The following is a 115,343-nucleotide window of genomic DNA, read 5'->3' on the forward strand; positions in this document are numbered from 1 at the left end:
CCAGGCTCGCCTGATCAACGAAGGTGATGTCTATCAGGTCGGCTCGATGGATATTCGCGCACGCTTGACGGGGCAGGGCTCGACGCGGGACCGGCGAGCGTTTGCCAGCACTGACCCGATTCCTGACGATGCCTTCCTCGGGCTGGACCCGTTGGTGTTGGAGCACGAACCCTCGGACAGCACGTCGTCCGAAGAACCAGACACCTGGCGATCTGCGGCGCAGGCGCCGGGCGGCACGTTTTCTCACGGCGCGGTAGAGCGCGATCATATGATCGTGCCGAGATGGGCCGAGCCCGGCACACGCGAGGCCTGTACTCAACCCGCTGCGGTGGCTGCGCCAGCAACGGAAGTCTTCTGGGCGCAATTCGGTGAAGCGCTGGGCATGGATCTGGATGCGCTCGACACGGCGGGTCGCGAGGCCATGGCCATCAAGGTGGCGGGGCTGTGCAGGCAATCTATCGAAGGCTTGCAGCAGAGCCTGCGAACCCGCGATGAACTCAACAGTGAATTGAATCTGGACTGGGCCACGTCGCCGCTCAAAGGCCCCAATCCCCTGAAGGATTGCCCCGATATACAGGCCACCTTGGCGTCGCTTTTGAGCAGCGCCGAGGTAGGCCAGCGTTCGGCCGAATTGGCGGTTGCCGAGGTATGCCGGGAGATCCAAATCCATCAACTCGCCTTGGTTGTGGCCTGCCGCGCCGCCATGCGGGGCGCGCTGGCAGCTTTTGCACCCGACCATCTGCGGCTGTGCTTCGAACGCCAAGGTAAGCCGCGCAGGTTCTCTACCGACGGTGCTCATTGGCGGGCTTACCAACTTCATCATCGCCGGCTGATCGATGAGGCCGCCTCAGGCGAACATCTGTTGCGCAACGATTTTTCCAACGCCTACAAAGAGCAGGTGCGCCTTGTCTCCACGTTGCTTACGGCTTGCTCAGGATGATGGTCATGTATCGAATCCCTTTTGTGTCAATGCTTGTCGTTCTGGGGCTGTTGGCCGGTTGCGCCGGCGTCTCACCCATTTCCACCTTGACCAAGCTGGATCTGACGTTGGCAGCCAGCGAATCCGTCAACCCGGATCTGCACGGTCGTCCGTCGCCAGTGGTTGTGCACCTGATTGAGCTACGGCATCCGGTGGCGTTCGAAAATGCTGATTTCTTCAGTCTCTATAGTCGCGCCGAGCAGTCATTACCCAAGGACTGGGTCAATGGCGAAGAGCTGGAGCTGCGCCCTGGTGAACAGCTGGCGCTCAAGCTCAGTGTCGAACCACACAGTCGTTATATCGGCGTTTTGGCTGCCTATCGAAATCTGCCCCACGTGCAGTGGCGGTTTGTGCTTCCCGTGACCCGGCAACGGCTGACACGGGCGGACCTGATTCTTGACGAGTCGGGTATCCGAACCAGCAGAAGGGAAGATTGAAATGGAAATTCATAAAGTCATCTGGCAGGAAGGCATGCTGCTGCGCCCCCAGCATTTGCAGCACAACGACCGCTATTACCATCAGCAGCTCAACCGTACCCGCTTGCTCGGCAGTGATGGCTGGGGATTCCTGAGTCTGGAGGTCGACGTGCAGTACCTCAACATGGGCAAAGTGGTCGTGAATCAAGCCAGTGGTGTCTTCCCTGATGGCAGCCTGTTCGAGCTGAACGCAGCGATGGCGCCGCTGGTATTGCAGGTGCCCGCCAACACAGGCGGGCAACCGGTGTTCCTCGCGTTGCCGTTGGTCGTCGGTAATCAGATAGAAGTGCGCAGGCAAGAGCAAAGCGAAGTGCTGGCACGTTACGTCAGTTGTGAGTCGGAGATCGGTGACTCCAACGCCGGAGTCGAGTCCCGTTGTCGGATCAACTGCGCACGGCCGGACCTGCGATTGCTCCTGGGAGAGCAATCCAGTGACCCGCTCCATGTGAAGCTTCAGGTTGCCCAGGTGCTGGACTCGACCCCTGAGGGCGGCGTGCGGCTGGACACGGATTTTGTACCGACATTCATTTATCTGCAGCAGTCAGGTTACGTATGGTCATGCATCAAGGAAGTACTCAGCCTGCTCGCGACCCGAGGGGATGCGATTGCCGAACGCATCCAGGGCAATGGTGGAGCATCGGGCGCTCAAGTCGGCGATTTTCTGATGCTGCAATTGATCAATCGCACGGAGCTGGTATTGCGGCACTACCTGGGTCAGACGCAGGTGCGTCCGGAAGCCTTGTATCGAGAGTTGCTGTCGGTTCTCGGCGAGTTGTCCACGTTTGCCACCGACAGCAAACGTGCGCAGCTGGAAGGGTATTACCGGCATTGTGACCAGGCCGCGAGCTTTCGCGGCCTGATGGCGGGCGTGCGCGGGGTGCTGTCGTCGGTGCTGGAGCAACATGCCATTGAGCTGGTGTTGCAACAGCGTCAGTACGGTGTGCTGGTGTGCCCGGTGAGTGACCTCAAATTGCTGGGCACGGCCACGTTCATTCTGGCGGCGACCGCTCAGTGTGATTCGGATGAATTGCGCCACCGCCTGCCTGCGCACCTCAAGATCGGACCGGTGGAGCGGATCCGCGAGCTGGTCAACCTGCACTTGGCCGGTATCAAGGTCAAGCCATTGCCGGTAGCGCCGCGACAGATCCCATTTCACGCCGGCAAAACCTATTTCATGCTCGAACTCGGCGCCCGTGACATCACGCAGTTGGAGCAATCCGGTGGTTTTGCCTTTCATGCCAGCGGCGAGTTTGCCGAACTTGAACTCAACTTCTGGGCCATCAGGAACTGAACGCCATGACTATGGACAGTGAATACCCGCAGGACGAAAAAACCGTGCTGCTTGACCGCGATGGCCGCGCCCCGGCGCACGTGGCGTTGACGGATTTCCCCACGCCCCCGCGCTTCGAACACCTGGAAGACCGGATGATCTATACCGCCGGCCAGCAAGGGGTACAAAGCTTCAATATAGGGCCCAACACTCTGGTGGCCGCCGCCTGGGAACTGCTGTCACAGGTGGTTCAGCTCAAAAGCGACGCCGGACGGGAAAGCCTGCAGAGCCTCAACGACCGGTTGTCCTCGGGAATTACCGCGTTTGAAACACGTGCCTTGTACCAGGGCGCAGAAAGCAGTCAGGTCATGTCGGCGCGTTATGTGCTCTGCAGCGTGATTGACGAAGCCGTGGTGACGACCGCTTGGGGCAATCGCAGTGACTGGTCGAAGACCAGCCTGCTGAGCCGCTTTCACAATGAAACGTTCGGCGGGGAGAAATTCTTCCAGCTGCTGGAGCGCCTGTCCCGTGATCCGGTCAAGCACCTGGCCATGCTGGAGCTGATGTACCTGTGCCTGTCATTGGGTTTTGAAGGTAAATACCGGGTCCTGGATCGTGGAGGGTCGCAGCTGGAAACCGTGCGCGATGGTTTGTACCGACAGATCAGGCACGTGCGTGGTGATCGCCCATCGATGACGGCGCCAACGGCGACTGTCCCAGCGGCAGGTGCACGCTTGCGCATTATTTCCGTTACCCGGGTCGTGATCTTCACATGGGTCTGTTTGCTGGCGATGTACTCAGGTTTTGCCTGGGTCCTGGGCACTGAACGCATGACGGTGCTGCAATCCTTTCAACCTTTGGCGCCGGATCAGATACGGTCGTCCTTGTAACGCTGGGAGCAATGAATGAACGCATTCTTCAAGGGCGTGGGCACAGTGCTGCGCAAGTGTTGGGTCTGGAGCCTGTTTATCGTGTTGGCCAGCGCGCTGCTGGTGTGGTTTTTCGGGCCGTTGCTGGCGGTGGACGACCACCGGTTCTGGCAAGGTGCTACGTCTCGCCTGCTGAGCATCTGTGGCCTGTTGCTGCTGTGGGGATTGGCGATGGTCGTGGTGGGCGCACGTCGTACCGCACGGATCAACCAACCTGAACAGCAGGCACGCGATCAACGCCAGGGGTTGATTGACGATGAGCGCCGGCATGTACGCGGCCGTTTCAAGGAGGCGTTGCACGCGCTGAAAATCTCCCACCGTTATGGTGAGCGCAGTGAACGTTGGCGCAACGATTTACCCTGGTACCTGTTGATCGGCCAACAGGGCAGTGGCAAGTCCCAATTGCTGGCGGCCTGCGGCTCACCGTTCCCGCTGGATCGGGACGGGGCGATGGCGCCGGGCGCAACTCAGTATTTTGACTGGTATCTGGCTGACGCAGCCGTACTCGTCGAAAGTGCCGGGCGCTACCTGGCCCAGCCTGATAGCGCAGTCGATGGGGCCGGCTGGTCGACGTTCCTGGGCTTGCTCAAAGGGCGGTGCCGGGCGCGCCCGCTTAACGGCGTGGTGGTGACGCTGGCGGTAGAGACACTGCTAGGCAGCCACGAGCGCGACCTGGACCTGCATGCGCGCCACGTACACAGCCGCTTGCAGGATATCCAGCAGAAGCTGCATGTGGACGTGCCGGTTTATCTGGTGCTGACCCAGGCAGACCGGTTGCCGGGTTTCGCCGAGTTCTTCGATGCCTCCCACGGCGACAGCGTCGACACCTTGCTGGGGGAGCGGCTGACTACCAGCGCCGCCGGTACCGAAATGACCCAGGTGCGCGAAGCGTTCGAGGCGCTGTTGCAACGCCTTGCAGCGGAGCTGATCCCGCGTTTGCACCAGGAACGCGATGTCGGGCGTCGTGGCCAGATGCTTGATTTTCCTCGGCAGGCTGCGCAGATTGGTGAGCGTTTGTGTCTTTTTGTGGAGTCTGCGTTCTCCGCACACCGCTTTCAGCGTATCAACGGATTGCGCGGGTTTTACCTGACGTGCGCGCAGACTGACGACAGGCGCTCCCACTTCGTCCAGGGCCTGTTCAACCGAGTGATTTTTGCCGAGGCCAATCTCGCGGGATTGCAGACACCGGAGCGCCGACGCATCCGTCAACGCCAAGGGTTGCTGGCGTTGACCGCCATACTGGTCATCACCGGGGCAGGAGGCCTGTGGGCACACAGTTATGGGGTCAACCACCAGCGTTTGATGCAGCTGGCGGAACTGGTCAACTCGCCGCCCCCGGGTCCGTCCGCCGCAGACCAAACCCTGACGTTGCTGCCCTTGCTGGACGGTCTGTTGGCCGCGACCCGTGTATTTCCGTCGGTGGGAGAGGCTCGCTGGACGGAGAGGGCCGGCTTGTATCAAGGCGAGGTGAGTCGTGCACCGTTGATCAGTGCCTATGAAGAGGCGCTGCACCAGCAGTTTCTACCGCAGGTGACCTCGTTGCTCGAAGAACAGGTGCGGACCAGTCTTGATGATCGCGAGAGGCTGCTGGACATGCTGCGGGCCTACCTGATGCTTAACCTGCGGGAGCGGCGCGATACCACTTGGTTGGCACAGCACATGGCCGGTCACTGGTCCACCCGGTATGCCGGAGAGGCTTCGACGCAGAGCCGCTTGAACGAACACCTCTCGCGGATGCTTGAACAACCCTTCCAGGCGCCCCTGAACACCGAGCTGGTGGCTCAGGCCCGGCAGGCGTTACGAGGTGAGTCGCTGGCGGATGTGGTCTATCGGGTGCTGCGAGACCAGGCCAGGAACCTGGAGCCCCATCGTCTGCCAGAAGGGCTGGGCCTCACCGCTGTCGACCAGCCGATACCGGGTTTCTACACCAAACGGTACGTGCACTATTTTGAAAAACACGGCCCCCGTCTGGTCAACGCAATCGCCCAGGATAACTGGGTGCTTGGGGAGGCCGGCGATCTGAGCGCCATGGATTTGCGCCAGTTGATGCTGGAGTTGGAACAACGCTATTTCAGCGAGTACGCGGATGCCTGGAGCCAGGCTCTGGGGCGGATCAGCCTGCAGCGCAGCGACAGCCTCCGGCAGCATGCCGATGGGCTTGCCGGATTGGCGTCAGTGCAATCACCGCTGGTGCAACTGTTGCAGCAGGTGCGAGAGAACACCCGCTTGTCGGCGGCCAGCGATCGTCTTCAGGCAATGGGGGAGGCGGTTCAAGAGGCGGCGTCCAGTGTGCTGACCAGCCAGCTGTCGGTACCGGCGGCTTCTGATTCTGCGCGACGTGCTTTGCAGCGGCGATTCGAACCTTTGCATCAGTTGCTGGATGCCGAGCAGAACCCAGGCGCAGAACTGATGCAGGCGTTGCGACTGCTGGATGAATGGCAGCTGCAATTGGCGGCACTGAACCGCGAGGGCGCGCCGGAGCAGGCAGCGTTCAAGCTGGTCAAGCAACGCATGGAAGGGCAGCAGCCGCTGCTGGGCCGTGTGCGTGATGCTGCAGTGCGCCTGCCGCAACCTTTCAAGGGCTGGTTTGGCGACATCGCCGATGAGAGCTGGCGACTGCTGCTTGATGACGCCTATGTGCATGTCAATCAACGCTATCAAACTGAGGTGTACGGGTTTTACGCCAAGGCGATTCAGCGCCGCTACCCGTTCAGTGCCCACGCCGGCAGCGACGTTGCCTTGGGCGATTTCCAGGAGTTTTTCAAACCTCGTGGAGGCATGGCGCGCTTTTACGACAGCTACCTGCGGCCCTTTGTCGGTGCCGAGGGTGGCCGCTATCGCCTGCGCAACCTGGATGGCCGGAGCCTGCCGTTGTCGCGCTCGCTGTTGGAGCAACTGACAAAGGCCCAGATGATTCGACATGGTTTTTTTACTGAAGAACAGGGGGACTGGGCGGTCCGCTTCACGCTGGCGCCCTACAGTCTGGATCAGGCCGTCAGCCGCGCGATTCTGAGCATTGGTGGGCAACACCTTGAATACCGTCATGGCCCGATCGTGCCGATGGCGTTTCATTGGCCAAATGACGCAGACAATGGCCGCAGCAGCCTGGTGCTGGAGCGGGGCGCGGAGCGGCCGCTGGGTATTGAAAAAAACACCGGCCCCTGGTCGTTATTCCGGTTTTTCGACCTGATGCAAAGCGAGCCTGCAAGCGGCCGGGATGCACACCTGCTCAAGGCCGATCTGGCTGGCCTGCGCGCCAACTTCCTGCTCACCAGCCAACGCCACCCAGGCCCGTTTCAGTTGGCGACGTGGCGCACGTTCCGTCTGCCGGAACAATTGTGAGGCAGCTGCATATCCAGAGGGACAGCGCCGGACGAACGCTGCGGGGTAACGCGCGTTCGCGCAATGAGGATGCGTTCCTCGACTGCCCCCAGCACGGTTGCTGGGCGGTAGCCGACGGGATGGGTGGCCATCGGGCCGGGGATAGGGCGAGCCAGTGGGTCATCAACAGCCTCGCTTCATTACCCGGCCAGGGCTGTCTTGATGAACGTGTCGAGGCCGTGCGGCGTTGCCTGCGATGGCTCGACACTCAGATGGGACGGGCGTTGCAACAAACCGCCGAGGGCATCATGGGCAGCACCGTGGTTGCGCTGTTGCTCGATGGGAATCGCGCCGCCTGTATTTGGGTGGGGGATAGCCGTTGCTACCTGTGGCGCGGTCAACGCTTGTACCAGTTGTCGCGGGACCATTCCCGGTTGCAACAGTTGATGGACACGCAGCAACTGAGCCTGGAACAGGCTCAGGCTCATCCGCACGCCCGGGCCTTGACCCGTGCCATTGGCGGCCGGCAGCCCTTGAGTCTGGAAGTGCTGGAACTCGGCACCCAGCCGGGGGACGTATTTTTGTTGTGCAGCGATGGTTTGTATCAGGGGCTCAGTCATGGCGAATTGGGCAACGCCCTGAGTCTGGGGACGCCCCGACAGGCGGTGGATCGGTTGTTTGCCCAAGTGTTGCGCGGCGCGGCGCGGGATGACCTGACCGCCGTGGTGGTCCAGCCATGAGCGCGACCTTCGGCCCGCCGAACCTGCTTGCCGGGCGTTATCACCTTGAACGGGTATTGGGCTCCGGCGGTATGGGGGTTGTCTACCGTGCCCGCGACCTGCTGCACGAGGCGTTTGGCGAACCCAGCGCCTGGGTGGCATTGAAGCTGTTGAGCGATACGCTTGCCGGATCTTGCGATGGTCATGTCTTGCTGTACAGCGAGTTCGCCCTGACTCGAAGCCTGCGCCACGATCACGTGGTCAGGACCTTTGCCTTCGAGGTCGACAGCCTGCGTCAGGTTGCGTTCTTCACCATGGAATTGCTGCACGGTATGACGTTGGATCGACGGCTCCAGGCGTATCCGGATGGATTGCCGTGGCCTGAGTTGCAACCCATCGCGATGCAACTACTGGAAGCACTGGCGTATACCCACCAGCAGGGCGTGCTGCATGGCGATGTGAAACCCGCCAATATCATGGTGGGCGAGCAGGGCGTGCGCTTGTTCGATTTTGGTTTGGGTCATGCGCAGGTGCAGCAGGCTGCGGGGCTGCCGGCCTTGAACCGCAGCCGTTTGAACGCCTGGACACCCGCCTATGCGGCGCCGGAATTGGTGGCGGGTGGAAACCTCTCCGCCAGGGCCGACCTGTATGGCGCTGCCTGCGTGATCTATGAGTTGGCCCAGGGAAGCCGTCCCGATGGGGGGCAGTTGAAAAAGCCTGTGCCCAGGCCCCGACACTTGCCCAGGCATTGCTGGCCGGCGTTGCGTTCTGCGCTGGCGGCGGACCCTGAGCAGCGAACGATTTCGGTCGACGAACTGTGCGAAGCCATCAATGGGCGGCGGCGCTCGTGGTTTCTTTAGTGGGAGTATCAGCCAGCCAAGTCATGCAGTTGGCAGTATTCGACCCAGCTCAGGCCGGCCATCTGCGCCACTTCCTTGTGCACTTCCAGGCGCTGGGCCTCAAAGGCTTGCGGGGTGTCTGCGGTGAGTTTGAGCGTCAACTCCCAGGCAAACAAACCCTGGCGCTCCGCTTCCGCTTCGAAGGCTTCATGCAGCCGTTCGGCGCGGTACTGGGCTTGGGTTTCGCCTTTGGCCTGGGCTGCCAGCGGGTTCAACGTGTTCAGTTCTGCGGCTATGTCGGGGTGCTCGTTCAAGAAACGGTCCAGCGCGAGCTGGTGATTATCGCCAGGTGTTGACAAGGGCATGCTCCAAATCAGTTGGGATCAGGCTTCGTTTTTCTGGCCCGACGCGAGTTTTGTGCGAATTGAGCACAGAGATAACGGGTATTGAAGCAGATTCCGGGCGTGGCCCAGGCCAGAAAATCCAACAATTGAAAACAGTGCTGAAATTTCACGCCGAGACATGGCAAAAGGCTTTCGCTCCCGGTGCCAGGACGTGTAGCGTTAGCCCCGGTATTTCGGGTCCTGCCTTCCAGGGGCAGACGGCGATGGGCTGAGGGACGGGTCATGGCGCAAACGCTGTTCAAACTTTTCTTTACCCAGCGTCTGGCCGCTTTGGCCAGCACCGAGTCGTTGCGCGCAATCCGCGAAGGGCTGCTGTGGATCCTGCCGTGCCTGCTGGTGTCGGCGAGTTTTCTGATCCTGTCCGAATGTGCGCGGGTGGTGGGGTTCGATCCGCAGGTGGTGGCCTTCTTCGCAGGGCTGCACAATCAGATCAGTTCCGTGATTCCGCTGCTGGTAGCGGCCTCCATCGGTTACATGCTCGCGATCCAATACCGCCTGCCACAGCTACCGGTGGCGTTCCTGTGCCTGGCCCAAGTGGTGATTGCGACTTTTATCCTGCGTGAATACCCCCGCGCTTGCGCCACGTTCGTTCTGTTTATCGCCATTGCCTCACCGCTGCTGAATGTGCCGGCCATGGCCTGGCTGTGCCGCTATCGCTGGACCCGCCTGATCAATGAAGACCTGGTAGGGCACAACCTGCGGGGTACGATCAATATGGTCGTGCCGGGAGCGATCACCGCGCTGGCGCTGGTCGCGCTGCTCTCCCTATTGCTGCAGATTCCCTATGTGGCGCAGTTGCAGGGGCCGCAGGTGATTGAAGCCTTGGCGTCGCCCTACGGCAGCGGTTTGTTTGTCACCCTGATGAACTCGCTGTTGTGGTTTTTCGGGATTCACGGTGTGTACGCCATGCAGCCGCTGTTCGACGTCCTGGACCAGGCCGTGGTGCTCAACGGCACCGCGCTGGCCGCCGGTGAACCGATTAAATATGTGCTCAATAGCGGCCTGTTGGGCAGTTTTGCGTTTATCGGCGGCTCGGGCGGCGCGTTGTGTTTGCTGGTGGCCATCCTGCTGTTTTCCAAGAGCCAGTCCATGCGCCTGCTGGCTGTGGCGAGTCTGCCGCTCTCACTGTTCAACGTCAGTGAAGTCCTGCTGTTTGGCCTGCCGATCATCCTCAATCCACGTTTGTTCATTCCATTTCTGGTGGTGCCCGCGTTGAACGCAATGGTAGCGCTGACCGTGGTGGGGTGGGGGTGGGTATCCCCGGCGGTAGCCAGCGTGCCGTTCACCTCTCCGATATTGCTCAACGCCTACCTGAGTACCCACGGTGATCTGGCGGCAGTGGTGCTGCAAGTCGCGCTACTGGCCCTGGGCACCCTGGTGTACGCGCCTTACGTACGTGCAATCCATCGTCAGGCCGCCGAAGGGGGCACGGTTTACCTGAAATCCCTGGACATGACCTTCCGTGGCCTTGAAGAAAAAGGCCGGCTACGTGAATTGGACCCGGTGCTGGTGTCCCACAAGACCTTTGCGCGCCAGGCCAATGAGCTGAGCCATATCCAGCAGATCAGCGACTACGAGTTCTACCTCGAATTCCAGCCACAGGTCTCGACCCGCACCGGCCTGTGTACCGGCTGCGAAGCGCTGATGCGCGCCCGCGACGCCCAGGGCACGGTGCATTCGCCGTGGGAGTTCCTGCAATGGTTGGCCCAGGCGCGCTTGATGCCGGACGTGGATGTGTGGGTGGCGTCCCAGGCGGTTCGTCAGTACCAGAAGTGGCAAAAAGTCGGCTTTGCCCTGCCGATGACCATCAATATCTCCAGCGCCACCCTGACCGATGCCGCCTATGGCGAGCGCCTGGTGGAAATCCTCGCCCAGGCCCACGGGCAGGTATCGGTGGAGATCACCGAAGATGCGCTGATCAGCGATATCCCGGCCACGCGCCAGAACATCCGTAAATTGCAGGCCATTGGCGCCAAGGTTTATATCGACGACTTTGGCACCGGGTTTTCAGCCTTGAGTTACCTGCACCAGTTTCCGGTGGACTTCATCAAGATCGACCGCAGCTTTGTGGTGGCCCAGCACGACCCCAAAGGCGCCCAGGTACTGACCGGCATGCTGCGTTTCTGTGAAGCGCTGAACCTGGGCGTGGTAGTGGAGGGCGTGGAGACCGCCGAGCAGTTAGCCTTCCTGAACACCGGCCCCGAGTTGATTATCCAGGGCTGGTATTTCAGCAAGGCGCTGCCGGGCGATCAGTTGGAAGGCTTTGTGCGCGAGCGTGAAACCTTGGCGCAGGTCTAGTAACCCCGCTGGGTCTGCTCGATGTCCTCGATCAACTCGTCGATACCCGCCAGGCGCGCGCGGTTATCGTGGTCCCAAGGGTGAAAGCCGGGTTTGAAGTAGTGCAACCACGGCCGCAGCATGCGTGGGAAAACGCCTTTGGGGCCATACAGAAATTTCAGCATGCGCCAGAAGCCTTTGAGGTGCCCACCGGCCTTGCGGTCGGCGATCAACAGGCGCACGTGGAAATCCAGCACCACCAGCCAGAAGAACACCGTGGTGGTCAGCATGGCGCCGGTGCGCAGCAGATAGCGCTTGGGCCCTGGCTTGATCACGGTATTCCACACGTCAAACGCCACGGCCTTGTGTTCGGTTTCTTCCAGGGCGTGCCAGTACCACATCTGCTGGTAACCCTTGAGTGAATCGCCGAAGCGTGACGGGTCGCTGAGCAGGATTTCCGCAAGCATCGCTGTGTAATGCTCAAGGGCTATGGTAATCGCCAGATTGAACGCCGGCGGGAAGTGTTTTTTCTGCAGGTCGAGGATGAATTTGAGGCGACCGTCCAGGGTGTGGGCCGGCAGCCCTGCTGCTTGCATCAGGTCGTTGTAGGCCACGTGTTCGCGGCTGTGCATGGCCTCCTGGCCGATAAACCCCTGGATCTCTTTTTTCAGCGCCGGGTCCTCTACGCGCTGGCGGTAGTGGCGCACGCTGTCCATGAAAAACAGCTCGCCCTGGGGAAACAGCAGCGACAGGGCATTGAAAAAATGCGTGATGAACGGGCCCTGTTCGTGCCAGTTGGTGATGCGCTCGGCGGGCAGGGCAAAACGGACGTCGCGGCGGATAGGCAACATAGTGCGTGCTCCTGTTCAGAGACGGGGTTCGTCGTTGGTTTCAAAGACCGGCCTGGGTTGCTTGGGCGCCATGCGCTTGCTGGCGAACACCACCAACGCTTGATAGGCCGCGGGCAGGCAACGGGCGAGCAGGTCGAGGAAGTACGCGTCGCGGCCGATCAGCACGCGGCGTTTGTTTTTGCGCACGCCTTGCAGGATGACTTTGGCGGCCTGGTCGGCATCGGTGATGAAGAGTTTTTCGAAATCGGCGCGGGCTTGCTGCTCGCTGTGGATCAGGAAGCCGGTCATGTTCGCGTCGATGCGGCTGCTGCGGCAGATGTCGGTGCGAATGCCGCCAGGGTGCACGCAGGTGGCGGACACGCCGCAGCGTTGCAGGTCCAGCTCCTGGCGCAGCGCTTCGGTGAAACCACGCACGGCGAATTTAGTGGCGTTGTAGCCGCTCATCCCCGGTTGGGCGAACAGGCCGAACACGCTGGAGGTGTTGATCACATGGCCATCGCCGCTGGCCTTCAGGTAAGGCAGGAATGCCTTGGTGCCGTGGACCACACCCCAGAAGTTGATGCCGACAATCCACTCCAGGTCGGCATAGTCCACACCTTCCACTGTGCTGGAGAGCGCCACTCCGGCATTGTTGAACACCAGGTTGACCCGGCCGTGCTCCGCCACGCAGCGAGCCGCCCATTGTTCCATGGCCTGGCGATCGGACACGTCCAGCACCTGGGTCGTGATCGTGACCGGCGACAGGGTGGAGGTCTTGATCAGCGTCAGAGTTTGCTCCAGGCCCGAGGCGTTTTTGTCCGCCAGTGCCAGGTGGCAACCTTCCCGTGCCAGCGCCAGGGCCAATGAACGGCCCATGCCGGATGCCGCGCCGGTGATGGCCGCCACGCGACCGTTGAATGACTTCATGACAGGCTGCCTTCTGCGGTGGAATGGGGCGCCGTTGCCGGATGGACGGGCGTATGGAGCGGTAACCGATCGACTACATAGTCCTTGAGCGCAAACTGTCGTGTGACTTGCTTGAAGCGCCATGTCGAGCCGGGCCACAGGGTGGTGTTCTTGCCGGTACGCGGGTCGAGGTACCAGCTCTGGCAACCGCCGGTATTCCAGATGGTGCGCTTGAGCTGGTCTTGCAGTTGACGGTTGTAGGCCTGTTCCACCGCCGGCTTGACGTCCACCGTGGCGATGCGCTGGCGCTGCATCTGCCTGAGGGCGTCGAGGATGTAGGTCACCTGCGCCTCGATCATCAGGATCATCGAGTTGTGCCCCAGGCCGGTGTTGGGCCCGACGATCAAAAACAGGTTGGGATAACCCGGCACCGTAGTGCCCTTGTAGGCGTGGGCGCCGTCGTGCCAGGCGTCCATCAGGTCCAGCCCGTCGCGCCCGATGATGCAGTCCCGAGGCAGGGGATCGGTGGCCTGGAAGCCGGTGCCGAAGATCAGGCAATCGGCCGGGTGCTTGATGCCATCAGCGGTGATCACGCCGTCGGCTTCGACGCGCAGCACGGGCTCGGTGACCACCTCGACATTGCTGCGCGACAGCGCCGGGTAATAATCGTTGGAGATCAGCACGCGCTTGCAGCCGATGGTGTAGTCCGGCGTCAGGGTCTTGCGCAGGGAAGGGCGGGCGACTTGTTTGTGCAGATGGCGCAGGGCGATTTTCTGCACCATTTTCATCAGCCGTGGGTGCAGGGCAAAGCCCACCACGCGACCTTCCAGCGCCCAGTAAAAGGCGCTGCGTACCAGGCGCTGGGTGAAAGGCAGGTGCCTGAACAACCAGCGCTCGAAGGGCGATATCGTCCGGTCAGGCTTGGGCATGATCCACGGCGGCGTGCGTTGGAACAGGTCCAGGTGGGCCACCTGCGGCGCGATCTGCGGCACGAACTGGATGGCACTGGCGCCGGTGCCGATCACTGCCACGCGCTTGCCCTTCAAGGAATAGTCGTGGTCCCACTGCTGCGAGTGATAGCTCTTGCCCTTGAAGCTGTCCAGGCCTGGAATCTGCGGTAACGCCGGGCGCGACAGGCCGCCCATGCCCGATACCAGCACGCGTGCGCTCACGTGCCGGCCATTGCTGAAGCTCAATTGCCAGCGTTGCTGCTGTTCATCGAACACTGCGCGCTCAAGGCCGTTGTTGAAACGCAGGTAAGGCGCCAATTCGAAGCGCTTGGCGCATTGCTCCAGGTAGGCGCGGATTTCCGCCTGCGGCGCGAACTGCCGCGTCCAGTCCGGGTTGGGCGCAAAGGAAAACGAGTACACATGGGACTGCACGTCACAGGCGCAGCCTGGGTAGTGGTTGTCCCGCCAGGTGCCGCCGAGGGTGTCGGCCTGCTCGGCGATAAAGAAGTCGGTGAACCCGGCTTCCTTGAGTTTGATCGCCATACACAGGCCGGCGAAGCCCGAGCCAATGATGGCGATGTCGATGGATTCACTGTGGGCATTCATAGGCTGTCCTTGATGGGCATCGGATGTGCTCCTGTTTTTGTTTTGTCTTTTAGATAAAACACCATTGCAAAGGAAAATTGAATTAATTATTTTAAAAAAGATTTTAAATAATCTACCTGAAAATATCGCCTACGCTAGGACCATGTTTGGTATGCACCACTTGTCCGACAGACGAGCACGGCATGCATGAGGTTCAGGTCCAGGGTGTGGACGGTGGCTGAGGCCTTGACCAATTCCGGTCGGGTCGCCAGCAGCAGGGATGCAGAGGACCGAGCTATGGCTGTGGAGTGGGTTGCCGCTGCGGCGGGCGCAAGTGCAGTGTTATGGGGCTTCAGCGCCTGGATGACACGGCGCATCGAAGCCGCTGTCCCCATCAACGGGCGCTTTGTGGAGGTCGATGGCGAGCGCTTTCATTATGTAGAAGAGGGCAAAGGCCCACCGCTGGTGATGATTCACGGCTTGATGGGCAGCAGTCGCAACCTGACCTATGCCTTGTCCGGCCAGTTGCGTGAGCATTTTCGGGTGATCACCCTGGACCGTCCGGGGTCGGGTTATTCCACCCGTCATAAAGGCACGGCAGCAGACCTGCCGGCCCAGGCGCGGCAAATCGCGGCGTTTATCAATGTGCTGGGCCTGGATAAACCTTTGGTATTGGGGCATTCCTTGGGCGGGGCGATCTCCCTGGCCCTGGCCCTGGATCATCCCTCTGCAGTCTCGGGCCTGGTGCTGGTGGCGCCGCTGACCCATCCCCAACCCACTTTGCCGCTGGTGTTCTGGTCGCTGGCGGTGCGACCGGCGTGGCTGCGACGCTGGGTCGCTCACACACTCACCGTGCCCATGGGCCTGTTGACCCGACGTTCGGTAGTCAAGGGTGTGTTCGCGCCGGACACCGCCCCCGAAGATTTCGCCACCCAGGGCGGCGGGCTGCTGGGCATGCGTCCGGACAACTTCTACGCCGCCTCCAGCGAGATTGCGCTGGTCAACGACTGCCTGCCGGACATGCTCAAGCGCTACCCGCAACTGACCCTGCCCATCGGCCTGATCTACGGTGCGCGGGACAAGGTGCTGGACTTTCGCAAGCACGGCCAGGCCCTTGCCGACAAAGTGCCAGGCCTCAAGCTGCAACTGGTGGAAGGATGCGGTCATATGCTGCCGATCACCGCCACGGCGCGGGTGGTTGAGGCGGTGTTGCAGGTGGCCAAGCGGGCGCGTCCGGCGCAAACGGCCACGGTCCTGCATCCGCCCTTTGCTCTGGCGAACAAATAATCGTGGCCCTGATTGCGGGTCGGGATGTCGCAAATGCCTGCCCTAGAGACCTGACCAAACAGCGGAAAAAGAGACTGTCCGGTCACGTCAAAAAGGCTTCGAAAAAGTAGTTGACGACCTAACGATTCCGCGTTATTTATTTAAAAAAATATTTCAATGTTTGTTTTGAAATGATTTTTGAAATGCCTAAGAGCGAATAAAAATGAAAAAAACGTCTTTTATCGCATGGTTGATTTCCCGGAGCCTTCAGCGCTCCCTGAACCTGTTTTTCACCTCCCTGCCAAGGAGGCTGCCATGAACCAGACTCTGGCAGCGCCAAGTGTGTGGACCGATGGCAAGCGCCACCTCTGGTGGTTGGGCATCATGCCGTTGGCCACGCCGCTGTTGTCCGGCTCTCTCGCCATTCTTACCGGTGTCCAGCAATTGTGGTGGGTCGGTGTCCTGGTGATCTTCGGCCTGATCCCGCTGATCGACGGCCTGCTCGGCGAAGACGTGAGCAACCCGCCCGAGTCCGCCGTCAGTCATCTGGAAACCCAACGCTACTACCGCTGGATCGTCTACACCGGCGTGCTGTTCGTCATCTCGTCGGTGATCATTACCGGCTGGCTGGCCGCCGGCGGTATCGAGTGGATCATCCAGGGTGGCCTGCTGCACGCCACCGCCAACCTCGACCCCGCCAACTGGCTGGTCCACGCCGCCAGTTACATCACCGACCGCACGCAACTGCACGGCGCACCGAGTGGGTTTACCTATCTGGGCATGGCCATGTCGACCGGCGCCGCTACTGGCATCGCCATCAATACCGCCCATGAACTGGGGCACAAGCCCAACGCCCTGGAAGTGTTCCTGGCCAAGGTCACGTTGGCGCCGACCTTCTACGGGCACTTCTACACCGAACACAACCGTGGCCATCACGTACGCGTCGCCACGCCGGAGGATCCGGCCAGCTCGCGCCTGGGCGAGAGCTTCTGGGCCTTTCTGCCGCGCTCGGTGTGGTTCAGCGCGCAGTCGGCGTGGAACCTGGAGCGCGAGCGCCTGCGCAAACTCGGCCTGCCGGCCTGGCACTGGAAGAACGGCGTACTCAGCGCCTGGATGTACAGCGTGGTGTTGTGGGGCGCGATGATTGCCTGGCTGGGAGTGGCGGTGATTCCGTTCCTGATTGTCCAGGGCATCTACGGGTTCTCGCTGCTGGAAGTGGTGAACTATGTCGAACACTACGGCCTTAAACGCCAGAAGTTGCCCAATGGTCGATATGAACGCTGTTCGCCGCGTCACTCCTGGAACAGCAATCGGATTGTCACCAATATCTTTTTGTTCCAGTTGCAACGGCATTCCGATCACCATGCCAACCCCACGCGCAGTTATCAGTCATTGCGTCATTTTGATGAGTCGCCGCAACTGCCTTATGGTTACGCGAGCATGATTGTCTGGGCGTACGTGCCTTACTTGTGGCGCCGGCGCATGGATCATCGGGTGCTCAATCATTATGCCGGGGATATCACGCTGACCAATCTTCAGCCTTCACAACGCTTGAAGTATTTGGAGAAGTACAGCAACAGCGCCACGCCGTTCTGACATGCAGTAACCGTAAGTTGTGTACTCGGGGCCTTACATGCCGCGCAGGACGTTATCGCCCCGAGGAAGTGGTTTGACCCGAACAACAATAATTAAAGGGAAGGACGTACACCATGCAAACACCTGCCAAGTTCACCACCCATATTCTATTGGCTGCGCTGGGCCTGATCGCCTACCACCAGGCCCAGGCCGCCCGTATCGAACCGGCTGGCAGTGCCTTCACGGCCCAAGGCCCGATCAGCTTCTCCAAAGGTGCGCTGATCAGCGCCGATTGCACCATCAAGGTGGCCGGCAAGGTGGCGGCGGATGGTACTTCGGTGAATGTCGATAAAGTTGAATTCGACGGTGGCCTCAAATGCAGCCGGGTCGAAGCCATCAACTTGCCGTGGGTATTGATCGCCAAGGACACCCGCAGCGGTTCCATGTCGAATATCAGCGTTGATGTTCACGCCTTCGGCCTCGGTGGCAAGTGCGGGCCTTCTACGGCGGATGGCACCTGGGATAACGCGACCGGCAAGTTGGAAGCCGCCAATGTACCGATTGGCGAAGACTGCAAGATCAAGACGGTGTCGATCAAGATGCCGCCGAACTTCAAAGTTGTTGAATAACGTGCAGCGGTAATTGAATTGAGATTTGGCTGGAAAGGGAAGTTCTGCAGTTTCACCGTGACCTCTCGTTCATGGCCATTACCCCCTGGCGAATGACTCGCCATTACATGTGAGGAAAAACAATGAAAAGCTTTAAAACTCTCGTGTCGTTGACTGCCCTGGCTGCTTGCATGGGTGCTGCTTCCATGGCGAACGCTTTCAGCATCTCTCCTGTGAGCACCAGCTTCACCGCGCCTGGCACGATCTCGGTGAAGTCGCCATCCTCCTTCCAGGCGACGGTTAACTGCGGCGCGACCTTTACCGGGAACGTCGATGCTACTGGCGTTGCGAAAATCACTGGCGTGTCGATCACCGGTGGCGGCCTCTGCGCGCTGCCTAAGATCACCGGCTTGCCTTGGACCCTGACCGCCACGGCGGCAGCGGCTGGCACCGTCACGAATGTGGGTTACACCATCGCCAGCACCATCCTGTATCCAGCCTCCAATTGCGGGCCGTCAACCATTGCCGTGGGGTACTCGGGTGGCGTATTGACCGCCACCAACCAGACCTTGAGTGGCAGTTGCACCGTCGTCAGCCTGAGCGTTACTCCGAGCCCTGCGCTGACAATCGTGCCTTGATCCGAGGCTGAGAACGAAGGGCTGATCACCCGCTGAAAAACGGGCGCCTGAACCGGGCGCCCGTTCATGAATTGCCAGGCTGCAAGACGAACCGGTCATGCCGGCTCGCAGAGAGAATAATAAGGAGTGCCGCATGAATAATAAGAAACAACACGTGCAGGTTTTGCTGGGGCTGGCATTGATAGGCGGGGTGATGGTAACCGTGCCTGTCCAGGCTGGCGGCTTTTCAACACCCACCTTCGGCGCACCAGGATGGGGCCGTGCATTTGCGGGGGGTTCGCTGTTCAAGAACGACCCCAGTTCGGCCTTCAACAACCCTGCGGCCATGGCGTTTGTCGAGCACAACGTGGCGCAATTCACGGTCGACTACGCACGCATCAAAATCAAATACAAAGGCGAGGCCAACGATTACCTGGGTAACCCTACCTCCAATACGCCGATTGGGGCTGATGGTTTCCCGGACCTCTCTGCAACCACGGTGAATAACAATGATGGCGGCCAAGGGGGGTTCACTGCCTGGTTGCCGACGGGCTTCATGGTGATGCCGCTTGGGGATCGGTTTGCGTTCGGCTTGAGTCAAGTGGTGCCTCAAGGCATGCGTTCGACGTGGGACCAGGACTCCAAATTCCGCGATTTCGCCGTCGATACCAAGATTGAAACCGTGGGGTTGACCGGGTCGCTGTCCTTCAAGGTGAATGATCAGTTCTCTGTCGGTGGCGGCGTGATCGTTCAGCACACCAAGGGTTTCGTCAGCCAGAACATCGATCTGTTGGCGGCAGCGGCGGTTTCCCAGGATCCGATCCTCGGCAACCTCGACTTGCCGTCAGGCGTCGGTGATGCATTGATACGGGTCAAGGTCGACAATATTTCCACCGGCTGGTTTACCGGCCTGACGTGGAAGCCTACCGATAAAGACACGTTAGGCATCAACTATCACGCCAAGATCAAGAACAAGCTGACGGGCAAATACACCATTCGTGCAGACGCATTCTCGAATAACTTGATGACGGGCACGAATCCGTTCACTGGCAGCGGAACACTGGTTGGCTCCGCCTATCCAGGGTTGGAACTGTTTCCCGACGGCGCCCATGCCAGCGTCCAACTGGACATTCCCGCCACCATCGGCCTGGACTGGGTGCACCAGTTCAACGACCGGTTCACCATGGGTGTGAGTGCGGTCCAGACCAAGTGGTCGTCGTTTAAAAACCTGACGCTTGAGTCGCGGGGCTCGGAGATTGTCTCTATTCCCTATAAATATCGTGACGTCTGGATGCTTTCCATTGGCGGTGATTACCGCGTGACCGACGAGTTGACGTTGCGCGCCGGTGTAGCCCTGGACCAGACACCTACCCGTAACTCGACCCGTGACCCGCGGATTCCAGACGGTGATCGGACCTTCCTGTCGTTGGGCGCCGGTTACGAGGTGAAAGCTATCAAGGGCCTGAGTCTTGACGCTGCGTATTCCCACCAGTTCGTAGAGGAGGTCAAGCTGAAGACCCAGAACGTCGATCGCCTTGGGGGCGCAAGCCTCAATGGTAAAGCCGAGTCGTCAGGTGATGTGGTGAGCCTATCGGCGACCTACGCTTTCTGACGTTTCACGAAGGGCGATGGAAGAGGGCACCAAGCGCATCTTGTTGCCTTCACCCAGTCGTTCGTCCTCAGTTGTTGATTGATCAGGCTGACCCGTTCAGCCGCTATTTTTTCGTCCAAGCATTAAATAAAAATTTCAAAACAAAATTTGAATTTGCTTTTCCAAGTTTGTAGTGTGGCTTTACGTGTCAGCCCATTCACGAGCTGGCGCGTCGTAGCCGTACCCTGAATCGAGTAGAGGTATCCCCATGGTTATCTGGTTATTGGTGGGTGTCGCAGCAGCGATTGCCCTGGCGTATCGACAAGCTGCCGCCGCGTTGTGGCTGGGCGTAGGCCTGGTCTGGCTGGCACTGGGTTATCTGCTCAATGTGGTGGCTGCGTTCGGCCTTACCGTCGCGGCGCTGCTGGTGATAGCACCTGCGCTGTTGATGACGATCAAACCCCTGCGCCGTACCCTGCTCACCAGCAAGGCCCTTGGCCTGTTTCGCACGATCATGCCGGCCATGTCCGACACTGAGCGTGCGGCTATCGAGTCCGGCACCGTGTGGTGGGACGCCGAGCTGTTCAGCGGCAAACCCGACTGGCAGCGCCTGCTGCAAGCCGCGCCGGCGAGCCTGAGCGCCGAGGAGCAAGCCTTCCTCGACAACGAAGTGGAAACCCTCTGCGACATCGCCAACGACTGGGAAACCACCCAGGTCTGGCAGGACATGTCCCCCGAAGGCTGGCAGTACACCAAGGACGCCGGTTTCCTCGGCATGATCATCCCCAAGCAGTACGGCGGCAAAGGCTTCTCCCACTATGCGCATTCGCAAGTGGTGATGAAGCTGTCGACGCGCTGCTCGGCGGCGGCGATTTCGGTGATGGTGCCCAACTCCCTTGGCCCAGCCGAACTCCTGCTGCATTACGGCACCGATGCCCAGCGCAATTACTACCTGCCGCGCCTGGCCCGTGGCGAAGACATCCCGTGTTTTGCGCTCACCAGCCCGTATGCCGGCTCGGATGCCGGGGCCATTCCCGATTTGGGCATCGTCTGCAAAGGCGTGCATGAGGGCGAGGAAGTGCTGGGCTTCAAAGTGACCTGGGACAAGCGCTACATCACCCTCGGTCCGATTGCCACGGTGCTGGGCCTGGCGTTTCGTGCCGAAGATCCGGACGGTTTGCTGGGCGCGAAAGGTTCGCTGGGCATCACCTGCGCGCTGATCCCGACGTCCCATCCCGGCGTGAACAGCGGTCGTCGTCACTGGCCGCTTAACGCCGTGTTCCAGAACGGCCCGACCACCGGCAAGGACGTATTCATCCCACTGGAATGGGTGATCGGCGGCCGCGAGCAAGTCGGCAATGGCTGGCGCATGCTGATGGAATGTCTGGCCGCTGGCCGCGCCATTTCGTTGCCGTCGGCCAACGTCGGCCTGGGCAAGGTTGCGGTGCGCGGTACCACGGCGTATGCCGCGATGCGCAAGCAGTTCGGCCTGCCCATCGGCAAGTTCGAAGGGGTGCAGGCACCGCTGGCGCGCATGGCTGGGCATTTATATGCCTGCGATGCGGTGCGCAAGGTGTCGGTGGCCTCCCTGGATGCCGGCGAGAAACCGTCGGTGATTTCGGCCATCGCCAAATACCACGTCACCGAGCGCGCACGCATCATCGTCAATGACGGCATGGACATCGTCGCCGGCAAGGGCATCTGCATGGGGCCCAACAACTTCCTGGCCCGCGCCTATCAGCAAAGCCCCATCGCCATTACGGTGGAAGGCGCGAACATCATGACCCGCTGCCTGATCATCTTTGGCCAGGGCCTGATCCGTTGCCATCCCTATGTGTTCCGCGAAATGGAAGCGGCGCGCAACCCGGACCGGCGCAAGGCGCTGGAAGACTTCGACACGGCGATGTTCGGCCACGTGAGTTTCGTGCTGGCCAACACCGTACGTGCGGTGGTGCATTCGCTGACTGGCGGGCGACTGATTTCCGCACCGGCCAAGACCGAGCCCGCGCTGGCGACCTACTACCGCCAGGCCAATCGTCTGTCGGTGGTGTTGGCGTTGATCTCGGACATTTCCATGGGCGTGCTGGGGGGCGCCCTCAAGCGCAAGGAAAGTATCACCGGGCGTCTGGGGGATATTCTGTCGCAGCTGTACATCTTGTCCTGCGTGCTCAAGCGCTTCGAGGATGATGGCCGGCCTCAGGCAGACCTGCCGCTGGTGCATTGGTCGGCCCAGGACGCGCTGTTGCGTGCCCATGAAGCCCTCGCTGAAGTGCTGGCTAACTACCCTTCGAAAGCCGCCGCCGCCGTGGTGCGTGGCCTGACATTCCCGTTCGGCATCCCGCTGCGCAAGCCCTCGGATCGCCTGCTGGCCCAGGTGGCCGATGTGGTGCAGACACCGGGTGAAACCCGCGACCGGTTGCTGGCCAATTCCTACATTCCACGGCCGGAAATCGACAAGCTGGCGTACGGCGAGTTGGGCTTCCGTCTGCTGCCACAAGTGGAGCTGATCGAGGCCCGACTCAAGCCTGCGATCAAGCAGGGCGTGCTCGAACCGATGCCGATCTCTGCCACAGCCTTCACCTCCTGGCGCGTCAAGGCCAGGGCGCTGGACTTGATCAGCGACGACGAAGACGCCTTGCTCGGCCGTTATGTGGAATACGCCGACCACGGTATCCAGGTGGATGATTTTCCTCAGGACTTCGGTTTGCTGGAGGCGTTGCAGCAGCGCAAGCAGGCGCTGGAGCCGGCCCCCAAACGTCGCACCAGCCAAGGCGAAAACGCCTCGGTCAACTAGAAAAATCGCGGTCTGCGTGGGCGGGGCAAGCTCCCTCCCACTGCGGCCCGTGTTGTGAGTGGATCTATCTATGAGTGACAGCTACCTATCGTTCGTCAATTCCCCTTGGGGCCGGCGCCTGGCCCAGGCGGTCGGCTTGCCGCAACCGCTGCCGCTTCAGCGCCATCGCAGCGGTCAACCAGGCTTGGCCAACCCGGTGATTATCGCCGGGGCAGGGCGCCTGACGGCTCAGGTGCAACGCTTCTTCAGCAGCACCGATACCGTCGCCGCCACCCCGGCGACGCTCAAGGCGCCCTCGACGGGCAAGGTGCAGGGCGCGGTGTTTGATGCCAGCGCTGTGGTCGACCTGAAACAGCTGGATGAGCTGTACGAATTTTTCCACGCCAATGCCAAACGCCTCGGCCAACACGGCCGCGTGGTGGTGCTCGGCACCGCGCCGGAACTTTGCCAGGACTTGCCCCAGGCCATCGCCCAGCGTGCCCTCGAAGGCCTGGTGCGTTCGCTGGCCAAGGAGCTGCGCCGGGCGATCACCGTGCAACTGTTGTATGTGGCGCCGGGCACCGAAGATGCGCTGGACAGCAGCCTGGGTTTCTTCCTGTCGCGCCGTTCGGCCTATGTGTCGGGGCAAGTGGTACGGCTGGACAAACCGGTGGACGGCAATCCTGGCGTCAATTGGGAGAAGCCCTTCGCCGGCCGACGTGCCCTGGTCACCGGCGCGTCCCGTGGCATAGGTCTGGCCATCGCCCAGGTCCTCGCGCGTGATGGCGCCCATGTGGTGTGCGTGGACGTGCCCCAGGCTCAGCAATCGTTGGAACAGGCCGCCGCCAGCGTCGGTGGTTCTGCGTTGCCGTTGGACATCACTGCGCCTGAGGCCGCCTCGTCTTTGCTTGCGCATGTCAGCCAGTACGGCGCGTTCGATGTGGTGGTGCACAACGCAGGCATTACCCGTGACAAGACCATCGCCAAGATGCCCGAAGCGGCGTGGCGCAGCGTGCTGGCGGTCAACCTCGACGCGCCGGTGCACCTGAGCAACGCCTTGCTGGACAACCAGGGCCTTAACCCCGGTGGTCGCATCGTGTGCGTGTCATCGATTTCCGGCATTGCCGGCAACCTCGGCCAAAGCAACTACGCCACCTCCAAGGCCGGCGTGATCGGCTTGGTGCAAGGCCTCGCGCCCCGCGCGGCCAGGCAGCAGGTGACGGTGAATGCGGTGGCGCCGGGGTTTATCGAGACCCAGATGACCGCAACGATCCCGTTGATGATTCGCGAAGCAGGGCGGCGCATGAATTCCATGAGCCAGGGCGGGCAGCCCATCGATGTGGCCGAAACCATCGCCTGGCTGGCGCACCCGGCTTCGGGCGGCGTCAACGGCCAAGTCGTACGCGTGTGCGGCCAAAGTCTGCTGGGAGCCTGAGCCATGGACTACCTGACCCAGATTGTCGACCCGCCGCCCTCGCGCACGCAGCTGCTGTTGGACGGCGTGCGTGCCCTGCGCAAGCCCAAGCTCGACGGCGAACCGCTACTGCCCAAGGAGCGCCTGGTGCGTTCGGCGGTGGAGTTGTCCGCCGTCGGCATCGCCGCCTATGGCCGCGCCTGCGGTTTTCGTCGCGAGCAGGGCGTGCCGCTGTCCTATCCCCACGTGCTGGCGTTCCCCTTGCACCTGATGCTGCTGACCCGACCAAGCTTCCCGTACCCGGCCAGCGGCATGGTGCACCTGGCCAATCGCATCCGTCAGCACCAACGCCTGCACGAAGGCCAGGCCTTGCGCCTGGAGGTGTATGCCGAGCGTTGGGTCGCCCACCCCAAGGGCCAGGCGCTGAGCATCGCCACCCGCGCCTACAGCGCCGGCACCCTGGCCTGGGAAAGCGACAGCCTGTACCTGCGCCGCGACGTCAAGGACCCGGTCGGCGAACCATGGGACGACGCGTTGCCGTTGCAGGAGCACGGCCTGTTGCGCACCCAACGCTGGGTGTTGCCCGCCGACCTGGGCCGGCGCTTCGCCAAGGTCTCGGGGGACTTCAACCCGATTCACACCTCGGTGATCGGCGCGAAGCTCTTCGGCTTTCGCCGCGCCATCGCCCACGGCATGTGGACCTTGGGCCGCGCCCTGGCCGCCCAGCAACCGCCTGGTGGCCTGGCTCAGGCCGAAGCCCATTGCGACTTCAAATTGCCGATTTTCCTGCCCGGCCAGGTCGCCCTGTGGAACCACCCCGCAAGCGGCCCGCGCCGTGAGTTCGAAGTGCGTAATTTCGCCGGCGACAAACCCCATATACGCGGGCTATTTGTCTGGAATGAGAGCCCTACATGAGTGACTACAGTTTCAATCCGGCCCCGACCCGCCGTGTGGCGATCATCGGCGGCAACCGCATCCCGTTTGCCCGTTCCAACACGGTGTACGCCCACGACAGCAACCAGGATCTGCTGGTCGCGGCGCTGCAAGGCCTGATCGACCGTTACAACCTGCACGGCCAGCGCCTGGGCGAGTTTGCTGCCGGGGCAGTGATCAAGCATTCGCGGGATTTCAACCTGGCGCGTGAATCGCTGCTGTCCACCACCTTGTCTCCAGACACGCCGGCCTACGATGTGCAACAAGCCTGTGGCACCGGCCTGGAAGCGGCCTTGCTGGTGGCGAATAAAATAGCCCTGGGCCAGATCGAAGTAGGTATTGCCGGTGGCGCCGATACCACCTCCGACGCGCCCATCGGCATCAACGAATCCCTGCGCCACACCTTGCTCGCGGCCAACCGCGCCAAGGGCCTGGGCGACAAGCTCAAGACACTGTTGAAAGTGCGGCCGTCGATGTTCTTCAAACCGCTGCTGCCCCGCAACGGCGAGCCGCGTACCGGTTTGTCCATGGGCGAGCACTGCGAAGAAATGGCCAAGCGTTGGCAGATCAAGCGCCTGGCCCAGGATGAACTGACCCTCACCAGCCACCAGCGCCTGGACGCGGCCTACATACGTGGTTTCTTCGACGACCTGATCAGCCCCCATCGCGGCCTGGCCCGGGACAACAACCTGCGGGCCGACGCCAGCCTGGAAAAACTCGCCGGTCTGGCCCCCGCCTATGACCGCCAGAATGGCACCCTCACCGCGGGCAATTCCACGCCCCTGACCGATGGCGCCTCGGTGGTGCTGCTGGCCAGCGAGGAATGGGCGGCTGCCAACGGCTGGCCGGTGCTGGCCTACTTGCGCACCGGCGAAACGGCCGCGGTGAATTTTGTCGATGGCACCGAAGGCCTGCTGATGGCCCCGGCCTATGCGGTGCCGCGCATGCTCAAGCGCGAAGGCTTGAGCTTTGCTGACTTCGATTTCTTCGAAATCCACGAAGCCTTCGCTGCCCAGGTGCTGTGCACCCTCAAGGCCTGGGAAGACGCGGACTATTGCCGCGAACGGCTGGGGCTGGGCGCGCCGTTGGGCCCCATCGATCGCGCGAAAATGAACGTCAACGGCGGCTCACTCGGCTGCGGCCATCCGTTTGCTGCCACCGGTGGCCGGCAATTGGCGGCGCTGGCCAAGGCCATCCATGAGCGCGGCGGCGGGCGTGGGTTGATCTCGATCTGTGCGGCGGGCGGGCTGGGCATTACCGCCATTGTGGAAAAGTAGCGCTACCCAAAATAACAACAAGGAGACTGCCATGAACGCTATCAGCCAGGAACACACCGAACGGGTGTGGTTGAACGCCTACCTGCCCGGCGTCCCGGCAGACATCGATGCCGCCATTGAGGATTACCCGTCGCTGCGGGAAGTCTTCCTGGAGCACCTGGAAAAATTCCGTGAGCGTGTAGCCTACGTCAGCATCGGTACCGAAATGACCTACGCCGACTGGAAGGTCCAAGGCGTTGCATTCGCCGCTTGGCTACAGGGCCAGGGCGTGCAGCCGGGCGACCGTGTGGCGCTGATGATGCCCAATTGCTTGCAGTACCCGATCTGCCTGCTGGGCACCCTCCTGGCCGGTGCGGTGGTGGTCAACGTCAACCCGCTGTACACCGCCCATGAGCTCAAGCACCTGCTCAAGGACAGCGGCGCCGAGACCGTGGTGATCTTCGAGAATTTCGCCCACACCCTGGAGAAAGTGGTGGCCGGCAGCAGCGTCAAGCGCGTGGTGATCGCGGCTATCGGCGATCTGCTCGGCACCTTCAAGGGCGCGGCGATGAACTTCATCCTGCGCCGTGTGCAAAAGCAGGTGCCGGCGTTCACGTTGCCGGGTGCGGTGCGCTTCAATCAGGTGTTGAAACAGGGGCGGGCGCTCAACCACTTCCCGGTGAGCATGGTCCTGGATGACCTGGCCTTCCTGCAATACACCGGCGGCACCACGGGCGACGCCAAGGGCGTGATGCTCAGCCACCGCAATATCATCGCCAACCTGTTGCAGGCCAAGGCGTGGGTCGGTGATCAACTGGACCAGGACAAGCAGGAAACCAACGTCACGTTGCTGCCGCTGTACCACATCTTTTCCCTGACGGTGAATTGCCTGATGTTCATGTGCCTGGGCGGGCGCAACATCCTTATCGCCAACCCGCGGGACGTGAAGCGGGTGCAGATGATCCTGCGCAAGGAACGCTTCAACGGCATTGCCGGGGTCAACACGCTGTTTAACGGTTTGTTGGAAAACAAGGAATTCTGCGCGCGGGATTTTTCCGACCTGCGCATGGTGATCGCTGGCGGCATGGCCACCCATACCGCAGTGGCCAAGCGATGGAAGGAAGTCACCGGGCTGCCGATCATCGAGGGGTATGGCCTGACCGAATGTTCGCCGGTGGTGAGCATCAGCCCCATCGATATTGCCCGCATGCGCGAAATGGAATTCACCGGCAGCATCGGCGTGCCGTTGCCGTCGACCTGGGTGCGTTTTGTGCGTGAAGACGGCGAGCTGGCCGACATCGGCGAACAGGGCGAACTGCAGGTGCGCGGCCCGCAGGTGATGCAGGGCTACTGGAAACGCCCGGAGGCGACTGCTGAAGTGCTGGATGCGCAGGGCTGGTTGTCCACCGGCGACATCGGCGTGATGGACCCGCGCGGGTATATCCGCCTGGTGGACCGCCAGAAGGACATGATCCTGGTCTCGGGTTTCAACGTTTATCCCAATGAAATCGAAGACGTGGTCGCGATGCACCCTGGCGTGGGCGAAGTCGCGGCGATTGGGGTGGAGGATGGCGTGACGGGCGAGAAGGTGAAGATCATCGTGGTGCGCAAAGATCCGCAGCTGACTCAGGAACAGATCCTCGCCCACTGCCGGGAGTACCTGACGGGGTACAAGGTGCCCAAGTATGTGGAGTTCCGCACCACTGAATTACCCAAGACCACGGTGGGCAAAGTGCTTCGAAGGGCCCTGCGCTGAGTTGAAGATTTTGGTTATCCAAGTGTGGGCGCTGGCTTGCCTGCGATAGCGGTGTATCAGTCACATCGCCATCGCAGGCAAGCCAGCTCCCACAGGGTTCGGTGGTGTGGTTTAGAGTGCGTTCACTGTTACCCAGCGTTCTTCGAGGGCCGCCACACGAATCGCCGTCGCCAGCCGCTCAACCTCCCATGCCGCTTCAAAGTCAGTGCCATCCGCACCCTCGCCAGCCACAGCCATGATCAACTCCTGCACTTCGAGGGTCTTCAACTCGTTGTACCCCAACTGGTGTCCCGCCGCCGGGCTGAACGCTGCATAACCGGGCAGGGCCGGGCCGGCCAGCAGACGCTGGAAGCCGTCCTGGCCGACGCGGCACAGGCGCAGTTCATTCAACCGTTCCTGGTCGAACGCCAAGGTGCCTTGGGTCCCGCTGATCTCGAAACTCAAGTGGTTCTTGTAGCCATGCTTGAGCCAACTGCTGCTCACCGTCCCGCGCGCGCCATTGGCGAAACGCAGCAGGGCGTGTACCTGGTCATCCACGGCAATAGGTTTGAGTGCGTTGCTGCCTTTGACCGCCGGGCGTTGGGCGTGGACGGTCTGGGTGTCGGCGCACACGCTGAGCACATCGCCGACCAGGTAGCGCGCCATCGACAGCAAGTGGCTGCCCAAGTCGGCGAGGGCGCCGCCGGCATGTTCCACTTCGCAGCGCCAGGACCATGGCGATGCTGGATCAGCCATGAAGTCTTCGCTGAACTCGCCCTGGAAACTGATGAGTTCACCCAACTCGCCGCTGGCAATCAGTTGCCGCGCCAGGGTGATCATCGGGTTGTGCTGGTAGTTGTAGCCCACCCGCGTGACCACCCCGGCGGCACTCGCGGCGCGGCGCATGGCGTCGGCCTGTTCCAGGCTGACCGCCAGGGGTTTTTCGCAGTACACCGCTTTGCCGGCAGCCATCGCGGCCATCGCCATGGGGTAGTGCAAATGGTTGGGCGTGGTGATGGCGACGACATCGACCTTGGGGTCGTTGATCAGCGCTTGCCAGTCGCCATGGGCCTGTGCAAACCCCCAGGCGGTGGCGCAGCGCTGGGCGCGTTCGGTGTCGGCATCGGCCAGGGCGGCCAGCTTCAGGGTGACTGGCAGTTCGAATACCGCCCGGGCATTGTTGAACGCCAAGGCGTGGGCGCGGCCCATGAAGCCTGTGCCGATCAAGCCGATTCCGAGTTCACGCATCGTCGTGGTCCTTTGGATTGTTGTTTTTCAGGAGGGCTATTAATGGAATAAAAATTCGTAAAACTCAAGTCGTGGAAAAATAATTCATTTTTGGCGATGATCGTTCCCCGTAACTGCCCGTGCAGGAAGGAGGACGCGAATCCTCCTTCGATTTTCCCCGGACACTAGTGACGCTCTGCATGGCAACGCCGCCAGGGACGCCCCGCGTCCCGCTGTTCAAACGCATGCCCACTGGCGAAACTGAAAACGGTGAGTAAGGGGACGCACTCATTTATTAGTTGATAACTGCGCTTCTTCTTTTCGACGTTTCTTCCGGCGCTGGCTTAGCCATGACTTGTATTGATCAGAGAGAAGCCCATACTGCAGACCCTATCGTCGTTACAATATTGAAACCCGAGAAGAATATTTGGGTAGCCGAAATTGCCCATACGATAAGTATCGCTGCCACCGTATCCCCGGGAGCGTAGAATTTTAATTGGCTCCTTCGACTCGAAAGGAGTCCCAAACATTGCTCGGACACCGATTCGGCTCATACTAGTTGTGAGCGGAGAAGGTAACTCGCCGGTGTAAAGGGCGGCGCCATCAAACATGCTAATCAGAGAAAAAAGAATTTTTGCGAGCACTTCAGTTTCTGTTTGAAACCATAACTCAACACCCTGCTCTGGTTTCTGTATCAGATACTCATTGTCACGACTTTCTATTGAGGGTGTTAAGGGTGTGTTCGTAATCGCACCCTCAGCGAAAAGTTTGGCATGAGTAGAGCCAAGCCCCGCCATCAAGTGGTTGATAGTCACGACATCCATTAATACCATCCTTGTTCTTGATTAATTTTATGCATTTTGACTCGGGCCTCTTCCAGGCTGCTTTCAGTGAAGCCGTCCTTAATCATATAAGGTCTAATCACATCAAAATTGCGGTCTACAGCCGCTCGAAGATTGTCGGCATCCAAGAATTGCTTAACTTTATTGTTGCGCCCGCCGTACGTCTCGCTGTATTTTTTATGGATATGGGCAGGAATAGCAACGCTGGCAACTTGCATTAGCAGTTCACTGATTTCGTAATCCATAAGCACTATAGAGGCGTCCTCTAGATATCGTCTGATAGCTGCCTGCGAAGGCATATGGTCAACATGCAATCCGTTGCGCGGTCTGCCACTGAATGCACCATAGACGTCTACTTCTAACGGCTTCACAGCCGGCTTGGCAAATACCAAATACAACGGCGGCAAACCCGAGTCCGCAGGAAACGAAATAATCGTATCCTGCCAGGTAACGTCCTCAGCTTCCCGACCTGGGTAGTGACTGATTACCGAATCTTGCCCCACTGCAACCGGATGAACGAATAAATTATCCAGGCGTTCCTGTGTACCCGGATACGGGCTCGGCGCACTGACCACCGGCCCATGGTTCGGCGTCCACGTGATGCTGATGCCATCGAGCACCGCCACCATCGCACTGTTGTCCGCATTCCACCGGGCGTGCGCAACGGGCACACGATCAGCGCCACTCTCAGGCTTGGTATGTATGCCATAAACACGCAGTTCACCTGACTCATCCTGGCGAAACTGAAAACGCACTCGCGTACTGGCCAAGCGCAAATTCGCCAACTGCTCCGGGGTATACAGCGTTGAATCACCCATATCCCGTGGCCAAAAAGCCAGCAACACGACATTGAGTGCTGAACTGGCTCCGGCAAGCCCGCGTACTGCCCAGGCACCAAGGTCGCTGCCAAGTGTTCCAGCGACCCTGCCGACAGTGCCCGTTGTACCGGTCGAAGCCATGACGGCCGTGGTACCAAAGTTTTTAGCGTGTTCAGGGCTTGTTCCCACAGCCGTGGAACCGACCGGCACCGAAACGCATGACTTGGCGAACACACACGCCTCAGCGGCACGATTCGCCGCGCCGGGTGCGGAGAAGTTGGTAGCGGGCGGGTTAGGTGTGTTTTGCCCTGTCCAAGTGAAGGTGTCACGTTGAGGTTGTGTTTCGAACACTTGAGACTTGAAGCGCTGGCAGGCGATGAGCTCCGGTGGCGGATCGCATTTGCATATACACAAATCACCCTCAAGCGCAGCTTGTTTGCCGCCCCACTCTTCGTGCAGATGAGGGCCAGCGAGTGCAATGAAGCCTTCGGTGCCGCATGCCGGGCAAGCAACCCGGTCACCCTCCCTGGCGATCATTTGGCCGTTGAAGCTGGTTCGCTCCATGCCGCTGATCACTTCGCCGCCTACGCTTGTCTTCGCGCCCGTCATGATGTTGTAGCGCCTCACATCTCGCTCTCCACGCGATATCCAGGCTGTAGCAGGCCAGGGATGCCATCGTCCGCGTACTCCACCACCTGAGCCAGGTTTTGCAGGCTGCCCGTCACGGTGTCGCCGTTGTCGGTAGCACTGCCGACAATTGCGATTGGCAGGCCTTTGTAGGTCGCCGCGAAACCCGCTCCTGAGATAATTTCGCTCTCTTTGCCATCGGGATACCGCACCCGGTCGCCGACGCAAGCGACCCGCAAGTCATGAATTTCGAGGCTGGTGCTTGCAGTAATGACTTCGCCGCCCATGCGTGTTTTGGAGCCGCGTGTTACGTAGTCATAGGTGGCTTTGACTGGGCGAGTTGAATGTTGGATTTCAGTATCGGTGTCCTTCATGTCCTTTCCTTTTTTAGGGCGCGCGCGGGCTCAAACACCGTCATGGTGTTGAGTCGTGCAAAGGGGGGGGCGCCGCAAAGGCGCCAGGCAGATGCTGCGTAATGATGGAAAACCAAACAACTGACCGTTCGGTTAGGTATTGGTAAAAACAGAAACCTCCGACAAGGTTTTGAGGTTGTCCCTAGGACACTCAATCTCAGGTCTCCGTACACCGCTGCAAACGCAGCGGTCGGGCGTCGCGGCCCGGTTTACTGCGGAGCAAAAGCACCATCTCCCCTTTCAGTAAGCGTTTTTTTATCGTCTACTGTGCGGCGCTATGGCGGCTGTGCGCGGGATACCTTCGGGTATGCCGGGTTGCTCCTAGACCGGTCCGCGAACCTGCGCACAGCTGCCACCTTCCATCGCGTCGCGGCGATCAGTGGCGGCTCCACTTTTAGGAGCTTCACAATGATTAAACCAAGCCCCAATCCCCCCATCCGTCTGTTCACCGTAGCCGACGGATTCAGTACCGAAGACCTGCTGGTCAACCTCAGCGAAACACTCGCCTCGGCCAATGCGCTGAGTTGCGATTTGGCCTTTGACATGGAAGGTTCGAAACGTGAGGAGTTGCTCGGCGTTGCGCAGTTAATCGAACTGGCACAGTTATTGGCTGATCGAGTACTCACGGTGTCAGGACAGGTAAGCCCTTGAGCTGACGGCCCGTTCCCACGCAAAGTGAACGCGGAGGGTGGGAACGATCAAATTTGCCCGCTGACAATCACCCCGGCGAATGCAGCTATATTCACCACGTGGTCAAAAGCCGCCAGTTAACAAAAGATAACGTAGCGCCGATTGTCAGACGATTCCAAAGCCCGATAGGATGGCCCCTGCTTCCTTCAGGCGCTCTAGATTGCAGGTTTCAGAGCCCGGGAAGGCAAGACCTAACAATAATAAATGGGAGAAAGGTCTATGAGTGAGCCTGTCATGGGTTGGGTTGTTTGCCGCCCACGCGCCGCACGCAGGGTTGCGTTGCTGGCCACAGCGCTCTCGTTGCTGGCCGGTGTCGCGTTGACGACACCGGTGCTGGCAGCCGGCGATACCCCCGCAGCGCCTGCGTTTGCGATTGAGTCCCCCAAGGCCGCCAAAGGCCTGATGATCGACGTCGTCCATGCCGGCAAGCGCCTGGTGGCGGTCGGTGATCGCGGGCACATCCTCTATTCCGATGACCAGGGCAGCACCTGGACGCAAGGCAAGGTCCCCACCCGGCAATTGCTCACGGCGGTGTTTTTCGTTGACGACAAACAAGGCTGGGCAGTCGGCCATGATGCGCAAATCCTCGCCAGTTCCGACGGTGGCGCCACCTGGACCCAGCAATACCAGGACGTCGATCGCGAAGCGCCCCTCCTCGACGTGTGGTTCAACAACGCCAGCCACGGCCTGGCCGTTGGCGCCTACGGTGCGCTGATCGAAACCATTGACGGCGGCAAGACCTGGAGCGACGTCAGCGACCGCCTCGACAACGAAGACCAATACCACCTCAACGCCATCGCCCACATCAAGGACGCCGGCCTGTTTATCGTCGGCGAGCAGGGCAGCATGTTCCGCTCCAGCGACGACGGCCAGACCTGGGAAAAACTCGAAGGCCCCTACGAGGGCTCGCTGTTTGGCGTGATCAGCACCGCCCAACCGCAAACCCTCTTGGCGTACGGCCTGCGCGGCAATCTCTACCGTTCCACCGACTTCGGCAGTACCTGGGAGCAGGTTGAGTTGAACGCCACCCGTGGCGCCCTGGAGTTCGGTTTGTCGGGCGCGACCTTGCTGGAGGACGGTTCAATCGTGGTGGTCGGCAACGGCGGCAGCGTGGTGGTCAGCCACGACGATGGCCAGACCTTCAGCGTGTTCAACCGCCCGGACCGCATTTCGTTGTCGGCCGTCACGGCGGCAGGCAATGGCAACTTGATTCTGGCCGGGCAGGGTGGCGTTCGTGTATCGACGCCGACTGGCGCTGAGCTCGTAAAACAATAAAAAGGCGGGGACAGAATGAGCAGTCATCACAACGATAAAGCGACCTTTCTTGAGCGCCTGATCTTCAACAACCGCCCGGCAGTGATCGTCATCTGTCTGTTGGTAAGTGTTTTCCTGTTCTGGCAGGCGACCCTGATTCGCCCGTCCACCAGCTTTGAAAAGATGATCCCCCTCAAGCATCCCTTCATCGAAAAGATGATGGAACACCGCAACGACCTGGCCAACCTGGGCAACACGGTGCGCATCTCGGTGGAGGCCAAGGACGGTGACATCTTCACGAAGGAGTACATGGAGACCCTGAGGCAGATCAACGACGAGGTGTTCTACATCTCCGGCGTCGACCGTTCGGGCCTCAAGTCGCTGTGGAGCCCCAGCGTACGCTGGACCGAAGTCACCGAAGAAGGCTTTGCCGGCGGCGAAGTGATCCCTCAGAGCTACAACGGCTCGGCGCAAAGCCTCGATCAACTGCGCAACAACGTGCTCAAATCCGGCCAGGTCGGCCGCCTGGTGGCCAACGACTTCAAGTCGAGCATCGTCGACATCCCGCTGCTGGAGTCCTACCCGGACCCGCAGGACCAGGGCAAGTTGCTGGCCCTGGATTACCGCAAGTTCTCCCATGAACTCGAAGACAAGATCCGCGACAAGTTCGAAGCGCAGAACCCCAACGTCAAGATCCACATCGTCGGCTTTGCCAAGAAGGTCGGCGACCTGATCGACGGGCTGGTGATGGTGGTGCTGTTCTTCGGCGTTGCGTTCGTCATCACCCTGGTTCTATTGCTGTGGTTCACCAACTGCCTGCGCAGCACCATTGCGGTGTTGAGCACCACGCTGGTGGCGGTGGTCTGGCAACTCGGCCTGATGCACTTCTTCGGCTTCGGGCTGGACCCGTATTCGATGCTGGTGCCGTTCCTGATCTTTGCCATCGGGATTTCCCATGGCGTGCAGAAGATCAACGGTATCGCCCTGCAATCCAGCGAGGCAGACAACGCGCTGACCGCCGCGCGGCGGACTTTCCGGCAACTGTTCCTGCCGGGGATGATCGCGATTCTCGCTGACGCCGTGGGCTTTATCACGTTGCTGATCATCGACATCGGCGTGATCCGCGAACTGGCCATCGGCGCATCCATCGGCGTGGCGGTGATCGTGTTCACCAACCTGATCCTGCTGCCGGTGGCGATTTCCTATGTCGGCATCAGCAAGCGCGCCATCGCCAAGAGCAAAAAGGACGCAAACCGCGAACATCCGTTCTGGCGCCTGCTGTCCAAATTCGCCAGCGCCAAAGTCGCGCCGGTCTCGGTGTTGCTGGCGTTGGTGGCCTTCGGTGGCGGCCTCTGGTACAGCCAGAACCTGAAGATCGGCGACCTGGACCAAGGCGCACCGGAACTGCGCCCGGACTCGCGCTACAACAAGGACAACAATTTCATCATCAGCAACTACTCCACCAGTTCCGACGTGCTGGTGGTGATGGTCAAGACCAAGGCCGAAGGCTGCTCGCGCTATGAGGCCATGGCGCCTATCGACCAGTTGATGTGGAAGATGCAGAACACCGAGGGCGTGCAGTCGGCGATCTCGCTGGTGACCGTGTCCAAACAGATGATCAAGGGCATGAACGAGGGCAACCTGAAATGGGAAACCCTGTCGCGCAACCCCGATGTGCTGAACAACTCCATCGCCCGTGCCGATGGCCTGTACAACAACAATTGCTCGCTGGCGCCGGTGCTGGTGTTCCTCAACGACCACAAGGCCGAAACCCTCGACCGCGCCGTGCATGCGGTGCAGGACTTCGCCAAGGACAACAACAAGGATGGCCTGGAATTCATCCTCGCCGCCGGTAACGCCGGGATCGAAGCGGCCACCAACGAGGTGATCAAAGAGTCGGAACTGACCATCCTGATCCTGGTGTACCTGTGCGTGGCGACCATGTGCATGATCACCTTCCGCTCGTGGGCGGCGACCCTGTGCATCGTGCTGCCGCTGGTGCTGACTTCGGTGCTGGGCAACGCGCTGATGGCGTTCATGGGCATCGGCGTCAAGGTCGCGACCTTGCCGGTGGTGGCCCTGGGCGTGGGGATCGGCGTGGACTACGGCATCTACATTTACAGCCGCCTGGAAAGCTTCCTGCGTGCCGGTTTGCCGTTGCAGGAAGCCTATTACCAGACACTCAAGTCCACCGGTAAAGCCGTGCTGTTCACGGGCCTGTGCCTGGCGATCGGCGTGTGCACCTGGATCTTCTCGGCCATCAAGTTCCAGGCCGACATGGGCCTGATGCTGACCTTCATGCTCTTGTGGAACATGTTCGGTGCACTGTGGCTGCTGCCGGCACTGGCGCGTTTTCTGATCAAGCCCGAGAAACTGGCGGGGCGGAAGGGCAATTCGTTGTTTGCGCACTGATTCCGTCAGCTGCGCACAGACGCCCGATGTCAGCATCATCGGGCGTTGATGATCAGGTGGCTGAGGGCGCGATGGCTAAAAACAGTTGATCCTGAGGCGGCATGATCAACACATACAGGATTTTCTCGATAGGTTCGGCCCCAGGCGACTGTTGGCTGCGTAACCGTGCCTGAACATGCTCTTTGAGCAGGTCCTTTTGCGTGTATTTACGCTGGCTGGCGAGTTTCAGATGGGCCCGGGTGTAGCGGGCTGGCGGTGCATCGGCGGTGGCGTAGTGAAAGTGCGCGTACCAGAGCACCGTCGGCGGCCTTTGTGCTTTGTCATACACGGCGTATTCGGTGAAGAAATCGCCGCCCAGGGTGGGCCGCTGCGGATCTGCCCGGCTGGTGAGGTTGATATCGATTTGTTTTTGCCGCCATAGGTATTCCAGGCTTTCCAGGCTTGGCCACTGGCGTTTATAGGCCTCACTGCACACCCGCTGCGCCATGCGCTCCATATCCCTGGCGTGTGCCCGATAGGTGTCGATCAGGTCCTGCGCTGAAGCTTGGTTGCGGTGAGCGTGCGCGACTTCATCGGCGAGGTCCGTGAGCTTTTTCGCTTGCCCGGTGAGTAACTCGTCCCAGTCCGCGGGGTTGATGTCTTGCCGGGTGATGGCAGATTCCAGCTTCTGTTGTTGTGCCGTGACTACCCGTTCGATCTCTGTGCGTTGCCGGATCAGTTTCTCGCCCTGACTCTTGAGCGTTGCCAGGGGGCGCATACTTGCGGCGGGGGCTGGTGTGGCCAAGGGTTCCTGGACGGTTTCTACCCAGCTGTCAGCATCATAGGGCTCGAACGAGGCCACGGTTTCACCGGTAAAGGTGTTGCTGATGATGAGACGTTCCTGAGGGTGTTGGCTGTCAGCAGGCTTCAGGTCACCGACCAGGTAGTTTCTTTGGCGGGTTTTGAAGATGCGTTTTGTCGGCGCTTTCGGCCTGCGCAAGCTTGACGACAACGCTTCGACCTCCAGTGCCTCCTGGCTGCGCACCACGCTCTCCAGCTCGTTTTCGGCCAGCATCCGGGCCTGCCTGAGCCCATTCATGAGGCGTTCGGCGACAGGGTGAACGCGTTCCGGATTGATAAACGTGAGGGCCTCAATGGCGCGATCGTAGCTGCGGTATTTACCGAGGAGCGTGTCGTATAGCATGCGTTGTTGATCGAGAGGGTAGCCGGTGCTGCTGCGTACTTCGGTGTGCGAAAGCAAGGCTTGGCTCAGGTTCGAATCGGCAAGATGTTCAATGTACAGCGCCTCCAGTGGCGGCGGCTCAAGTGCTGATAACTTGACCACTGCCCACGACAGCGGGATCAGCGCGTGGAGCTCCAGGTTCGCTGAAAAAAAGTGTTGGAGCGCGTCAATTTTTGAAAGCAACTCTTCACGTATCGCACGCCCTGCCACAGAGTCCTGTTCCAATAACTCAAGGGTGGTTTCCATCTCGCGGGAGCGAGCGGCCATACGCTGGATGACGTCTGCCAGTTCAATCGCTCGGGTCACGTGTTCGTTGTACGCCCAAGGACGCCCGCTCTGCATCTCAGGCAACATCCGTTGACTCATTTGGCTCATGGGCTCGCCACGATCGGTGAATAGAAAGGTATCTGCCCATTTTTGCAGATGGATATGCAGGCGCAGTTGGTCCTCCCACAGTGTTTTCAGGGTCGCTGCGCGGTCCTGCACGTGGCCACGAGCGCCTGCGTACTTTTCCAGATCCTGTCCCGCCTTGAACAGTTCAATACGCTTGGGTAGTAACAGTGCGTACTGTTGTTCCGCCTTTTCCAGAGCAATTTCATAGCGCGTGCGCACCGTTGAATAGCTTGATATCTCTTGCTCGTGTCGAGCTTCAAGGGCCGGTTTTTGCGTGTCGGTGGCTTTATCCAGAAGGTTCCATACCAGTTTCAACGTGCTGATGTGTTGAAGCAGGGTTTTGCGCTCGCTGTTCAGCCCATCGAGCAATGCCCTGAACGCGGGCATCGAGTGGGTGAGCTCCACACTGAGCACTTGAATGCGGCCCAGCAGTTGCTCCCTTTGGAGCCGATTGGCTTCACGTAAAGCCGCCACGCGCTTGGGGCCACCGCCGGTCAGTTTCAGCCCGCGGTCCAGGCTCCAGTGACCGGAGCCATCGGTTCGCAGCTTTATCCCAGGGTGGTCGGGTTTATCGGGGTCAATAATGAACACCTCGTTAAAGCCCGGGACGATGCTGACGCGAAACAGCAGGCCACCCACCGACGCATGCCAGCGTTTGTCGAGCCTGAACAGCCCGCGTAGAGGGCCGAGCGCGACGGGTTCCGGGGCCGGTTCAGGCCAGGGAATATTGAACCCCAACAGTTTTTTCAGCAGGCGCGCCGAAGCACTGTCGCCGGCCAGTGAGCGGTCAATGTCCAACAGCGTGCGGCCACCACCGGGGGGCTCGGAGGGCAAGCCGACGATGCCCCGCTTAACCACGGCAGAGGCCGGGGGCGCTTGAGTGGATGGGCGGCTCAATGGCCATTGTTCAAGGGCCGGTGGAGCCGGTTCAGCGACGGCGGCGGGCTTTTTTGCCGCCTGGATGGGCAAGCCGAAGTGGATCAACACCATGCTGGTATTGAGCAGCAGGTCGACCCAGGCAAGTTCCCTGGCAGTCGGGTCGTCGCTCTCCAGTGCCGGCACGTCTTGCTTGAGGCTTTGTGCCAGTTGCATGAACCAGCCCACGGCCGCCAGCGGTCCGCGTACCAGCATCAACAGCGTATTGAAGCCCAGTTGCATGCCTTCGAGGATTAACGCCCAACGGCTTTCAGCGTTGGAGGTTGAATCGCGGTCGGCCTGGTCCAGCAACTGACGCGCTTCGCACTCAAACAGGTACTCCATCAGTTGGTTGCCATTGAGCGCTTGCAGAATCCGATCGTTGCTTTCATCTCCAGGCAGGGCAAGGGTGGCGGGAGGTGGAATCCTGGGCAAGGGATCGAACTCTGAACCGATCCCGCTGACACGCACGTAATGGGGCTCCTTGAACCCACCGTTGCTGTAGATAGACCGGGCGTCATCTTTCAACCAGGCCAGTACGCTGTCCTGGATCGTGCCAGGCTCGATGATGGCCGCCAGCAGGCTCTCCCGGTCGACGAATTCCAGCAGCGACTCGCGGTACGCGGGGCGATACAGCAGACGCGGTCCCGGCTGCCCGTTGCGGGGCTCGATGATGAACATGTTCTGTACCGTATCCGCCCTGGCGCCGTGCTTGCGCTGAAACGCCAGCACGCGCATCACGATTTCATCGGCACCCGCCCAACGCTCCGAACTGTGGGTGCCAAGCACTGCGTTGACATAGCGCAAACCGCCCGGCGTGAGCCCGGCTTCACCCTTTATCTTGTGCTCCAGAGCCAGGCTTTTCAGGTCGATGGGGCGTTGCTGGCAGAACAGGCGCTTGCGTTGTTGCGCCTCTGCTTCATCACTGAGCAGGCCCTGTTGGATGTAAGCCGGGTAATTGCGGCCGACATCAACGCGCTGCACCAGTTGGAGCAGGTATTGCGGGGTCAGCCAGGGTTCGATTGGCAGCCCTGCCGTGTGCTGCACTGTCATGCGCCCGGCGGGTGTACCGCTGAGGTTCTTCAGGGCCAGGTCGACCAGGCTCATCGGGACGTTCTCGACATAGCCACTTTGCAGCGTGCCCACGGGCACATGGAAGGTCAGGTGCAGGGTGTCGGCCGTGTAAGGCGAGTGGGCAGTGTCCGTGCAGGTGCGCTCGCCATGCAGCGCGGTATTTCGATCCAGGCACAGTTGATGGTTCAGGTGCCGGGTGGCGTAGGTGCGGATATCGTCCAGCCCGTCCAGGTAGCCTTTGCCGTGTGTCAGGCGTCTGAGGTTGGCTTGTTCGAGCAGGCGTTGATGAAAGGCAAAACGGTCGGCAGGCGAGGCGTCGCGTAGCCAGTCAGGAAGGGCGGCCTGGATCGACGGCAGTGTTTGGCCGGGCATACGCGGCGCATGGCTAAACAGCTCGGCCGGATCAGTCAGGGCGTCAAACTGCGTCTCCAGCCGATGGACGGTGCTGTCGGCGGGCAGGTGTATGCGAGCCAGCGCGTCCAGTTGTTGATTCAAGATCAGGGCGGCTTGCACCTCGAAAATATCGCCGTCGGGTTCGTACTGCCGCCAGGTGATCGTATCGGCGATCCATTGTGCTTGCATGTGCTTGCCCCAGGCTTCACCGAAAGCATCCAGGCTGGCATAGGACAGGATCTGGCCTGACAAGGCACACCAGAACACGCGGCTGCCACTGACCACCAGGATATCGCTGGCCTGCAGCGTCAGCGTGGTATTCCCGCGCACCAGCTGGGTTTCCAGGGTGTACGCGTGAATAGCGTTATCGGGCCACAGCCGTTCGGACCTGGCTTCTCGGCTGGGACAGTCGGCCAGGGTGCTGAGTATTTGCAGTTGCTGGGCATCATCACCGGACTGGCGCACGGCCGAGGTGCTCAGCCGGCCTCGCAGCACACTTGCCAACCATTGCCAGCGGCTGCCGCCAGCATCGCTGTTCTGCTCCCAGTAGGTGGCCAGCGCCTCTTGCGCGCCGACAAACAGAATCAGGGGCAGCTCGCGTATCGCGTCTTCAAAGACATGCCGGTCGTAGCTGCGCTCGCCATTGGCTTGGAAGGTGAGCCGGGTACCGGTTTTGTCGCTCAGGTAAGCGTCCAGTCCGTAGCGAAACGACAGATCGGGAAAACTGCCGTCGGCAAGATGTTGGAGCGCCACGTCCACTAGCGGGCGCAGGCCTCGGCCGCCACCTTCGCGGGGTAGCGCCAGGCAAAGACCTGAGAGGGGAATGGATAACAGCGGCGGATATTTCTCTTCCAGGGTGCTGGCCAGCATTTGAGCGACGACTGAGCGCAGTGAGGGCCGCGTGGAAAATTGCGCGGCTACGACTTTTTTCAGCAGGTTTTCGGCCGGACTTGGCGGGATGACAGGCATGGACATCTTCCTTTACGTGGATAAGTGAATGCCTTCGTAAAGTAAGATCAACAGTTCGCCCGATGTGGTAGCCCGATATGATCGGAAGGCTTTACGGCAACGCGCGCGAGGCTGATCAACCCCGCGCGCGTAGTAACGACCAGACACGCCAGTGCTTATGCGCGCGTGCTGTTAGTGGGATGTTCTGGCCTCAGGGTTCGAGCGACAAAAACCAGCGCTCGGCCAACGCCTTGCCGATCAGCCCACGGTGTACATCCACCACCGTCTGCGGGCTCTGAGCCTGGGCCAGTAACGAGTAGTAGCTCTGCGTTCGTTGCGCAGCGGTTTTCAAGTGGGCGGCGGTGTAGCCGGCCTTGGGTGTATTGGCGGCCGGGTAATGAAAGTGCGCGAACCACAGCGGTTTGCCTTGCTGGTCATTCACCGCGTATTCCTGGATGAAGTCCCGACGCTCGCCTTTTAATTGAAACCGTACATTCCACCTGGACACGCTGACCTGTTTTTCGCCGATCAGGTATTCAAGGTTGCCGTGAGTCGGCGGCAGTTCCAGGCTCAATTGAATACGCAGGGCCTTGCCGCGAGCGCTCAGGCGTCGTCCAGCTTCACGCAGGTCGGCCACCAGCGTCTGGTCCGCGACGGTGCGGGCGCTTTCGGCCTGGGCCTGAATCAGCCGGTCCAGCTCCGTGGCCAGCTTGTCGTAGCGGACCGCTTCGTACTGCAGGATCTCCTCGACCTCTTGCGGATGCTTGCAGATTTTCCTGTAGTCGTCGCCCCGACGCAGGTGCTCTTCAACCATCGCCAGCAGCTTGCGCGCATTGCCTTTGACCAGGCCGAACTCGCGCGGGGCAGCGGGCGGCTGGGCAGGCGTTGCTTCGACGAACTCGACCCAGTCGTCACCGTCCTGCGAGTACATTCCCAGCAGTTGGTCGTTGGCTTCGTCTCGCACCTCGACGATTTCCACGTTACCAACGGGTTTTACCTCGCCGATAAGCGTGGCCTTTTTTCGGGTCCGAATGACCTTTTTTGCGGGTCTTCCCGTGGTCGCGGCAGGGCGCCGGGGTGGCCGTCGGCTGGTTTGCGCAGGAGGTTTGACTTCGCTGGCCAAGCGTCGCGTGACGTCCTGGTAGAGCTCATCGAGCAAGGTGAACAGTTTGCTGTTGTAGGTCGGGTCCAGCACGCCGGCGTCAACGATACCCAAGCCCTGCAACGAATCCAGGGCGCGACCATAGTGCTCCACCAGGCTCTCCAGCACACTCAGGCGATCACTGGCCGACAGTTCCAGCCTGTTGAGTTCACTGTGGGTGCGCAAATGCTGTTGCAGCGGCTCGACAATGGTGTCAAACGCAATGAACAGCGGATGCTGGATGTCTTTGACGACCAGCAGTTTCAGGCAGCGGATTTGCAGATCCTTGATGGCCAGGGCGCTGTTCTCGTTCGGTCGGTCCGGAGTCAAGCGTTTGAACGCGTCGGCACCGGAGGAGCCGAGATTGAATAACTGCTCCAGATGACGATCCTCGGACTCAAGCCCGCGGATACTGCGTTCATTGATGTCCAGCATTTGATGGAGGAACTGTCGATAAACCATCGGTTCGCTGAGCACCGCCCGGTACAGGGCGGCGCTATCACGGGTGAACGAAGGATGGGCGCGGTAGAGTGCTTGCCTGTCTGTTTCTGCGACCACCACATGTTTGCGGGCGTTATTGATGGTGTTCTCCAAAAGCGCCAGGGTGCTCTTGAGCGGCAGTGGAATGTTCAGTTCGTTGCGTTCCTGGGCGCTGTTGAGGATCTTCAGGTAATCGCGGGTCTGGGTTCTGAGGGCATCGTCGAAGTGCTTGCGCGCGTTGGCCCGCTGCACCTCGCTGAATCGGGCATTCTGTTCGGCGTTTTCCATCGCGGCCTGGGCCGCGTCCACTGTGCGTTGCCGTTCCTGTTGGTTTGCCAGCATCTGCTCATACTCACCTTGCAACTCACTGATACGCAGTGCCTTGCGCTGGCGTTCGGCGGCAATCCGTTTTGGCGGCATGCCCCCGTGTAGCCGCAGCCGGGTATCGACGGACCAGACACCCTTTGCGTTGGTACGCAGGTAGGGGCCGCGCCGCTTGCTGTCGGCATGGTCGACGATCACCACGCTGCCATCGTCGTCCAGAACGACCTGGAACAGGTCCCCCTCAACCTGGGCGTGCCAGTGGTTTTCGATCAGGTACAAGCCTCTGCTTGGGCCGTTCAACACGGGCTGGGGCAAGGTGGGTGGCGTGGCGACTTTAAATGCCGCAAGGCGCATACGCTGGCTTGGTGTGAGGCGCTGGCTTGCCTGGGCGAAACTGAAATCCAGGGCCGTACGGTTGTCGCGCGGCAGTTTTCCGGCCAGGGCCACGGTGCCTTGGCGGCGCTGCGGGGAAGGCAGGGGCGGCCAGCGCGAGGCATCACGGCGAGGTATGGGTGCGTGCAAAGCCCGTTGCCGGATGGCCGGGGCCAACGGTGGTGGTCGTGTCTGCACCGATGGGAAGTCCAGCAACGCCATCGCGACGTTGAGCAACAAGTCGATGGCGCCCTGTTCCCCGTCGAGGGGGGGCTGGCTGCTGAGGGCCTGAATATCCCGGGTAACGCTGGCGAACAGGGTCAGTAACCATCCGGTAAGCATCGCCGGGCCACGCAGTACCGGCAACAGCAGGCTGCCGAACAGCAAGCTTGCGCCTTCCATCAACACTTGCCAGCGGCTTTCGTTGTTGGACACCGACGCGCGTTCGGCCTGATCCACCAGGGCCCGGGCGTGGTCGCTGAACAGGTAGCGCATCAATTGCCCGGTCACCAGGCATTGTTGCAGTTCATCGTTGAGGCCATTGCCGGCGAGGGTCGCCGGCGGCGGCGTGTACAGTGGCGCGAATTCGTCGCCTTGGCCAAAGCGCACGTAATGGGGTTGGCGAAAGCCGCCCTGGTCGTAGATCGGCCGCACGTTGTCGGGCAGCCAAGTCAGCACGCTGGTTTGTAACGCTCCGGGCTCGGCGATGGCCTCGAACAGCGCAGCACGGTTGGCGAACTCGCGCAGCGGTTCGGCATACAGCGGTCGATACAGGAGGTGCGGGCCACTCTCAAGATTCTGGTACTCAATGAGGTACATGGCGCTGACCGTATCCGCTGGGGCGCCTGGGGCACGCGAGAATGCCAGGTGACGAATCGCCACGGGATGGTTGTTGACGTGCTGGTCTGCACTCTCGGGCTGCATCAACGCGTCGACCATGTTGACGCCTTGGGGCGTCACGCCGGCCGCGCCCTGGAGGCTCAGCTCCAAGGCCAGCAACGGCAACTGCACGCGCTGTTGATCGGTAAACAGGACTTCGCGTCGCTGTGCGTCAGGTGTGTCGCTCAGCAGGGCTTGTTTAAGCTGCAGGGGGTAGTGTTTGCCGATGTCGACTTGTTCGATCAAGCCATCACTGCCCGTGAGGTACTCCGCCGTCAACCAGTCCGGCAGCGGGGTGCCGTGGCGATGGGCAATCGACAGTTGGCCGCTGGGACGGGCGGACAGGTTATTGATGGCCAGTTCGGTGAGGCTCATGTTCACGTGTTCGACGATACCGGCGCCGCCGGGGTAACCGGCGGCTACCACGAACGTCAACATCACATCATCGGGGTTCAATGCGGCCTGGGGCGCGGGGGCTGCGGCCCTGGCGGCCTCGCGCTGCAACGCTTGCTGCAGGGCGCGGACCGTGTAGGTGTGGATGTCGTCAATGTCACTGAGGAAGGTGCGTCCTTGCGCCCGCTGCTTTGCGCTGGCCAGGGCCAGGCTGTATTGCCGGTAACGGGAACGATCGGCGGGGAGCGCATCGCGCAATGGGTCGGGCATGAGCGCCCGCACGGTCCTGAGGTGCGGCAGGCGGTCTGGCGGGGCATCGATAAAGTATCGCCCTGGGTCGGTGAATTCGCGGTACAACGCTTGCAGTGTCGCCGGGCTTTGATCCAGTGGCAGGTTCAGGTCGGCAAGGTTTTCCAGTTGCTGGTTGAGGATGATCGCTGCCTGGTGGTCGAAGATCGAGCCTTCGGGTTCGTAGCGGTTGCAGGTGATTGTCTGGGCTTGATACTGCGCGCTGATGCGCTGTTCCCAGGCGGTGGTGAAGTCATCCAGGGACGTAAAGTGTTCAACCCGGCCACTGGGTGTACACAGCAGCACCGGCGCTTGGCCGTTGATGACGCGGGTCAGCAGCAGGTGCTCGGAAAGCAGGCGAGCACTGCGGCCCTTGTTATCAAGTGTGGTCTCGATACCGTAGGCCATCACGGCATGCTCACCGTAGCGTGCCATGCGCTGGGCGCGGTCTGGGGTGGTGGTGAGCTGGTCGAGGGTTTGGCGGGCTGTCTCATCCAGCGTCGGCTGGCCGAGAGCGGCGGCCTGCAAGGTGCTCCTGAGCATATCGGTGAGCCAGCGCCAGCGGCTGACACCGTTGTCCGCGTCCTCATTCCAGAAACGGATCAACACGTCCTGCAGGGCAATCGGCAGGGTCGCGGGCAATTCCCGGATCACGTCCTCGATGACCTTCATGTCCAGCTTTTCTGTAGTGGTACCCGGCAGCTCCAGGGGCTTGGGCGGAGCGTCGGACAGGTAATAGGCGGTGTCATTGACGTCACTGAAGTCCAGTGGGCCATTGCTGCCCAGGTACTGGTAGACGACGTCTATCAAGGGTTGGAGTTTCCAGCCACCGGAGGGCTGTGGAATGGCCAGTCGGGTAAGGGACAGGTCGATCGCCAATGAGGGGTAGCGTTCATTGATGGCACCCAGGAGCAGAGGGCGGATGATTGTTTCCAGGGTCGCGAGGCCAGCAAATTGCTGGCTCACCACCTGGGCCGTCAGGTCTTCAGGGAGGGCAGGAGAGGGCATGGGCGTAAAAGTCCTTTTCTAGGGCGCGCCGCCTGGATCAGGCGAGGTCATTTCAGCCAAGCATGGTGTCTGTGGGCGGGCCGCAGGCGGTAGCCGGCTATGGCCGGGCAACGCGAAGGAAGAAAGGCGTGAAGGATTGGCCTATCATCAGTGTCTTTCTTGCTGATGAATGACCCTGATGACTGCTAAGACCTTGCTGGCTGAACTTGCCACCAGCGCCATGCTTGAAATCGATGGCCTGCATGCCTTTGAGTTTCACCTCTATGCCCAGAAATTGCTGATCACCGCCATGGACGGCCGTGAGGAAAAACGCTGGGAGTTCAGCACGGCTCAGGTGCAGGCGGCTACTTTCGACACCACCTTGCAAAGCTGGCTCCTTACCGGTGATTCGGGCGAGCACCGCCTGATCTGCATGAGCGGCTTCACCGGCAACAATAACGACGAGGATGAAGCCGATGATGATGCGTAAATTCTGGCCCCTGTTGATGGCCGGCAGTGTCGGTGCGATGTCGGTGCAAGCCGCCCCGGCCGACACCTATGAACTGTTGGTCGGCAGCTACACCGCCGGCAGCAGTGAGGGTATCTACCGCCTGCAATTCGACAGCCGTACCGGCCAGCTCCAGGGCCCGCCGGTGCTGGCGGCCAAGGCGGCCAACCCGTCCTGGCTGACGGTCTCCAAAGACCAGAAGCACCTGTTTGTGGTCAACGAAAATGGCCCGGGCCAGACGGACGCTGTAGGTCGGGTCAGCAGCTACAGCATTGATCCGAAGAGTCATCAGCTCACCCTGATCAACCAGGTGCAGAGCCTGGGCAACGAGCCGACGCACTCCAGCGTCGCCGGGGACGGGCGTTACCTGTTTGTCGCCAACTATTCGGTGCTGGAAGATCCGGGCGGCAGCCTGGCGATCCTGCCGGTGGACGCCACCGGCAAACTGTCGGCGCCGGTGCAGTTGAGCGGGCATCCGGCCAGTCGCGTGAACCCTGAGCGCCAGGCGTCCAACCATGTGCACTCGGTGGTGTCGTCGCCAGATGGCAAGTATGTGTTCGTGCAGGACCTGGGGGCGGACAAGCTGTTTGCCTACCGCTACGATCCCAAGGCCAATCACGAATTGCCACTGACCCCGGCCAATCCGGCCTCGGTGCAATTACCGCCCGGCAGCGGTCCGCGTCACTTGCTGTTCAGCGCCGATGGCAAACACGCCTGGCTGACCACCGAGATGAGCGCGCAGGTCGCGGTGTTCGATTATCACGACGGTAAGCTCACGCAGACACAATTGGTGGAGTTCGCTGCCGGGCAACCGGTTTCCGACAAGGCGGGCGCCGCGCTGCACGCCTCCGGTGATGGCAAATTCCTGTATGTGAGCAACCGTGGCACCGCCAACCAGCTGCTGGTGTTCAGCATCGACCCGGCGACCGCGCACCTCAAGGAAGTCCAGCGCCGCTCCGTGGAAGGTGACCACCCGCGTGAGTTCAGCCTGGACCCGAGCGGCAAGTTCCTGCTGATCGCCAACCAGAAGAGCAATGAAATCGTGGTGGTCGAACGTGACCCCAAGACCGGCCTGCTGGGTAAAACCGTGCAGAAATTACCGATTGATGCCCCTAGCGACCTCAAGTTCCTGGTGCGTCAATAAGCCACAGGCCCCGCACTGCGGGGCCTGAGCCTTTCTATTAATTGTGTTGATAGCGGCTAGTGTTTCAAAGCATTTCTAAGGTTCAACCCTCGGGCGTAAGTTGGGTTCCAAGGCCTTCACCGGCCACCCAACCAAACGCACACAAGGGTTACCGACATGAACTTCAATCTCTTCTCGATCATCGCGGCCTCTGCTGTTTCCGCCACCGTGGCCTTGCCCGCGTCCGCCAGCGTGGACGTCAGCGGCAAGCAATCGAGCACCAGCGCCTACACCCAGAAATACCTGCAACAAAGCGCCAACTTCTATGCGGCCCTGGATCACAAGACTCAGCACTGAACGCCAGGGTGTGCAGGGCTCAAGGTTTTGCCATCACCGTGAGAAACAGCGGCGAGTCCAGAAAACGTTGTAGCCAAACCGCTAGCCGCTGATACGGTGCCCCTGCAAACCACTCCCGATCCACATGAGCAAACTGGCGCACAAACGGCGCCAGTGCCACATCGGCCAGGCTCAAATGGTCGGCCAGCAAGTAGTCGGTCCCCGCCAGCAAGTCCTCAAGCTTCTGCAAAAATACCGCGCCCTCGGCCCGATAATGCTCCATTGGCTGCTCGGGGTAGCGTTCGGCATATTTGTATCGATTCAAATGATGCTTGAACGCTGAATCGTTCTCGGCAATCAACTCCAACACCCTGGCATCGCCCTGCAGCAACCAATCGTCAGGGTCGTTCTGCGCCAGCGCCCATTGCATGATCGCCAGGCTCTCGTCGATGACCTGACCGTCCACACTCAACACCGGCACCGTGCCCTTGGGCGACAGCGCCAGCATCTCTGCCGGCTTGGCTTTCAGGCTCACCTCGATGATCTGCACCGGCACGCCCGAATACCGCAAGGCCAGGCGTGCGCGCATGGCGTACGGGCACCGGCGAAACGAATACAGCAGCGCCTCGCTCACTTGACCTCCAGGGTGCTCAGGCCGTTGCCCTGGCGCTTGACCTGGATCTGCACGGGGATGCGCTCATGCATTTCCTGCACGTGGGAAATCACCGCGACTTTGCGGCCCTGGGCCTGCAAGCCGTCCAGGGCATCCATCGCCAATTGCAGGGACTCCGGGTCGAGGCTGCCGAAGCCTTCGTCGATAAACAGTGACTCGATCTTCAGCGTGCTGGACGCCATCGACGCCAGGCCCAAGGCCAGCGCCAGCGACACCAGGAACGTCTCGCCGCCGGACAAGGAATGCACCGAGCGCAGTTCGTCGCCCATTTCCGTGTCCATCACCAGTAACCCGAGCATGCTGCCACCGCGCTTGAGGCGGTAGCGGCGCACCAGTTGGCGCAGTTGCACGTTGGCGTGATGCACCAGCAGGTCAAGGTTGTAGGCCTGGGCGATCTTGCGGAACGTATCGCCGGTGGCCGAGCCGATCAACGCATTCAAGCGCGCCCAGCGTTGCCACTCTTCATAGGCCTGGGTGATGCGCTCGGCCAGCGCATGGTTGGCATCCTGGCGGCGTTGGTCCTCGGACTGAAGCGCACGCAGTTCAGCCACCTGTTTTTCGCCTTCAGCCAGCTGTTGATTGAGGCTGGCCAGGGCGCTGTCCAATTGCTCGGCATCCAGGTTGCCGTTGTGCGAAGCCTGATGTTCGGCGAGGCGTTGCTCGCGCTCTTGCAGCAGGACCTTGGCTTGTTCGACGGCCTTTTCGCTGGCCTGCAGCTGTTGGCGCAGTGCGCTGACCTGGGCGTCGTCGAACGCCAGAAGCCGTGTCAGGCCAGTGTCATCCAGCTCAGGGTGCAGGGCGCGCCACTGTGCGAGGCGTGTTTCGAGTTCCTGCCGTTCAGCGTCCAGGGTGTGCTGACGTTCCTGGCGGGATTTGAGGTCAGCGGCGAGTTGGATCAGCTCGTTGTGGATGACCTGCAACTGTTGGTTGGCGTCGGTTTCGCTCTGGCGCGACTGCACCACGGCCTGCTCCAGTTGTTGCTGCCACTGTTCAGCGCTGGCGTGCTCGCCCAGCAGTGTACGGAGTGTGTCCTGGGCCACCTGTTGCCGGGCCGCCAGCTCGGTGAATTGCTGGTTCAGCGCATCGAGTTGCTGCTGGCGATGTTGCTGGTGGGTGTGTTCTTTCTCGATGGCCTGCTGGCGCTCCTGTTGCTCGGTCAGTTCATCGTGCTGATGACCCAGTTGCTCAAGGCGCTGGCTCACCTGCTGGTCGAGCAACATAAAGGTCGCGGCCGGTTCGTTGCGCAAGCCTTCGAGGGTGTCGGCCGGCAGCAGGCTGGCGAAGGCCTGGAGTTCTTCATCAAGACGCTCGCGGTCGTTGGACAGCTCGCGCTGCTGGTCCAGCATCAATTGGCGGGCCTGCTGGCTCGCCTCCTGGGCCAGTTGCAGTTGCTGCTGCAGGCGCCCGGCGTTCTGTTGCAGGTTGAGCAGGGCGCCCTGGCGTTGTTCGTCCTGGGCAATGCTCTGCGTCAGTTGGCTTAGTTGCTGGGTCAACCAGTCGCTGCGTTTGGCCGCGTCCTGGTTGAGCAGCGAGGCGGACAACGGGTGAGCTTCAAGGCTCGGCGCAAGGCCCTGTTGCTGGATTGCCAACTGCTCTTGCTGTTGCAGGAATTCCTTCTGCTGGGCAATCAAGCCGCCCACTTCAGCGCGCAATTCGGTGAGTTTTTCCTTGAGCGTGTCGACGGCTTTCTGCGCCGTGGCCTCCTCGTTTTCATCGTGGCGGCCGAGACTGTGCAGCAACGCTTCGGGTTGGTGATAGGGGTGCTCATGGCTGCCGCAGACTGGGCAGGGCTGATCATCTTGCAACTGTTCGCGCAGCTCTTCGACGCTGGCACTGCGCGCCAGGCGCTGGCGTTCCAGCAATTGCCGGGTGACCGTCAACGTCTGCTCGGCGACCGCCAGTTCGGCCTTGGTGTGCAGGCCGGCCTGGTTCAGTTGGTCCCGTTGCTGCGCGGCGTCGGCGAGCTTTTGCGTGAGGGCAGCGGCGTGCTGGTCCAGCTGCTGCTGGCTGTCCCACAGGCGCGTCAGGTCTTCGAAGGCGCGCTGTTGCTTGCGATTGTCTTGCAGCAGGCTGGCCAGCAGTTGCACCTGTTCGGCCACGGCGTGGGGTTCGGCGCCGGCTTCTTGATAGAGCAGGTCGAGGGCTTCGCGTTGCTGGGCAAACGTGTCGGCCGAGGTGGTGGCGCGTTCTTGCAGTTGAGGCAGTTCGGCCTGGCCTTTGTTCAGGCGGTTGCCGATCAGCATCAGCTGTTGCAGGCGGTCGCGGTAGGCGTTCCAGGCTTCGCTCAGGGGGGCGAGGCTGGCACTGCGCTCAAGCTCGGCAGACAAACGTTGCAGGCGCTCGGCAACCTGGGTGTGTTTGTCTTGCAGGCCCTTGAGCAGGGCGTGGCCCTCGGTGCAGGCGGTTTCCTGCTGCTGTTTTTCCTCCGTGCGCTTGGCCAGGTCACGGGTCAAGTGGGCGAGGGTGATTTGCGCTTCGAAGGCCTGGCGCAATAGCGGCGCCGCGTCTGCTTGGTTGCTCAGCGCTTGAGCCAAGGCACTTTGTGCCGTCGCTTGTTGCAGCTGCGCGTGTTGCTGACGGGCGTGCAGGGCGTTTTGCTGCTCGATGTGCTGCTGAATCTGCGCTGCCAGCGGGGTCAGCAACGTGCCGAGTTCAGCCTGTCGTGCAAAGTGATGGCGTTGCGGCGCCAATTGCTCCAGCCGGCTCAGGTCCTGGCGTTGCGGGCCCTGGCTATCCCAGTCGCATTGGGCGCGATGCAACTGTTCGGTGGCACTGAGTTGGCGTTCCTGCCATTCGCGCAGTTCCTTGAGCCAGGTGTGCTGCAATTCCAACTGCTTTAGCTGGGCCTGCTGAGACTTGAAGTGCTGCTGGGCGTCGGCCAGTTGCTGATCCAGCTCGGCGCGGGCTTCGGCGGCCAGGGGTACCACGCCAGTGGCCTGATCCTGCAGCTGCTTGTGCGTGTCCTTGGCGTCCTTGGCCTTGTCGAATGCGCGGCGACCCAGTTGGGTATAGAGCGCGGTATCGGTGAGCTTTTCCAGCAGTTCGCTGCGCTCGTTGTCGTTGGCCTTGAGGAAGGCGCTGAACTCACTCTGGGCCAGCAGTACGGCGCGGGTGAATTGCTCGAAGTTCAGACCCAGGGCCAGTTCCAACTGGGTCTTGTATTCGGTCTTCTGGCTGGCCAGCAGTTGGTCGCTGTCCAGGTCCATCAGGCTTTGCCGGCTGTTCTGCAGCTTGCCGCTGGCTTTGTCGCGGGCGCGATTGGCTTCCCAGCGCGCACGGTAGCGGCGGCCACTGACGCCGACAAAATCCACCTCGGCATAGCCGCCGCCGGTGCCACGACGGATCAGGGTGCGTGGATCGCCGATGGAAATATCGGTGTCGGCATCGGGCATCTTGGCCTGGCCGGTATCGCCCAGGCGCGGCACGGCGCCAAACAGCGCCAGGCACAGTGCATCGAGCAACGTGCTTTTACCGGCGCCGGTCGGCCCGGTGATGGCGAACAGACCCGCACTGGCCAGGGGCTCGGCGGTAAAGTCGATTTCGAACGGGCCCGCCAGGGAGGCGAGGTTTTTCAGGCGGATGGCGAGGATCTTCATGGCTGTTCCTCCTGCTGTTGCACTTCCTGGAGCAGCACGGCGAAGTCCTTCAGGGTCTGTTCATCCACTTCACTGCCGTAGCTGTCCTGCCAGGCGCGGCTGAACAGCTCTTGGGGCGTGAGTTGGTCGAGTTCGATCAAGCGCTCTTCGTCAGTGGCATCGCTACCGCGTTTGCCGGCGTACTCGGCGGCGATGCGCACCAGGCGCACGGCCTTGCCTTGCAGGGCGGTTTCGATCTGTTGGCGCAGGTCCGGTTGCGGTTCGTCGAGGCGTACACGCACTTCCAGCCACGGGTGGCGCTGGGTTTCGGCGAGCAGGTCGATGTCGGGCAGCTCTGCCAACTGCTTGAGGATATCCGCCAGGGGCGCGGCTTCGAGGCGTTGCAGGTCGACCGAGCGGGGAATCAGCAGCGGTTCGACACTCACCAGGCATTGGCCCTGGAAGGTCACATCGAGAATCTGGTGCTTGTAGCCGATTTCGGAGAACGACAAGGGTATCGGTGAGCCGCTGTAGCGAATGCGCTCCTCGCCATTGACCTTTTGCGGCTTGTGCAAATGACCGAGGGCAACGTAGGCGACACTTTTGTCGAACAGTTTGGCGGGCAGTGCCTCGGCATTGCCGATGATCAGGCTGCGTTCGGAGTCTTCCGACACCGAACCACCGGCCATGTGCGCATGGCTAATGGCAATCAGCGCCTGGCCTTTTTTGCGTTTGGCGTTGGCGGCGGCGATCAGCCATTCATGTACCTGGCCGATTCCACGCAGGTAATCGTCACCCAGCTGGGCGCCGGTGACTTCCGCTGGCCGCAGGAAGGGCAGGGCCAGGCACCAGGCGGCGATCTTGCCTTTGGCATCCGGCAGCGGGATCAGCAGCCGGTCGGCATCCAACTGCCCGTCATCCAGCCACAGCACGCGGCCCAGGGCATGGGTGCGCAGGCGCCGCATCAACGGCGCGGGCAACTCGATGCGCGAGCCGGAATCGTGGTTGCCGGCGATCATCACGATGGTCAGGTTGGGGTTTTGTTCATGGGCGCTGATGATGAAGTCATACAGCCGCTCCTGGGCCTTGAGCGGCGGGTTGACCGTGTCGAAGATATCGCCGGCGATCAGCAGCGAATCGGGGCCGTGCAGTTTCAGTTGGCCCAGCAGCCATTCAAGGAAACAGGCGTGTTCGAAGTCGCGTTCCTGGCCGTGCAGGTTTTGGCCCAAGTGCCAGTCGGAGGTATGAAACAGACGCAAGGCGAACTCCGTGGGGAAGAGGAAAAGGAGGGGAGTTTACCTGTATTGCGAACACGCTGCTCCAGACGACGCCGATCCAATGTGGGAGGAGGCTTGCCTCCGATGGCGGTGGGTCAGCCTGCTCTTTTTTGACGGACCCACCGCCATCGGGGGCAAGCGCCCTCCCACAAGGGTTATGCGGTGTGCAGGCTGCCCAGCGCTCGCCACAAGGGGGTTACTTGGGATACAGCGGCGGCAAGCTGGTGGTGTCCGTCGCCGAGTCTTGCACGCGCTCGGTCATGGGGATGGCTTTTATCGCGCGCCACAGGTCTTCGCCCAGCCAGTACTGGCCGCTCTCGCTGTACAGCGCACCGTTCAACCCATCCAGCGCATCCGACAGCGGCACGAAGCGCGCCGCCATGTCCGCCAGGGTTTCCGGCTGCTGCCGCGCCCAGGCATCCAGCGCCTGGCGGGTGGCCTGGGGGTCGTTGGCCTGGGTGGCGCGTTTGAGGTCATCGAGCAGGGTGCGCGGGCTCGGGCCGGTTTGTGCGGCGCGCAGCACCGCCGGTTGCCAGCGCGCACGCCACCACAGGCCGAAGCCCAGCAGGGTGGTGCAGGCCAGGACCAGGGTGCTCAGTTGCCATAGCCACAGACGGCTGTCGTCCGGTGCGGTGATGATGGTTGGCGTGGCAGGCGTGTCCACCATCAGGCTCGGGTTGGCCGCCACTTGCAGGGTGCGGGCGGGCACGCTGGTACGTTCAAGGTGATCCTCATGGGTGTTCCACCACACCACTTCAACAGGTGGCAGTTCCAGCGGGCCGACCCGATTGGGGACCAGGGCTTCGCGGTCTTCGCGGCTGCCAACCAGGCCACGGTCGCTGGTCTGGTTGCCAAGTACCGGTTGGTCCGGGTAGCGGCGCAAGCCATTGATTTCCGTGCTGGGGAGGGCCGGCAGTTGGGCACTGGACAGGCCCTCGGCCTTGACCGTGAGGCTGCGGGTCAGGGAGTCGCCGACTTGCACATGTTCAGGCTCTGGATTCCAGGATTCCGTCAGGGTCAGGCTGCGCGCCGGCAACCAGGGCGTATCGGCGGGATACAACTCGGGCTTGGGTTTGACCTGCAACGCCAACGGCGCCGAACTCACGTGGATCAGCTTGCCCGGCTTGGTGCCTTGCAGGGTATTGTCCTGGGGCGGGCGCGACTCCACCAACGTGGCGCTGAAGGTCTGCGTTGGCAGTTCCAGGGCGCCGCTGTGTTGCGGGTAGATCGCGTAGCGGGTTTCGATCACTCCGTGGCGGATGCTGTTGATGACCTTTTCATAGGTGCGCGACTCGCCCAATTGCTCCACGCGAGCATCCGGGATCTGCAACGGGGTGAGGCTGCTGTCGTCATACAGCGACACCGAGTGGTACACGCGCACCGTCAACAGGGCCTGTGCCTGCACGTACACGCTGGATTGATCGAGGCTGGCTTCGACAAACACCGGCGCCAGCTCGGCGTTGCTGTTCTGGCTGGCGGTTTCCAGCACTTGCAGGCTGATCGGCTGGGTCGAGTACTCGCCCACTTGCAACGGCGGGATCACTACGGTGCCGTTTTCCTTGGGCAGCAGGGTGATGATCCAGCGCGTGGTGGCGTGGTTGTCGCCGCCCAGGGTGGTGAGCTGGTTGAGCTGGCGGGTGCCGCTGACTTCGAACTGTGCATCCAGTGGCGACAGGTCGGGTTTGCCGAACTGGGTGACGTCGCTGGACTCCACCGTCAGCTCCACCGTTTCCCCGGAATTGAGGCGGCTGCGGTCGACACTGGCCACCAGGTTCGCCGCCTGGGCGTGGCCTGCCGTCAACGCCAGCAGAAGCAGAAGGGGGGTGCGGCGGCTCATCGAGTCTTGTCCTGATGTTGTTGCTGTTCGTACCAGAATTTGCGTCGCAGCAGTTCGCCGGGGTTGTCCGGGATCTCCCGCAGCCATTGTTCCAGGGCTTGGCGGTGTTCATCGTCGAGGCTGGCGTCGGCGGGGCGCAGCGGCGGGGTAGTGGTTTGCTCGTCGCCCAGTTCGCTGCCCGGTACTTCGTTGCCGCCGGCTTGGGGTGTGGCGCCGGTCTGGGTGTCACCGCTGCCGGCTTCGCCCTGGCCCTGGGACGACTGCTCGCCGCCCGTGGCAGTTTGCCCACTGGCGCCCTGTTGCGCAGTTTGGCCGGGTTGGGTGGTTTCGTCATCCTCGTTTTTTGCCGGCTGTTCGGGCTCGGGCGCTGCCTGCTCCTGCATCAGGGCTTCCACCAGGGCCTTGTTTTTCAGGGCTGGTTGCAGGTCGGGCTGGGCTTCCAGGGCTTGCTCGTAGGCGTCGACAGCCGCTTCGAGTGCGCCGGATCTGGCCAAGGCATTACCGCGATTGTAGTGAGCGTAGGCGTCATTGCCTTCGGCAAAGCGCTTGATGGCTTCGGCATAGTTGCCGGCTTCGTACAAGGCAACGCCTTGCCATTGCACATCCTGGAAGTGTTCGGCGGCTTCGGCGGGACGTTTTTTCTTGAGCAGGTATTGGCCTTGCTGGTCTGGGCGCAGCCACAAATCCTGGAGTTCGAAGGCGTAGCTGGGCTGGGGGGCGGCCATCAGCAGCAAGGGCAGGCAAAACAACCAGCCACGGCGCCCGGCGCAGGCGGCGAGCAGCAACAGCGGCAAGAGCAGCCAGTAACCCTGGTCGGCCCAGGTGTCGAGGTGCAGCAGCTGGCCGTCGTTACGCAGGGCTTGCGGCGGGTCGAGTACGCCGAGCTGGCGCAGGTCTTTATCGTCCAGGCGCGCGGCACGGTAACGCCCGCCCATCTCGTTGGCGAAGGCTTTGAGCGTGGGGCTGTCGAGGCGTGGCACCAGAATCGCGCCTTGTTCGTCCTTGAGAAATTCACCGCTTTCCTGGGTGACGGGCGTGCCTTCGCGGCTGCCGATGCCGAGGATCGACAGGGGCGGCGACTGGTTGCTTTGCAGCAACAGGCGAATGCCCTGGCGCTCCTGCTTGGACAGCGATGAGCCGATCAGCAGCAGGCGTCCTTGGCCGAGGCCGCTGTGCTTGAGCAGGTCCAGGGCTTTGTGCACCGCCAGGTCAGCGCGGTGGCCGGTCTCGGGCATGATCGAGGGACGCAGCGCTTCGAGCAGGTTGCGGCTGGTGCCCAGGTCGTCCGACAGTGGCACCAGCGTGTGGGCGCTGCCGGCATACACCACGATGGCGGTTTGCGCATCGGTGCGCGCCTGCAACAAGTCATACAGCTTGCGGCGGGCTTGCTCCAGACGATTGGGCGGGCTGTCGGTGGCGAGCATTTCCGGGGTCAGCTCCAGCAGCACCACCAGCGGGTCGGAGGGCTTCTGGCTGGTTTGTTCGACCCGTTGCCAACTGGGGCCGAGCAAGGCCAGCACGGCCAATAGCCAGGCGATACCGAGCACCACCCACGGTGATTTGCTTTCGCGGCCGCTGCCACCGCTGAGCAGCACGGCATGAAAGGCCGGCGGCAGGATCATCTGCCAACGCCCGGCGCGTTTTTGCCGGTGCCACAACTGCCATAGCAACCAGCCGAGCAGCGGCAACAGCAACAGCCACCAGGGGCGGAACCAGTGCGGCCAGAGGTCGATCATCGGCGCCTCCGCAAACGCAGGCGTTTAAGGCGTTGGCGCCACTCAGGACTTTGTTGCAGAAAGATCCCCTTGCTCGACACTTTGCTGAACCAGCGTTGCAGGGCGTTGTTCGGCCAGCGTTCCTGGATCACCAGCAACAGGCTCAGGATCAGCGCCAGGGCCAGGGGGCCGCTGTACAACGCCTGGGCCGGGCGGGCCTGGGTCGGTTGTTGCTCGACGGGTTCGAGTCGGTCGAGGGTTGCCTTGATGGTTTGCAGCTCTTCGCCATCGCGGGCGCGGAAGTATTGCCCGCCGGTTGCTTCGGCAATGGCCCTGAGAGCCGGTTCATCGAGGTCCAGGCTCGGGTTGACGCCGAGGATGCCCAGGGAACCGGTTTGCTCGGGGTCGGCGCCGATGCCGATCGGGTAGATTTTCACACCTTCTTCGGCGGCCAGGCGTGCGGCGGTCAGCGGATCGATCTGCCCGGCGTTGTTGGCGCCGTCGGTGACCAGGATCAGTACGCGGCTTTGCGCCGGGCGCTGGCGCAGGCGTTTTAGGGCCAGGCCGATGGCATCGCCGATGGCAGTGTTTTTGCCGGCGATGCCGATGCGTGCTTCATCCAGCCAGGTGCGCACGGTGCGGCGGTCGAAGGTCAGCGGCGCTTGCAGGTACGCCTGGCTGCCGAACAGGATCAGGCCTACGCGGTCACCTTCGCGGTGTTCAAGGAAATCACCCAATAGGTTTTTGACCAGGGACAGGCGACTTACGTCCTCGTCCTGCCACTGCATATCGGGGAAATCCATGGAGCCGGACACGTCGACTGCCACCAGTAGATCGCGGCCGCTGGCGGCAATCGGCAGCGGTTCACCGAGCCATTCCGGGCGTGCGGCGGCGGTTAGCAGCAGCAGCCACAGCACCACGAAGGGGGCCTGCTGGCGCCAGCCCGGTAAGTTGACGCGGGCGCGGCGCCTGGCCAGGCCTTCGAGGTCACCGAGGTAGCTGACTTTAAGCGCGGGTTCGCCGCTGTCGGCCGCTGGCAGGACCAGCCGCATCAACCAGGGCAGCGGCAACAGGACGAAGATCCACGGCCAGGCGAACTCAAACATGTTTGCGAATCCAGGTGTCGACGGCTTGAGTCAGGCCGGCGATGGCTTTGTCGTCGAGTTTGCATTCGGGTTTGTAGGCGCCTTCCACCAGCACCATCCAGCGGGTGAGGCCGGCAGCCGGGCAGCGGTTGTCGAGGAATGCCAGCCATTTGCGCCCGTTGAGGGTGTGGCTCTGGCTGTAAGGGTAGTCGTTGCGGCACAGGCGCTTGAGCAAGCCATTGAGTTGTTGCAACCAGGCACCGGCGGGCGCGCCGTCGTAGGGTTTGGGCATCAGCGCCAATTCGGCCAGGGCGGCGATGCGCAACGGGTCCAAGGGTTGTTCGGCGCGTGCGACCGGGCGGCGGGCAGGCAGGAAGCGGCGCAGGGACCAAAGCCCCCACCCCAGCAACGGGATCACCAGCAGCACCAGCCACCAGCCCGGCGCAGGCGGCCAGAAGCCGATACTCGGCGGGGCGATCAGCGGTTGCAGTTGGTCGAGGCTGCTCATTGTTTTTTGGCCGGGCGTTGCGGGTTGAGGTATTCGCGCAGTTGCTCGACCATTTCGCTCTGGGTGCTCAAGGGCATCAGCAGGACCCGCAGTTTTTGCGCGAGACGTTCCCAGCGGGCGATGCGTGCTTCGGCCTGGGCCTTGTAGGCCTGGCGCAAGTCGTAGTTCAGCGTGTCGAGTTCCAGTTGCGCGCCTCGCTGCGCGAAACGCAGCAGCCCGGCGGCGGGCAGGGCGTGGTCCAGCGGATCGGAGATCGGCAACAGCAGCAGATCACAATGGCGTGACAGCAGGCTCAGTTGTTGCTCGGCGCCGTCGGTGAGGGCACGTTCATCGCAAATCACAATCACCAGGCTGCCAGGGCGCAGCACTTCGCGGCCACGGCGCAGGGCCATGCCCAGGGCGTCGGCTTCGGGACGGCTTTCGGTGTCCAGGCTCTGGTTGACGCGCACCAGGCGGTTAAGCAGTTGCAGCAGGCTTTGCTTGCTGCGCCGGGGTTTGATTTCGTAGTGCTCGTTGTCGCCGAACACCAGGCCGCCGACGCGATCGTTGTGCCCCAGGGCCGCCCAGCCGATCAGGCTCGCCGCCTGCGCCGCCAGCACCGACTTGAACATCTGCCCCGAGCCGAAAAACAGCCGGCAGCTTTGCTCGACCATGATGAAAATCGGCCGTTCGCGCTCTTCGTGGAACAGCTTGGTGTGCGGCTCCTGGGTGCGTGCGGTGACGCGCCAGTCGATGGTGCGCACGTCGTCTCCGGCCTGGTACACACGCACCTGGTCGAAGTCGACGCCGCGCCCGCGCAGCTTGGAGTGGTGCAGGCCGATCAGCGGGCTGCGCTGGCTCGGCGTGGAAAACAGCTGCACTTCGCGCACGCGGTGGCGCATCTCAATCAATTCGCTGAGCGTGACGCGGATCCCATCGCTGGCATTCATCGACTTCAAGCGACGGCAACGACGTCAAGAATGCGTTGCACCACGCGGTCCTGGTCAATCCCGGCCGCTTCGGCCTCGAACGACAGAATGATGCGGTGGCGCAGCACGTCGAACAGCACGGCCTGAATATCCTCTGGGCTCACAAAGTCGCGTCCGGCCAGCCAGGCGTGGGCACGGGCGCAGCGGTCGAGGGCGATGGAGCCACGTGGGCTGGCGCCGTAGGCAATCCACTCGGCCATCTCCGGGTCGAACTTGGCCGGGGTGCGAGTGGCCATGACCAGTTGCACCAGGTATTCCTCCACCGCATCGGCCATGTACAGGCCGAGGATTTCCTTGCGCGCGGCGAAGATTGCCTGCTGGCTGACGCGGCGCTCGGGCTTGGTTTCGCCGTTGAGGGCTTCGCCACGGGCCTGTTGCAGGATACGGCGCTCGACGGCCGCATCGGGAAAGCCGATCTTGACGTGCATCAGGAACCGGTCGAGCTGGGCTTCGGGCAGCGGGTAGGTGCCTTCCTGTTCGATGGGGTTTTGCGTGGCCATCACCAAAAACAGCGGCGACAGCTCGTAGGTGCTGCGCCCGACGCTGACCTGGCGCTCGGCCATGGCCTCAAGCAGCGCCGACTGAACCTTGGCCGGGGCACGGTTGATTTCGTCCGCCAGCACCAGGTTGTGGAAGATCGGCCCTTGCTGGAACACGAAGCTGCCGGTTTCCGGGCGATAGATCTCGGTGCCGGTGATGTCGGCGGGCAACAGGTCGGGGGTGAACTGGATGCGATGGAACTGCGCTTCGATCCCTTCGGCCAACTCTTTGATGGCCTTGGTCTTGGCCAGTCCCGGTGCGCCTTCCACCAGCATATGGCCGTCGGCGAGCAGGGCGATCAGCAGGCGATCGATGAGTTTTTCCTGGCCGAGAATCTGCGTAGAAAGAAAGGTTCGCAGCGCAAGCAGCGCTTCACGATGTTCCATCGATGACGGTTCCTGGAGAGAAGGGCCTGTGCGTGTGGAAACTGCCAAGGCCTGGGGCGTCTACTTTAATGCATCGCGGGGGGTGGCGACTAACGGCGTTACGGGTATTTTTGGCAAAACTTGTAGGAATTTTGTTTTGGAACAGGGTCAATGTGGGAGGCGGCAAGCCCCCTCGCACATTTGAATTTTGGTGCTCTCAAGTTCGGTTGAAGGTGCCTGTGCCCTTGAGGATGTTCTGCAGGGTTTGTTCCAGCTCGGCCATGTCCGACGCGGCGGTGGCGTGGGTGATCTGCAGTTGGTCCTTGCCGCCCAGCGCATCGGCATCGCCTGCCGCCAGCTCTACCAACAGGGTCGTGTCGCCCAACGTGACCTTCAGCCCGTCCAGGGTCGACGGCTCATAATCCCAGGTCAGCTCGACTTCGTCTTCATCCGGATAGCGGGTCAACATGAACATTTCGCCGGTCGTGCCGTGGCAGCAGAGCATGGCCATGTTGTCTTCTTCGTCGTCGCAGGGAGTGGCCACCAGGGCGTCGGTTTTCAGTTGCAGCATGGGGAATCCTGTCTGGGAGAGGGCGTTGCAAGGGGCGATTGTGCCATTGCGGCGAATTTTCTGCTGCATCCTGTGTCACACATGCGTTATGACCTGACGGGCAAAACCAGTCATTTTCGGCACTCGCAGCTTTGAAAATTGCGTTTTTCAACGGGTGGGAATGTGGGGTTGCACTCGTCGCAACCCGAACCCTGCTTACTGATGACCGAATATGTCGCAGCATTGCAAGAGCAGTCCTCCTACACTCGTTAAGCTGCGCAACGGATGCGCATGTTCCAGGCGCCTGACCTGCCCGTCGTACCGTCACCCGGCAAGGTGTGCATCTTATGGAAGTTGTATGTGACCTGACTGTCTTGTCCAGCTTCACCCACCTGTCACTCTGAATTCGTTATGGTGTTTGAGTAATGACCTGCGAATCCAGGTGACGGTCTCCCCGCAAGGGGATAACACGCGACGCTTCCATCAATAACAAGCCCAAGCGGAGTACCACAGATGGCGTTCTTCACCGCAGCCAGCAAGGCCGACTTCCAGCATCAACTGCAAGCGGCACTGGCGCAGCACATCAGTGAACAGGCACTGCCACAAGTGGCGCTGTTCGCTGAACAATTCTTCGGCATCATTTCCCTGGACGAACTGACCCAGCGTCGCCTTTCCGACCTGGCCGGTTGCACCCTGTCTGCCTGGCGCCTGCTTGAGCGCTTTGATCACACCCAACCGCAAGTGCGGGTCTATAACCCCGATTACGAACGTCATGGCTGGCAGTCGACCCACACCGCGGTCGAAGTGCTGCACCATGACCTGCCGTTCCTGGTGGACTCGGTGCGTACCGAGCTGAACCGTCGCGGCTACAGCATCCACACCCTGCAAACCACCGTGCTCAGCGTGCGCCGTGGGAACAAAGGCGAGTTGCTGGAAATCCTGCCAAAAGGCACCCAGGGCGAAGGCGTCGAGCAAGAATCGCTGATGTACCTGGAAATCGACCGCTGCGCCAACGCCGCCGAACTGAGCGTGTTGAGCAAAGAGCTTGAGCAGGTGCTGGGCGAAGTGCGGGTGGCCGTAGCCGATTTCGAACCGATGAAAGCCAAGGTCCAGGACCTGCTGGCCGGCATCGACGCCAGCCAGTTCAGCATCGACGGCGAAGAAAAAGCCGAGATCAAGAACTTCCTGGAATGGCTGGTGGGCAACCACTTCACCTTCCTGGGCTACGAAGAATTCGTGGTACGTGACGAGGCGGATGGCGGGCATATCGAATATGACGCCAGCTCGTTCCTCGGTCTGACCAAGCTGCTGCGCGCCGGCCTCACCGCCGACGACCTGCGCATCGAAGACTACGCCGTGTCCTACCTGCGTGAACCGACCGTGCTGTCGTTCGCCAAGGCCGCGCACCCGAGCCGCGTACACCGCCCGGCTTACCCGGACTACGTGTCGATCCGCGAGATCGATGCCGACGGCAAGGTGATCAAGGAACACCGCTTCATGGGCCTGTACACCTCTTCGGTGTATGGCGAAAGCGTGCGCGTCATCCCGTACATCCGTCGCAAAGTGGCCGAGATCGAACGCCGCTCGGGCTTCCAGGCCAAGGCGCACCTGGGCAAGGAACTGGCCCAGGTCGTTGAAGTACTGCCCCGTGACGACCTGTTCCAGACCCCGGTCGACGAGCTCTTCAGCACCGTGATGTCCATCGTGCAGATCCAGGAACGTAACAAGATCCGCGTCTTCCTGCGCAAAGACCCGTACGGTCGTTTCTGCTACTGCCTGGCCTACGTGCCGCGTGACATCTATTCCACCGAAGTGCGCCAGAAGATCCAGCAAGTGCTGATGGATCGCCTGAAAGCCTCGGATTGCGAGTTCTGGACTTTCTTCTCCGAATCCGTGCTGGCGCGCGTGCAGCTGATTCTGCGGGTAGACCCGAAGAACCGCCTCGACATCGACCCGCTGCAACTGGAAAAAGAAGTGGTGCAGGCCTGCCGCAGCTGGCAGGACGACTACTCCAGCCTGGTAGTGGAAAGCTTCGGCGAAGCCCACGGCACCAACGTGCTGGCAGACTTCCCGAAAGGCTTCCCGGCCGGCTACCGCGAGCGTTTCGCGGCGCATTCGGCCGTGGTCGACATGCAGCACCTGCTCAGCCTGACCGAAGCCAACCCGCTGGTGATGAGCTTCTATCAGCCGCTGGGCCAGGTCTCCGGCCAACGCGAGCTGCATTGCAAGCTCTACCACGCCGACACCCCGCTGGCGCTGTCCGACGTGCTGCCGATCCTGGAAAACCTCGGCCTGCGCGTGCTGGGTGAGTTCCCGTACCGCCTGCGTCACGCCAATGGCCGTGAGTTCTGGATCCATGACTTCGCGTTCATCGCCGCCGAAGGCGTGAACCTGGATATCCAGCAGCTCAACGACACCCTGCAGGACGCGTTCGTGCACATCGTCCACGGCGATGCAGAAAACGATGCGTTCAACCGCCTGGTCCTGACCGCCGGCCTGCCATGGCGCGACGTCGCGCTGCTGCGTGCCTACGCCCGTTACCTGAAGCAGATCCGCCTGGGCTTTGACCTGGGTTACATCGCCAGCACCCTGAACAACCACACCGACATCGCCCGCGAGTTGACCCGGTTGTTCAAGACGCGCTTCTACCTGGCACGCAAGCTCACCGCCGACGACCTGGAAGACAAGCAGCTGCGCCTGGAACAAGCGATCCTCAGCGCCCTGGACGATGTTCAGGTGCTCAACGAAGACCGCATCCTGCGTCGCTACCTGGACCTGATCAAGGCCACCCTGCGTACCAACTTCTACCAGACCGACGCCAACGGCCAGAACAAGTCGTACTTCAGCTTCAAGTTCGACCCGCGTGCGATCCCTGAGCTGCCCAAGCCGGTGCCGAAGTTTGAAATCTTCGTCTACTCGCCACGGGTTGAAGGCGTGCACCTGCGCTTTGGCAACGTTGCGCGTGGCGGCCTGCGCTGGTCCGACCGTGAAGAAGACTTCCGTACCGAAGTGCTCGGCCTGGTAAAAGCCCAGCAGGTGAAGAACTCGGTGATCGTGCCGGTGGGCGCCAAAGGCGGCTTCCTGCCGCGTCGCCTGCCACTGGGCGGCAGCCGTGACGAGATCGCGGCCGAGGGCATCGCCTGCTACCGCATCTTCATTTCGGGCCTGTTGGACATCACCGACAACCTCAAGGACGGCGCGCTGGTGCCGCCGTTGAATGTGGTACGTCATGACGACGATGACCCGTATCTGGTGGTGGCAGCGGACAAGGGCACTGCGACCTTCTCCGACATCGCCAACGGCATTGCCATCGACTACGGCTTCTGGCTGGGCGATGCGTTCGCTTCCGGTGGTTCGGCCGGTTACGACCACAAGAAAATGGGCATCACTGCCAAGGGCGCGTGGGTCGGCGTGCAGCGTCACTTCCGTGAGCGCGGCATCAATGTGCAGGAAGACAGCATCACTGTGGTGGGCGTCGGCGATATGGCCGGTGACGTGTTCGGTAACGGCCTGTTGATGTCCGACAAGCTGCAACTGGTCGCCGCCTTCAACCACCTGCACATCTTCATCGATCCAAACCCGAACCCGGCGACCAGCTTCGTCGAGCGTCAGCGCATGTTCGAGCTGCCGCGTTCGGCCTGGACCGACTACGACACCAGCATCATGTCCGAAGGCGGCGGCATCTTCTCGCGCAGCGCGAAGAGCATTGCCATCTCGCCACAGATGAAAGAACGCTTCGACATCTCGGCCGACAAGCTGACCCCGACCGAACTGCTGAACGCCTTGCTCAAGGCGCCGGTGGACCTGTTGTGGAACGGTGGTATCGGTACGTACGTCAAGGCCAGCACCGAAAGCCATGCCGACGTGGGCGACAAGGCCAACGACGCGCTGCGTGTCAACGGCAACGAACTGCGCTGCAAGGTGGTGGGCGAGGGCGGTAACCTCGGCATGACCCAGCTGGGTCGTGTGGAATTCGGCCTCAATGGCGGCGGTTCCAACACCGACTTCATCGACAACGCCGGTGGCGTGGACTGCTCCGACCACGAAGTGAACATCAAGATCCTGCTCAACGAAGTGGTGCAAGCCGGTGACATGACCGACAAGCAACGCAACCAGTTGCTGGCGAGCATGACCGACGAAGTCGGCAGCCTGGTGTTGGGCAACAACTACAAGCAGACGCAGGCTCTGTCCCTGGCCGCCCGCAAGGCTTATGAGCGAGCAGCCGAGTACAAGCGCCTGATGAGCGACCTGGAAGGCCGTGGCAAGCTGGACCGCGCCATCGAGTACCTGCCGACCGAGGAGCAGCTCATCGAGCGCGCCGCCAACGGCAAGGGCCTGACCCGTCCGGAACTGTCGGTACTGATCTCGTACAGCAAGATCGACCTCAAGGAAGCGTTGCTCAAGTCCCAGGTGCCGGATGACGAGTACCTGACCCGTGACATGGAGACCGCGTTCCCTCCGAGCCTGGTGGCCAAGTTCGGCGAAGCCATGCGTCGCCACCGCCTCAAGCGTGAGATTGTCAGCACCCAGATCGCCAACGACCTGGTCAACCACATGGGCATCACTTTCGTTCAACGACTCAAAGAGTCGACCGGCATGAGCCCGGCGAACGTGGCCGGCGCCTACGTGATCGTGCGTGACATTTTCCACCTCCCGCACTGGTTCCGTCAGATCGAAGCCCTGGACCACCAGGTTAGCGCTGACGTGCAATTGCAGTTGATGGACGAGCTGATGCGCCTGGGCCGTCGCGCTACGCGTTGGTTCCTGCGCAGCCGTCGCAACGAACAGGACGCCGGGCGTGATACCGCGCACTTCGGTCCGCACCTGGCAGCGTTGGGCCTCAAGCTCGACGAACTGCTGGAAGGCCCGACCCGCGAAGGTTGGCAGAACCGTTATCAGGCTTACACCGAAGCGGGCGTGCCGGAGTTGTTGGCGCGCATGGTTGCAGGTACGACTCACCTGTATACCTTGCTGCCAATCATCGAAGCCGCTGACGTGACCGGGCATGACGCCGCTGAAGTGGCCAAGGCCTACTTTGCCGTTGGCAGCGCCCTGGACTTGCCATGGTACCTGCAGCAGATCAGTGATCTGCCGGTTGCCAACAATTGGCAGGCCCAGGCCCGCGAAGCCTTCCGCGACGACGTGGACTGGCAGCAACGGGCGATCACCATTTCTGTCCTGCAAATGGCCGACGCGCCACAAGACATGGAAGCCCGTGTGGCCCTGTGGCTTGAGCAGCACAAGGACATGGCCGATCGCTGGGTCGCCATGATGGTGGAAATTCGTGCTGCGGTCGGCACGGACTACGCCATGTACGCGGTGGCCAACCGTGAGTTGCTGGACTTGGCGTTGAGCGGTCAGTCGGTGCTGCAACTGGCTTGATTTAGCGGCTAGAACAAAAGCCCCTGTATCTTGAGATGCAGGGGCTTTTTGTTGGAGTGCTCTTTATCAAACAATAGAGGGCCAATGTGGGAGGGGGCTTGCCCCCTCCCACATTTACACCTCGATTTGGCTGGAGGTCAGTGGTGTTTCAGCAACTTGGCTTCCAGGTGATCGAGGTGTTGGGTCATCAATGTCATTGCTGTTGCCGAATCCCGCTGTTCCACCGCATCCACAATCGCCACATGCTCCTGCCACGCGCAATACGTGCAGGCTTTCGCTTCAAATTGCGCAATGACCAACGACGTCAACGGCACCAGGCTGTTCAAAAACTGCGCCAGTGGCCCATTCGCCGCGATGGCCGCCAAGTGCAGGTGAAACTCCCCCGACAAGCGAATCGCCGGCCCACGCTGGTCGCGTTCTATGCACTCACGTTCACGGGCGATCAGCTCGCGCAGTTGGCGTATTTGCGAGGATGTCGCCTGGGCACAGGCCAGTTGCACCACGGTCATTTCGGTCATGCGCCGTGCTTCGAGGATCTGCCGGGTCTGCTGCGCATCCGGTGCCGCCACTTGGGCGCGCTGGTTGGGGCGCAGAATGATCACTTGCTGATGGGACAGCTTGGCCAACACCCGGCGAATCACACTGCGGCTTACGCCAAAGGTTTCACCCAGGCTTTCTTCGGTAAACCGGCTGGCCGGGGCGATGCGTTGTTCGAGGATCGCGTCGAACAGCCGTGGGTAGATGTCGTCCACCGAGGGCTTTTTACCGGCAACCAGGCGCAGGGCGGGGAGGAAGGGCTCGCGGTGCAGGGCGTGGGCGGTCATGGTCGTCTCCAAAAAGTCAGCTGCCCAGATGGTCGTCCGGGATGTTCAAGCGGATACCCATGCGCAAGCCTTCCTGGAGGATGTGCTTGCGCATTTCGGCGCTGGCCAGGGCGCTGTTTTTATTGCGGATGGCGCGCACCACGGCGTCGTTTTCCTGCAGGCGCTCGGCCAGGTGTTCCGGCGAATTGCGCAGCACCTGGGCGCTTTGCTTGAGGGCGTTGCTGGTCTGTTGCACCACGTTCTGGAAGATCGGGTTGGAGGTGAGGGCGAACAGTTCTTCGTGGAAGGCGATGTAGGCGTTCATCCCCGCTTCGGCGTCTCCGGCGTCGAGGGCTTCGCGCATGTCCATCAGCGTCAGGCGCAACTGGCCGACTTCCTTGCTGCTGATGGATTGGGCGACGAGACCGACGATGAAGGGTTCGAGGGTGTAGCGCAGTTGCAGGATGTCTTCGAGGCTGGCGTCGGCCACGGCGTCGCTGGATTGGGGCTCGCTGACGCTGGTTTCCAGCACCACCACACCTTTGCCGGGCATCGAGCGCACCAGGCCAAGGGTTTCCAGTACGATCACCGCCTCGCGCAGGCTGGGGCGGCTGATGCCCATCTGTTCAGCCAGTTCACGTTGGCCGGGCAGCATTTCGCCACGACGCCACTGGCCCTGCGCCAAGGCGGCGCGCAGTTTCTCTACGACTGAATTGACGACGGTTGAGGTGCTGATCACGTCGATACTTCCTTAATTTTGCTAATACAGCAGTAAATCTTGTGATGAACCAATGTGGGAGGGGGCTTGCCCTCTCCCACATTGATTTGTGTCGTGCTTGAAAGCGGATCAGAACTCTTGATGCGCCGGTAACACCGGCTTCTTGGCCTGGAAGGCATACCCTTGCTGGCCGTCCAACACCTTGTTGGCGCGTTGGATATCGATGTCTTTTTCCCAGCGGGCAATGGCCACGGTGGCGACGCAGTTGCCGATCAGGTTAGTCAATGCGCGACCAATGCCCATGAACCAGTCCACCGCCAGTACCAGCACCAGGCCCACCACCGGAATCGCCGGGATTGCTGTCAGCGTTGCCGCCAGAATCACCAGCGCCGAGCCGGGAATCCCGTGGGCGCCTTTGGAGGTGATCAACGACACCAGCAGGATGGTCAGTAAATCGGTCATCGACAGCGGTGTGCCGGTGGCGTTGGCGATAAACACGATGGCCAGGGTCAGGTAGATCGAGAAACCGTCGAGGTTGAACGAGTAACCCGTTGGAATCACCAGGCCGACGGTGGAGCTGCCGATTCCCAGGTGTTCGAGTTTGCGCATGACCTGGGGCAGCACGGCGTCGGAGGACGCGGTCCCCATCACGATCAGCAGTTCCTCGCGCAGGTACTTGAGCAGCGGCAGCATGCGCAGGCCCGACAGGCGCATCACCAGGCCGAGGATCAGCGCGACGAAGGCAAAGCAGGTCAGGTAGAACAGGCCAACCAGACTGCCCAGGTGTTGCAGCGAATCCAGGCCGTAGGTGCTGGTGGTGAAGGCGATTGCGCCGAACACGCCGATCGGCGCCAGGCGCACGATCATGCCCATGATGCGGAAGATCACGTGGCTCAGTTCATTGATCAGCCGAGTGATGCCCGAGGCCGCTTCGCCCACCAGGTTCAGCGCGCTGCCGAACAGCACCGAGAACAGCAGTACTTGCAGCACGTTGTTGTCGGCAAATGCACCGATCACCGAGTTGGGGATCAGGTCCATCAGGAACTGGCTGGTGCCTTTGATGTGCTGGCCCTTGTCGGCCAGTTCATTGAGGCCCGCGGAGGAGAGCTGTTCCAGGTGGATATTGGCGCCTTGGCCGATACCGGTGCTGAAGGCCATGATCAGGCCGATCACCAGGGCAATGGTGGTGAGGATTTCAAAGTAGATCACCGACTTGAGGCCGATGCGGCCGACTTTCTTCAAGTCGCCGGCGCCGGAAATGCCACTGACCACCACGCAGAACACGATCAGGCCAATCAGCATTTTGATCAGCTTGATAAAGCCGTCGCCGAGGGGTTTGAGTTGCGAAGAGAATTCGGGAAGGGCCAGGCCGCAGATGATGCCTAGCATCAGGCCAATCACGACTTGCAGGAAAATCGAACGCGAGCACCATCTGAGCATGGGAGGGATCTCTATTCGGTGCCCTGGTGGTTCCAGGGCTTAATTGTTGTGGTCATACCGGTAAGTCCAGTGCGAGGCCAGTCTACGCCGGGTTTTTTCGAAACCACAAGTCATTATTGGGTGATTGACAAGTCCCGGTCTGACCAGTTGGTCGCTGAGGGTGGTGCTTGAGCGGTTGGCAGGGTGGAAAAAATTTCGTCTATCATCCGCCGCTCGGCTTATGAGGTAAGGGATGGATACTCCAGGATTGACCACTGACGCAGCGGGCCACAGCCATTGCAGCTGGCGCACCTCGGCGCCGGAATACCCGCGTTACCACGACCATGAGTGGGGCGTGCCGGTGGCGGATGATGTCCAGCTGTACGAAAAGATTTGCCTGGAAGGCTTTCAGGCGGGAATGGCGTGGATCACCATTTTGCGCAAGCGCGACAGCTTCCGGCAGGCGTTCGACGGCTTTGATTTTCGTCGGGTGGCGCAGTATGGCGAGGCCGAGATCGAACGCTTGATGCAGGACCCGGGCATTGTGCGTAATCGGGCGAAGATCGTGTCGACCATCAACAATGCGCGCCGGGCGTGTGAGCTGGTGGATGAAACCGGGTCGCTGGCGCGGTGGTTGTGGGCGTTCGAGCCCGGTCCTGAAGAGCGCCCCGCCGTGGTGGACCTGGCTTATTGGGCGGCTAATCCGACCTCATCGGCTTCGGTGCGACTGTCCAAGGCCTTGAAAAAACGCGGCTGGACGTTCGTGGGGCCCACTACGATGTATGCGCTGATGCAGGCGATGGGGATGGTCAATGATCACCTTGAAGGGTGCGTGTGCCGCCAGCAGATTGAAGACCTGCGACGCCAGTTCAAACGTCCCTGATAAATGTGGAAGTGATTCGAGACCTGTCCACCCTACGCCGCAGTGCTTTGCCGACCAATGACCAATGCGCCGGAAAAACCCCTAGCCAATCTGTTGGAGAATGTCGCGCACCTTGTCCAGTGCCGGGTCGATGTCCAGGGTTTCGATGGCCCCGAATCCAATAATCAACCCAGGGCGCACCGGTGCGTCGTGAAAGAACACGTCCAGCGGATACACACCCACGTCGACCTGACGCGCCAAGGTCATCAGCAACGCAATATTCACCGGCACCTTGCACAGCGCCGCCATATGAAACCCCGCCACGGTGGGTACGGCTTCGAACCACGGCGACAAGTCCCCGGCCAGGCGTTGCAGGATGCGCTCGCGGCGCCCGGCGTATACGGTGTGGCAGCGGCGGATATGCTTGAGCAAATAGCCCTCGCTGATGAACTTGGCCAGCGCCCACTGCGGCAATGTGGAGCTGTGCTGGTCGGTCAATTGCTTGGCCTTGACCACCGCGCCGTAAATCGCCGGCGGCAACACCAGATACCCCAGGCGCAGCTCGGGCAGCAGGGTTTTGGAGAAGGTGCCGACGTAAGTGACCACGCCACGGGTGTCCATGCTTTGCAGGGAGTCGGTAGGGCGGCCTTCGTAGCGAAACTCGCTGTCGTAGTCGTCTTCGATGATGATTGCGCCCAGCGCGAAAGCACGGGCCAAGAGGGCTTCCCGACGTGGCAGGCTCATGGGCATGCCCAGGGGGAACTGGTGGGAGGGCGTGACGTAGATCAGCCGCGTGCCATCGGGGATCTGATCCACCTGAATGCCTTGGTCATCCACCGGCACACTGGCGACGCTGGCGCCCATCGCCTGGAACAACTGGCGTGCGGGGCTGTAACCGGGATCTTCCATGGCGACGATGCTGCCCGGCTCCAGCACCACGCGGGCCAGCAGGTCCAGCGCCTGCTGCGCGCCGTTGGTGACGACAATGTCATCGTTGCGGCAGTTGACGCCCCGGGAAAACGCGATATGCCCGGCAATCGCACTGCGCAGTGCCGGCAAGCCTTCGGGTTGGCTGTAGAAACCGCTGTTCTGCGCGATACGGCGCAGGGCGTCCTGGGTGCAGCGTCGCCATTCATCCTGGGGGAACTGGTTGCGGCTGGTGGCGCCGCCGAGAAACTCGTAGCGCAGGGTGTTGTCGCGGGTGGGGTGGCGCATGGGTGAGGGCAGCGCTTGCCATTTCGCCAGGTTGGCGGCACAGGCCAGGTCGGTGGCGGTTTGCAGGCGATCCGCAGGCGGCGCCCACGCGTTGACGAAGGTGCCTCGGCCGATCCTGCCCACCAGCAGACCTTCGTAGGTCAGCGTGGCGTAGGTGTCGGAGACGGTCTTGCGCGAGACGCCCAACTGCTCGGCCAGCAGGCGGCTGGGTGGCAGTTGCGCACCTGCCGCGAGACGCCCGGCGGCAATGGCTTCGCGCAGTTGCTGATATAACTGGGCCGCCAAGTCCTTGCGGCCCTTGATGACGATGTGCAGTTCCATGTTTCATCCCAGGGCGTGAATCTGCGCCAAGATTACTCGCAGGTGGCGTGCACTCAAAACGGTCTCTGCATAAACCGTCGCGTTGCCAGCAACCGCCGAATGCGTGATCAGCCCTGCGTTCGCGCTTTATGTATGCACCTCAGGTTCACCACGCAACCCTTCAGTATTGATCCAGTGCGCAAGCGGTCTTCGCATTGATCAGGCGATTTTTTATCGTCGATGACTGGAGTTCCATTCTATGGACGAGTTGCAACAAGAGGCTGCATCGGCCTCACAGCAACGTCAAAAGGCTTTGACGGATCTGGATAAAAAACTGGGACTGATGAGTATTGGCGAGATATCGGCCAGCCGGGTGGCCCTGGATAAAATGGGCGCGCGTGTGGCAGGAGCGCCGCTTTCCGAACGGCGGTTTACGGTCAGTGAAGCGGATCAGGGCTTGATTGACCAAGTGACATTTTCTGCTTCACATCTTGAGATGTATCTGGCGGCCTGTTGCGATGACACGGGTAACCAGGCCACTGCGACGTTGTTTGAACTGGCATCACTGCGTTCGCAAGTGGCGCCTGCCTTATTGAGTGACACGCATGCTTCAGCTACGCAGATCACCAAGTTGGAGCGACTTTTGAAGTCGGTACAAAACGTCAATCTTAACGACATGAGTGCCGCAGACTCTCTGCCGGCCTGGGCCGACAAAGTCAGAAGCGGCAGCGTTCAAACCCTGGGTTCCGGCCTTCAGCTCTACGGTTTCTACAGTGCAATACAAGGTATAGGCGAAGCGATCAGAACGGGCGACACCGCTACGCTATTGTTTGAGGCGGGGGCGTTGACTGCGGAAGGGTTGTCCGTGGGGCTTGAGTTGGCGTTGGAGCGTATCGGCAAAAAAATGATGGGTGCCGCCCATGCGGCCTACAGCGGTTTTGGCGCATCGCGCGCCGGTTTGTTGTTGCGGCGCGGTGCTGGGTTGATTGCTTCGATATTGACTGTGCCTTTTGATCTTGCCCAGGCGGGCATCGCTCTTTCAAATGCGTTGAAGTCAAAAGGCAAGGAAGCTCAGGACTTTTACGTCGAAGCTGGTTTGAGTCTCGCCAGCGCAACGCTGAGTATTGGGCTTGGGGTGGCTGCGTTGGCAGGGTTCAGTGCAGCCGGACCGGTGGGTGTGCTCGCCTCGGCGCTGCTGATCATCGGCGCGCGCGCCTACGCGGCGGGTCGAGTGGTGGACGAGATAGATGATTACATCGAGCTGAGCACCCACGAGCGTCTGCGCAGCGGCTGGTTTTCGTTTGCAGGTATTGAACTCGATGAAAGCGTACTTGATCGCTACAAGATCAGTCGCACGCACAGCGTCTATTCAGCAAGCCTGAAGACCCAGGCCAGGACATTGCTTGACGGCGAGCTGAAAGACAGTGTGCAGGCCGTTGTCAATGGCAAGTTCGAGGTGCGCCTGCAGACGGTGCAGCATTGGAAGTATCAATGGGATGATGAGGCGGGGGAGAGCCCCTACACGAAAGTTCGTGAGCCGGTCATTCAGGATGCGGATGACTACATCGACGCGGGTAAAGCGGGGGCCATTGATCAACTGCCCGATGCAACCTGGGGCACCAAGGGGCCTGAAAAAGGTGTGGTCTGGTTGCTCGGCGGGGGCAACGACTTTGTGGCGGGCATGCGTGACGGCCCGAACCACTTCCACTATGACGAGGGCAAAAAGCACCTGGTTGGCGGTAGCCAGAACGATGAATTCATGTTCAACGTGCCGCCGGGCACCTTTGCTGCCGTAGAGACGCCTGTGCCCATCTCGAATCTGGTCGGTAACGCAGGCATCGACACCTTGAACTTTGCCGGCGTGGCAGGGCGGGCGGATGCTGTCGGGTTCAATGTGAACCTTGATGCGGGGACTGTGCATCTGGTCACCGACAATGCGCGCAACGGTGAACAGACTATGCGGTTGTGGGGCATCGAAAATGTTTCGACCCTGGCGGGTGCCTCCAGCGTTGTTACCGGTACCGGTGAAGCCAATCGTATCGTGTTGAAGGGGCGCCAAGATAACGCCGATGCTAAAGCAGGGGATGATCAGTTACTGATCAATGGCGTGGCTGCCAGGGTGAACGGTGGGCCAGGCGCCGACTACTACGAAATCTCTGAGAGTGCGAGGGATGTCGTTATTGAAGAGGATGGCCAGCAGCAGAGCCTCATTTTGCTTAACTGGGCATTCAACCGTATTCAGCGTTGGTGGATAGCGGGTAATGATCTGAAGGTGACGTCCACCAGGGGGCAGGACGGCGAATGGCCAGGCCCCAGCGTCACTATCGAGAACGTCTACGTGGCACGCGACGGCAAGCGTTGTCTGGTCAATAAACTGTTCAGCTTTCTGACGCAGGACGGCTATCGAATCGTGCCGTTGCTGCTTGAGGAATTGGAGGCGGCAGGGGCGCCGCAGGTGAGCATGGAGGTCGTCGTACCCTCCGGCCCAACGGTATTCCCCGTTATTCTGGGGCCTGGTCAGTCGGTGACTCTGGCGCCAGGCAGTTGTAATTACTTTGTCGTCCGCGGTCATGCCATGACAACCGTTGAGACGGGTGTCATTGATGAACGCTCCCGCTGCTGCCTGTATGTGGACTATGACAGTAGTGAACTCGCCGGGGTATATACGAGCTATGACGTGTCGTCGCGACGATGCGGTAATTTTGAATATTTGTATTATGAAAATGCGCAGATCGCATTTAAATTCGACGACGGTCGAATCCTTAGCCTTAACGACTATGCAGCGCAACGGGTCGCCACCTGGACAAGTGTCGGCGGGGCATTGCAGGCATCGGCATTCAAGTTGCGCGCTGAGTTTATAGTCGTTATGCGCAACGGCGTTTCTTATCGGCTGTTGCCGCCCACACAGTCTTATATCCGTGATCATGCCAGCCCAGGTTATACGGTAGACGATGGTATGCGCTCGCTGGTGTTGAGGTACGGCCATTATCCATTCTTCAGGCCGCGACGGGCCAAAAACATAAACTTGACTGCCCGACCACAACGGGTGGAATTATGTGAGGCACCACACACGTCAAGTTATCTGTTGTCAGGACGAGGTGGGGTGTATGAGGTTTATCTAACGTCTTGGGCAAATATCGAACTGTCAACGCCAGGCGCTTTGCGTAAAACGTCTGATGCGTCGACATGGGATGTTTACTGTACCGGGCTGGTCGAGAGCGTTGATATCGACAGTATTGTTGTCAGTGCCGGCCACCTGAAAATCGGCAGTGTCTCGGTACAAGTGCCCGTGTATGACGATCCGGATGTGCCGCTGGAAAATATAAGAATTCACTCAAGGGAAGGGGCGCGTTATGACATCAGGTTGGATATCAAAAAAGCCTACCTCTCACAGGTGACCGCCACGCTTGGCAGCTCGGTTGCCGGGCTGCTTAAGTTATTACGTCAGAGCCGACAAAGAAGCACTGTGTTTGTACCTCTCATTCCGATAGTGGGTATCAACATGGCCGATGGGGCGCTGGGAGGTATTTATTATGATGTGGCGGCTGATGACTGGAAGTTGAAGGCCGACGGCATGCGGCCTGTTTCGGCCGATCAACTCGTTATTTCAATTTAAGTTGACGTGCTCACGTTAATTTAATGCGGCTATTTCAGTCGGTCATTACATAGTCTAAGGATATTCTATGAAGCAATTTACTTCCCCCTCGTTACAGTCGGCTCCAGGGCGCGCGACCAACCGCCCCAGCGGTGCCGCTCCCGACGCGCGGGTTTCTTCGCCTGTCTTTGACTTCGCCGCCGGGCCCAGACCGCCTGTCGCCATACCCGTTCAAGGTGATCTTTCTCCGGACGTATCTGGCGCGACTTATCGGCGCATTATTGATTTGCCGTCATCCTCCGACGCCACTTCAGGCGCTGTGTTCGTTCCCCCTGGCGACCCCATACCGGCACCTGATCCCGTCACCGGGCTGCGGGAATTTGAAGAGCGTACTTACTTAAACCTTAAAACCGGCCCCAACCTGAACGAGATAACAACGATTGGTGTCGCACGCGATCCCAGCACCGGCGAATTGCGAGAACGGCTGGTCAGTTCGCGCCAGGTACGCGGCCCGGCACTTCACTGGGGGCAAGCGTCGAACACTTGGCGCGCCGGTACTTCAATCGACTCATCCTCTTCTTCCCCAAGCATAAGCGCCAGTTCATCCTCTTCCTCATTGAGTCACAGTACCTCATCGGCCTCGCTGGCCGCTGCAGCGAACACTATTAGTTTATCGAACGTCGCACGTATTGACCCAGTCTGGAATATTGATCTTTATACATTGCCGGTAAATGTCCCGCTTACGAACGTGCCTGTATTTCGTGGAAAAAAACCTTCATGATCGGGGCCGAACTGTATTTTATGGATGTCAACTATGGGAACTTGTCAGGCAATGTTCCTGTTGCAGTTCCCGATCTGTTTGCAGTGGGTAAGACAGGTGTACTGAAAAAGGTTGGATGGATCGGGGAGGAGGGTATTTATACAATCAATAATGTGCAGTATTTATCGATGAATTCCGGGTTTTGCAAAGTCTTGTTCGACAGCGCGCAGTTGCGCTCTAAAATGGTCGGGGCAGGCACTCAAGGCGTACCGGATATCTTCATTGAAATGGGCGGCGCCCCCGACTCGTGGGTGCCGGTACTCGCCATCGATAAAATACCGAATCTTCTTCAGTCATCCCGAGTTATCTGCGGGTATCCGGGGCGAACGGGGGCGTTCGATTGGGTTAATAGCAGTATTGACCAGCGGGTATACAGTTATGTGCGCAGTTATTTACGGCAAATAATAGGGTTTTGTGAACCGAACATCCGCCGTGCACCGGTAGCGGAAAAAGGCGCGTTGATAGACGCTCATATATGGCGGCAGGGTTACCCTTATGACTGTCTGGCGTCAATTCACAATGCGCTGCCGCCGGGAATGCCGAAATTTGACGCGCTTCAAGGTTTGGCAACAATCAAATGCTCAAAGAACGGTAACTTCAACATGCAGCGCATCGTGGGGCAAATGCAACTGTACTATCCTGAGAGAGAGCGATCGCCGTCCGAAAATGCGCTGCTGGAAAGGTGGAAAGTAGAACGTGATGCCCGCAACGACAAGGGCAAGGGTAAATTGAATGAAGAGATGTATGCGGCCCGATTGACCGAGGATGGGTATACGTTGCTGCGCGGCGGAACCTACGGCGAAGGGCAGAATGGCTTCGATTGCGTGTTTGAAGGGCCGACTGGAAGTGTCTATCTTCTGGAAGCCAAGCATGTCAGCTCTAACTCTGCCGGCAAGCTTGGCAGCGTCAGTCTCGGATCCACAGTACGCTCACGGCAAATGACCAACACGTGGGTGCACAACGTATTGAAGTCATCCGATCCCAATTTGCCTGCAGCACAACGTGTTTTCGAGGCCATGAGTAATGGGCAATTATTCAAGTTATTAGGCGTCACTACTCCCGAAGGCAAGCTGTACATTTTCAAGATAGACATGAGCCCGGTCGATTTCTAAGCGTATCGGGAGCGAGCACGTTCGCTCCCTTGTTTGCTGGCGTCAGGACAGGAAACCACCGTCCACATTCAGCGACACGCCGGTGGTATAGCTGGACGCATCACTGGCCAAAAACAGCACCGCACCGGCCATCTCGCTTGGGTCGGCCACGCGCTTGAGCGGGATCTGCGCCAGGGCCATTTTCAGGATCGCGTCGTTCTTCACCAGTGCCGAGGCGAACTTGGTGTCGGTCAGGCCTGGCAGCAGGGCATTGCAGCGGATGCCGAACTCGGCGCATTCCTTGGCGAACACTTTGGTCATGTTGATCACGGCGGCCTTGGTCACCGAGTAGATGCCCTGGAATACACCCGGCGAGATGCCGTTGATCGAAGCCACGTTGATGATGCTGCCACCGCCGTTTTCGCGCATCAGCTTGCCGGCTTCCACCGACATGAAGAAGTAGCCGCGAATGTTCACGTCAACGGTCTTCTGGAATGCGCCCAGGTCGGTGTCCAGCACGTTGCAGAACTGCGGGTTGGTGGCGGCATTGTTGACCAGGATATCCAGGCGACCGAACTGCTCGCGAATGCCGGCGAACACCTGGGTGATCTGCTCCATTTCACCGATGTGGCAGGCAACCGCCGTGGCCTTGCCGCCGTCTGCGATGATCGCGTCGGCCACGTGCTGGCAGCCTTCAAGCTTGCGGCTGGAGACGATTACATGGGCGCCTTGCTGGGCCAGCAACCTGGCGATGGCCTCACCGATGCCACGGCTGGCGCCGGAGACAAACGCGATCTTGCCGTCGAGGTCGAACAGATGAGTCTTGGACATGGGGGTTCCTTGTTTTTGTGCGATCAGAGGGCTGATTTAGCGATGACGCTCAGGCTCATCTGCTCCAGCAGCTTGTTCATGTGAATGAACTGCGCAAAGCGTTTGTCCTGGGTCTGGCCATGGAAGAAGCGGTAGTAGATCTGCTGCACGATGCCGGCCAGGCGGAACAGGCCGTAGGTGTAGTAGAAGTCGAAATTGTCGATCTGGATGCCTGAGCGTTCGGCGTAGTAATCCACGAACTCGCGGCGGGTCAGCATGCCGGGCGCATTGCTCGGCTGGCGGCGCATCAGTTGCACCGGGGCCGGGTCCGCCGCTTCGATCCAATAGGCGAGGGTGTTGCCCAGGTCCATCAACGGATCGCCGAGGGTGGTCAGTTCCCAGTCCAGCACGCCGATGATCTGCATCGGGTTGTGCGGGTCGAGGATCACGTTATCGAAGCGGTAGTCGTTGTGCACGATGCTGGATGTGGCGTGGTCGGCTGGCATCTTGTCATTGAGCCAGGCGCGTACCGCCTCCCATTTAGGCGCATCGGGGGTCAGGGCTTTTTCGTAGCGGTCGCTCCAGCCGCGGATCTGGCGCGCCACATAACCTTCGGGCTTGCCCAGGTCGGCCAGGCCGCAGGCGTTGTAGTCCACTTGATGCAGCTCGACGAACTTGTCGATGAAGCTCTTGCACAAGGCTTCGGTCCTGGTCGCGTCCAGCCCGAGTTCGGGTGGCAGGTCGGAGCGCAGGATGATGCCGTTGACGCGCTCCATCACGTAGAACTCGGCGCCGATCACCGAGTCATCGGTGCAATGCACGTAGGCCTTGGGGCAATAAGGGAAGCCGTCTTTGAGCTGGTTGAGAATGCGGTATTCGCGGCCCATGTCGTGGGCGGACTTGGCCTTGTGACCAAACGGCGGGCGGCGCAGGACGAACTCCTGGCCGGGGTATTCCAGCAGGTAAGTCAGGTTCGACGCGCCGCCGGGAAATTGGCTGATCGTGGGCGTGCCGCTCAGGCCAGGGATATGGGCCTTGAGGTAGGGATCGATCAGGCTGGCATCAAGTTCTTCGCCTGGGCGAATCTGGGTCGATTGGTCATTCAGCGCCATGCTTATCCCTTCTGCTTATTCTAAAGGCCTTGGACTATTTCCTAATCTAATGCGCACAACCGCCCAGCGACAAGGTCGGGGCGGCTTAATAGGTTAGCGTGTTGGCGGGCGATCAGCGTGCCTGATCGGTCATTTTACGGGCGCGGGCAAGGCTACTGGGGTGAGCACCGCTCGGCCGGCGAAGTACTCCACCAGATTGTCGGCCACCCGTTGCACGGTGTCGTGGGCGGCTTCCGGCGACAGGCCCGCCACATGGGAGGTGAGCACGGCATTGCTCAGGTGCTTGAGGGCGTCGGGGACATTGGGTTCGTCGTCGAACACATCCAGCGCGGCACCACCAATGCGACGTTGTTCAAGGGCAGTGATCAGGTCGGCGGTGACGATCACGCTGCCACGGCCGATATTCACCAGGTAGCCATTGGGCCCCAAAGCATCCAGGGCGAGACGATCGATCAGGTGACGGGTGCTCGGGCCTCCAGGCGTGGCCAGGATCAGGAAATCCGAGGTGCGCGCCAGTTCCACCGCCGTGGCGCAGTAGGTGTAGTCCACATCGTCACGGGGCTGGCGGTTGTGATAGCTCACCTCCATGCCAAATCCGAGGGCGGCGCGCCTGGCGATCTCCAGGCCCACGGCGCCCAGTCCGAGAATGCCCAACTGCTTGCCGCCGAGGGAAGGGCGCATCACTTTGGGCCATTCCCCACGTCGCACGGCGGCATCGGTCTGCGGGATGCCGCGCACCAGGGACAGCAACAGCGCCATGGCGTGGTCCGCCACCGACGGCGCGTTCACCCCGGCGCCGTTGGTGACCACGATCCCGCGGTTGCTGGCCGCCTGCAGGTCCACATGTTCATAGCCGGCGCCGATCACGCAGATAATTTCCAGCAACGGCAGGGCAGCGATTTCCTCGGCATACAAACCCAGCGGGCCACGGGTCAGCACGGCCTGGATCTGGCCGCCGTGAACCTTGATGGCCTGGGCGCGCTCGGCGGGCGTCGGCGCAAGGATCACATGAAAGTCGTTGCTCTCGATAATGGGCAGGTAGTCGTTGATGGTTTCAACCAGGACCAGGACAGTGGTGGTCATCGGACGGCTCTTCCTTGGGGAGGCGGTATGGAAGAGAGAGTATGCGACATTTTATAGGGGGTTGATGCAAGGACTGCCGCAGCGGCACGGGACTACCATTCCTCAGCTAAGTCTTTGCTTATTCACAAGAATCCCGGACAATCCGGCCCCTTCTATGGTCGGGGCGCTGCCTGTCAGGTTTTTCTGACTCGTCCCGGCCGTGTAAATGCGGAGATCCGACCGGATGAATGATCAGGCCAATAGCGTCGACGAACGCTATGCAACGACACCTGCAACCCTCACAAGCTGGAGCCGCCAGGACACCACCTGGATGCTCGGCCTGTTCGGCACGGCCATCGGCGCCGGTACTTTGTTTCTGCCCATCAACGCCGGCCTGGGTGGCTTCTGGCCGCTGCTGATCCTGGCGGTGCTGGCGTTTCCGATGACGTTCTTTGCCCACCGTGGCCTGACCCGTTTCGTACTCTCCGGGCGTGAAGGTTCGGACATCACTGACGTGGTGGAAGAACATTTCGGTATCAAGGCGGGTGCACTGATCACCTTGCTGTACTTCTTCGCCATCTTTCCGATCCTGTTGATCTACAGCGTGGCGCTGACCAACACGGTCAGCAGCTTCATGGAACACCAACTGCACATCCTGCCGCCGCCACGGGCGATCCTGTCGTTTGTGTTGATCCTTGGCCTGCTGGCCGTGGTGCGTTGCGGTGAGCAGGTGATCGTCAAGGCCATGAGCCTGATGGTGTACCCGTTTATCGTCGCCTTGCTGTTCCTCGCGGTGTACCTGATCCCACACTGGAACGGCGGCATCCTCAGCACCGCCAGTGTGGTCCCGGCACCGTCTGCGCTGCTCAATACCCTGTGGCTGGCGATTCCGGTGATGGTGTTCTCCTTCAACCATTCGCCGATCATCTCGGCCTTCGCGGTTGACCAGAAACGCCAGTACGGCGCCCATGCCGATGAGCGCAGCTCGCAGATCCTGTCCCGCGCGCATCTGTTGATGGTGGTAATGGTGCTGTTCTTCGTCTTCAGCTGCGTGCTGACCCTGTCGCCGGCGCAGCTGGCTGAGGCGAAGGCGCAGAACCTGTCGATCCTGTCGTACCTGGCCAACCACTTCAACAACCCGACCATCGCGTTTGCCGCGCCATTGATCGCATTCGTGGCGATTGCCAAGTCGTTCCTGGGCCACTACATCGGTGCCAGTGAAGGCCTCAAGGGCTTGGTGCTCAAGAGTGGTCGTCGTCCGGCGGCCAAGACTCTGGACCGCATGACTGCTGCCTTTATGCTGGTGGTGTGCTGGATCGTTGCCACGCTGAACCCAAGCATCCTCGGCATGATCGAAACCCTCGGCGGGCCGATCATTGCGTCGATCCTGTTCCTGATGCCGATGTACGCCATCCGCAAGGTGCCGGCCATGGCCAAGTACCGTGGGCAGGCGTCCAACGTATTCGTGACGGCGGTTGGCCTGGTGGCGATTACGGCGTTGGTGTATTCGTTTATTGTTTGAGGTCTGACGCTGCTTTCAAGGGCAGCACAGGTCTAAATGTGGGAGGGGGCTTGCCCCCGATAGCGGTGTATCAGCCCCCCCATGAGTTGGCTGACCCACTGCCATCGGGGGCAAGCCCCCTCCCACATTTGCCTTTCAGTGTTATGAAAACCGTATTCCAGGTATAAAAAAACGCCGCGTACCTTGCGATACGCGGCGTTTTTTTCACATCAACACCTTAGGCTTGAATCACCGGTATGTTGGCGCTTGCTGCGATCTTGCGGAACTCAGCGATCTGGTCGAAGTTCAGGTAGCGGTAGACGTCACTGGCCATGGTGTCCAGTTTCGCCGCGTAGCCCATGTACTCTTCGACGGTCGGCAGGCGACCCAGGGTAGAGGCCACTGCCGCCAGCTCAGCCGAGGCCAGGTAGACGTTCGCGCCATCACCCAGACGGTTCGGGAAGTTACGGGTCGAGGTCGACACAACGGTCGAGTTCGGTTCTACACGTGCCTGGTTACCCATGCACAGCGAGCAGCCCGGCATTTCCATGCGCGCGCCAGCCTTGCCGTAGATGCCGTAGTAGCCTTCTTCGGTCAGTTGGTGAGCGTCCATCTTGGTCGGCGGCGACAGCCACAGACGGGTTGGCAGCTGCCCCTTGACCTGTTCCAGCAACTTGCCGGCAGCGCGGAAGTGACCGATGTTGGTCATGCACGAACCGATGAACACTTCGTCGATCTTCTCGCCGGCAACGCTGGACAACAGACGGGCGTCGTCCGGGTCGTTCGGTGCGCAGAGGATCGGCTCGTTGATTTCGGCCAGGTCGATCTCGATGATTTCGGCGTATTCCGCGTCGGCATCGGCTTCCATCAGCTCTGGGTTGGCAACCCAGGCTTCCATCGCTTGGGCACGACGTTCCAGGGTACGTGGATCACCGTAGCCTTCGCCGATCATCCAGCGCAGCAGGGTGATGTTGGAGTTCAGGTACTCGGTGACGGACTCTTTCGACAGCTTGATGGTGCAACCGGCAGCCGAACGTTCGGCCGAGGCGTCGGACAGCTCGAAAGCCTGCTCCAGCGTCAGGTCGTTCAGGCCTTCGATTTCCAGGATGCGGCCCGAGAAGGCGTTTTTCTTGCCTTTCTTCTCGACGGTCAGCAGACCCGATTGGATCGCGTAGTAAGGAATGGCATGAACCAGGTCACGCAGGGTGATGCCAGGTTTCATTTTGCCTTTGAAGCGCACCAGGATCGATTCCGGCATGTCCAGTGGCATTACGCCAGTGGCTGCGGCGAAGGCGACCAGACCGGAACCGGCCGGGAACGAGATGCCCATCGGGAAACGGGTGTGGGAGTCACCACCGGTACCGACGGTATCCGGCAGCAGCATGCGGTTCAGCCAGCTGTGGATGATGCCGTCGCCTGGGCGCAGCGATACACCGCCACGGGTCATGATGAAGTCAGGCAGGGTGTGGTGGGTGGTCACGTCGATCGGCTTTGGATAGGCCGCGGTGTGGCAGAAGGACTGCATCACCAGGTCCGTCGAGAAGCCCAGGCACGCCAGGTCTTTCAGTTCGTCACGGGTCATCGGACCGGTGGTGTCCTGGGAACCCACGGTGGTCATCTTCGGTTCGCAGTACGTACCTGGACGAACGCCTTTGCCTTCCGGCAGGCCGCAGGCCTTGCCGACCATTTTCTGCGCCAGGGTGAAACCCTTGCCGGTGTCGACAGGCGCTTCAGGCAGCTTGAACAGGTCGGTAGGGCCCAGGCCGAGTTCGGCGCGAGCCTTGTCGGTCAGGCCACGGCCGATGATCAGCGGGATACGGCCGCCGGCGCGGACTTCGTCCAACAATACCGGGGTCTTCATTTCGAAGGTGGTCAGGACTTCGTCGGTGCCGTGTTTGCAGACTTTGCCAGCATGGGGGTACAGGTCGATCACGTCGCCCATGTTCATGTTGGTAACGTCGAATTCGATCGGCAGTGCGCCGGCATCTTCCATGGTGTTGTAGAAGATCGGAGCGATCTTGCTGCCGAAGCAGAAGCCGCCGGCGCGCTTGTTCGGCACGTAAGGAACGTCGTCGCCGAAGAACCACAATACCGAGTTGGTCGCCGATTTACGCGACGAACCGGTACCGACCACGTCACCGACGTAGGCGATCGGGAAGCCTTGGCCACGCATCTCTTCGATCTGCTTCATCGGGCCAGTCTTGCCTTGCTCGTCCGGCACGATGCCTTCGCGAGCCATTTTCAGCATGGCCAGGGCGTGCAGCGGGATATCTGGACGGGACCAGGCATCAGGCGCAGGGGACAGGTCGTCGGTGTTGGTTTCGCCGGTGACCTTGAACACGCGCAGGCTGATCTTGTCGGCCAGGGTAGGGCGGTTGCGGAACCATTCGCCGTCAGCCCAGGACTGGATCACGCCTTTGGCGTGCTCGTTGCCGTTCTTGGCTTTTTCGGCCACGTCGTGGAACGCATCGAACATCAGCAGGGTGTGCTTGAGTTGGGCGGCAGCGACAGGCGCAAGCGTGGCGTCGTCCAGCAGCTCGACCAACGTCACGATGTTGTAGCCGCCTTGCATGGTGCCAAGCAGTTCAACAGCGCGTTTCTTGTCGATCAGGGGGGAAGTGGCTTCGCCCTTGGCCAGGGCAGACAGGAAGCCGGCCTTGACGTAGGCAGCTTCGTCAACACCTGGTGGAATGCGGTTGGTGATCAGGTCAACGAGGAATTCTTCTTCGCCAGCCGGAGGATTTTTCAGCAGCTCGACCAGGCCTGCGGTTTGTTCGGCGTTAAGCGGCTGGGGAACAATACCCAGGGCTGCACGCTCTTCGATATGTTTGCGGTAGGCTTCAAGCACAGTTATTACCCTCATCAGTGGTCCCACGGGACGCTCATCCAGAAATGAACGGCACGCATGCGCTCGGGGGCTTTTTGGGCCGCAAAGCCAGCGCTGCCGGCATTCCTCACAGAAGCTGCTTTCAAAGTTTTACGCCTGCAGAACGGAGCTGATGAGGGTTGGCGCGGTTTTTGACCTACCGGGGTCAAACCCGCGCCAACACCGTTCTGAAGGAACGACTGTGCTCGTGACGCTTTGAAAACAGCTTCCAGCGGATTATTGGCGCCTTACAAGGCCGGATGATTCTACGGCAAAAAATTTCTAAAGGTAAGTTGCCATGGCAAGTTTGCTGGGTGATCAACCTTAGACAAAGGGCTAACATGGCGCACTGTTTCGCTGATTTGTGTGTTGTTGCCCATGCCCAACCAAACCATCAAGACCCCCTGCGTCGGCCTGTGCTCCACGGTTTACGGCGACCTGGTGTGCCGTGGCTGCAAGCGCTTCCACCACGAAGTGATCCTGTGGAATGGCTACAACGAAGAGCAAAAACGTGCGGTTTGGCTGCGTCTGGAGCAACTGCTGGTGCAGGTGATGGCCGGCAAACTGGAGATTTTCGACCCCAAGACCCTGCGCGGTCAGTTGGAACAGCGCAAGATCCGCTTCGTGCCGCACCAGTCCGAGTACTGCTGGGCTTATCAGTTGATTGCCCGTGGCGCGCGGGTCATCAATAACCTGGAGGCGTACGGCATGGTGCTGTTGCCGGAGTTTCGTGATTGGGCCTTGCCGGACCTGCGCGATGCGATTGACCGTGAGTTCTTTATCCTTTCCGAGGCGCATTACCAGCGCTATATCGCGCCGGGTTTCCTCAGAGACGCGCTACCAGACTGATAACACGGATCAAAATGTGGGAGCTTCAGTGTCTCAGGGTTTGGTGGCGAGGTCTTCCAGATGATCCATCAGCGTCTGGGGCTTGAGTACCAGTACATCCCCCTCGACCTTATCCAGCACTACCTCTGCCGTATTGCCGATCAGTGCACCGGAAATGCCGGTGCGCGCCACGGTGCCGATGATGGTCACGGCCGCCTGCAGTGTGTGGGCAAAATGTGGAATCAATACGTCGGCCGGGCCTTCCTCGATATGCAGGTGTTTGTCATCGACATCGAACTCGGCCTGAAATGCCCGGCACTGCTCGCGGTAGCGCGCCTCGATGGTTTCCTTGAGCTGGAAGGTCGGGTCGGCTACCGACAGCATCGGTGACGGATGGGCGCTGATCACATGCAGTTGCGCCTTGGCCAGGCTGGCGATATCAAAGCCATGGTCGATGATCGCGTTGTGCAACGAGCGATGCTCACCATCGTTATTTCCCACATCGATGGCCGCCAGAATCACCTTGCCGGCCCACGGTGCAGCGGTCTTCACCAGCAGCACCGGCGTCGGGCAGTACCGCAGCAGCTTCCAGTCCCCCGGCGTCAACAGCGCCTTTTTCAGCGGGCTGTCGGGAAAGTGTTGCTTGACCACCAGGCCGCAGCCCTCGGCCTGCTGCACGTCGATAATGGTTTCATGCAGGCTGTTATTCCAGGCCTGCTCGGTGGTTACGCTGTAGCCATCCTCCAGCAAGCCCGCCTTGAGCAGACTCAGCAGCGCCGAATGCTCATGTTTCTTGTCGCAGACCAGCAAGTGCAAGTGCAGGTGCGCGCCGGTGACCCCGGCGATCAGCTTGGCGCGCTTGAGGGCCAGGCTCTCCGAATGCTCGGGCTCGATGACCACCAGGATGCTGCGGATGGCTTGCATGGTGGGGAACTCCAAAAGAGTGGGCGTGGGGTAACTATAGTTGCTGCCCGGCAGCCGTCATGTTGATGCACATCAAGGCCAGTGGCTGGTGGTCTGCGGCGTGGTCGGTATAATCGCCGGCCTTTTGTGATCCTTTTGCCCGTGAGCCCGATGAACCTGCCAGAAATCCACGAATTCCTCGGTTGCCGCACCCCTGACGCCTGGGTCCAGGCCGCATTGGCCGACCAGGAAACCCTGCTGATCGACCACAAGAACTGCGAATTCAAAGCCGCGAGCACCGCCCTGAGCCTGATCGCCAAGTACCACGGCCATGTCGACCTGATCAACATGATGTCGCGCCTGGCCCGCGAAGAGCTGGTGCACCACGAGCAGGTCATGCGCCTGCTGAAAAAGCGCAAGATCGAACTGCGCCAGTTGCACGCCAGCCGCTATGCCTCGGGTTTGCGCAAGGTTGTGCGCAGTCATGAGCCAGTTAAGCTGGTGGACACTCTGGTGGTCGGCGCTTTTATCGAAGCGCGCAGTTGCGAGCGATTCGAAGCGCTGGTGCCGCATTTGGACGAAGAACTCAGCAAGTTCTACTTCGGCCTGCTGAAAAGCGAGGCGCGGCATTTCCAGGGTTACTTGAAACTGGCTTATCAGTACGGCGACGCCAAGGATATTGCCCAGGTGATCGAGCGGGTCAGAGCGGCCGAGCAGGAATTGATCGAGTCACCTGACGTCGAGTTCCGCTTTCACAGTGGCGTGCCAGCCTGACGCCACGGCCACGCCGAGCAAGGTGGTGATCGCCGTCAGTAGCAGGATCACTGTTTGCGTGCCAAGTGGCGCTGCGAGTACGGCAATCATCAGCCCTGCCAAGGGTTGCGGCAGGTTATTGAGCAAGGTGATCACGCCCACCGTCTTACCGAAGTCCTGCGCCGGAATCACCCGCTGACGGGTGCTGCGCAGGTACACGTTGAACATCTTGTCGAAACCGGTGACCAGCAGGAAACCCAAGGTGTAGCCCCACAAGGTGGGGCTGACCGCCATGATCAACGCCCCTGCGGCAATCGTTGAATACGACAGCCCGCCCATGACCTTCAGCGCCAATGACGAGCGTGCCAGGTAAGACAGGATGACGATGGTGGCGACCGCGCCGGCAGCTTGCAGCAGGGCGTAGGTATCCTTGCTGGCTGCATATTGGCCCGTAACCATTGCCGCCGATGTGGCCAGTGTCACGCCAATCAACAGGTTCACGCCGACAGCGAGGGTAATGACCCGCTTCAGTTCCGCCAGGCTGCGGATATGCCCGAAGGCAATGCGCAGCGGCTGCAACCAGATGTCACGGTGCTGTGCATGGCTTTGCAGGCTCACCGTGGTAGTGCGTTGCCAGATCAGCATGGCCAGGTCTGCCAGCACAAACAGCCCGCCGACAGCCAGCACCACCCAGTGCCAAGGCCATATTTCGAGCATCAGCGCTGCCACAAGCGGGCCCAGCACCAGGCCGCTCTGGTCGGCGATTTGTGAATAGGACAAGGTCTTGGTGTAGGTGTAGTGCTTGAAGATATGCGGCATCAGCACCTCACGGGCCATGATGCCTTGGGTGGTCAGCACGCCGCACAATGCAGACAGCAGCACCAGCCAGTAGATACCGTCGAATATCCCGTACAGTGCCACCGCCAGCACACACGCCAACGCCCGGTAGGCCTGGCTGATGTGCAGGATGCGCACCGGCGAATACTTGTCGCACAGGGCGCCGCACACCGGGAAGGCGAGGAAGCGAGGCAGCGATTCGATAAAAAATGCCAGGCCTGCCCACGACACGCTTCGGGTGGTCTGGAATACGATCAGCGGCACGATAAACAGCAGGATCTGGTCCGCCAGGCGCGACAGGAACAGCGAAACAAAGAACGCCAGGTAATCCTTGCGCATACAACTCCTTGTGAATGGCGTTAAAGAGTGCGGGCTATTTGTAAAAAACTCTTAATAACATGAAGCTTGCGTGGCAGCGTCCGGCTGAATGCTTCAGTTGCCCAGCTTGCCACCTATAATGCGCGCTCTTCAATCCGCGTGCGCACACAGAGAACGTATGGAAAACCTGGGTCAGGGTAAGGTTCTGCTCATTGAGGACGACGAAAAGCTGGCGGGGCTGATCGCGCATTTTTTATCACAGCATGGCTTCGAGCCCCGTGTGGTGCACCGAGGCGATGAAGCCCTGGCGGCGTTCCTGGCGTTCAAGCCGAAAATCGTCGTACTCGACCTGATGCTGCCGGGCCAGAGCGGCCTGCAGGTGTGCCGCGAGATTCGTAGCGTTTCCGACACCCCCATCGTCATCCTCACTGCCAAGGAGGATGACCTGGACCATATCCTCGGCCTGGAATCCGGCGCCGATGACTACGTGATCAAACCGATCAAGCCGCCGGTGCTGCTGGCGCGCCTGCGCGCGCTGCAACGTCGCCAGCTGCCGGAGCCGAGCGTGCGCGGGGCGCTGGCATTCGGTCGATTGGCCATCGACCGCAGTTGCCGGATGGTCAGTCTGGGTGACGACAAGATCGACCTCACCACCATGGAATTCGAACTGCTGTGGTTGCTGGCCAGCAACGCCGGCACCATCCTTTCTCGTGATGACATTCTCAACCGCATGCGCGGCATTGCATTCGACGGCCTTAACCGCAGCGTCGACGTGTACATCAGCAAACTGCGCGGCAAGCTCAACGACAATCCCCGCGAACCGGTGTGCATCAAGACCATCTGGGGCAAGGGGTATCTGTTCAATCCGTTCGCGTGGGAGGTCTAGATGCTGCGTTTGTACATGCGCCTGTACATCATCCTGGCGCTCGGTTTGGCGGGGGCGATCTGGCTGGTCAACTACACCTTCGATGAGCTGCTGCCCGAAGCCAACGAAACCTATAACCGCGAAGCCATGCGCGGCCCGGCGTATGGCCTGGTGGAACAACTGCGCCTGCTGCCGACCGATGCTCGCCCGGCGCGGCTGGCCGAGCTGCAGCCCCATTACGGCTTGCTGCTCAAGCTGGTTCATCGTGATGAGTTGGCCCTGAGCCCCCGTGAACAACAATTGCTGGCAGACGGGCGCCTGGTGGTGCGCGGTGACTTCATGGAGTTCATTGCCCGTATCGACAGCAGCCCGCAACTGCTCGAAATCAAACTCCCCGAAGAGCCTAAATGGCTGTACCTGTGGGCCTACAGCCTGCTGGGCCTGTGCCTCGCGGTGGTGCTGTATTTCTGGGTGCGCCCGCACTGGCGTGATCTGGAGCACATCCGCCTGGCCGCGCAACGTTTTGGCGACAACGACCTCGGCTCGCGCATCCTGCTGCCGCGCCGTTCCACCGTGCGCGAACTGGCCGGGCACTTCAATCAAATGGCCGAGCGGATCGAGAGCCTGATCGCCAACCAGCGCGAACTGACCAACGCGGTGTCCCATGAGCTGCGCACGCCCATTGCGCGCTTGTCGTTCGAACTCGACCAGCTCAAGCAGCAGGCCGATCCGCGTCAACGCGGCGAGTTGATCGCCGATATGTACGCCGACCTGGGCGAACTGGAAGAAATGGTCTCCGAACTGCTGACCTACGCCAGCCTGGAGCGCGGTGCGACCCAGGTCACCCGCGAGCCCATCGAAGCCCACAGCTGGCTCGACAGCGTGATCGGCAGCGTCGCGCTGGAAGCTGAAGCGGCGGGCATCCAGTTGTCGCTGCGTGCCTGTGAGGTGGATGTGATCCAGATCGAACCGCGCTTCATGGCGCGGGCGGTGATCAACCTGCTGCGCAACGCCATCCGTTACGCCGAGCACCGCGTGGACGTGTCGCTGATCAAATTCGGTAACGGTTATGAGGTGCGGGTGTGCGACGACGGCCCCGGTGTGCCCGAGGACGGTCGAGCGAAAATCTTCCAGCCGTTTATGCGCCTGGACGCCAGCCGCGACCGCCGCACCGGCGGCTTCGGCCTGGGCCTGGCGCTGGTGCAGCGAGTGTCCCAGTGGCACGGCGGGCAGGTGCACGTGGTGGATTCGCAATGGGGTGGGGCGTCGTTTCGGATGACCTGGGCGTATGCCGAGTAACGTCGTCGCCCCCCGTTCTTTTTGTGCCAGGCTTTAGTGGTCCAGCGTACTCAAGATCGCATGGGCCACTTTCACCCGCTCCGCATTCGGGTAGTTCTTGTTCGCCAGGATCACCACCCCCAATCCCTTGCTCGGCACGTAGGCCACATAGGCACCAAACCCATTGGTCGAGCCGGTCTTGTTCACCAGGGTGTTGGCATGGGGCGCCTGCGCCGGCGTTAGCCAGTTGACCTTGTGCGGTTCCATGGCCATGGGTGTGGAGTTGCCGTCAATCAACGCATCGAGCGTGATGGGGTAGGGGTACATTTCCCAGCCCAGGCCCTGGGTCATGCCGTCGACGGTGTAGTAGCCGGTATGAGTGATGGCGATTGCCTGTTGCACGGCGGTTTCCAGCTTCGCGGGGCGCATGTTGGCTTGCACATAACGCAGCAGGTCCGAGGCGCTGGTCTTGATGCCGTACGCCTCGCTGTCCATGGCGCCGGGGCCGACGCGCACCGGCTTGCCATCCTTGCCGTAGCCTTGGGCGTACAGGTCCATCTGGCTTGTAGGCACTTTGACGAAGGTGTGCTTGAGCCCGAGTTTGGGCAGCAGGGTCTTTTCCATCGCCTGGTCGAACGGCTGCTTGAGGCTCTGCGCCGCGAGGTAACCGAACAGGCCCAGGCTCGGGTTGGAATACAACCGCTGGGTGCCAGGGGCGAAGTCGGGTTTCCACTGCTGGAAGTAGCTGACCATGTGCTGGTTGTTGTCCGCCTCAGGCGGAAATTGCAGGGGCAGGCCTCCGGCGGTGTAGGTGCCCAGGTTAAGCACGCTGATGTGGTCGAACTTGCCGCCGCCCAGCGCAGGCAGGTAGTCGCTGGCCGGGGCCGACAGCTTGAGTCTGCCGGTGGCCGCTGCATAACCGGCGAGGGTGGCGGTGAAGGTTTTGCTGACCGAACCGATTTCGAACAGGGTGTTTTCGTTGACGGGCTGCCGCGTCTCCCGGGACGCGACGCCATAGTTGAAATACTGCACGTTGCCGTCCTGAACCACGCCGACGACAAGGCCGGCAATGGCCTGTTGCTGCATCAGCGGCTTGACACTGGCGTCCACCACCGCTTGCAGGTCAGTGGCGGCCAGGCAGTTGCCGGCAGCGAGAAGGGCGGCTATCGCCGTGACAGTGCGCATGCCGGAGAGCATAGAGAGGGGCATGAGAGGGTTTCCATGAAAGTGATCGAAAAAAAAGACCCTGCGCGGGCGAGGCAAATATAGGCAGTTCGCCAGCGCTGGGCAAACAATGACGTCGCTTGCCTGGCTGTAGTGGAGAAGGCCAGCGTAACGACTATTTTAGAAACATAATGAAACATTCACCGATGCGCGCCGCTCTACCGCTACACCTGTACAGAGTTATTCCATGAAAACACCGCGCCCCTCCGCTCGTATGCCTCACCTTACCCAACTGCGAAACCTGAAGATGGCGCGCTCGGCCCACGCCTATGTGCGCGGCAGTACCGTGCAGTTCTACGACTGGCTGCACAGTTTGCCGGGGCGTCGTTTGCCCCACGGGCCCGCGATCTGGATCTGCGGCGATTGCCATGCCGGAAACCTGGGCCCCACCGGCGACAACGAAGGCCGCATCGATATGCATATCCGCGACCTGGACCAGGCTGTGATCGGCAACCCGGCCCACGACCTGGTGCGCCTGGCCTTATCCCTGGCGACCGCTGCGCGAGGCTCGGACCTTCCTGGTGTGACCACTGCACGCATGCTTGAAGAAATGATGCTGGGCTACGAACAGGCCTTCAAAGATAAGCCCGACGAAGCACCGCCACGCCCGTCCCAGGTCAAGGCTGGCATGCGCAGCGCGGTGGCGCGCACCTGGAAGCACCTGGCGCGCGAACGCATCGAAAGCGCCCGGCCGACCATCCCGCTGGGCAAGCATTTCTGGGCGTTGTCGCGGGCTGAAAAAAGCGCGCTGGAAGGCGTTTGTGCGTCGGATGAGATCCACCAATTGGTCACCTCGCTCAAAGGTCGGCCCAAGGACGCCAAGGTCGAACTCCTGGATTGTGCTTACTGGGTCAAGGGCTGCAGCTCCCTGGGTCTGTTGCGTTACGCGGCCTTGCTCGGCGTGGGCGACAAGGATGATCAGGAGTATTGCCTGATCGACATCAAGGAGGCGGTCGGCGCCGCTGCGCCCCGAGCCGCACGGGCGAAGATGCCCCGGGATAATGGCCGCCGGGTGGTTGAAGCTGCGCGGCAGCTGTCACCGGGCCTGGGCGGACGCATGGTCGCGGCGCGGTTTCTGGATCACGGGTTTTTTATTCGGGAACTGCTGCCACAGGACATGAAGTTGGAACTCGATGAGTTGAGCGAGACTGACGCTATGCACGCCGCGGGTTATCTGGCGCGGGTGGTTGGCGTTGCTCATGCGCGGCAGATGGACCGAGCAACCCGCAAGGGGTGGATGGCGACGTTGCAGGAGAACCGGTCGAGGGAATTGGATGCGCCCTCATGGTTGTGGACCAGTGTGGTGCAGTTGGTGGGGAGTCATGAACAGGGGTATTTGAACCATTGTCGGCGGTATGCTTTGGAGCACTGACCCAGGGCGCCAGGGTGAACAAGATACCCCGTAGATACCGCACACATTTCTCCCTTGCGCTTGCCCGGTGAGCGTGAAGACGGTATCTACGGCGGCGGGGCAACGAGGTGGAGATGCTCATGACCGGCGCGCCGCAACGCCGGTCATGCCAGGTATTTGCGAAACCAGCCCAGCGTTCTTTCCCACGCCAGGTTCGCCGCTGCTTCGTCATAACGCGGCGTCGAGTCGTTGTGGAAGCCGTGATTGGCACCCTTGTAGATGAACGCTTCATAGGTTGTGCCGGCCGCTTTCAAGGCTTTCTCGTACGGCGGCCAGCCTTCGTTGATGCGTGTATCCAGTTCGCCGAAGTGCAGCATGATCGGCGCCTTGATGCGCGGTACGTCCTTGGCTTCAGGTTGGCGGCCGTAGAAGGAGACCGCTGCGCCCAGTTCGGGGTAGGCCACCGCTGCCGTGTTGGTCACGCCGCCGCCGTAGCAGAAGCCGGTGATGCCGACTTTGCCGGTGCTGCTGTCGTGGTGCATCAGCCATTCGATGGCGGCGAAGAAGTCGTTCATCAGTTTGGTCGGATCGACGGTCTGTTGCAGTGCCACGCCTTTTTCATCATTGCCGGGGTAGCCGCCAACGGAGGTCAGGCCATCCGGGGCCAGGGCAATAAAGCCGGCTTTGGCCAGGCGTCGGGCGACGTCTTCGATATAGGGGTTCAGGCCACGGTTTTCGTGCACCACCACCACCGCCGGCAACTTGCCCGCTGCCTTGGCCGGGCGCACCAGGTAGCCGCGTACCGTGCCGTTGCCCTTGGGCGAGGGGTAGGTGATGTAGTCGGCGACGATGTCCGGGTCGGTGAATTTCACTTGCTCGGCCAGGGCGTAATTGGGGCTCAGGGCGGCGAGCAGTGCGCCAGCGCTCATGCCCGCGAAGGTGAACAACGCCGCACGGTCGAGAAATTCACGGCGGTTGATCTTGCCGTGGGCGTAGCCGTCGTAGAGTTCCAGCAGTTCGGGGGCAAAGTCTTTCGCGGTGAGACGAGTCATCGGTGCAATCCTCGATTGGCGGTGGCAATCAATGTAGACCAGGTTCAGCCTTCACGGCCACGGGCAGCTACGCTGTCCAGCAGAACATGCGTCTGTGGGGGTACGTCCATTTTTTTTGCGGAGAATTGAATGAAGCGTCGAATGTTAGCCGTAGCCCTTGGTTTTATCGCCAGCGCCCAGGCCGTTGAGTACAAGGACGTCAACCACACCGCCAGCCAGATCAGTTTTACCTACGAGCAACTCGGGCAGCGGATGTATGGCACGTTCAAGGAGTTCGAAGGCACCTTGACCTTCGATACGCAGGCGCCGGGAGCGGGGCATGCGTTGCTCAAGATCCAGCTCGCCAGCATCGACGCCGGCAGCGACGATACCAATGACACCCTGCAACGCGAGTCCTGGTTTGATACCGCGACCTACCCGGTGGGCGTGTATGAGTCCACCGGGGTCAAGGCGCTGGGGGATAACCGCTTCCAGATCAGCGGCAACCTGACTATCAAGGGCATCACGCGCCCGGTTGATGTGCAGGTGCTGCTCAAGGAGCTGGATGGCATTGGCGTGTTCGACGGCGAATTCATCCTTGATCGCGGCAATTTCAAGATCGGCGAAGGTGAATGGGCCGGCAACAGCGTGGTGTCCAACGACATCCATATCAAATTCAAAATGGTCGCGCCGCAGCGCTAGCGGGCGACCTTTTTCGCGCCGGCCACGCAGCCGATCACCGCCACTGTCACCAGTACCATGCCCAGGCTCACCTGCTCATGCAGCAGGCTCGCCGCCAGTGCCAGGCCAAAGAACGGTTGCAGCAACTGCAACTGGCCGACGGCCGCGATCCCGCCCTGAGCCAGGCCGCGATACCAGAACACAAACCCGATCAGCATGCTGAACAGCGCCACATAGCCCAGGCTCAGCCAGGCCGGGAGGCTGATGCCGGTAAAACGCGGCGGGGCAAGGATCAGGCTCAGCGGCAGCACCACCGGCAGCGACACCACCAGCGCCCAGCAGATCACCTGCCAACCGCCCAGGCTGCGCGACAGCTTCGCGCCTTCGGCGTATCCCAATCCGCATACCAGCACCGCCAGCAGCATCAGCACATCGCCCGCTGGTGACGCGCTCAAGCCTTGGGCCAAGGCATAACCCATCACCAACGCACTCCCCAGGACCGAAAACACCCAGAACACCGGCCGCGGTCGCTCGCCGCCGCGCAGTACACCAAATACCGCCGTGGACAGGGGCAGCAGGCCGATAAACACGATTGAGTGCGCAGAGGTCACGTATTGCAGGGCCAGCGCGGTGAGCAGGGGGAAGCCGATCACCACGCCCAGTGAGACGATCACCAGAGGCACCCACTGACCGCGTGCGGGGCGTTTCGCCTTGAGCAGCCACAACAGAAGCAGCCCCAATGCGGCGGCGATGGCGGCGCGGATCATCGTCAGAAACACCGGATCGAATTCCATGACCGCCAAGCGCGTGGCGGGCAGTGAACCGCTGAAAATCACCACGCCGATAAAGCCATTGATCCAACCCTGAGTGCTGCTGTCCAGGGCGCTGAGGGGAGACGTACGTTCCATGAGGGCTGTCCGGAAAAAGAAAAGTTGCGTGGCGCCCATCCTAGGATCGAAGATTAAGACAATCAAAAAATTGTCATGGATACACCGCCAATGCCCCGCGCCCGCTACAAGTCACTGGTCGACAGGTTTGCCGAAGACATCCGCAGCGGGAAAATGCCCCCCGGCATGCGTTTGCCCACCCATCGCCAATTGGCCGCCGACCACGGCCTGGCGCTGGTCACCGCCAGCCGCGTGTACACCGAGCTGGAAGCCATGGGCCTGGTCAGTGGGGAAACCGGGCGCGGCACCTTCGTGCGGGAGATCGCGTTACCGCCAGGGCAGGGCAGTGGGCAGATGGCCATCGCGACGGGCATGCTCGACCTCAATTTCAATTACCCCTCGCTGCCCGGTCAGGCCGACTTGCTGCGCACCGCGCTGCGCCAGTTGGCGCTGTCCGGCGACCTTGAAGCGCTGCTGCGTTATCAACCCCACGCCGGTCGCCTGCATGAGCGAGCCACCATTGCCCGTCACCTGCTGAGCCGAGGGCTGACGGTGGCGGCCGAGCAGGTGCTGGTGGTCAGTGGTGCCCAGCATGGGTTGGCGGTGGCGATGATGGCGTTGCTCAAGCCAGGGGATGTGATCGCGGTGGACGCATTGACCTATTCGGGGTTCAAGGTGCTGGCAGAGACCCTGCACCTTGAAATCGTCCCGATTCCCGTCACCGCCAGCGGCCCGGACCTGGCAGCTCTGCGCAACCTGTGTGGCAAGCGCCCGGTGCGCGCGGTGTACAGCATACCGACCCTGCACAATCCGCTGGGCTGGGTGATGGGCATTGAGCAGCGCGAGCAACTGGTAGCCATCGCCCGCCAGCACAACCTGATGATCATCGAAGATGCGGCCTACGCGTTTCTGGCCGAGGACGCACCGCCGCCCTTGGCCAGCCTGGCGCCGGAACGCACGGTGTATGTGGGCGGGTTGTCGAAGAGTGTCGCCACCGGGCTGCGGGTGGGGTTTGTCGCCGCGCCCGCTGCGTGGATGAAGGCGCTGGAACGCACCATCATGGCCACCACCTGGAACGTGCCCGGCGTGATGAGTGCTATCGCCGTGGCCTGGATCGAGGACGGCACCGTCGCCCAACTGGAAGCCCAAAAGCGCCAGGATGCCCAGGCTCGGCAAGTCTTGGCGGCGCAGGTACTGAAGGGGCTGGCCTACACCAGCCACCCGTCATCGTATTTTCTGTGGCTGCCTTTGGCGGAAGACGCCCGCGCTGACCAAGTCGCCATGACCTTGCAGCGCGAGGGCGTCTCCGTCTCCACCGCCGAGCCGTTTGCCGTTTCAGCCCACGTGCCCCATGCGTTGCGTCTGGCATTGGGTTCGGTGGACATGCCGGCGCTGCGCGAGGCGTTGCACAAGGTGCGCAACGTAGTGGCGTGGTGACCCTACGCTTGCCTTCAGAATTTAAACGCCTGGCGACCGATCAATAGCCAGTGGCCTTTCTGTTTCTGCCAGACCTGGAAGTTTTCGATGTCGGTGGGTACTTCCACGCCACTGTTCACCGCCTGGGCGTGAAAGTGGTTGCGCACCAGCGCCGTGTCGCCTTGCAGGGTGATGGTCTGTTTTTGCATTTCCAGGGTCTTGAAGCCGCTGCGACCGGTCTCGATATCGGCGATGAACTCCTGTTTGTTCTGGATCTTGCCGCTGGAGTGGCCGTAGGTGAGTTGCTCGGCGGTCAGGGCCTGAAGCTGCTTGATGTCTTTATGCAGCATGGCTTGGGTCAGGTGATCGACCGCTTGGGCGACGTCTTTGTCGGCAGGGGATGCGGCCACGTAGCCGCTGAACAGGCAAAGAAAACCGATCAGTAGTTTGACGTTCTGCATGGATGTTTCCTTATTGTTGTTGGGGATGTAGACGACAGCTGTAGTCGTCGTACAACCATGCAATATTTCCTGTGACGATGGAAAGTGAAATTTCGAAATATCCTCAAATTATTGGGTCTCTAAGATTGAGCGCTCTTATACGATGTCCCAACACCTTGAGTTCTTTGAGTTGCCTGATTTTGGCGCTTCCTAGGAAACAGGCGCATCGCTATGCTAACGCCGACACCTCACCTGCCCGAGCGAAAAAATGGATTTTGACTGGCACAGCGACCCCATCACCCGCGCCACTCCCGTGACCGCGCACTATAAAAACACCCAGAACGTGCGCCGCTTCATGTGTGAGCACTGCGGGCCGAGCTTCAAATTCGACCGCCCCTTCATGGCGTGGATTCGCAACGAGACCCCCAAGACCCTGGGTGACGTGGTGGATGAGTGGCAGCGCCGGAACACTGACAAGCATCCATAAGCACGGCAATGTGCTGCCGACCTTTTAAGACAAAGCCAAGCAACTGACACGCCGAAGATCAAAATGTGGGAGGGGGCCGTTAGTTGTCTGCCAGCGGCGGGGTACGCGGCGGAATCAGGCGCTTGCTGCCCGTTGCCTCATACGCCGCCGCAAGGTGCAACAACGCCGAGTCATCATAGGCGCGCCCGGCAAACGTCAGCCCCACCGGCATGCCGATGTCCGCCATCACGCCCATCGGCACGGTGACGGTAGGTACGCCCAGGTGGCGGATGGCGAGGTTGCCGTTGGCCACCCAGATGCCATTGCTCCAGGCGATGTCCGCGCTGGCTTCATTCACATCGGCATCGGCCGGGCCGACGTCGGCGACGGTGGGGAACAGCACGGCGTCGAGGCCGAGCTTGTCCATCCAGTCTTCCAGGTCGATGCGCCGGGTTTGCTCCAGGCCGCGCAGGCCGTCGGGCACGGTGCTGATTTCATTCCAGGGTGTGATGCCGCGCTGGGCCATGCGTACGTATTCGTCCATGCCGGCGGCGAGGTCGTCTTCACGGTTGGGCAGGGTGCCGGGGTCGTGTGGGAAGATTTTTGGGCCGTCCACATCCGCCAGGCGGTTGAGCGTTGGGTCGTCGTTGGCGCGCAGGAAGTCATCGAACGCCCAGGCGGACAGTTCCCACAATTCGTCGTGCAGGAATTCCTTGGACACCAGCCCACGGGTGAACACCGTCGGCGCGCCGGGGCGATCGCCTTCGCAGTTGGACACCAGCGGGAAATCCACCTCGATCACTTCGGCACCCGCTGCTTCCAGCGCCGTGCGGGCGTCTTTCCACAGGTCGATCACGCTGTCACGGGTGTTGATCCGTTGCCCGGTCGGGCCGCCGATGCCGGGCTTTTCGCTGGTGCCGGCGTCGGGGTCGGCATTGATGTACATGCGCGGTACGCCCAGGCGTTTGCCCGCGAGGGACTCTGCCGTCGCGGCCAGTTCAGCGTAAGACGCCGGGCGTACGTCGGTGACGCGAGGGATCGGCACCCAGGGTTGCAGGCGCCACAGGTCGCCACGGGTGTCGGGGTCTTCGGCAACCACCACATCGAGCACTTCCAGCAGGTCGGCCATGGTGCGCGCATAGGGCACCACCACGTCCATGGTTGGCGTCAGCGGCCAGTTGCCGCGCACCGAAATCACCCCACGGGACGGGGTGTAGGCGCACAGGCCATTGTTGGACGCCGGGCCGCGCCCGCTGGACCAGGTTTCTTCCGCCAGGCCGAATGCCGCGAAACTGGCGGCGGTGGCAGTGCCCGCGCCGTTGGACGAACCGGAGGCGAACGGCGCGGTGAGGTACTCAGCGTTATACGGGCTTTCGGCACGGCCATACACGCCACGCTGCATGCCGCCATTGGCCATCGGCGGCATATTGGTCTTGCCCAGGCAGATAGCGCCACCGGCGCGCAGGCGTTCGATGGTGAACGCATCGCGATGAGCGACGAGCTTGGCAAAGGCCGGGCTGCCCGAGGCCGCAGTCAGGCCCTTGACCAGGTAGCTGTCCTTGGCGGTATAGGGAATGCCATCCAGTGGCCCCAATGTTTCGCCTTTGGCCCGGCGCGCATCGGACGCCTCGGCTTCTTTAAGCGCTTCGGGGTTGCGCACCACCACGGCGTTCAACGCGGTAGCGGTCTGCGGGCCGTCGTAGGCCTCGATCCGGGCAAGGTAAGCCTGGACCAGTTCAACGGCAGTGGTCTGGCCGGATTCAAGCGCAGCGCGCAATTGGGCAATGGAGACTTCGGTAACTTGCATGACGTTTTCTTCGCCGCATTAAGTTGAGGTATGGCCGCAGTCTACGTACAGATATTTCACAAAACCAGCGCCGAATAGTCCGCGAAGGCGGCGCGCATCACCCGCCAGGTCGCCTCGTCAGCGGGAATCAGATGCTCGATGCGCAGCGAGGTGAGGGTGATGTCCTGGGGCATGCCGAACGCGGTGAAGGTCGACAAAAAGGATTTTTCATGGCCCTCGCAATGACCTCTAAGGTCATTGCGAGGGCCAAACCTTATCGCTAAGGTGGGGCTCGATCACTTCAAGGAAGACATCATGCCAAGACCCTCTATCGCCCTGGCCGCTTTGCTCGGGTTTTCCCTCTACACCCTGTTCACTCTGTTGACTGCCGAGCAATCGTTATGGGCTTTTGGGCAGCAATTGCTCTCGCGGCCGGACACCGCGCAAGTGGTGATCGACCTGTACCTGATGGCGATATTGGCGTGCGTATGGATGTATCGGGATGCGCGTGGGCGAGGGCGCTCGGTGTTGTCGGTGGTGCCGTATTTTTTGCTGACGGCGGTGTTTGTGTCGGTGGGCCCGTTGCTTTACATCGTGCTGCGGGGGAGGAGGGAGCAATGACCGTCCAAAAATTTCCAGGCTGGTATGAATATTCTGCGGCGTTCCTCTGACTTCTGTGGTGAGCGAGCTTGCCTCGCGCGGCAAGCCCGCTCACCACAAAAGCCCCTTACTGACCCAAATCTATCAAGGGTTGAGGAACGCCTGGTAGTTGTCCTTGGTGATCTGCTGGTAAGGGATGGTCAGCTCAGCCTCGTAGGGCTGTTTTTTCACCATCTTCACCGCCAGGTCAATCGAACCCACCGCTTGCCCCTTGTTGTCCTGATACGCCGTCACCAGCAACTGGCCTTTTTTGACTGCATCCAGCCCGGCTGCGCCGCCATCGCTGCCGGCGACCAATATGTCCTTGCCCGGTTGCATGCCCGCCTGGCTGATCGCCATGGCCGCGCCTATCGCCATTTCATCGGCATTCGCCGCCACCGCATCGATTTTGCGGCCCGAGACAATCCAGTTGTTCATCAGGTCAATCGCCTTGCTGCGCTGCCATTCGGCGCTCTGCTCCTCGACGATCTTGATATCGGGGTAGTCCTTGAGCACGTTCTTCACGCCCAGCGTCCGGTTGTGCGTGGCGTTGTTCGACAGCAGCCCCAGCATGATCGCCAGGTTGCCCTTGCCGCCCATTTTCTGCGCCAGATAACGCATCTGGATTTCGCCGGCCTTGATCTCATCCGAGCCCACGTACCCCACGCCCGGCGGAACCTCCTTGAACTCGGGACGACGGTTGACGTACACCAGCGGGATCTTCGCCTGCTGGGCATTCACCGTCATTTTCTGGGTGGCGGCGGTGTCCACCGCGTTGACGATAATCGCGTCCATGCCTTGTGCAGTGAAGTTCTGCACCTGGTTGAGCTGGCGCACCACATCGCCCTGGGCGTCTTCGAACTGAAGGGTTACACCCGGCAGTTCCTTGGCGTGGGCCGCCATGTAGTCACGCATTTGCGCGAGGAACACATCGTCGACCTGGGCGATGCTCACGCCGATCCGTATATCGGCCAGGGCCCAAGGGCTGACAGCCAGGGTAAACAGTGCCGCAAGGAGTTGCTTCTTCATGATGGTGCTCCGCTGTTTTTGTTGTTGTTAAAGCGATTCATGCCTGACGCTTGGCCCGCATCTGCGCCACGGCTGCGGCGAAGTCCGAATAGGGCCAGCGTTCGTTGAGCGCTTGCTGCATCAACTGTTGCCCGGTTTGCGGGGCCAGGCCCTGCAGCGGCGGGTCGGTGTCGAGGTTGGTAGGGAAGGAATAGCCATCGGCCGTGCAGGCAATCACGGCCTGGGCGTCCAACGTTGGGTTGGCCAGCAATGCCGGATAGACCGCCAGCATCATGCGGTCACGGTCGAGGGCTTCCATCGGTTTGCCGAACGCCGAGGAGATTTGCAGCAGATTGGCCATGCGATGGCGGTCGACGGTGCGGTTGGTGCCGGCGGCATGGAACAACGCCGGGTTGAAGAACAGCAGGTCGCCCTTGTTCAGGGGCAGTTGCACGGCATGCTGCTGGAAATAGTCGATGAACTCTTCGCGACGCCACGCCAAATAGCCCAAGGCGTATTGCTGGGAAAACGGCAGCAACTGGGTCGGTCCGCTTTCCAGCGGCATGTCCGTGTGGGCCACCGCGCCTTGTAACGTCAGGTATTGCGACAGCACGTGCAGCGGCAGCGGAAAGCGCTCCACCACGTCGTTGGTCTGGAAGCCCAGGTGGTAATCCCGGTGCGGCTGTTGCGCCTGCCCGCCGGGATGCACCACATTCACCTGGGCCGTGACTTGGTAACTCGGCCCCAGCCACGCTTCGGCAATCAGCCCCAGCAGCGGGTTGGCGTAATACTCGACAAAAGATTGCGGCGACTCTAACGCCGCTTTTTGCAGCGAGTTCCAGATACGCCCGTTGCTACCGGCCTTGGCAAAATGATCGGCGGCCACGCCTTGCGCCGCCTCAGTGGCGAAGATCGCCTCGAACACCTGGCTATGGCGGTCCACCACGTCCAGGTCCTCATAGGCCTGGCGCACCACCATCACCCCCGGTCCATCGCGGAACAGGCGGTGCAGTTCATCCATCACCGCGCGGCGGTCGCTGTTGCGCAGGGTGTGGGCCCGATAGATCGGCACATTGCCCACTACCTCGGCGCACAGCGGATAATCCTTGGCATGGGCCTGTTGCGAGCACAGCCGCTGGAAGTCTTCCAGGCGCACCGCTTCGGCGCTGACGAATGCCGACATCACACACCTCCCGACAGGCTCAGGGCCTGATGCGGTTGCGGGCTGCCGCCGTCGGTACAACCGACCACGCCTTGCTCCAGATCGATCACCGAGCCGGTCATCATGCCGGACTCGCGGGACAGTAAAAACGCCACGCTCTGCGCCACTTCCTCGGGCTTGAGCAAGCGTCCGAACGGTTGCGCGCTTTCGGCCTTGGCCAGCCAACCGTCCTGGGCACCGTGGTACTGGCGCTGGATATCATCCTCGTGGGGCGTGTCCATCCAGCCGATATTCAAGCCATTCACCCGGATGCGGTTGCGCAGGGCGCTGAACGCCACGTTCTTGGTGAGGATCGCCAGGGCCCCCTTGGAAGCCGCGTAGGCACTCAAAAACGACTGCCCGCCATGCCCGGTGACGCTCTGGATATTCACCACGGCACCTTCCACGCCGTTGCTGATCATCAGTTTGAGCGCTTCCTGCATCAGGAAAAACGGTGCCCGCACATTCACCGCAAACAGCCGCTCGAACAGCTCCGGCGAGGTGTCGAGGATGGTGCCGCGGTCCGACATCCCCGCGCAGTTCACCAGCCCATGCAAGGTGCCGAAGTGGGTGCGTGCCGCGTCGATGATCGCCCGGCAATCCTCGACTTTTTCCAGGTCCGCCTCGACAAAAATTGCCTGGCAATCCAGTTGCGCCAGTTGCCGCACTTGCTCTTCACCTTGGGCACGACGACGGCCACAGATGATCAGCCCGGCGGCGCCGCGTCGTGCCAGGGTGTGGGCCACCGCCGCGCCCAGGCCTTGGGTGCTGCCGGTGACGACAAAGTACTGGCCGCTGAACGAGGTGGCGAGATCGGTGTTGGGCATGAAGTTCTCCTGGATTTGTTGTTGTTTTCATCGCCCGGCTCGACGGCGGGCAAAACGGAGACTAGCATTGCAAAACCTCAGTAACGCCCAAATAAGACCTCAAAAACACCTCAGGCGAAACCCATGCTCGAACGTGCAAAACATTTCTCCATCAAGCAACTCGCGACGCAGGCCGGTGTGAGCAAAGCCACGGTCGACCGCGTGCTGCACCAGCGCGGCAGCGTGCATGCGCAGACCTCGCGGCGCATCGAGCAGGCGCTGGATGAGTTGGAGTCCCAGGAAAAAAACGGCCTGGCGGTGGGGCGCACGTTCCATGTCGACGTGATCATGCACACGCCCCAGCGCTTCAGCGCGGCGGTGCAGGCGGCGATCGTCGCGCAACTGGGTAGCCTGGCGCCGTTTCGTATTGCACCGCGCTTTCACCTGTTCGAAGAAATCGAGCCTCAGGCCATGCACGACCAGTTGCTGCGTTGCCTCGACACCGGCAGCCAGGGCGTGGTGCTCAAGGCCGCCGATGAGCCAGCGGTGAACCAGGCGGTCAAGCAACTGATCGCGGCGGGCATTCCCGTGGTGACCTTGGTGACGGACCTGCCGCAAAGCGAGCGCATCGGCTACGTGGGCATGGACAACCGCACCGCCGGCCAGACGGCCGCCTATCTGATGTCCCGCTGGCTGCCGGCGCAGCCCCAGGACGTGGCTGTGGTGATTGGCAGCGAACTGTTCCGTGGCGAAGAAGAGCGCGAGATGGGCTTTCGCGCCTGGTTGCGTGGCCGGGCGGCGCACTTGCGGGTGCTGGACATCAGCGGCGGCTACGGCGTGTACGACCGCACGTTCGACCGCGTGAGCCAGGCGCTAAAACAACATCCAGAACTCAAGGCGGTGTACAGCGTCGGCGGCGGCAACCGCGCAATCGTCGATGCCTTCGCCGCCCTGGAGCGCCCGCTGGAGGTGTTTATCGGCCACGACCTCGACGAAGAAAACCGCCAGTTGCTGCGCGAAGAAAAAGTCGCCGCGATCATCGACCACAACCTGCAGATCGATGCGCGCCATGTGTTCCTGCACATCCTGCAACACCATCGGCTATGGAAGGCCGGGCCGATTGCGCCGTCACAGGTGCAGATCGTCACACCGTTCAACCTGCCGGACTGAGTACTCCCTTTAAAAACAACATCAGGAGTTCAACCATGCTACGTATTGCCGTTCTAGGTGCCGGGCGCATCGCCAGGATCCACGCCGCCAACGTCGCCGCCCACCCCAACGCCACGCTGGTGCTGGTGGCCGACCCCTGGCGCGAAGGGGTCGATGCGCTCAGCACGCAACTGGGTTGCGAAGCGGCCTACGACTGCGCCGCCGTACTCACCCGCAAAGACATCGACGCCGTCGTGATCGGCACCCCGACCGACACCCATATCGACCTGATGCTGGCGGCGGTGGCCGAAGGCAAAGCGGTACTCTGCGAAAAACCCATCGACCTCGACATCGCCAAGGCCCGCAGTGCCGCCCAGGCCGTGGAGCGCCAGGGTGGCAATGTCATGCTTGGCTTCAACCGTCGCTTCGACCCCGACATGCTGCGCCTGCGCCAAGCCCTCGACGCCGGCCAGATCGGCGCCGTGCGCCAAGTCATCATCACCAGCCGCGACCCCGGCCTGGCCCCGCGTGACTACCTGGCGCACTCCGGCGGCATCCTGCGCGACATGACCATCCACGACTTCGACACCGCCCGCCACCTGCTCGGCGAAGAACCCGTGGAAGTCAGCGCCATCGCCAGCCGCCTGGTCGACCCCACCCTGGAGCAGATCGACGACTATGACAGCGTCATGGTCCTGCTGCGCACGGCCTCCGGCAAGCAATGCCACATCAACTGCTGCCGTCAGGCGGTGTACGGCTACGACCAACGCGTCGAAGTCTCCGGCGCCACCGGCGTCCTGCTCACCGACAACCACCGACCCAGCACCTTGCGCCACTGGGGGGCCGAGCACACTGAAGCGCTGGAACCGTTGCAGCACTTTTTCCTGGAGCGGTATGCGGATGCCTATCGCAATGAGCTGACCCAGTTCATCGACGCGCTCAACGACGGTCGCGAACTGCCCACCAGCGTGCGGGATGGGTTGTATGCGTTGCATTTGGCGGAGTGTGCGTTGGAGTCGGTGAGGACGGGGCGGAGTGTGGGGGTTAGTTATAATATTTAGCTGAAATAGTAAGCCTCTCAATAACACGCTGATAAGGATCTATAAATAGGAGTCGAGTTAGGCAAGCGTTAACAGTTATGGCTGTTAACGCATGTTTCTATTTTGATCGGCGACTAAGCGCAAAAATATTAAATTTCTACGAGTTGAGCTGTTTGTGTTGGTTGCTAGAGATTACGATCAGATGGTTCGGACGATACAGTCCGCATACGCGTCGATGCTTTGCCAGATACACGCACGGAACAGTAACTCCATCGTTTACTATGTCGTCGAAATGCTGGGCTACAATCATTAGAATGCCTCCTATACGAAGTCTTACAGTGTCTCCTGGCACAAATGTTTTCATTTTTCTACCTGCTAAGTACACCTATCTCAGTTTGAGGGTCGAGCAGTCGAACTTCGATAGCAGTAACCGATAAGCCCAACGGTGATAATAGCAAGTCCAGTTAATGAGAGTGCGTCAGGTATAGGTTGTTTTAGAAGGAGTATTTCAACTGCAAGTACAATGACTACTTCTCCTGCTAACGTAGCGTCCACTGCCGCAATTTGAATCGCTGAGTTTGTGCTGTTTCGTGCCCAGTAAAATAGTGTTGTTGCGCAAATTCCTGAAAAAAATGCAACTGACAAACTACCGTATATTTGTCCTGTTGATGGCAGTGGGGGTTGTACGCACAGAATCAATAAAATCCAGAACGGCGCTGATCCTAGCGTCATCAAAAAAACACAGGCCAACGGTGACTGCAAGATATGTGGTGCTATTTTGATGGATCCGATTGCATTGTTTTTAGCGGCATTAAGCATTTGATTGCCTACTGGGTAGGCGATTGCGGAGAGCAATACAGGGATCACACCGTAAAGGATGTCTTCTCTGTCGATTCCTTGCTTAAATTGTGCATAATTGACTATTGCTACTCCCGCAACAATGAGCCAGGATAGAAATATACCTCGTCTAGGTATTTTTAATCCAAATAATATAAGTACAAAGGGGGTCATCAAAATTGTGGTTTGCCATGTGGCGGCTACCAGCCAACCTCTTGAGTAGCCAGCAGCGTAGCAAATGCCCGCATAGAATAAACCGAAGCCAACAGTTCCCGCTATAGTCCAGAAAACTAGATTGCGGAGAAAGGCATGGATCAGTTCGATAAAAAACTGGACGCCTTTAAACAGCAGTAATATGGGCACCAAGAGCGGAAGCATGAAGATGAAACGAAGCGCAGCAGACCAAGCCCAATGGCCGCCGCCTAGGTGCATGATATAATTCATTAAAAATGTCACGCTAAAGAAGGCTGAGCTAAATATGCCAATTAGTACTAAGCGGTAAGTGGGTACGGTTAGGCTATTGTTGGGCATTTTGATTGGCCTTATTTGGCTGAATTTTTTCAATCAACCACTTGTTCATAGCATTCACCACTTCTTCATGAAATGAAAGTCGGCCCGGTAAGCACCATCTGGAGTTGATGCCGGATTGATGGCGCTCGCATATCTTATTGTCTTCGTCAATCACCCTGTCCCAGCGTTCTATGTACCTAAGAGATATTTCATTGAAGTCTTCTCGTTTGACGGTGGAGGCAGGGAAGCAGTAGCCGACATGAACTTCAGAGTTTGTTGCGTCGATAGGGATTTTGTTTATCCACCAGTAAGAGTCAAGGGTGGTTACTAAGAAGAAACCGGGATAGATCATAGTGAAGTATGTACCGGTCGCTGCTTTGCCTGAAATGCCTTCAATGCTTGGGAAGGTCGGGCCTTTATCCGTTGGTATGACGGAAACAGTCTTGGGATGCTCGAAAAATGTTGTCTCATATTCGCCATTTGAAGGCTGCCTGGGGAATATTTGTCGTCCGATGGATAACGGATGCACCGTGGGTGCGTGATAGTCCTCCATATCGACTTCGGTATAAAGCTTCCAGTTACAAGCCACTTGGTGATATATCTCTTTGATGCAAAGCATGTTGGTAAGATCATAATTTTCTAACGTTTTTGGCAGGTCACCAAGGTACTCTAACAGTGAGATTGATTTATGATCGAAATTTATAAAAAGAAAGCCGGCCCAGCTTTCGATTTTTACCTTTATTAATCCGTTATTTTTTTTGCAAAAGTTTTTGGTTTTCTGCATGTCTGGGGCGCCGATTAATTCCCCGCTCAGTGAGTATGCCCAGTTATGGTAGGGGCATCTAATGTGTTTGATTGTTCCGTTGTCATCCAGTAATCTTGCCCCTCGGTGGCGGCAAAGATTTTGAAACGCATGAATGGCGCCATCTTCATCTTTTGTGATTATCAATGATTCGTTTAGTAAATCAACGACGAAGTAGGATTTATTGCAAGGTAGTTTTTCTTGTCGCCCAACAAATAGCCAAGACTTCAAAAATACCATCTCGATCTCAGTATTGTAAAAGTCTCTGTCTTTGTAACATGCGGCTGGTAGTGATTCTGCTTCTAGAAAGTGTTTTTTTACATTTTCAAACATGTTGGATTTGTTGCTGAGAGTTTGGCTTTTGTTGTTCATGATGGCATGGCTCCTCTTGCGGAGGTGATTTGGTTGGCTCTTTTGAAAGGTTTCTAAGATATTCTTCTATGGCGCTAAATAGTCGATCTATCAGTTTTGTATCTATTATCAGGGAAGGAATGATTTTCAAAACTTCATTCAAGGCGCCACAGGTTTCTATGATAAAGCCTTTTTTAAAGAGCCAATGCGACAATGCTGTGGGAATAGCCGGGTTTGTAAAGCGGATTCCGCTAATCAGGCCGCGGCCGACATAGTGCATATTGTTTTCTCCATACATAAGGGTTAATTTTTCTATTTTCTCATGTATGTACTGTGCTTTAGTGCGTACGCTTGTCTGTAGCTCTTCCGTTTTCCAGAATTTTTCAATTGCTGCCGTTGCCCCAATGAAACCAAGATTGTTACCGCGAAACGTTCCATTGTGTTCACCTGGATCAAGGACGTCGTATTCTTCTTTTACCAATACCAATGATAATGGAGTTCCAAAGCCGCTAAGTGCTTTGGACAAAAGGATTATGTCAGGCTCAATACCAGCTTCCTCGAAGCTGAAAAAACTACCTGATCTTCCACAGCCGCATTGAATATCGTCAATAATCAAGAGGGCGCCTATATTTCGGCAAAGTGCTTGTATGCGTCTTAGCCATGATCCGCTGGCGGTCGAAAGTCCACCTTCTCCTTGAATGACTTCTAGGATAATAGCGGCCGGAGGATCAATTCCAAACGTCGGGTCGAGAACCATTTTTTCTATAATGCTAGCGGAGTCGATATCTTTGCCAAATGCGTTCTCGTAAGGAAGAATTGTAGTGTCGATTAAACCAGTCCCGGCCCCCGCTCTTTTCTCTTTGTTCGCAGTCGCTGCTAAAGCCCCTAAGCTCATACCATGGAAAGCCCCGCTGAAACTTATGATATTTCTTCTTTTGGTATGTTTTCGTGCAAGTTTGAAAGCAGCTTCAACTGCATTTGTGCCTGTGGGTCCAGGGAATAGAAATTTGTAGTGCATGTTTCTAGGTTTTAGTATGTACGTAATAAAAGTTGCGATAAATTTCTGTTTAGCCTCTGTATGAAGATCCAAGGATTGGACAATTCCCCCTTCACTCAGGTAGTCAATGATGGATTTTATAATGTCAGGATCGTTGTGCCCGTAATTTAACGATCCGGCTCCAGAGAGGAAGTCGATATAATGCTTGCCGTGTATGTCAAGTATTAACGAATTTTGAGCTGTTTGGAATATTGCTGGGTGATTTCTGCAATAAGTTCTTACGTTAGATTCGTTCCTTTCGAAGAATTTTAGCAATTTGTATTGTGAAGATGTTTTGCCCCAGCAGTTGATTAAGATTTCATTTGCTTTCTTTTTGTCTTCGGCTGACGCTTTCTTTTTGGTGATAGAGTCGGTATTGGTTTGCAATGTTAAGCTGAGTGCTCCGCTCTTTAAATCGTCCAGTACGCTTACTAAAGCTTGTCCACACAATGTATTCAGGCTTTTGACAAGCGAAGGGTAGTCTTTGGGGGTGTCGACTAATATTTCTCTCGAAAGGACCGGCCCTGTATCAATGCCTTCATCTATAAAATGTACAGTAACACCTTGTTGAATACCTTCGAGAACGGCCCAAACATAAGGGTTGTTTCCTCGTTCCTCTGGTAGTAATCCGGGGTGCACATTGATTATCCCAATTTTTAATGCATGAATCAAATGAGGTCTTATAATTCTTGAATCCCCCAAGAGGATTAGCGCAGTGCCGTTACGCTGAATATGCTCCAGGCAATCATTGTCATTGATGTTGCGGACAAGAAAGTACGGGATGTTGTCTCTCTTGCAAACGTTCTCGACTGATTCGCAAGGTACGTAAGAACTAAGCTGAAGCAGTAGTTCATTTTGCTCTTGCGTCCCTAATGCGCCTAGCTCTGATAGCTCTTCAATTACGATGGAAGGTCTATGTCCACTTGCTACTAGCTGTACAAACATCTCGCAGCCACGAGGATGGTCTTTGAAGTTAAGATAGGCAAAGTTCACGCCTGTTTTCCAAGATTTTAAATGTCCAACCAAGGCTTCAATCAACATGATTTAGTTCCTTCGTGTGCTTTAGGGTATGAGCCAGCAGCATCGTGTGTTTCATTTCCAATTAATCCAGGAGCAAATACACAGGCGATGACGAAGTCTTTTTTGCATCTTACAATGTGGCGGTCGTGTTCATTAAGTGCGTATAGTGAGCCCGGGGTAATTAGGTGTTTTGTTTTGGATTTTACGTCTATGATTTCGGCTTCCCCGGAGATGCAAAATGCGCATTCCAAGTGATGCTTATACTCGATTTCGGTTTCGGTGTTCGCATACATGGTTGTAATGTGGAACCCGAAGCCCATGCCGTCTTTAGCAAGTAGAAGTCTTACGCTATCCCACGCTTCGGTTTGTTTGTGGTCCTCGGTTTTTATAGTGTCTTTCAGATTTCTTATAATCATGTTGTTCTCCCGAGTATCAATTGCAGGAGTTGATTTCAATACGCCTATTTATTAAAGGTCCTGCTGAGGTAGTATTCAGCGCAGCAGCTTTCTTTAGTTCAACCTAGCTTGATTTTTTAAATCGTCAAATAAACCTACCCGTTCGGCTAGTATTTCGTACGAAAACCTAGCCGAAAGGCTAGGTAATTAATATCAAGCTGATATCAAATTGATTGCGCGATTTAAGAGCGCAAAACCACTTAGTAATTCCATCATGGGAAGTGCGCAACTCTGGTGTACCGATCTTCGTCCATTTGCAGAAAGGAGCATTTGTGGGCATACACCCCCTTTAAGTAGTCACACTCAAAGCGCTGCGAGCGTGCAAATTGACTGTCGGATATGTTTTGAGATTACTGTCGACCGTATTTATAAGTCGGCTCCCATCTGTCACTGCGTTCACCCTCTTCGATCCACCAACCGAATACTGTCCCGTCCACCCCGCTTGGACTCATACAACGTCGAATCACCTTGCTCCATCAACGCAGGCAGGCTCTGCGGTGGCTGATCGAACAGGTTGGAGCCGATGCTCAGAGTCACCGGCGGTGTGGCCGTGGAGGTGGTTGACGCCTTTGAAGTCGTCGATGTCGATCAGCAGCAGGGCGCCGGGTTTGGTTGGGTTGGGGAGGCCTGGGCCAGCAGGCGCGTGGTGCGCAGGTCGAGCGTCATGTCTTGCAGGATCTGCCTGGTGTGCGTTCAAACCGGGATTGTAAGCGCACACGCAGGTTTTTCAGAGCTTTCTGGGTAATGGCACACAGCCAGCCGATGATCGGCCAGTCAGATCCCTTTGGTCGATGGCAACAGGACCGTCAGGATGCCCACCAGCGGCAGGAACGAACACAGTTTGTAGACGTACTCGATGCCGTGGGTATCGGCGAGCAAACCGAGCAACGCCGCGCCAATCCCGCTGAAGCCGAACATCAGGCCGAAAAATATCCCGGCGATCATGCCGACGTTGCCAGGCACCAACTCCTGGGCAAACACCACGATGGCCGAGAACGCCGAGGCCAGGATAAAACCGATTACCACGCTGAGCACGGCCGTCCAGAACAGGTCGACGTAGGGCAGGGCCAGGGTGAACGGCGCGGCACCGAGGATGGAGAACCAGATGACTTTCTTGCGCCCGATCCTGTCGCCGATCGGTCCACCCGCGAAGGTGCCCACGGCCACCGCACCGAGGAACAGGAACAGGTACATCTGGGAACTCGATACCGACAGGTGGAATTTTTCAATCAGGTAAAACGTGAAGTAGCTGGTCAGGCTGGTCATGTAGAAGTACTTGGAGAACACCAGCACTGCCAGCACCACCAGGGCAAACGTCACGCGGCCTTTGGACAAACCGTGGGTGGCTTTGCCGCCTTGCTTGAGCTTGAACAGGTTGAGGTGGCTGCGGTACCAGCGGCTCAAGCCGTACAGCACCAGGATCGCGAACACGGCAAACAGCCCGAACCAGGCGATATTGCCCTGGCCGTAGGGAATGATGATCGCCGCTGCCAGCAATGGGCCCAAGGCGCTGCCAGTGTTGCCGCCGACCTGGAAGGTCGACTGCGCCAGGCCGTAGCGCCCGCCGGAGGCCAGGCGCGCCACGCGGGAGGTTTCCGGGTGGAAGGTCGACGAGCCCACGCCCACCAGCCCTGCCGCCAGCAGGATCGCCGGGAAGCTGCCGACAAATGCCAGCATCAGAATACCGATCAAGGTGCACACCATGCCGGCCGGCAGCAGCCAGGGCTTGGGATGACGGTCAGTGTGGTAGCCGATCCACGGTTGCAGCAGCGAGGCGGTCAGTTGGAAGGTCAGGGTGATCAGCCCCACCTGGGCAAACGTCAGCCCGTAGTTGGCCTTGAGCATCGGGTAGATCGACGGCAGCACGGCCTGGATCAGGTCATTGATCAAGTGCGCCAGCGCACAGGCGCCGAGGATGCGCATGACCAGGGGGCTTGCTTGGGGCGCAGGGGTGGCAGTGGCGGGTGACGCGGTGAGTGTCGACATGCAGGCATTCCATACAAGGCGGTGAACAGGGGCCGCCAATACGTGGTCGGCGGTCCATTTCAAATTGTTTCGGGGTTTATGCTAGATTCAGTAAAAATGTCTGTCTCACGAAATTCGGGCGGTAACTGTCGCAAAAAGGGCCAAATGATCAAATCACTGGATAAATTCCTGCAGGAGATCGACGAAGGCGAGTGGGCCGTGATCAGTTCGGCCACCGATTATCCGGAAAACTGGGTGATCCCCGATCACAGCCACGAGAAGCATCAACTGCTCTACGCGACCGAAGGGGTCATGGTAGTGCATTCGGCGCAGAACCAGTGGACCGTGCCGCCCAATCGCGGCTTCTGGATGCCCTGCGGGCACGTGCATTCCCTGCGCTGTGTGGGCCCGCTGAAAATGCGCAGCGTGTTTGTGCGCCCTGACAGCTTCCCCAATCTGCCCACCGAAACCAAGGCGGTGAGCATCTCGCCGCTGCTGAGCGAGCTGATCAAAGCCTCGGTCAGCCTCAAGCCGCCGTATGCCGAGGATTCGCGGGATGCGCGGATCATGCACCTGATCCTCGACGAACTGGCTGACCTGCCCGCGTTGCCGTTATCCCTGCCGCAACCGGCCGACCCGCGGATCCAGCGGATTTGCCTGGCGCTGCAACAGGAACCGGGCGATGCCTCGACGGTAGCGGACTGGAGCGAGCGCCTGGGCCTGGATCAGAAGACCATCCAGCGTCTGTTCCGCAAGGAAACCGCCATGACCTTTGGCCAATGGCGTCAGCAGGCGCGGCTGTTACTGGCCCTGGAACGCATGGCGATCGGGGAAAAGATCATCGACGTGGCGCTGGAGCTGGGCTACGAAAGCCCCAGCGCCTTCACCAGCATGTTCAAGAAGCAGTTCGGCAAGACGCCGAGCCTGTTCTTCAAGCAGGACCCAGCAGGCGGTTGAACGCGTCGATATCCAGGGGGCGGCTGAGGTAGTAACCCTGGCCCTCGTCACAGGCCACGGCCTTGAGCATCGCCAGGTGTTCGGCGGTTTCGATGCCTTCGGCGGTGACCGTCAGCGCCAGTGCGCGGCCCAGTCCGACGATGGCGTGGATGATGGCTTGGTCGTCCTCGCTGTCTTCCAGCCGGGTCAGGAAGCTGCGGTCGATCTTCAAACCATCGAACGGGAACGCACGCAGGTAGCTCAGCGAGGAATACCCGGTGCCGAAATCGTCCATGGCAATGCGGATGCCCAGTTGCTTGAGGGCGCGCATCACGTCCAGCGCACCGCCCGCGTCTTCGAGCATGACGCTTTCGGTGATTTCCAGCTCCATCCGCGCCGGGTCGATCCCCGAGACCTGCAAGGCGTGGCGCACACGTTCCATCAGGTTGCCGCGCTTGAACTCGGTGGGCGACAGGTTCACCGACACGAACAACCCATCCGGCCACTGCGCGGCACAGGCGCACGCGGTTTCCAGCACCCAATCGCTCAGCGACAGGATCAAACCTGACTCTTCGGCAATCGGGATAAAGGTGTCTGGCGCGATCAGGCCGCGGTCCGGGTGTTGCCAACGCACCAGCGCCTCGGCGCCGACCATCTGGCCATCGGCAATGCGATAACGCGGCTGGAAGTGCAGGCGCAATTCCCCATGCGTGATGCCGTAGCGCAGATCACTCTCCAGGCGACGACGCTCGATGATCCGCGCATTCATCTCGCCGGAGTAAAAGCGCCAGGTATTGCGCCCAGCGGACTTGGCCTCGTACAGCGCGATGTCGGCGTAGCGCAGCAGTTCGGTGACGGCGCTGGCGTCATTGGGCGCCAGGGCAATGCCGATGCTGGCGCTGATAAACACTTCCTGCTCGTCGATGCGGATGGCCCGCTCGATGGAAGCGATCAAGCGGCGGCACAGGTTTTCGACTTCGTTCAGGGTGCCGGCCTCGCTGAGGATCAGCACAAACTCATCGCCGCCAACCCGCGCCACCAGGTCGCCGTGGCGCACGCAATCGGTCAGGCGGCTCGACACTTCGTTGAGCACACGGTCGCCGGCGGCATGTCCGAGCAAATCATTGACCGGCTTGAAGCGGTCCAGGTCCAGGCTGAGCATCACCACGGGTTGCTCAAGGGTCGGCAGTGCCTTGAGCTTGGCGTCGAGGAAGGCTTGCAGGCGCGTGCGATTGGGCAGTCCGGTCAGGGCGTCGTGCTGGGACAGGAACTCGATGCGTCTGCGCGCCTCGACTTCTTCGGTCACGTCGGTGGCCGTGCCGCGAAACCCGCCGCACGGCATTTCCCGCGCGGACAGTCGGGTGGTGCGCTCCATTCCTTTGGCATCCACATACAGGCATAGCACGCTAAGGTCCGGGCGCCTGCCGGGCGTGCACAACCACTGTGACAACAGTCCGTCTTCGGTGCCCAGCAGGTCATTCATGGCAGCGCCGATCCATGCGTCGCGGGCCAATCCGGTCACGCTTTCGAAACGCTCCGACAGGTAGGTGAAACGCCAGGCGG

General features: G+C 60.3%; 86 protein-coding genes and 3 pseudogenes (2 of these 89 cut by a window edge). 42 read left to right on the forward strand and 47 right to left on the reverse strand.

Going from position 1 to position 115,343, the window contains the following annotated elements; all coding sequences use genetic code 11:
* The 7 genes in view from tagH to NDJ82_RS06340 are tightly spaced (at most 15 nt apart) and all read left to right on the forward strand, a layout consistent with a single transcriptional unit that may run on beyond the window.
* Positions 1 to 940, forward strand: the 3' portion of a protein-coding gene (tagH, locus tag NDJ82_RS06310) for a type VI secretion system-associated FHA domain protein TagH (RefSeq protein WP_250925243.1). The gene continues 242 nt to the left of window position 1, outside the view; only the last 940 of its 1,182 coding nucleotides appear in the window; the start codon falls outside the window, past its left edge; the stop codon is at positions 938 to 940.
* Between the two features lie 5 nt (positions 941 to 945).
* Positions 946 to 1,416, forward strand: a complete 471-nt coding sequence (gene tssJ / locus NDJ82_RS06315; protein WP_099583217.1) for a type VI secretion system lipoprotein TssJ — start codon at positions 946 to 948, stop codon at positions 1,414 to 1,416.
* Position 1,417: 1 nt separating this feature from the next.
* Positions 1,418 to 2,746 carry a type VI secretion system baseplate subunit TssK gene (tssK, locus tag NDJ82_RS06320; protein WP_250925117.1) on the forward strand — a complete coding sequence of 443 codons (1,329 nt, stop codon included), beginning with the start codon at positions 1,418 to 1,420 and terminating at the stop codon, positions 2,744 to 2,746.
* Between the two features lie 5 nt (positions 2,747 to 2,751).
* Entirely contained in the window at positions 2,752 to 3,615 is an 864-nt protein-coding gene (gene icmH, locus NDJ82_RS06325; RefSeq protein WP_250925118.1) for a type IVB secretion system protein IcmH/DotU, read from the forward strand.
* Between the two features lie 15 nt (positions 3,616 to 3,630).
* Positions 3,631 to 6,996 carry a type VI secretion system membrane subunit TssM gene (gene tssM, locus NDJ82_RS06330; protein ID WP_250925119.1) on the forward strand — a complete coding sequence of 1,122 codons (3,366 nt, stop codon included), beginning with the start codon at positions 3,631 to 3,633 and terminating at the stop codon, positions 6,994 to 6,996.
* A gap of 5 nt (positions 6,997 to 7,001) precedes the next feature.
* Positions 7,002 to 7,715, forward strand: a complete 714-nt coding sequence (locus NDJ82_RS06335; RefSeq protein ID WP_112196964.1) for a PP2C family protein-serine/threonine phosphatase — start codon at positions 7,002 to 7,004, stop codon at positions 7,713 to 7,715.
* Positions 7,712 to 8,554, forward strand: coding sequence for a serine/threonine-protein kinase (locus tag NDJ82_RS06340; RefSeq protein ID WP_250925120.1), 843 nt, complete (start codon positions 7,712 to 7,714; stop codon positions 8,552 to 8,554). The genes NDJ82_RS06335 and NDJ82_RS06340 overlap by 4 nt, the downstream gene beginning before the upstream one ends.
* 8 nt (positions 8,555 to 8,562) lie before the next feature.
* Here the strand turns inward: NDJ82_RS06340 and NDJ82_RS06345 are convergent, their stop codons facing one another.
* A complete protein-coding gene (locus NDJ82_RS06345) occupies positions 8,563 to 8,892 on the reverse strand; it encodes a DUF6388 family protein (RefSeq protein ID WP_099583254.1) in 330 nt (109 codons plus the stop codon).
* 267 nt (positions 8,893 to 9,159) lie between these two features.
* On the opposite strand from NDJ82_RS06345, the gene NDJ82_RS06350 reads away from it, so the two are divergent.
* Positions 9,160 to 11,235 (forward strand): PTS sugar transporter subunit IIC/EAL domain-containing protein, encoded by a 2,076-nt coding sequence (locus NDJ82_RS06350; protein WP_250925121.1) that lies wholly within the window; start codon positions 9,160 to 9,162, stop codon positions 11,233 to 11,235.
* Here the strand turns inward: NDJ82_RS06350 and NDJ82_RS06355 are convergent.
* From NDJ82_RS06355 to NDJ82_RS06365, 3 genes are read right to left on the reverse strand one after another with little or no spacing between them, the layout of a single operon-like run.
* On the reverse strand, positions 11,232 to 12,065 hold the full coding sequence (locus NDJ82_RS06355) for a metal-dependent hydrolase (RefSeq protein WP_112195657.1): 834 nt from the start codon (positions 12,063 to 12,065) through the stop codon (positions 11,232 to 11,234). The genes NDJ82_RS06350 and NDJ82_RS06355 overlap by 4 nt on opposite strands.
* Positions 12,066 to 12,080: 15 nt before the next feature.
* Positions 12,081 to 12,971 carry an SDR family NAD(P)-dependent oxidoreductase gene (locus NDJ82_RS06360; RefSeq protein WP_112195655.1) on the reverse strand — a complete coding sequence of 297 codons (891 nt, stop codon included), beginning with the start codon at positions 12,969 to 12,971 and terminating at the stop codon, positions 12,081 to 12,083.
* Positions 12,968 to 14,506 carry a flavin-containing monooxygenase gene (locus NDJ82_RS06365; RefSeq protein WP_250925122.1) on the reverse strand — a complete coding sequence of 513 codons (1,539 nt, stop codon included), beginning with the start codon at positions 14,504 to 14,506 and terminating at the stop codon, positions 12,968 to 12,970. The genes NDJ82_RS06360 and NDJ82_RS06365 overlap by 4 nt, the downstream gene beginning before the upstream one ends.
* A 276-nt stretch (positions 14,507 to 14,782) precedes the next feature.
* Between NDJ82_RS06365 and NDJ82_RS06370 the strand changes: the two genes are divergently transcribed.
* From NDJ82_RS06370 to NDJ82_RS06415, 10 genes are all read left to right on the forward strand, one after another.
* Positions 14,783 to 15,772: an alpha/beta fold hydrolase gene (locus NDJ82_RS06370; RefSeq protein WP_177411548.1), complete on the forward strand. Its 990-nt coding sequence runs from the start codon at positions 14,783 to 14,785 to the stop codon at positions 15,770 to 15,772.
* 294 nt (positions 15,773 to 16,066) lie between these two features.
* A complete protein-coding gene (locus tag NDJ82_RS06375; RefSeq protein ID WP_250925123.1) occupies positions 16,067 to 17,347 on the forward strand; it encodes an alkane 1-monooxygenase in 1,281 nt (426 codons plus the stop codon).
* 113 nt (positions 17,348 to 17,460) lie between these two features.
* Positions 17,461 to 17,955: an alkane oxidation protein activator PraA gene (gene praA / locus NDJ82_RS06380; protein ID WP_112195651.1), complete on the forward strand. Its 495-nt coding sequence runs from the start codon at positions 17,461 to 17,463 to the stop codon at positions 17,953 to 17,955.
* Between the two features lie 122 nt (positions 17,956 to 18,077).
* Positions 18,078 to 18,572 carry an alkane oxidation protein activator PraB gene (praB, locus tag NDJ82_RS06385; protein WP_158877691.1) on the forward strand — a complete coding sequence of 165 codons (495 nt, stop codon included), beginning with the start codon at positions 18,078 to 18,080 and terminating at the stop codon, positions 18,570 to 18,572.
* A 133-nt stretch (positions 18,573 to 18,705) separates the two neighbouring features.
* Positions 18,706 to 20,163, forward strand: coding sequence for an outer membrane protein transport protein (locus NDJ82_RS06390; RefSeq protein ID WP_099583229.1), 1,458 nt, complete (start codon positions 18,706 to 18,708; stop codon positions 20,161 to 20,163).
* A 247-nt stretch (positions 20,164 to 20,410) separates the two neighbouring features.
* A complete protein-coding gene (locus NDJ82_RS06395) occupies positions 20,411 to 22,936 on the forward strand; it encodes an acyl-CoA dehydrogenase (protein WP_250925124.1) in 2,526 nt (841 codons plus the stop codon).
* 70 nt (positions 22,937 to 23,006) lie between these two features.
* A complete protein-coding gene (locus NDJ82_RS06400) occupies positions 23,007 to 24,350 on the forward strand; it encodes a 3-oxoacyl-ACP reductase (protein ID WP_250925125.1) in 1,344 nt (447 codons plus the stop codon).
* 3 nt (positions 24,351 to 24,353) lie between these two features.
* On the forward strand, positions 24,354 to 25,244 hold the full coding sequence (locus NDJ82_RS06405) for a MaoC/PaaZ C-terminal domain-containing protein (protein WP_158877697.1): 891 nt from the start codon (positions 24,354 to 24,356) through the stop codon (positions 25,242 to 25,244).
* The gene (locus tag NDJ82_RS06410) at positions 25,241 to 26,539 is read left to right on the forward strand and encodes an acetyl-CoA C-acetyltransferase (protein WP_158877699.1); all 1,299 of its coding nucleotides are present in this window, start codon (positions 25,241 to 25,243) and stop codon (positions 26,537 to 26,539) included. Before NDJ82_RS06405 ends, NDJ82_RS06410 begins: the two co-directional genes overlap by 4 nt.
* Before the next feature lie 31 nt (positions 26,540 to 26,570).
* The gene (locus NDJ82_RS06415; protein WP_250925126.1) at positions 26,571 to 28,274 is read left to right on the forward strand and encodes an AMP-binding protein; all 1,704 of its coding nucleotides are present in this window, start codon (positions 26,571 to 26,573) and stop codon (positions 28,272 to 28,274) included.
* A gap of 111 nt (positions 28,275 to 28,385) precedes the next feature.
* Here NDJ82_RS06415 and NDJ82_RS06420 read toward each other — a convergent pair whose 3' ends face one another.
* The 4 genes from NDJ82_RS06420 to NDJ82_RS06435 all read right to left on the reverse strand — a co-directional run bounded on the left by NDJ82_RS06420 (position 28,386) and on the right by NDJ82_RS06435 (position 32,141).
* Positions 28,386 to 29,501, reverse strand: coding sequence for a Gfo/Idh/MocA family protein (locus NDJ82_RS06420; protein ID WP_099583235.1), 1,116 nt, complete (start codon positions 29,499 to 29,501; stop codon positions 28,386 to 28,388).
* Positions 29,502 to 29,824: 323 nt separating this feature from the next.
* On the reverse strand, positions 29,825 to 30,304 hold the full coding sequence (locus NDJ82_RS06425; RefSeq protein ID WP_250925127.1) for a DUF6392 family protein: 480 nt from the start codon (positions 30,302 to 30,304) through the stop codon (positions 29,825 to 29,827).
* Complete coding sequence (locus tag NDJ82_RS06430; protein WP_250925128.1) at positions 30,304 to 31,767, reverse strand: S-type pyocin domain-containing protein; 1,464 nt, start codon at positions 31,765 to 31,767, stop codon at positions 30,304 to 30,306. Before NDJ82_RS06430 ends, NDJ82_RS06425 begins: the two co-directional genes overlap by 1 nt.
* The gene (locus tag NDJ82_RS06435) at positions 31,764 to 32,141 is read right to left on the reverse strand and encodes a PAAR domain-containing protein (protein ID WP_250925129.1); all 378 of its coding nucleotides are present in this window, start codon (positions 32,139 to 32,141) and stop codon (positions 31,764 to 31,766) included. Before NDJ82_RS06435 ends, NDJ82_RS06430 begins: the two co-directional genes overlap by 4 nt.
* Before the next feature lie 447 nt (positions 32,142 to 32,588).
* On the opposite strand from NDJ82_RS06435, the gene NDJ82_RS06440 reads away from it, so the two are divergent.
* The 3 genes from NDJ82_RS06440 to NDJ82_RS06450 all read left to right on the forward strand — a co-directional run bounded on the left by NDJ82_RS06440 (position 32,589) and on the right by NDJ82_RS06450 (position 36,536).
* On the forward strand, positions 32,589 to 32,831 hold the full coding sequence (locus tag NDJ82_RS06440) for a DUF6124 family protein (RefSeq protein WP_250925130.1): 243 nt from the start codon (positions 32,589 to 32,591) through the stop codon (positions 32,829 to 32,831).
* A 273-nt stretch (positions 32,832 to 33,104) separates the two neighbouring features.
* Positions 33,105 to 34,145 carry a WD40/YVTN/BNR-like repeat-containing protein gene (locus NDJ82_RS06445; protein WP_250925244.1) on the forward strand — a complete coding sequence of 347 codons (1,041 nt, stop codon included), beginning with the start codon at positions 33,105 to 33,107 and terminating at the stop codon, positions 34,143 to 34,145.
* A 15-nt stretch (positions 34,146 to 34,160) separates the two neighbouring features.
* A complete protein-coding gene (locus NDJ82_RS06450) occupies positions 34,161 to 36,536 on the forward strand; it encodes an efflux RND transporter permease subunit (protein ID WP_250925131.1) in 2,376 nt (791 codons plus the stop codon).
* A 52-nt stretch (positions 36,537 to 36,588) separates the two neighbouring features.
* Here NDJ82_RS06450 and NDJ82_RS06455 read toward each other — a convergent pair whose 3' ends face one another.
* A complete protein-coding gene (locus NDJ82_RS06455) occupies positions 36,589 to 41,502 on the reverse strand; it encodes a coiled-coil domain-containing protein (RefSeq protein ID WP_250925132.1) in 4,914 nt (1,637 codons plus the stop codon).
* A gap of 190 nt (positions 41,503 to 41,692) precedes the next feature.
* Positions 41,693 to 46,366 (reverse strand): dermonecrotic toxin domain-containing protein, encoded by a 4,674-nt coding sequence (locus NDJ82_RS06460; protein ID WP_250925133.1) that lies wholly within the window; start codon positions 46,364 to 46,366, stop codon positions 41,693 to 41,695.
* A gap of 178 nt (positions 46,367 to 46,544) precedes the next feature.
* Here NDJ82_RS06460 and NDJ82_RS06465 point away from each other — a divergent pair, with 178 nt between their 5' ends.
* The 3 genes from NDJ82_RS06465 (at position 46,545) to NDJ82_RS06475 (ending at position 48,333) form a co-directional block, all read left to right on the forward strand.
* Entirely contained in the window at positions 46,545 to 46,835 is a 291-nt protein-coding gene (locus NDJ82_RS06465) for a DUF5629 family protein (RefSeq protein ID WP_250925134.1), read from the forward strand.
* Positions 46,822 to 47,997 (forward strand): lactonase family protein, encoded by a 1,176-nt coding sequence (locus NDJ82_RS06470; protein ID WP_158877710.1) that lies wholly within the window; start codon positions 46,822 to 46,824, stop codon positions 47,995 to 47,997. The genes NDJ82_RS06465 and NDJ82_RS06470 overlap by 14 nt, the downstream gene beginning before the upstream one ends.
* A 156-nt stretch (positions 47,998 to 48,153) precedes the next feature.
* On the forward strand, positions 48,154 to 48,333 hold the full coding sequence (locus tag NDJ82_RS06475; RefSeq protein ID WP_099583244.1) for a hypothetical protein: 180 nt from the start codon (positions 48,154 to 48,156) through the stop codon (positions 48,331 to 48,333).
* A 19-nt stretch (positions 48,334 to 48,352) separates the two neighbouring features.
* Here the strand turns inward: NDJ82_RS06475 and NDJ82_RS06480 are convergent, their stop codons facing one another.
* The 10 genes from NDJ82_RS06480 to NDJ82_RS06525 all read right to left on the reverse strand — a co-directional run bounded on the left by NDJ82_RS06480 (position 48,353) and on the right by NDJ82_RS06525 (position 61,426).
* Positions 48,353 to 48,946, reverse strand: a complete 594-nt coding sequence (locus NDJ82_RS06480) for a glutathione S-transferase (RefSeq protein WP_250925135.1) — start codon at positions 48,944 to 48,946, stop codon at positions 48,353 to 48,355.
* Complete coding sequence (locus NDJ82_RS06485; RefSeq protein ID WP_250925136.1) at positions 48,943 to 52,581, reverse strand: AAA family ATPase; 3,639 nt, start codon at positions 52,579 to 52,581, stop codon at positions 48,943 to 48,945. Before NDJ82_RS06485 ends, NDJ82_RS06480 begins: the two co-directional genes overlap by 4 nt.
* Positions 52,578 to 53,819 (reverse strand): exonuclease SbcCD subunit D C-terminal domain-containing protein, encoded by a 1,242-nt coding sequence (locus tag NDJ82_RS06490; RefSeq protein ID WP_191958981.1) that lies wholly within the window; start codon positions 53,817 to 53,819, stop codon positions 52,578 to 52,580. The genes NDJ82_RS06485 and NDJ82_RS06490 overlap by 4 nt, the downstream gene beginning before the upstream one ends.
* A gap of 214 nt (positions 53,820 to 54,033) precedes the next feature.
* Positions 54,034 to 55,674 carry a BatD family protein gene (locus NDJ82_RS06495; protein WP_099585383.1) on the reverse strand — a complete coding sequence of 547 codons (1,641 nt, stop codon included), beginning with the start codon at positions 55,672 to 55,674 and terminating at the stop codon, positions 54,034 to 54,036.
* A complete protein-coding gene (locus NDJ82_RS06500; protein WP_250925137.1) occupies positions 55,671 to 57,410 on the reverse strand; it encodes a tetratricopeptide repeat protein in 1,740 nt (579 codons plus the stop codon). Before NDJ82_RS06500 ends, NDJ82_RS06495 begins: the two co-directional genes overlap by 4 nt.
* On the reverse strand, positions 57,407 to 58,495 hold the full coding sequence (locus NDJ82_RS06505) for a vWA domain-containing protein (protein ID WP_099585381.1): 1,089 nt from the start codon (positions 58,493 to 58,495) through the stop codon (positions 57,407 to 57,409). Before NDJ82_RS06505 ends, NDJ82_RS06500 begins: the two co-directional genes overlap by 4 nt.
* Positions 58,488 to 58,982, reverse strand: coding sequence for a DUF4381 domain-containing protein (locus NDJ82_RS06510; RefSeq protein ID WP_099585380.1), 495 nt, complete (start codon positions 58,980 to 58,982; stop codon positions 58,488 to 58,490). Before NDJ82_RS06510 ends, NDJ82_RS06505 begins: the two co-directional genes overlap by 8 nt.
* Positions 58,979 to 59,911, reverse strand: a complete 933-nt coding sequence (locus NDJ82_RS06515; protein WP_099585379.1) for a DUF58 domain-containing protein — start codon at positions 59,909 to 59,911, stop codon at positions 58,979 to 58,981. The genes NDJ82_RS06510 and NDJ82_RS06515 overlap by 4 nt, the downstream gene beginning before the upstream one ends.
* 5 nt (positions 59,912 to 59,916) lie before the next feature.
* Complete coding sequence (locus NDJ82_RS06520; RefSeq protein ID WP_017739127.1) at positions 59,917 to 60,876, reverse strand: AAA family ATPase; 960 nt, start codon at positions 60,874 to 60,876, stop codon at positions 59,917 to 59,919.
* Positions 60,877 to 61,072: 196 nt separating this feature from the next.
* Positions 61,073 to 61,426 carry a hypothetical protein gene (locus tag NDJ82_RS06525; RefSeq protein ID WP_250925138.1) on the reverse strand — a complete coding sequence of 118 codons (354 nt, stop codon included), beginning with the start codon at positions 61,424 to 61,426 and terminating at the stop codon, positions 61,073 to 61,075.
* A gap of 492 nt (positions 61,427 to 61,918) precedes the next feature.
* Here NDJ82_RS06525 and NDJ82_RS06530 point away from each other — a divergent pair, with 492 nt between their 5' ends.
* Complete coding sequence (locus NDJ82_RS06530) at positions 61,919 to 66,787, forward strand: NAD-glutamate dehydrogenase (RefSeq protein ID WP_250925139.1); 4,869 nt, start codon at positions 61,919 to 61,921, stop codon at positions 66,785 to 66,787.
* A gap of 137 nt (positions 66,788 to 66,924) precedes the next feature.
* Here the strand turns inward: NDJ82_RS06530 and NDJ82_RS06535 are convergent, their stop codons facing one another.
* The 3 genes from NDJ82_RS06535 to NDJ82_RS06545 form a co-directional block, all read right to left on the reverse strand.
* Positions 66,925 to 67,611 carry a GntR family transcriptional regulator gene (locus NDJ82_RS06535; RefSeq protein ID WP_099585376.1) on the reverse strand — a complete coding sequence of 229 codons (687 nt, stop codon included), beginning with the start codon at positions 67,609 to 67,611 and terminating at the stop codon, positions 66,925 to 66,927.
* Positions 67,612 to 67,627: 16 nt separating this feature from the next.
* The gene (locus NDJ82_RS06540; protein WP_250925140.1) at positions 67,628 to 68,329 is read right to left on the reverse strand and encodes a FadR/GntR family transcriptional regulator; all 702 of its coding nucleotides are present in this window, start codon (positions 68,327 to 68,329) and stop codon (positions 67,628 to 67,630) included.
* Positions 68,330 to 68,437: 108 nt separating this feature from the next.
* Entirely contained in the window at positions 68,438 to 69,763 is a 1,326-nt protein-coding gene (locus tag NDJ82_RS06545) for a C4-dicarboxylate transporter DctA (protein ID WP_174244871.1), read from the reverse strand.
* A gap of 217 nt (positions 69,764 to 69,980) precedes the next feature.
* On the opposite strand from NDJ82_RS06545, the gene NDJ82_RS06550 reads away from it, so the two are divergent.
* Positions 69,981 to 70,610 (forward strand): DNA-3-methyladenine glycosylase I, encoded by a 630-nt coding sequence (locus NDJ82_RS06550; RefSeq protein WP_191958988.1) that lies wholly within the window; start codon positions 69,981 to 69,983, stop codon positions 70,608 to 70,610.
* Between the two features lie 81 nt (positions 70,611 to 70,691).
* Here the strand turns inward: NDJ82_RS06550 and pdxR are convergent, their stop codons facing one another.
* Positions 70,692 to 72,125 carry a MocR-like pyridoxine biosynthesis transcription factor PdxR gene (gene pdxR / locus NDJ82_RS06555; protein ID WP_250925141.1) on the reverse strand — a complete coding sequence of 478 codons (1,434 nt, stop codon included), beginning with the start codon at positions 72,123 to 72,125 and terminating at the stop codon, positions 70,692 to 70,694.
* A gap of 238 nt (positions 72,126 to 72,363) precedes the next feature.
* On the opposite strand from pdxR, the gene NDJ82_RS06560 reads away from it, so the two are divergent.
* The 3 genes from NDJ82_RS06560 to NDJ82_RS06570 all read left to right on the forward strand — a co-directional run bounded on the left by NDJ82_RS06560 (position 72,364) and on the right by NDJ82_RS06570 (position 77,631).
* Positions 72,364 to 75,720 (forward strand): hypothetical protein, encoded by a 3,357-nt coding sequence (locus NDJ82_RS06560; RefSeq protein WP_250925142.1) that lies wholly within the window; start codon positions 72,364 to 72,366, stop codon positions 75,718 to 75,720.
* A 67-nt stretch (positions 75,721 to 75,787) separates the two neighbouring features.
* Entirely contained in the window at positions 75,788 to 76,480 is a 693-nt protein-coding gene (locus tag NDJ82_RS06565; RefSeq protein ID WP_250925143.1) for a hypothetical protein, read from the forward strand.
* The gene (locus tag NDJ82_RS06570) at positions 76,477 to 77,631 is read left to right on the forward strand and encodes a hypothetical protein (protein ID WP_250925144.1); all 1,155 of its coding nucleotides are present in this window, start codon (positions 76,477 to 76,479) and stop codon (positions 77,629 to 77,631) included. Before NDJ82_RS06565 ends, NDJ82_RS06570 begins: the two co-directional genes overlap by 4 nt.
* A 42-nt stretch (positions 77,632 to 77,673) precedes the next feature.
* Here NDJ82_RS06570 and NDJ82_RS06575 read toward each other — a convergent pair whose 3' ends face one another.
* The 3 genes from NDJ82_RS06575 to NDJ82_RS06585 all read right to left on the reverse strand — a co-directional run bounded on the left by NDJ82_RS06575 (position 77,674) and on the right by NDJ82_RS06585 (position 80,615).
* Complete coding sequence (locus NDJ82_RS06575; RefSeq protein WP_099585368.1) at positions 77,674 to 78,441, reverse strand: SDR family oxidoreductase; 768 nt, start codon at positions 78,439 to 78,441, stop codon at positions 77,674 to 77,676.
* A 23-nt stretch (positions 78,442 to 78,464) separates the two neighbouring features.
* Complete coding sequence (locus NDJ82_RS06580) at positions 78,465 to 79,532, reverse strand: phosphotransferase family protein (protein ID WP_250925145.1); 1,068 nt, start codon at positions 79,530 to 79,532, stop codon at positions 78,465 to 78,467.
* Positions 79,533 to 79,661: 129 nt separating this feature from the next.
* The gene (locus NDJ82_RS06585) at positions 79,662 to 80,615 is read right to left on the reverse strand and encodes a 2-hydroxyacid dehydrogenase (RefSeq protein ID WP_099585366.1); all 954 of its coding nucleotides are present in this window, start codon (positions 80,613 to 80,615) and stop codon (positions 79,662 to 79,664) included.
* Between the two features lie 223 nt (positions 80,616 to 80,838).
* Here NDJ82_RS06585 and NDJ82_RS06590 point away from each other — a divergent pair, with 223 nt between their 5' ends.
* The gene (locus NDJ82_RS06590) at positions 80,839 to 82,116 is read left to right on the forward strand and encodes a serine/threonine transporter (RefSeq protein ID WP_191946201.1); all 1,278 of its coding nucleotides are present in this window, start codon (positions 80,839 to 80,841) and stop codon (positions 82,114 to 82,116) included.
* A gap of 217 nt (positions 82,117 to 82,333) precedes the next feature.
* Here the strand turns inward: NDJ82_RS06590 and acnB are convergent, their stop codons facing one another.
* Positions 82,334 to 84,943: a bifunctional aconitate hydratase 2/2-methylisocitrate dehydratase gene (gene acnB / locus NDJ82_RS06595; protein WP_099585364.1), complete on the reverse strand. Its 2,610-nt coding sequence runs from the start codon at positions 84,941 to 84,943 to the stop codon at positions 82,334 to 82,336.
* Between the two features lie 396 nt (positions 84,944 to 85,339).
* Here acnB and NDJ82_RS06600 point away from each other — a divergent pair, with 396 nt between their 5' ends.
* The gene (locus tag NDJ82_RS06600; RefSeq protein WP_099585363.1) at positions 85,340 to 85,810 is read left to right on the forward strand and encodes a DUF1289 domain-containing protein; all 471 of its coding nucleotides are present in this window, start codon (positions 85,340 to 85,342) and stop codon (positions 85,808 to 85,810) included.
* Between the two features lie 33 nt (positions 85,811 to 85,843).
* On the opposite strand, the gene uspL is transcribed toward NDJ82_RS06600, so the two are convergent.
* Positions 85,844 to 86,713, reverse strand: a complete 870-nt coding sequence (gene uspL / locus NDJ82_RS06605; RefSeq protein ID WP_250925146.1) for a universal stress protein UspL — start codon at positions 86,711 to 86,713, stop codon at positions 85,844 to 85,846.
* 150 nt (positions 86,714 to 86,863) lie between these two features.
* Here uspL and NDJ82_RS06610 point away from each other — a divergent pair, with 150 nt between their 5' ends.
* A complete protein-coding gene (locus tag NDJ82_RS06610; protein ID WP_099585360.1) occupies positions 86,864 to 87,466 on the forward strand; it encodes a MiaE family protein in 603 nt (200 codons plus the stop codon).
* On the opposite strand, the gene NDJ82_RS06615 is transcribed toward NDJ82_RS06610, so the two are convergent.
* On the reverse strand, positions 87,422 to 88,621 hold the full coding sequence (locus tag NDJ82_RS06615) for an MFS transporter (protein WP_250925147.1): 1,200 nt from the start codon (positions 88,619 to 88,621) through the stop codon (positions 87,422 to 87,424). The genes NDJ82_RS06610 and NDJ82_RS06615 overlap by 45 nt on opposite strands.
* A gap of 157 nt (positions 88,622 to 88,778) precedes the next feature.
* On the opposite strand from NDJ82_RS06615, the gene NDJ82_RS06620 reads away from it, so the two are divergent.
* Both NDJ82_RS06620 and NDJ82_RS06625 read left to right on the forward strand, forming a co-directional pair.
* Positions 88,779 to 89,486, forward strand: a complete 708-nt coding sequence (locus NDJ82_RS06620) for a winged helix-turn-helix domain-containing protein (RefSeq protein ID WP_191946199.1) — start codon at positions 88,779 to 88,781, stop codon at positions 89,484 to 89,486.
* Positions 89,487 to 90,764 carry an ATP-binding protein gene (locus tag NDJ82_RS06625; protein WP_099585357.1) on the forward strand — a complete coding sequence of 426 codons (1,278 nt, stop codon included), beginning with the start codon at positions 89,487 to 89,489 and terminating at the stop codon, positions 90,762 to 90,764.
* A 33-nt stretch (positions 90,765 to 90,797) separates the two neighbouring features.
* Here NDJ82_RS06625 and ampC read toward each other — a convergent pair whose 3' ends face one another.
* Positions 90,798 to 91,940, reverse strand: a complete 1,143-nt coding sequence (gene ampC / locus NDJ82_RS06630; protein ID WP_502941220.1) for a class C beta-lactamase — start codon at positions 91,938 to 91,940, stop codon at positions 90,798 to 90,800.
* A 214-nt stretch (positions 91,941 to 92,154) separates the two neighbouring features.
* On the opposite strand from ampC, the gene NDJ82_RS06635 reads away from it, so the two are divergent.
* On the forward strand, positions 92,155 to 93,339 hold the full coding sequence (locus NDJ82_RS06635; protein ID WP_191958997.1) for a DUF2252 family protein: 1,185 nt from the start codon (positions 92,155 to 92,157) through the stop codon (positions 93,337 to 93,339).
* A 143-nt stretch (positions 93,340 to 93,482) separates the two neighbouring features.
* Here NDJ82_RS06635 and yghX read toward each other — a convergent pair whose 3' ends face one another.
* Entirely contained in the window at positions 93,483 to 94,370 is an 888-nt protein-coding gene (gene yghX / locus NDJ82_RS06640) for a YghX family hydrolase (RefSeq protein WP_250925149.1), read from the reverse strand.
* Positions 94,371 to 94,499: 129 nt separating this feature from the next.
* Between yghX and NDJ82_RS06645 the strand changes: the two genes are divergently transcribed.
* A complete protein-coding gene (locus tag NDJ82_RS06645; protein WP_250925150.1) occupies positions 94,500 to 95,051 on the forward strand; it encodes a YceI family protein in 552 nt (183 codons plus the stop codon).
* On the opposite strand, the gene NDJ82_RS06650 is transcribed toward NDJ82_RS06645, so the two are convergent.
* On the reverse strand, positions 95,048 to 95,938 hold the full coding sequence (locus NDJ82_RS06650; protein WP_250925151.1) for a DMT family transporter: 891 nt from the start codon (positions 95,936 to 95,938) through the stop codon (positions 95,048 to 95,050). The genes NDJ82_RS06645 and NDJ82_RS06650 overlap by 4 nt on opposite strands.
* Positions 95,939 to 96,028: 90 nt before the next feature.
* Here NDJ82_RS06650 and NDJ82_RS06655 point away from each other — a divergent pair, with 90 nt between their 5' ends.
* Positions 96,029 to 97,354 carry an aminotransferase-like domain-containing protein gene (locus NDJ82_RS06655; protein WP_250925152.1) on the forward strand — a complete coding sequence of 442 codons (1,326 nt, stop codon included), beginning with the start codon at positions 96,029 to 96,031 and terminating at the stop codon, positions 97,352 to 97,354.
* A 14-nt stretch (positions 97,355 to 97,368) separates the two neighbouring features.
* On the opposite strand, the gene NDJ82_RS06660 is transcribed toward NDJ82_RS06655, so the two are convergent.
* Positions 97,369 to 97,794, reverse strand: coding sequence for a nuclear transport factor 2 family protein (locus tag NDJ82_RS06660; protein WP_099585350.1), 426 nt, complete (start codon positions 97,792 to 97,794; stop codon positions 97,369 to 97,371).
* A gap of 247 nt (positions 97,795 to 98,041) precedes the next feature.
* Here NDJ82_RS06660 and NDJ82_RS06665 point away from each other — a divergent pair, with 247 nt between their 5' ends.
* Positions 98,042 to 98,260: a DUF6434 domain-containing protein gene (locus NDJ82_RS06665; protein ID WP_112195578.1), complete on the forward strand. Its 219-nt coding sequence runs from the start codon at positions 98,042 to 98,044 to the stop codon at positions 98,258 to 98,260.
* A gap of 79 nt (positions 98,261 to 98,339) precedes the next feature.
* Here NDJ82_RS06665 and NDJ82_RS06670 read toward each other — a convergent pair whose 3' ends face one another.
* Together NDJ82_RS06670 and NDJ82_RS06675 are read right to left on the reverse strand one after the other, a co-directional pair.
* The gene (locus tag NDJ82_RS06670; RefSeq protein WP_250925153.1) at positions 98,340 to 100,046 is read right to left on the reverse strand and encodes an amidase; all 1,707 of its coding nucleotides are present in this window, start codon (positions 100,044 to 100,046) and stop codon (positions 98,340 to 98,342) included.
* Between the two features lie 56 nt (positions 100,047 to 100,102).
* Positions 100,103 to 100,255: pseudogene (locus NDJ82_RS06675) on the reverse strand (helix-turn-helix domain-containing protein); the annotation flags it as partial.
* A gap of 85 nt (positions 100,256 to 100,340) precedes the next feature.
* Here NDJ82_RS06675 and NDJ82_RS06680 point away from each other — a divergent pair.
* Complete coding sequence (locus NDJ82_RS06680) at positions 100,341 to 100,646, forward strand: DUF2834 domain-containing protein (RefSeq protein WP_099585347.1); 306 nt, start codon at positions 100,341 to 100,343, stop codon at positions 100,644 to 100,646.
* Between the two features lie 123 nt (positions 100,647 to 100,769).
* Here NDJ82_RS06680 and NDJ82_RS06685 read toward each other — a convergent pair whose 3' ends face one another.
* Genes NDJ82_RS06685 through NDJ82_RS06695 form a run of 3 tightly spaced genes read right to left on the reverse strand, consistent with a single transcriptional unit; the run spans position 100,770 to position 103,700 of the window.
* Positions 100,770 to 101,693 (reverse strand): sugar ABC transporter substrate-binding protein, encoded by a 924-nt coding sequence (locus NDJ82_RS06685; RefSeq protein WP_250925154.1) that lies wholly within the window; start codon positions 101,691 to 101,693, stop codon positions 100,770 to 100,772.
* 37 nt (positions 101,694 to 101,730) lie between these two features.
* Positions 101,731 to 102,855: a phytanoyl-CoA dioxygenase family protein gene (locus NDJ82_RS06690; RefSeq protein ID WP_250925155.1), complete on the reverse strand. Its 1,125-nt coding sequence runs from the start codon at positions 102,853 to 102,855 to the stop codon at positions 101,731 to 101,733.
* A complete protein-coding gene (locus NDJ82_RS06695) occupies positions 102,855 to 103,700 on the reverse strand; it encodes an SDR family oxidoreductase (RefSeq protein WP_191946189.1) in 846 nt (281 codons plus the stop codon). The genes NDJ82_RS06690 and NDJ82_RS06695 overlap by 1 nt, the downstream gene beginning before the upstream one ends.
* A 123-nt stretch (positions 103,701 to 103,823) precedes the next feature.
* On the opposite strand from NDJ82_RS06695, the gene NDJ82_RS06700 reads away from it, so the two are divergent.
* Positions 103,824 to 104,849, forward strand: coding sequence for a LacI family DNA-binding transcriptional regulator (locus NDJ82_RS06700; protein ID WP_099585343.1), 1,026 nt, complete (start codon positions 103,824 to 103,826; stop codon positions 104,847 to 104,849).
* A gap of 35 nt (positions 104,850 to 104,884) precedes the next feature.
* Positions 104,885 to 105,889: an inositol 2-dehydrogenase gene (gene iolG / locus NDJ82_RS06705; RefSeq protein ID WP_250925156.1), complete on the forward strand. Its 1,005-nt coding sequence runs from the start codon at positions 104,885 to 104,887 to the stop codon at positions 105,887 to 105,889.
* Positions 105,890 to 106,258: 369 nt separating this feature from the next.
* Here iolG and NDJ82_RS06710 read toward each other — a convergent pair whose 3' ends face one another.
* From NDJ82_RS06710 to NDJ82_RS06735, 7 genes and pseudogenes are all read right to left on the reverse strand, one after another.
* The gene (locus NDJ82_RS06710; RefSeq protein WP_250925157.1) at positions 106,259 to 107,236 is read right to left on the reverse strand and encodes a multidrug resistance efflux transporter family protein; all 978 of its coding nucleotides are present in this window, start codon (positions 107,234 to 107,236) and stop codon (positions 106,259 to 106,261) included.
* Entirely contained in the window at positions 107,223 to 108,389 is a 1,167-nt protein-coding gene (locus NDJ82_RS06715) for an aromatic ring-hydroxylating oxygenase subunit alpha (protein WP_250925158.1), read from the reverse strand. The genes NDJ82_RS06710 and NDJ82_RS06715 overlap by 14 nt, the downstream gene beginning before the upstream one ends.
* Entirely contained in the window at positions 108,343 to 110,445 is a 2,103-nt protein-coding gene (locus tag NDJ82_RS06720; protein ID WP_250925159.1) for a diaminobutyrate--2-oxoglutarate transaminase, read from the reverse strand. The genes NDJ82_RS06715 and NDJ82_RS06720 overlap by 47 nt, the downstream gene beginning before the upstream one ends.
* Positions 110,439 to 110,840, reverse strand: a complete 402-nt coding sequence (locus NDJ82_RS06725) for an ectoine synthase (RefSeq protein WP_250925160.1) — start codon at positions 110,838 to 110,840, stop codon at positions 110,439 to 110,441. The genes NDJ82_RS06720 and NDJ82_RS06725 overlap by 7 nt, the downstream gene beginning before the upstream one ends.
* 435 nt (positions 110,841 to 111,275) lie before the next feature.
* Positions 111,276 to 111,428: pseudogene (locus NDJ82_RS06730) on the reverse strand (GGDEF domain-containing protein); the annotation flags it as partial.
* A 16-nt stretch (positions 111,429 to 111,444) separates the two neighbouring features.
* Positions 111,445 to 111,597, reverse strand: a pseudogene (locus NDJ82_RS27600) (hypothetical protein); the annotation flags it as partial.
* A 56-nt stretch (positions 111,598 to 111,653) separates the two neighbouring features.
* On the reverse strand, positions 111,654 to 112,865 hold the full coding sequence (locus NDJ82_RS06735) for an MFS transporter (protein ID WP_099585340.1): 1,212 nt from the start codon (positions 112,863 to 112,865) through the stop codon (positions 111,654 to 111,656).
* A 96-nt stretch (positions 112,866 to 112,961) separates the two neighbouring features.
* Here NDJ82_RS06735 and NDJ82_RS06740 point away from each other — a divergent pair, with 96 nt between their 5' ends.
* Positions 112,962 to 113,801, forward strand: a complete 840-nt coding sequence (locus NDJ82_RS06740) for an AraC family transcriptional regulator (protein ID WP_250925161.1) — start codon at positions 112,962 to 112,964, stop codon at positions 113,799 to 113,801.
* On the opposite strand, the gene NDJ82_RS06745 is transcribed toward NDJ82_RS06740, so the two are convergent.
* Positions 113,776 to 115,343: the 3' portion of a bifunctional diguanylate cyclase/phosphodiesterase gene (locus NDJ82_RS06745; RefSeq protein WP_250925162.1), read on the reverse strand. The gene runs 991 nt beyond the window's last position; 1,568 of the gene's 2,559 nt are visible here — the last part of the coding sequence; the start codon falls outside the window, past its right edge; the stop codon is at positions 113,776 to 113,778. The genes NDJ82_RS06740 and NDJ82_RS06745 overlap by 26 nt on opposite strands.

This window comes from Pseudomonas sp. SR18, from assembly GCF_023701505.1.
Classification (GTDB): Bacteria; Pseudomonadota; Gammaproteobacteria; order Pseudomonadales; family Pseudomonadaceae; genus Aquipseudomonas; species Aquipseudomonas cyclaminis.

Bases quoted from the DNA above. Each gene is read 5' to 3' on its own strand.
- tssJ (WP_099583217.1), top strand. From the start codon at position 946: ATGTATCGAATCCCTTTTGTGTCAATGCTTGTCGTTCTGGGGCTGTTG.
- tssK (WP_250925117.1), top strand. From the start codon at position 1,418: ATGGAAATTCATAAAGTCATCTGGCAGGAAGGCATGCTGCTGCGCCCC.
- icmH (WP_250925118.1), top strand. From the start codon at position 2,752: ATGACTATGGACAGTGAATACCCGCAGGACGAAAAAACCGTGCTGCTT.
- tssM (WP_250925119.1), top strand. From the start codon at position 3,631: ATGAACGCATTCTTCAAGGGCGTGGGCACAGTGCTGCGCAAGTGTTGG.
- NDJ82_RS06340 (WP_250925120.1), top strand. From the start codon at position 7,712: ATGAGCGCGACCTTCGGCCCGCCGAACCTGCTTGCCGGGCGTTATCAC.
- NDJ82_RS06350 (WP_250925121.1), top strand. From the start codon at position 9,160: ATGGCGCAAACGCTGTTCAAACTTTTCTTTACCCAGCGTCTGGCCGCT.
- NDJ82_RS06355 (WP_112195657.1), bottom strand. From the start codon at position 12,065: ATGTTGCCTATCCGCCGCGACGTCCGTTTTGCCCTGCCCGCCGAGCGC.
- NDJ82_RS06360 (WP_112195655.1), bottom strand. From the start codon at position 12,971: ATGAAGTCATTCAACGGTCGCGTGGCGGCCATCACCGGCGCGGCATCC.
- NDJ82_RS06365 (WP_250925122.1), bottom strand. From the start codon at position 14,506: ATGAATGCCCACAGTGAATCCATCGACATCGCCATCATTGGCTCGGGC.
- NDJ82_RS06370 (WP_177411548.1), top strand. From the start codon at position 14,783: ATGGCTGTGGAGTGGGTTGCCGCTGCGGCGGGCGCAAGTGCAGTGTTA.
- NDJ82_RS06375 (WP_250925123.1), top strand. From the start codon at position 16,067: ATGAACCAGACTCTGGCAGCGCCAAGTGTGTGGACCGATGGCAAGCGC.
- praA (WP_112195651.1), top strand. From the start codon at position 17,461: ATGCAAACACCTGCCAAGTTCACCACCCATATTCTATTGGCTGCGCTG.
- praB (WP_158877691.1), top strand. From the start codon at position 18,078: ATGAAAAGCTTTAAAACTCTCGTGTCGTTGACTGCCCTGGCTGCTTGC.
- NDJ82_RS06390 (WP_099583229.1), top strand. From the start codon at position 18,706: ATGAATAATAAGAAACAACACGTGCAGGTTTTGCTGGGGCTGGCATTG.
- NDJ82_RS06395 (WP_250925124.1), top strand. From the start codon at position 20,411: ATGGTTATCTGGTTATTGGTGGGTGTCGCAGCAGCGATTGCCCTGGCG.
- NDJ82_RS06400 (WP_250925125.1), top strand. From the start codon at position 23,007: ATGAGTGACAGCTACCTATCGTTCGTCAATTCCCCTTGGGGCCGGCGC.
- NDJ82_RS06405 (WP_158877697.1), top strand. From the start codon at position 24,354: ATGGACTACCTGACCCAGATTGTCGACCCGCCGCCCTCGCGCACGCAG.
- NDJ82_RS06410 (WP_158877699.1), top strand. From the start codon at position 25,241: ATGAGTGACTACAGTTTCAATCCGGCCCCGACCCGCCGTGTGGCGATC.
- NDJ82_RS06415 (WP_250925126.1), top strand. From the start codon at position 26,571: ATGAACGCTATCAGCCAGGAACACACCGAACGGGTGTGGTTGAACGCC.
- NDJ82_RS06420 (WP_099583235.1), bottom strand. From the start codon at position 29,501: ATGCGTGAACTCGGAATCGGCTTGATCGGCACAGGCTTCATGGGCCGC.
- NDJ82_RS06425 (WP_250925127.1), bottom strand. From the start codon at position 30,304: ATGGATGTCGTGACTATCAACCACTTGATGGCGGGGCTTGGCTCTACT.
- NDJ82_RS06435 (WP_250925129.1), bottom strand. From the start codon at position 32,141: ATGAAGGACACCGATACTGAAATCCAACATTCAACTCGCCCAGTCAAA.
- NDJ82_RS06440 (WP_250925130.1), top strand. From the start codon at position 32,589: ATGATTAAACCAAGCCCCAATCCCCCCATCCGTCTGTTCACCGTAGCC.
- NDJ82_RS06445 (WP_250925244.1), top strand. From the start codon at position 33,105: ATGGGTTGGGTTGTTTGCCGCCCACGCGCCGCACGCAGGGTTGCGTTG.
- NDJ82_RS06450 (WP_250925131.1), top strand. From the start codon at position 34,161: ATGAGCAGTCATCACAACGATAAAGCGACCTTTCTTGAGCGCCTGATC.
- NDJ82_RS06455 (WP_250925132.1), bottom strand. From the start codon at position 41,502: ATGCCTGTCATCCCGCCAAGTCCGGCCGAAAACCTGCTGAAAAAAGTC.
- NDJ82_RS06460 (WP_250925133.1), bottom strand. From the start codon at position 46,366: ATGCCCTCTCCTGCCCTCCCTGAAGACCTGACGGCCCAGGTGGTGAGC.
- NDJ82_RS06465 (WP_250925134.1), top strand. From the start codon at position 46,545: ATGACTGCTAAGACCTTGCTGGCTGAACTTGCCACCAGCGCCATGCTT.
- NDJ82_RS06470 (WP_158877710.1), top strand. From the start codon at position 46,822: ATGATGATGCGTAAATTCTGGCCCCTGTTGATGGCCGGCAGTGTCGGT.
- NDJ82_RS06475 (WP_099583244.1), top strand. From the start codon at position 48,154: ATGAACTTCAATCTCTTCTCGATCATCGCGGCCTCTGCTGTTTCCGCC.
- NDJ82_RS06485 (WP_250925136.1), bottom strand. From the start codon at position 52,581: ATGAAGATCCTCGCCATCCGCCTGAAAAACCTCGCCTCCCTGGCGGGC.
- NDJ82_RS06495 (WP_099585383.1), bottom strand. From the start codon at position 55,674: ATGAGCCGCCGCACCCCCCTTCTGCTTCTGCTGGCGTTGACGGCAGGC.
- NDJ82_RS06500 (WP_250925137.1), bottom strand. From the start codon at position 57,410: ATGATCGACCTCTGGCCGCACTGGTTCCGCCCCTGGTGGCTGTTGCTG.
- NDJ82_RS06505 (WP_099585381.1), bottom strand. From the start codon at position 58,495: ATGTTTGAGTTCGCCTGGCCGTGGATCTTCGTCCTGTTGCCGCTGCCC.
- NDJ82_RS06510 (WP_099585380.1), bottom strand. From the start codon at position 58,982: ATGAGCAGCCTCGACCAACTGCAACCGCTGATCGCCCCGCCGAGTATC.
- NDJ82_RS06515 (WP_099585379.1), bottom strand. From the start codon at position 59,911: ATGAATGCCAGCGATGGGATCCGCGTCACGCTCAGCGAATTGATTGAG.
- NDJ82_RS06520 (WP_017739127.1), bottom strand. From the start codon at position 60,876: ATGGAACATCGTGAAGCGCTGCTTGCGCTGCGAACCTTTCTTTCTACG.
- NDJ82_RS06525 (WP_250925138.1), bottom strand. From the start codon at position 61,426: ATGCTGCAACTGAAAACCGACGCCCTGGTGGCCACTCCCTGCGACGAC.
- NDJ82_RS06530 (WP_250925139.1), top strand. From the start codon at position 61,919: ATGGCGTTCTTCACCGCAGCCAGCAAGGCCGACTTCCAGCATCAACTG.
- NDJ82_RS06535 (WP_099585376.1), bottom strand. From the start codon at position 67,611: ATGACCGCCCACGCCCTGCACCGCGAGCCCTTCCTCCCCGCCCTGCGC.
- NDJ82_RS06550 (WP_191958988.1), top strand. From the start codon at position 69,981: ATGGATACTCCAGGATTGACCACTGACGCAGCGGGCCACAGCCATTGC.
- pdxR (WP_250925141.1), bottom strand. From the start codon at position 72,125: ATGGAACTGCACATCGTCATCAAGGGCCGCAAGGACTTGGCGGCCCAG.
- NDJ82_RS06560 (WP_250925142.1), top strand. From the start codon at position 72,364: ATGGACGAGTTGCAACAAGAGGCTGCATCGGCCTCACAGCAACGTCAA.
- NDJ82_RS06565 (WP_250925143.1), top strand. From the start codon at position 75,788: ATGAAGCAATTTACTTCCCCCTCGTTACAGTCGGCTCCAGGGCGCGCG.
- NDJ82_RS06570 (WP_250925144.1), top strand. From the start codon at position 76,477: ATGATCGGGGCCGAACTGTATTTTATGGATGTCAACTATGGGAACTTG.
- NDJ82_RS06575 (WP_099585368.1), bottom strand. From the start codon at position 78,441: ATGTCCAAGACTCATCTGTTCGACCTCGACGGCAAGATCGCGTTTGTC.
- NDJ82_RS06580 (WP_250925145.1), bottom strand. From the start codon at position 79,532: ATGGCGCTGAATGACCAATCGACCCAGATTCGCCCAGGCGAAGAACTT.
- NDJ82_RS06585 (WP_099585366.1), bottom strand. From the start codon at position 80,615: ATGACCACCACTGTCCTGGTCCTGGTTGAAACCATCAACGACTACCTG.
- NDJ82_RS06590 (WP_191946201.1), top strand. From the start codon at position 80,839: ATGAATGATCAGGCCAATAGCGTCGACGAACGCTATGCAACGACACCT.
- NDJ82_RS06600 (WP_099585363.1), top strand. From the start codon at position 85,340: ATGCCCAACCAAACCATCAAGACCCCCTGCGTCGGCCTGTGCTCCACG.
- uspL (WP_250925146.1), bottom strand. From the start codon at position 86,713: ATGCAAGCCATCCGCAGCATCCTGGTGGTCATCGAGCCCGAGCATTCG.
- NDJ82_RS06610 (WP_099585360.1), top strand. From the start codon at position 86,864: ATGAACCTGCCAGAAATCCACGAATTCCTCGGTTGCCGCACCCCTGAC.
- NDJ82_RS06615 (WP_250925147.1), bottom strand. From the start codon at position 88,621: ATGCGCAAGGATTACCTGGCGTTCTTTGTTTCGCTGTTCCTGTCGCGC.
- NDJ82_RS06620 (WP_191946199.1), top strand. From the start codon at position 88,779: ATGGAAAACCTGGGTCAGGGTAAGGTTCTGCTCATTGAGGACGACGAA.
- NDJ82_RS06625 (WP_099585357.1), top strand. From the start codon at position 89,487: ATGCTGCGTTTGTACATGCGCCTGTACATCATCCTGGCGCTCGGTTTG.
- ampC (WP_502941220.1), bottom strand. From the start codon at position 91,940: ATGCTCTCCGGCATGCGCACTGTCACGGCGATAGCCGCCCTTCTCGCT.
- NDJ82_RS06635 (WP_191958997.1), top strand. From the start codon at position 92,155: ATGAAAACACCGCGCCCCTCCGCTCGTATGCCTCACCTTACCCAACTG.
- yghX (WP_250925149.1), bottom strand. From the start codon at position 94,370: ATGACTCGTCTCACCGCGAAAGACTTTGCCCCCGAACTGCTGGAACTC.
- NDJ82_RS06645 (WP_250925150.1), top strand. From the start codon at position 94,500: ATGAAGCGTCGAATGTTAGCCGTAGCCCTTGGTTTTATCGCCAGCGCC.
- NDJ82_RS06650 (WP_250925151.1), bottom strand. From the start codon at position 95,938: ATGGAACGTACGTCTCCCCTCAGCGCCCTGGACAGCAGCACTCAGGGT.
- NDJ82_RS06655 (WP_250925152.1), top strand. From the start codon at position 96,029: ATGCCCCGCGCCCGCTACAAGTCACTGGTCGACAGGTTTGCCGAAGAC.
- NDJ82_RS06660 (WP_099585350.1), bottom strand. From the start codon at position 97,794: ATGCAGAACGTCAAACTACTGATCGGTTTTCTTTGCCTGTTCAGCGGC.
- NDJ82_RS06665 (WP_112195578.1), top strand. From the start codon at position 98,042: ATGGATTTTGACTGGCACAGCGACCCCATCACCCGCGCCACTCCCGTG.
- NDJ82_RS06670 (WP_250925153.1), bottom strand. From the start codon at position 100,046: ATGCAAGTTACCGAAGTCTCCATTGCCCAATTGCGCGCTGCGCTTGAA.
- NDJ82_RS06680 (WP_099585347.1), top strand. From the start codon at position 100,341: ATGCCAAGACCCTCTATCGCCCTGGCCGCTTTGCTCGGGTTTTCCCTC.
- NDJ82_RS06685 (WP_250925154.1), bottom strand. From the start codon at position 101,693: ATGAAGAAGCAACTCCTTGCGGCACTGTTTACCCTGGCTGTCAGCCCT.
- NDJ82_RS06690 (WP_250925155.1), bottom strand. From the start codon at position 102,855: ATGTCGGCATTCGTCAGCGCCGAAGCGGTGCGCCTGGAAGACTTCCAG.
- NDJ82_RS06695 (WP_191946189.1), bottom strand. From the start codon at position 103,700: ATGCCCAACACCGATCTCGCCACCTCGTTCAGCGGCCAGTACTTTGTC.
- NDJ82_RS06700 (WP_099585343.1), top strand. From the start codon at position 103,824: ATGCTCGAACGTGCAAAACATTTCTCCATCAAGCAACTCGCGACGCAG.
- iolG (WP_250925156.1), top strand. From the start codon at position 104,885: ATGCTACGTATTGCCGTTCTAGGTGCCGGGCGCATCGCCAGGATCCAC.
- NDJ82_RS06710 (WP_250925157.1), bottom strand. From the start codon at position 107,236: ATGCCCAACAATAGCCTAACCGTACCCACTTACCGCTTAGTACTAATT.
- NDJ82_RS06715 (WP_250925158.1), bottom strand. From the start codon at position 108,389: ATGAACAACAAAAGCCAAACTCTCAGCAACAAATCCAACATGTTTGAA.
- NDJ82_RS06720 (WP_250925159.1), bottom strand. From the start codon at position 110,445: ATGTTGATTGAAGCCTTGGTTGGACATTTAAAATCTTGGAAAACAGGC.
- NDJ82_RS06725 (WP_250925160.1), bottom strand. From the start codon at position 110,840: ATGATTATAAGAAATCTGAAAGACACTATAAAAACCGAGGACCACAAA.
- NDJ82_RS06735 (WP_099585340.1), bottom strand. From the start codon at position 112,865: ATGTCGACACTCACCGCGTCACCCGCCACTGCCACCCCTGCGCCCCAA.
- NDJ82_RS06740 (WP_250925161.1), top strand. From the start codon at position 112,962: ATGTCTGTCTCACGAAATTCGGGCGGTAACTGTCGCAAAAAGGGCCAA.